This window comes from Paenibacillus sp. FSL R5-0810 (assembly GCF_038002285.1).
Lineage (GTDB): Bacteria > Bacillota > Bacilli > Paenibacillales > Paenibacillaceae > Paenibacillus_AQ > Paenibacillus_AQ lactis.
Genome location: NZ_JBBOCF010000001.1, coordinates 5,995,693 through 6,111,035, shown reverse-complemented (window position 1 = coordinate 6,111,035; position 115,343 = coordinate 5,995,693). Strand labels below are relative to the sequence as shown.

Below are 115,343 nucleotides of genomic sequence, written 5' to 3'. Positions count from 1 at the left end.
CAGCATGAATCGATCTTCGCCGTCAATGCATTGAAGGTAGCCCCTTCTTGCCACCATGAACATATCCGACCGTTCCACCGCGTAATCGATCAGCCACTCGTAAGCTTCGCCCCTGGGCGAATCGTAGATTGCCGCCATTCTCCTCCGCCTTTCCTTATCGAGATTCGCTACAAACGTCTGCTCCCTGCTTCATTATATGAAAAATCCCCTTCCTTCTCGAATATCGAAAAGAAAGGGGATCCGTTATGCTGGCATCATCATTTGAATCTCTTTCCCTAAGCGGTCAGTTTCCCGAGCGAAGAAGCCTTAATCCGTTCAGGATGACGAGAATCGTACTGCCTTCGTGTCCGATTACGCCGAGCGGGAGCGCCACGCCTTCCAGGAAATTCGCCGTAATCAAGGTAAGGATGACCGCAATCGCAAACACCATATTTTGCTTCACGATCCGCTGAACCCGGCGGGCTACCTTCACGGTACCTGCGATTTCATCGATATTATCGTTCATCAATACCGCATCCGCGACTTCCAGCGCCGTTCCGCTTCCCGAAACGCCCATGCCGATGCCGACCGTGGCCGTTGCCAGCGCAGGCGCATCGTTAACGCCATCGCCGACCATGACAACATGCCCATGGCGCTCACGCAGCTCTTTGATATGGTTGACCTTATCTTCCGGCAGCAGGTCGGAGAAAACCATATCGACGCCGGTTTGCTCGGCGATAACCTGTGCAGTAGCCTTCCTGTCTCCGGTCAGCATCGCCACGCGAATCCCCATCGACTGCAGCCGCTTAACGGCAAGAGCAGCCTCCGGTCTCACCGCATCCTGTAAAGCGATCATGCCGACAATTTCGTCATTTCTCATAATAACGGACACGGTCTTGCCCTCGGATTCCAGGCGTTGACGCTGCGCAATCCATCCGGCCTTCCCGTTCGGGCGTTCGGTCTGTGGCGGATGGTCGTTCTGATCTTTAATAGCTTGATGAGATAAGGAAAGCTCTGCTTCATCGGTTACGGCATCCAGCACATCGCTCTTGCCGATTTTCCAGATGTCGCCCTCCAGTTCGCCCTGCATGCCCCATCCCGTTAAAGATTGGCTGTTCTCTACCTGCTTCAGAGGCACTCCGGATTCCTCCGCAGCTCTTACAACCGCTATGGCGAGCGGATGCTTCGACATCTTTTCAACCGATGCGCTGATGGCAAGCAGTTCACGATCGTCCCAGCCTTCACCCGCAATGAAATCCGTTACCTTCGGCGTTCCAAGCGTCAGCGTTCCTGTCTTGTCAAAAGCAACGATCGCTGTACGCGCCATATTCTCAATATGCGCACCGCCCTTAAACAGCACGCCTTTGCGGGCCCGGTTGGAAATCGCCGACAGCATCGCCGGCATAATCGAGGATACCAGGGCGCAAGGGGAAGCAACGACAAGAAACACCATCGCTTTATAAAAGGCTGTGCTGAAATCCCAGCCGAACAGCGGTGAAGATAAAGCAATCAGAGCGATCGTCACGACGACGACGACCCGGGCGTAAATCGCCTCGAACCGCTTGATGAACCGCTGTGATGCCGGCACTTCGCTTTCCGCTTCCTCAACCAGGCGGATGATTTTGGCGAACAGCGTCGCGTCCGCCGACTTTGTAACCTCGATGTATAAGACGCCTTCTCCGTTAAGCGTTCCTGCAAATACTTCGTCTCCTACGGCTTTATCGACCGGAACCGATTCGCCGGTGATGGACGACTGATTCACGGACGAGCCTCCGCGATACACCTTCCCGTCCGCCGGAATCAGTTCTCCCGGCTTAACCAGAATCAAATCGCCGATCTCAAGCTTGGCGATCGATACCGAGACCATGTTCCCGTTCTCGATACGCAGCGCCGTTTCCGGCTGCAGCTCCATTAAGGAAGAGATGTCCTTGCGGCTTCTTTCGGTCGTGTAGCTTTCCAGCGCTCCGCTTAACGCGAAAATAAAAATCAGCATCGCCCCTTCGTTCCAGTAACCGATCGAGGCGGCACCCATGGCGGCGGCAATCATGAGCAGATTCACATCCAGATCGCGCTCCTTAAGCAGCGTCTGCACGCCTTCCTTCGCCTTGACCCAGCCGCCAATGGCGTATGAGATCACATACAGCGCAACGGACAACGGTTCCGACCATTGGCCGGCCATCCAAGCCGCCAGCATGAGAACCCCGCTGCCCAATGCAGCCAGCACCTCCGGATTGGAGAGCAGGCTCCGGATATCCCATTTTCCAGGCTGACGCGGCTCGCGCGGATCAGCTCCATGTTCGATTGAAGATATGCTTGCAGCTGTTTGACTTTGCATCAGTTCCATTACAATCACCTTCCTAGTTGAGAATGAGACCCATTATTAATGCCCTAAAAATGGCACATGCTGCCCCGGCTAAGCCGAAGCAGCATGCTAAATGAGAATGAAAATCATTTTTGATCTTATACAATTTATTTTCCCTAAACCAACTTTATACCTATATCATACTCACGAATGTCCCGTTTGTAAACCAGTTTTTGCCGGATGATCATAAAAAATTAAACAGGCAAAATTCAATAAAAAAAGCCTTCTGCGGGAATGTCCCTTGCAAAAGGCTTACTCGTTATCGTTCAATCCGTAAATAAGTCCGATCCTCGCTGTCGGTTACATCTAATGTTAGTCTAAGTGTGAAGCGCTCTCATTCCGGTTTATCCTTGAGAAGCTTGAGTTGCTTGGTTGGTTTGGGCGGTTTGGGATGAGGAGCATCTTCTGCGCAGCTCCAGCCGTGCCCCCAAAATCCGCACGGCGGCAAGATCCGTAGAGCTGCAGCTCACCTCATGGATTCCATGGCGGTAAACCATCTTCAGGTCGCCGGTTCCCGCCCCGTTCATCCTTAACGTTAACTGCGGCTTGATGCGCCGAATCCGCTCGATGATATCGGCAAAGCCCCTCGCCGCATCCTCGGTCAATCCCGGATCTCCCCCACTTTCGGTGCCCTCCATATCCAGGACGATCACATCCGCCATCCGCGCGATTTCCGCTGCCGCAGCCGGATTCGTTCGCTCGTCCAGCAGGGCTCCGTACCGGATGCGTACGAACCGCTTTTGGTCCATTAGCGTCTGCTCCGCAACCTCCTCGATAAAATGATGGATGTCCATAAATTCATCGGCGTGCTCAGGCTGAACGGCCAGAAGCTCCAGCTGGCACTCCATGTCCTGTTCCCCGCATTGCTCCAACGCCCGGAACATCGACTCCAGTTGGGCGTCCTGCGCTTCCCGCTCCTCCATCGCATGGGACAGCGCCGGGTCTTCCAGCAGGCTTACCGCACATCGAGACCCCTTCGCTGCCTGGAATACCGAGACCCAGTACGCCGTCCACAGCATAATCAGCCTCCGTCTCAGCATGGAAGACTTCTCTCCCCGCGACTTCAGCCAGGCCGTATACACTTCCTGCAGCAGTCCATGCTGGAGAGCTTCCTCGCCCCGGATCAGTCCGATGCCCTGGGCTCCTTGGCGAATATCGCGCTCTATCCTCTCAGGGACGGCGGTGCGGCTCATGACTTTAAGCCTCCGGTTCCTGTCACTCCATCCGAGCAGCCGATGCAAGGAGGGGCTGATGGTTCCGCTGTGCCGAATTCCCGAAACCCGAAGCGCTTCGTCGATGTCCTCCGGGGCCGCCAACAGCAACAATACCTCCTCATGCGTTATACCGCCCGCCATCGCAAAATGCTTCAGCAGATCCGTCTCGGGAGAGGAATCGCCGGCCGCAAAGTCCACGGCATTCACGGCTTCCCCATTTAAACGCTCTCCCCATTCGCTGCCGGTTCCCCATTGCCTTTCCGTCATGGTTATCGTTCTACTCCCTTTCGCCATGTATTGGATGTTGCCGCCTACCTTACAGCGTATTATGAAACATTTGGAAATATACAGTACACGGGATAAAAGCCGCGGAAAAATCTCGGTACATAATACGAGCGGGGCGCACGCCCGCCTTTGGCAAGAAACCATATTCCAAGGCACGGTGCTTTATGGGCCACATCTGCTCATCATCCATTTGACGAGACGTATAGAACATTTAAAATGGAGGAATGGATTCATGCCGGAAAACGAAAAGGAGAGATCGACATGAGAACCGATTACGATCATTGGAGACCCATTAGCATACCGGATGCCGTCAGGATTTTTGCCGATATCCCTGTGCATTGGTATGTCGCAGGCGGTTGGGCTTTGGATTTGCATTTGGGGGAGCAGACCCGAGAACATGACGATATCGATATCCTGATTCTTCGTGAAGAGCAGGCCGTCGTTTACGCCGCATTAGCCCAAGACTGGACGCTGTACAAAGCTGATCAAGGAACCTTGTCGTTATGGGAGGAAGGCGAATATTTGTATTCTGTCGGGGATGTGTGGGTCAGCAAGGATCATAAAGCCCCATTTTCATTTCAAATCATGTTGGTGGAAACCGAAGGGGACCATTGGATTTATCGCAGGGAACCATCGATCCGAAGGCCGCTCCGAGATATAGCCTTGAAGACAGAACAGGGAGTCCCCTACCTGAAGCCGGAGATACAGCTCTTGTACAAAGGGGGCAGCAAGAATATCCGCGAAAAAGATGAGCAGGATTTCATGAAGGTCCTTCCCTGCCTCAACGACACGGCTAGAGTATGGCTTGCCCATGCGCTTCGGACGCAATTTCCAGAAGGCCATCCCTGGCTCGACTCTCTCAATACAATGGCTTAGCTGCCATTTAGCATCAAAAAAAGGGCACCATTCCCCAAATGAGGAAAGTGCCCTGACATCTTATTTGAAAATAGTTCGATTGGCCTTACTTCTGGCTGGCCGCAATCGCCTGCTCCAAATCATACAGGATGTCGTCGATGGATTCCGTACCGATCGATAGCCGCAGCAGCTCGGGATTCACGCCGGCACTGACTTGTTCTTCCTCGCTCAGCTGCTGGTGCGTCGTGCTGGCCGGATGAATGATCAGCGATTTGGAATCGCCGACGTTGGCCAGATGGGAGAACAGCTTCACGTTCTCAATGACCTTCTGCCCGGCTTTGGCGCCGCCCTTAATGCCAAACGTCAAAATAGCACCTTGGCCCTTCGGCAAATACTTCTGCGCCAGCTCATACGAAGGATGGCTTGGCAGCCCCGCATAGCTGACCCACTCGACGGCCTCATGCTTCTCCAGATACTCGGCAACCTTCAGCGCGTTCTCACTATGGCGCTGCACGCGGAGATGAAGCGTCTCCAATCCTTGCAGCAGCAGCCAGGCGTTAAATGGAGACAGCGAAGCCCCGATATCCCGCAGAAGCTGTACGCGCGCCTTGATGATATATGCAATTGGACCGACGGCCTCGGTATACACGACGCCATGATAACTTGGATCCGGTTCTGTCAATCCAGGGAATTTGCCGCTTGCGCTCCAATCGAACTTGCCGCTGTCGACGATAACGCCGCCGATCGATGTTCCGTGACCGCCGATAAATTTGGTTGCCGAATGAACGACGATATCGGCTCCATACTCGATCGGGCGCAGCAAATACGGGCTCGGGAACGTGTTGTCTACGATGAGCGGAATGCCATGCTCATGGGCGATTGCCGCAACCGCTTCCACGTCTAGCACGTTTCCTTGCGGGTTGCCGATCGTCTCAGCGAACAGCGCTTTCGTCTTGTCGTTAATGGCAGCCCGGAAGTTCTCCGGATTCGAGGAATCGACGAAGTGCACCTTGATTCCGAGCTTTGCCAGCGTGGTGGAGAATAGATTATACGTGCCGCCGTACAAGCTGGAGGAGGAAACGATCTCATCTCCCGCACCGGCAATGTTCAGAATCGAGAACGTAATAGCGGCTTGTCCGGAAGCTGTCGCCAGTGCGCCTGCTCCTCCCTCCAGCGCCGCGATCCGCTTCTCGAATACATCGGTCGTCGGGTTCATGATCCGCGTATAAATATTGCCGAATTCCTTCAAGGCAAACAAGTTTGCCGCATGCTCGCTGTCCTTGAAGCCGTAGGATGTCGTCTGATAGAGCGGAACGGCTCGGGATAGGGTTGTCGGGTCGAGCTCCTGGCCGGCATGAACCGCTAACGTTTCAATCGATAGTTGACGTTCTTCTGACATGGATGTTTCCTCCCTTTTCTTCATATGGAAAATAGTATGATTGCTGATTTCCATCATTCTCTCATACTTTCCACAGTTTGAAAAGAGTCATTACCAACTATTTTCATCGGAATTAGAAGTTTTTTTCTGCGGCTTTTATTTATCTTTATCCTCACCGTGCGGATTTACCTTGCCCCAGCCGTATCCCGCTTCCGGCGACGTATCCTCCGGCATCCCCGGAAGGATGAGCCCCCCGTCGATGCGCAAGTTGATGCCTGTAATATAGGATGCTGCATCCGAGCATAGCCAAGCGATCGCTTCACCAATATCGGAAGGGGTTCCGAGCCTCCCCAGCGGAATTTTATCTCCAAGCGGCTCCTTCTCGGCGGATTGCTCCAATTTGTGAACCGTAGCCCCCGGCGCGACGCAGTTTACCCGGATTCCATGCGGCGCCCATTCCAGCGCCAGCGACTGGGCCGCACGAATCAAAGCTGCCTTCATGCCGCCATAAATGCTGTCCTTCGGGTAAGCTCTTTCGCCGCGCGAGGAGGTGATAAAGATGATATTGCCAGGGATCTCGCGGGCAATCATTTCCCTGGCTGCATATTTGCTAAGCAGCAACGGAGCCCTGAAATCGAGGTTGATGGTCGTATCCAGCTCCTCTTCCTCCATTTCGGTGAGCTCCTTATGAAAGCCGATCCCGGCATTGTTGACCAGCAGATCTATGCGTTCAAGCTGCTCCACCGTCTTGCGGATCGTGTTCTCCGCTTCGCTCCGAATCGTGAGATCGCTCTGGATGATCAGAGGCTCCTTGCCATAGATATGGCCGATATCCTCGGCAACGGATAATATCCCCTCTTTGCTCGAGTTGTAGGTGAGCGCGAGCCGATATCCTTTTTCCGCCAAAATCTTCGCAATGCCTCTGCCGATTCCTGCTCCTGCTCCGGTCACCAGCGCTACCTTCTCGACTCCTTGTTGTCCTGCGGTTCCCATAATACGTCTCCTCTCGCATCGATGATTTCATGCGTACATCCGTGAAGATGCACACACCTACTAACTATTTTTACCCGGATCCCCAAAGATTGATTTGCCCTGAAGATAATTGTTGAAACCGCATCCAATATATGACGTATATAAAAGCATAGGTCTGACGATACGAAGGAGCGTGAACTTATGGGTTCGATGTTGTGGGTGATCGCCGGCGTTCTGTTCGCAGCATTTCTGATCATGATCCCTGTCCAGTATCGCTATATCAAGGAACTGAATGAGGACCCTCGAAGAAAAGGCATCAGTCAGGAAGAGTATTATAAAAAGATGTCCTTTCAGGAAGAGCAGCTTCACTACAACGCGCAGAGTTCATTCTGGCCATCGGCCATGGTTGCAGCTTGGATCTATCGCTGGAGACACAGAAAGAAGGGAAAGGGTTAAACCCATCCTTAACGGAGATTTAATCCAATTCGAATGTCATGGTCCGCGGAAAAGAAAAAAATCATCGTCCAAACGGATGATGATTTTTTCATATATTAGGTTTATTTACAAGAGCGAAAAGAGAAGAACATTTAGCCGCGTCTCGCCAATGCATCCATATGGAGGAAAAAGGCATCCTCCAGTGTCGGCTCCTTCTCCAAAAATTCGGGGCCCGGCTGCTTTTTGGCCATCAGGCGGACCTTCATGCGTTCATCGGTCATTTGAAAATGAATGAGCCTCTCTTGCGGAATTCGTTCAAAGTCGCTGAGGTCCACCTCCCCCTCCCATACGCTTGAGGCTACGCTCAGCTTCCATTGCTGCGGCGATCCGTTGTACCGAAGGCGCCCCCGGTGAATCCAGATGACATTATCCGTCGCCTCTTCCCATTCGTTCAGCTCGTGGGCGGCGACAATGACCATCCTCCCCTTGGCGTATTGGGTAAGGTAGGTGATCAGAAATTTGCGTTCCTCGGCGTCCATCCCGTTCAGCGGCTCATCCAGAAACAGAAAGGACGGCGAGGCCAAAAGGGCTTGCACGACCGCGATGCGCCGCTGCACCCCCTGCGATAAATGCTTGACCTTGCTTTTGCGGAACGGCTCCAGCCTGAAGTCCCCGATCAGCTTGTCGATCGCTTCCGGCTGATAGACTCCCTTCAATTCAGCCATATACTTCAGCAGCTTGCCTGCCTTCATATCCCCGTACAGCTCGATATCGGCCGGAACATACCCGATCTGGCTCCGGATGAGCGGGAGATGGTCTGCAGCCTTCCTACCGCTGTACAAAATGTCGCCCGCGTCCGGTGTTTGAAGCGTGGTCAGCAGCTCGATCAGCGTGGTCTTCCCGGCTCCGTTCGCGCCAACGACCAGGTTGAGGCCGGAGGAAATGACCGCCCGCTCGATCTCCAGCCGATACGTGCCGGCCTGCCGCTCCAGTCCTTCGATCCGAATCATGTGGAAGCTCTCCAGGACGCAGCATTCCATTTGAGGCTGCGGCCATAAGAGGATACGAGCAGTGAAACGCCGATGATCAGGAGCACGATATCCGTTGCCATTTTGCCGCTCATGGAAACCCCGTGATCCATGATTTGTCCTTGGAGGATGATCCAGAGTCCATACACAAGGACGGCCGAGACGAGCGAGGCGATCATTCCTTTCCGAAACAGCATATACATGGCGGCTCCGCCGGTGACCAGAAGTATGCCCATCCATTCGAGAACGAATGGCCCGAACAGGAACGTTGAATTTTCGGCTTGCATCGATTTGAAGCCAATAACGATCGTGCTGAGCAGTGCCATTCCGGTCACGATGCCTGTGACGAGCAGCAGCCGAGTATACAAGACTAGCGCCGGCGGATACGGCGTCAGCGTCTCCACAGCCCGCATCCCTTTATCCCATGTACGGCTGCTGAATAGCATGGACACGATGAGCAGAAGCGGGGTAATCAGCGGAAATATGCCGCCGGGAAGCCCACCGAAGTGATCCAGCGGATAGGCTGGATCGATCAGCAGCACCAGCATCAGAAATACCGCGCTGCTGGTCAGCAGAATGGATCGCTGATTCAGCCTGAGCTGGCTGCGGAGGATCTGCTTCAGCGACGGCGGATCCACCTGGGGATTGAAATCAAGCTTCGGTGATTCCGGCTCAACCTTAAGCAGATCGAACTCCCCTTGGAGCGAAGCAATGAGCCGTGAGGTTTCCTCCGGTGTCGGCGGAGGGAGAATCGCGCGCCGAAGCGGTCCCCGCAGCTCGTCCTCAAGTTTTCCCAATTCACGATCGAATGGATGATCCATGGATACACACCTCACTTTCTGTAGCCTTGCGCCGGTCATCCGGCTCTTCTTCCGTGCTTGAACGGCTCAGGACCTTTCTCTTGGAACGGCCTCCCCGTTCCGATCTTCCGGCCGGGGGCATCGGAACCAATTCTCCTTGCTCTTGGACCAGCGTTTTCTTTAGCTTTCTTAATCCGTTATATAGATGCGTCTTTACCGTGCTAAGGGGGAGGTCCACCAGATCCGCGATTTCCTGAAGCTTAAGGTCATGGAAAAATCTTAGCGTAATGATCTCTTGCTGAACGTCCGGCAAAGTACCGAGCGACACCGCAATTTCATGGGACGTCTCCTGCCTCTCTATCAATTCCTGCGCCCCGGGTGCGGGATCATGGGCATCCGGCAGCTCTTCACCGGCAAGCCCCTCGGACCTGTAGGCTGCGCTTTTCCAGTAATCCTTACACATGTTCAGGGCTACGCGGTACAGCCAGGATCTGACATGTTCCAGCGTCCCATGGGTCCTCAGATGCCGGATCAGGCGGATAAACGTTTCCTGGACGATATCCTGCGCCTTTTGCCTGTCGGTCAGCTGCCTTGTCGTATAGCTTAACAGCGGACCATGGTACCGGGTGACCAGCAGCTCGAACGCCTCCTGATCACCCGCCGCCATCCGTTCGGACAGCTGCTGATCGGAAATCATGCCCCTCCCCCCTTTCTGGATCGATATATCCGTAATTTACCCATTCCGTGCCTCATCCATCAATCGATGCCTTCCCGATTGAATCTCGGCACTGTTATCGCATGCAGAAGCCGTTATTCCCCAACCGTCTGCTTCCATCGCTTCACCCATTCCTCATAAGTGACCGGAGCCTCCGGCTTCATCGCAGGATACCGTTCCGTATCCGGAAACTGAAGGCCGTGCCCATAATAATGGGCGAGCACTTTCTTGACCTGTTCTGCCTTTCCTTCCTTCATCGCCCGCCGGACTTGTCTTGCCATTCCGATCCCGATCTTATTCTGCGGATCGGTCCCGTCCCCGTTCTTGAACAGGAGCTCCTGGACTGATCTTAAGTGTCCGTAAGCACTGCGCAGCTGTTTATCGCTCAGCCCTTTTTCCTCTATATAATACACGTACCAGAACAGGCTGCCGATTTTATTCCGGACATCCTGCTCCGGATGCTCATAATTGCCATAATAAGCAGGCTGATCGCCAAACAGCATGTAGTTCACCCACTCACCCGGCAGATTGCTGCTGAAGTAGGTATACTCCCTTGAGGACAGGATGAGGGAATGCTCCGCGTGAGGCCACTCGATCCCCTGTCCCAAACACAGAATGGTGTCGATGTCCGTGGACATTCCCGGAATCCATGCTGCAAAATAATCATACTTCCCTTTCAGTTCCGTCAATAGTCCCTCAGCCCACTTTTCCAGGTATGGGGTTGTCACAATACGCACCTTGAAATCCGGCCGATGCACTTCGGTCCAGAAGCTTCCCCCGTACAGGGAAACATTCTGCCCGATCCCCTTCGACTCGAAGATCTGGTATCCGGGCCCTCGCTCGACTTCCTTCAAACTGCTGTATAGCGGCTTTGAATATCCCTCTACCTTCAGTTTCATATCACCTACAGAATACCGCTGAATCCCGTAACGCCGGGCCAAGGTAATGTAAGGCGAAGACGTCTCGACCTGCTTGAGGTAAACATGCTGGTGGCCGGGAAGCGGATACCAGGCCATATGGCCCTCGAGCTTCACCTCGTCTCCAAGACTGAAGGCCGCAAAATCATTACGCGAATAATCGGTGCGGTAATCCATTACGCTTCCGAAATAAACCAGCTCGGCCTCGATTTCCTGCCGCGAATTCGCCGGAAGACTGATTGTCAGCATCTCCCCCCGCCTCCGGTAAGGAGCGTCGTTGCCTTGAATTCGAACACGCTCCAACGTGAAGAAACGGTTCAACGTCAGCGGAAGCTCCGACTTCCCTGCCAGCTCCCCAGCGGGGATTCGAAGCCGGGCTGTGACTCGCAGATTATCGTTAGGGAGCCGTTTCAGCTCGAGATCATAGGAGGATACCGTAAATATCGTTGCCGGCACCGGATCATCGGTAAGCCCGATGGATGGGTCCGATAGCTTGCTGCCCAGCTGCTCATACCGCTCTGCCCATAAGCTGCCGTATGGCATGAAGATGGCTCCAGCCAACACGAGGGCTGCCACCGCCGCCGCCCAAATCCTTTTTACATGCATCGTCGGGCGCTTCCGGTTCAGTAGCAGCAGACTTACCGCGAGCAACAACCCCGTAAAGGCCAGCACGAACCAGCGCGAACGGGAGATATCCGCAGATATGAGGGCATAGCTCCAATTTTCATATTGTAATGCTTCGGACTGAATGAAGAACTGATTCAAATGAAAGACTTCGGCCGGATACCATCCGAGCTGAGTAATAATAAAAATATCCATGAAAAAGGTGCCGAACATCCATGCGCAAAAGCCGATCAAATAGACAATCCGATTCGGAATGCTGGCCCCCAGCACCATGGCCAGCGCAAGGGTGACCATATACGAGATCTCGTACTGCATGGCGAATTGCATCGTATAATGCATAGCGATTCCGCCCGCAATCCCCTGGCTGATCGAGATCGTGTAGAAGATAAACGCTGTCGGAAGCGTGAACAAGGACAAATACAGCATGCTTACGGCATATTTGGACGATAACAGCGTCAGGAACGATACTGGCAAGCTGTGATTCCACTCGAACGAGCGCCGTAAAACATCCCTTCGCATGGATAAGATGCCGATCAGCATCGCGGGACCGAGCGTCATCGTGTGCCCGAGCATATGAAACTTGTAAGCCATCGTATACAGGTTCTGCTCGGTGCCGCCTCCGCTATTCAACATGTTCATGGCGAACAAAATCGCATAGATGACCGGCAAGGATGCAAACACCGGATTGCCGAACAGCAGCCGGCATTCCAGCACGGCATGTCTCCACCATTTACACATCCCGATCCCTCCGCAGCAGGGCCAGATAGCCGTCCTCCAGGGACGGTTCAGCCGGGTGCGCACCCGCAAACGGCCTCTTTCCTACAAAACGGCACAAAATGCCTTCCGGTACAGCTTTCGTGGATACAACCTGCATCGGATCTACGCGGGAGAACGCATCGGCTGACAGCACCGCTTCCCACACTTGTCCGTTGCCGCAGGCCTGCAGCTCGCCGAGCGTTCCGGACATGACCAGTCTCCCCATGTTCATGACGGCGATCCGGCGGCAGTTGCTCTCAATGTCAGCGACGATGTGCGTGGACAGCAGCACGGTCCGGTCAATGCTAAAGCGGGTCAGGACGTTGCGGAACCGGACCCGTTCCTGCGGATCCAGGCCGGAGGTCGGCTCATCCACGATAAGGATATCGGGGGATCCGAGAAGGGCCTGAGCAATGCCCAGGCGCTGCTTCATACCGCCCGAATAAGTACGAACCTTCTTGTCGGCTTTATCCTGGAGATTCACCGTCTCCAAGAGTCTGGCGACCTCCTTTCTCCTCGCCTCCCGATCCTTTATGCCCTTCATTACGGCTGCGTAGTCGAGATAATCTCTGCCCGTCAGCTGCGGATAAATATGAAAATGCTGGGGCAAGTAACCGATCATCGGGCGAATCTCCTCCGGCCTTGTGATCGAAATGCCATTTACCCTCACCTGTCCGGATGTCGGGGCCAGCAGTGTCGCCAATATGCGCATCAGCGTCGTTTTGCCCGCCCCGTTAGGCCCGAGCAATCCGGTCATGCCTTTATCCAATTGGAGCGACACGTCAAGGAGCGCCCATGCCCCTTTCCGGTACGTCTTCGATAAATGCTCGATGGTAATCATGCAATAACCCTTTCAGCTATTTCTTATGGACCTGATTCGTTAAGCCGCGCGGCTTCTGTATTGAAAACGAACAGGGCGGAAAAAAAGTTTAACCAATGCATCTAAATGAACAAAAAAATGCGTATAACGTAGCGCAGCTTGTAACGCGGCCAAATCATTGTAGGCCAAACGGAAGGCCATCTCAAGATCAGGTCAAAAAGGCTTGGAGTGCTAAATCATATAGCCATGCCTTTCGGAACAGCCTTGCCTTTTGGAAATACCATGTCTTTCGGAATTAATTACCTTGCCCTTTAGGACGCGGCACCAAATCCAGACTGCCACTATAAAAAGCCCGTTATCCCTAACGGATAGCGGGCAGTGCCTGCTGGCAATTCATCCGCTCAATCATTTACGGACTGAATCATTGACCGCATGAATGGTTCAGCGATGCTGCTCATACCGGTTGGCCCGGGTGATCGCCTGAACCCGCTGAACAACCTGCGGAGACAGCGGCTCCATCTCGCCGGCGGCTAGATTATGAAGCAGCTGATCCAGCGAGCTTGCTCCCGGGATCGTACAGGCCACAGCAGCATGGGATAATGCATATCGAATGGCGAGATGGGACACATCCATGCCGTCTGCATGCTCTTCCAGCTGCTTCAGCAGGCTCAAAAGCTCGTCCTTGCTGTAATCCAGATAGCCCTTCTCCGCCTTGGCTTCGCCGCTTCCCGACAAGATGCCTCGCGCAACCGGCCCCCGGGCGATAAGGGAGATGCCTTGCTCCTTCAGCAGATCCAGCACTTCTTCCTCAGGCCTCCGATCCAGAATGCTGTACTGGCTCATGACGCTCACGATATTCGAGCGTTTCGCATACTCCCGAATCACATTGGGGCGAATCGACGATATCCCGTAATAGCGGATAAGTCCTTCCTGCTTCAGCTCCTCGAACGCCTCGATCGTCTCATCGATCGGATCGTCGATCGTCCCTCCATGCAGCTGGTACAGGTCGATATAATCGGTTCCCAGCCTGTGCAGACTGTCCTTCACGGCCGACTTGATGTACGCCTTCGAGGGATCCCATACCCAGCCTTCCTGGCCGGGCACGCGCCGGTTCCCGACTTTGGTCGCGATGATGACATCGCTGCGCCGTCCGCGCACGGCCTTGCCGACCAATTCCTCATTTCGTCCTTCATCGTACAGATCGGCCGTATCGAGGAAGTTCACGCCCTGGTCCAGCGCCTCATGGATCAACTTAACAGCCTTTCCTTCCTCCGTACCCAGCGACATGCAGCCAAGACCAATTTCGCTTACCAGCAGCTCCGAAGAACCTAACCGATTGAATAACATGCTCCATTCCTCCTCATCATATATCCATCATGCTCTATTCTCATCCATTACTTACCCGATAATATCGCTCCAGATTTTAACGGCGGTGAGTGCAATCAAACCGGCCAGTGCATACCGGAGCAGTCGGACATTCAGTCTTCGGCTCACCATCGCGCCGATCGGTGCCCCGAGCAGGCTTCCCGCGACCGCGAACAGGGACGGCCACAGCGGAATGTCTCCCGAAGCCAATTTGCCGATCACCCCGCCGACGGCAGACAAAAACACGATGGCAAGCGAAGAGGCAATCGTGATCCTTGTCGGAATTTTCAGGACGGTCAGCATAATCGGAATCAAAATAAATGCCCCGCCCGCACCAACGATGCCTGCAATCCCTCCGACGAGAAATGCCGATCCCGAGGCGATCCACGGATTGAAGGTAACCTCCTGCACCGTTCGGCTCTCCATCGTCGCCCGCGTAGGAACGATCATGAGCAGAACCGCGATAACCGCCAGGAAACCATAAATCACATTGATGGCCGCGCTGCTCATGACCATGGAGGACAGGCTTCCGATTAAGCTTCCGACCAGCGTGCTGACACCCATCTGCAATATCAACGGCCGATGGATATAGGCCTCTCCTTTACGGGAGCTTACCCGGTTCGCCAGCATCCCTGACAAGGAAGCAAAGAAAACCTGCAGCATGCTGATCGCCGCCACTTCCTTGGAGGTAAACACTTCAAGGCCAAACCATTCAGGCATGTACAATAAAAGGGGGAAATTGATAATCGCCCCGCCGATCCCGAGAAGTCCCGAGAAGAAGGAGCCGATAAGGCCGATTAAGACCATAATGACGAGCTGCATGATCATGATGATCGATCTCCGTTCTATTAGATTGATTGACCACCTTCATATAGATGCCACGCCCCGCTCCGCCGTGGAGCCTATGCACGCGGTACGAAAATGAACAAATCTGGGCGCAGGTGGCTATTGAAAGTGCCCGGATCCTGATCTATAATTAAAACCAAGTATTTATATCGGAAATGTGGAGGTGTACAGGTGTGTTCAGTAAACTGAAAAATCTTTTTCAGGACCGCTGTCCGGATTGCGAACAGAGACTCGTTTCGCGCTATGACGACATGGCGCTGATTAAGCACTGCCCGGATCACCATTACACCGAAGAAATATATAATCAACTGGGCGTTACCATCGTGTACCACCCCAGTAAAGATAAATCGAGCCGGGGCGACTAAGGATCAGGGCGTTATTTCCCTTCCTCCATCTCCCGCCATGATCTTCCGGCCGCCCTCAGCATCAACAGCACCGCGGCCTGGGAAATCAGTACGGCTATAGCCAAGATGAACAGCCAAATGGCCATGATATCCTGGTCAACGTTCAAAGTGAACGGATAAGATGCAAGCCATAGTCCTTGTACGGTCATAAACCATCCAAGACAAACCCGAGCTCTTCCGGCTATATTCAGCGAAGACTCACCCGAGAAACTCGACATGATCCCCTTGCAGATCCCGTAAATAAGGAGCGTACTAAGCAGCATGTCCAATAATCGAAGGGATAGCTCTAAGATCGTAGGCGGCAGGCCGTTTAAGAAGCCTGTCCCCGGCTCCCCAACAATCATCCGGGCAATGGACCCTACCAGAAGCAGCAGGGCTGCTGCTCCTCCTGCCTGAAAGAAACGGCTCCTCTCGGAGAGCGTCCATAAGCCGGATGCAGCCAGCAGATAGCCGAGCGGGTCCGGCAGGAGGTCCAATCCCCCCACTCTCACATTGATCAATACTAGGAGGAGTCCCCAGGCGATACGGTAACAGGCGCTGCTCATAACGCTCCCCTTCTTTCCCGGACGTATTCCGTAATTTCCCGCTCCGTCGGTGAAGGGTAATAGGCAAAATGATGGACACTTTGCCAGGGTGCCTGGTCACCCTCGGCATCGGCATACTCAAGCCGAAGGCGCAGCTGGTAAACCTGCATCCGCTTCGCAGGCGAGGACAGGTTAAACTTGTAAGCGACCTTGACGGAATCCCCTTGATTGAGCCGGACCGGCAGCGGAAGGTCAAGAATCGGGACACCCGATAGCTTGATTTCGGCTTCCGAGGGTGCTTCCGAACGGTGACTGATGCCCGGTGTCCGTTTTGCGATGTCCGCATGCACCAGCAAATCCCCTTCCTCAACCATGCTCATATAAACTGAGGATAGACCGGTCAGATTGACCGGACGCCGGACTGCCAACCGATCATATCCGGAATGGTCCGAGGATCCTGCACCTGATGTCCATTGTATGGGATCATGGTCTCGATTTACATTATCCCTGGGCACAAGATGGATTTCTCCGATGCGCACCTTTTCCGATGATCCGTCACTATATAAGGCGGTTACTTGTCTAATGACTGCTGGCTCTTTTATTTCCGGAGGCTCTTGCCCCGAATCTGTGCTGTCGAAGCTCACGATCATTTTCCCTAATGACTGTTTTCGATATTCTGCATAATTAGGATAAGGACTCACCTGCAGCCCGGGATAGCCTTCAATATAAATGTCGATCAGCTTCCTTTCCAGCCGCTTGTCCTCCAAATAGTACAAGTCGAAGTAGTCGCCTGCTTCGGGGATGACCTCGATGTAATGCTCCAAGAATACGGTTCGCTCCAAGCGGTTCGCTTGGTCATACCAAATGTTCCCGACCCAGCTTCCGGCAATCAACAGCATCGCCAGGAAATAATACCCCTTTCCTCGCATAGCTCTAAAATCTCCTTAACGTTCAGGTATGTATCCTTACCTATATTATCATGTAAATGTGAGAAGAAGGTTTGATCCATATAAAAATTTCATAAGGCCGGGCCGGCCCGCTCCCCCCACCCAAATAAGAGGGCCGCCAAATGGACAAACTATGGAAAACCTCAGCCAAGGAAGGTGCATCCATGAACCCATCGCTGCAAGACGTAACGAATTGGTTTAACGGCAAGAGCAATCACACCCTGATGATTGAAAAGGAAGAGGAGCGGGATCGCGACCGGGTGCAGCTGCGTCTTGAGCGTTTTGACGTCAGCGAACACCATAACCAGTCGATCGACGGTTACAGAGACAGCCGCTGCCTGCTCCTGCACGGACCGGGCGTCGTCATCACCGCCGGCCACGAAGCGCCGCTTCCGGGCGATAGCTTTGTCATCGGCCTTGACGATCTCACCGGAACGGAAGTCAGGGAGGATCAGGTCGTGCTGTTGACGGAGCGGGGCAAATACTCGATCACGACCGGGGCATCCCCGGATGTCCCGGGTACCCCGCAGTAGGCTGGTTCAGCCAACCTGACCTCAAAAAAAACAGCCGGACCGGCAGATCCCCATGATCTGCCGGTTCTACGGCTGCTTTTTGCTTTTGATGTTTAGTCGATGCAGTTTTCTTCAAGCCCATTCTTACTGCTGCCCGTACGATGTTCATCGTAAAGGCTCGAACGACGCGTCCTGTCTGGATAGGGTTAGGTTATACCCGCTTAAATCTCCACAAAAAGCTCTGGAAATCGCCATGCATCGGCGGTATGGCCAATCCGGCATGCATGAGGCGGTCGCCCCCGTAGACGGCGCCATCCTCAAGGCAGCGGTACTCCGCATCCGGATCCAGACCTCGCGTCCGCAAATAGCGGATCGGCTCATTCGCCTCGCTCAAAATCCGGAAATAGTACAGCACCGCTTCAGAGCGGTCTTCGGACACCACTGTCCATGCCGCTTCGTTTCCCTCGAACGGATTCCGCAGCCGGTAGAAGTCGCCGAATTGAACCAAGTGGCGGATCTCCTTATACAGCTTCACCTGCTCCCGCACCTCGTTCTTTTCGTCCTCCGTAAAGGCCGTCAAATCCAGCTCATACCCGAAGTTGCCCGACATGGCAGCATGCCCCCGGGTCCGCAGGGAAGTATGCCGGTGCACCTGGTGATTCGGAACCGCGGACACATGCGCGCCCATCGAGCTCAGCGGATAAACCAGGCTTGTCCCGTACTGGATTTTCAGACGGCTGACCGCGTCGGAGTTATCGCTTGTCCACGTTTGCGGCATATAGTACAGCATCCCCGGGTCGAATCTTCCCCCGCCGCCCGAGCAGCTCTCGAACAGGATGTGCGGGAATTCCGATGTCAATTGCTCCAGCACGCGGTACAGCCCCAGCATGTACCGGTGGGCCGTTTCCCGCTGCCGCTCAGGCGGAAGCGCTGCAGAACCGATCTCCGTCATGTTCCGGTTCATGTCCCATTTCACGTACGTAATCGGGGCGCTCTTCAAAATGTCGCGCACCATGCCCGCAACGGCATCGCATACCTCTTCTCTGGAGAAATCGAGGATAAGCTGCCGTCTTCCTTCCGTTCTGCGGCGATCCGGCACATGCAGGCACCAATCCGGATGAAGGCGGTACAAGTCGCTGTCGGGCGACACCATTTCCGGCTCAAACCATAAGCCGAACTGCAGGTTCAGGTCGGTGACGCGCTGAACGAGATCCTCGAGACCGTCGGGCAGCTTGTTCCGATCCACCACCCAGTCGCCGAGCGAGGTGGTGTCGTCGTTGCGCTTGCCGAACCAGCCGTCGTCAAGCACAAACAGCTCGATCCCGAGGTTCCGCCCTTCCTTGGCGATTTGCTCGATTTTCTCGGCATTGAAGTTAAAGTACGTCGCTTCCCAGTTGTTCACCAGCACCGGACGGACCGCGTCACGGAAAGCGCCGCGGCACAGCCGGGTTCGGTACAGCTTGTGATATCGCCTGGACATCCCGCCAAGCCCCTCGGCCGAGAATACCATGACCGCCTCCGGCGTCTGGAAGGCCTGTCCCGGCTCCAGCAGCCAGGAGAAGTCGAAGGGGTTGAGGCCCATTACGACGCGGGTCGTCTCATATTGATCCACTTCAACCTGCGCCGCAAAGCTGCCGCTGTACACGAGGCTGAATCCGTAGACCTCTCCGTGCTCCTCGCCGGCATCGTCGGCGAGCAGCGCCAGAAACGGATTATGGTTATGGCTGCTCGCGCCCCGCCGGCTCTCGACCCCCTGCATTCCCGGCGACAGCCTTCTCCGCTCTACGTGCCGTTCTCTGGCCCATGCGCCGTGCAGGTGGAGCAGGTCGAATCGGTTGTGGCTGAAATCCACGCTCGCGCTCATCGCCCGCAGCAGCGTCATTGGCATGGCCCCTTCATTGCGGAATAATACGGAGCGGGCAATCGCATCGTAGCTTTTGATTACGGAGTAGGACACCGTAACGGACAAGCCGCTCACGCGGTCGACCAGCCGGAGCTCCAGCGTATCGGCTTCATCGTCCTGCTCGGTGTAAACCGCAGGCAGACCTTCAAGCTTCGGCTTGCCGCCGTATATCCGATGGCTTTCGTATTCGACCTCGGCCACCGTCGTTCCGTTGGGCAGCTGCACCTGATAGGCCGGCTGACGGAAATCGCCGCTCCCGTATCCCGGATATTCCTGAGGCAGGCTGTCAAACGAGAAGGAAGCGTCGTCCCGAAACGGCGACGGCGAGAAGGAAGCTCTCTCCCTCCGCGTAAGAAGCCCTTCCACCTGCGAATCGCGAAGCTTCGGTCCCCAATATACATGGGCGGGATATAAGCCGCGAACGAGCTGAATCACATAGCTCGAATGATCACTTTGGAGATGAAATACACCTTGCTCTTCATGAAAAAAGATACTCACTGCTTCTGCCTCCTTGCCAACGTCCGATTGTAATCTCCTGATCCTACAATTCGGATCCGTCCACTGCTGGCCGCTCGAGTATCATGACGCCCCTTGCCGGGATCGTAACATGCCCCGTAACCGGCCGCTCGGTGAGGAGATCCGTTTGGTTGGCGGATCCTGCATCAAATGCCATCGCTTCGGCGTTGTGGTTCATGATGAACAACAAGGAAGTCCCCTCCTTCACCCGCTCCACAACCTCGATCCCTGCCGGTGTATCGAGCAGCGGCTTGATCCCCTGCTCTTCGCATACATTGCTCATAAAGCCCCGAAGGAACGCCGCATCCGGGCTGCTGGCAACGTAATAGGCCTGCCCCTTGCCGAACCGGTTTCTCGTTAGCACCGGGGTGCCTTGATAAAAATCGGTTCCGTACTCGGCCAGAACCTCAGCCGTTTCCGCATGGATGACATCGCACAAAATGCCGCAGGAATAACTTCCACGCAGCGGGCCCCAATCCTGCTTCATCACCATATGATTTTGCTGTTCCGGGAGCAGCGCGTCGGTCTCCTCCGCCCATATGCCCGTCACTTGGCGGAGCTTGCCGGGATAGCCGCCCAGCGTTACGAGGTCATGCTCATCGACGATCCCGCTAAAGAAGGTTGTGATAAAGGTTCCGCCGCTTGCCACGAAGCGCTCCACGCGCTCGGCGACACCCGGCTTCACCATATACAGAACGGGCGCTATCACGACATCGTACTTATCCAGGTCCTCCTCTACACCGATCACGTCCGTCTGGATATTCTGCTCGTACAAGGCGGCATAGTACTTATGGATTTCATCGACATAATTCAATTGCTTGGTCGGTCCGCTCGACAGCTCGATCGCCCAGCGGTTCTCCCAATCGTACAGGATCGCCACTCTGGCTCTGGAGCGCGCGTCGAGGATCCGGTCTCCAAGCTGCTGCAGCTCGCTTCCGAGCTCCGCGCATTCGCGGAACACCCGGGTATGCTCATGCCCCGCATGCTCGATCAGCGCGCCGTGAAATTTCTCGCACGCCCCGATGGAGCGGCGCAGCTGAAAGAACATCACCGTATCGGCTCCATGCGCGACGGCCTGGTAGCTCCACAGCCGCATGACGCCCGGACGCTTCGCCGAATTGTAAGGCGACCAGTTCTGAACGCTCGGCGTCTGCTCCATCAGCATGAACGGCTGCCCGCCTTTAAGGCCGCGCATCAGGTTATGGGACATCGCCGTGAAGCTGACCGGCGTATCGATGGCAGGGTAGTTGTCCCAGGAGACCACGTCCATGTGCTTCGCCCATTCGAAATAATCCAGCTCCGGATAAAATCCCATCAAGTTCGTCGTCACCGGAATCTCCGGTGTCACCAACTTGATCTCGTCCCGCTCCAGCCGGTAGCATTCCAGCAGGCTGTCCGATTGGAAGCGGCGGTAATCGAGCGAGATGCCCTGGAAGAACGTCCGGTTGCCGTCGAACTCCTCGCTGAGCACATTCGGCACGACGATCTCGTCCCAATCGTAGAAGGTATGGCCCCAAAAGCCGGTGTTCCATACCGCATTCAGCTTCTCCAGCGTCTCATAGCGTTTCTGCAGCCAGACGCGGAACTGCCGCTCGCAATTGTCGCAGTAGCAGTAGCCGCCGTATTCGTTCGATATATGCCAGATAACCAGTGCCGGATGATCCTTGTACCGCTCGGCCAGCTTGCGGGCCATGAGCGGAGCGTATTTGCGGTATGTCGGGCTGTTCGGGCACGAATTGTGCCGCCCACCGAATTTGCGCTTGCGGCCCTGGTAGTCGACGCGAAGCACATCCGGATATTTCTTGGCCATCCACGCCGGATGGGCTCCCGTGCTGGTTGCCAGGCAGACCTTGATGCCTTCCGCCGCTAACCGGTCCATAATCTCGTCGAGCCAAGCAAAATCATAGCTTTCTTCATCACGCTGGCTTCGAGCCCAGGAAAACACATTGATGGTGGCGACATCGATTCCCGCCAGCGGAAACATCCGCATGTCCTCGTCCATCGTCGCTTTATCCCATTGCTCGGGATTGTAATCCCCGCCGTACCAGATTTTCGGAATTTTCGGATTGATCATAATCAGTGCCTCCATATGCAATCTGCTCCGCAATTCGCATTGTCGGAGCAGTTTCATTTTCTGACGTTTGGAATTATCGTTCGAACCAGTTTCTAGAGATAACGCCTTTATACCAGTAATAGCTGTCTTTTTTCGTGCGGACCAGCGTATCATAGTCCACGTGCACCAGACCGAAGCGCATGCCGTAGCCTTCCGCCCATTCAAAGTTGTCCATCAGCGACCATTCCATGTAGCCCTTCAGATTAATACCGTCTTCGATCGCGCGGCTGGCTTGAATGAGATGCATCGCGAGATAATCGATCCGCCGCTGGTCGTGAATGCGTCCGTCCTGCTCGAGGCCGTCGTTGTAACAGGCACCGTTCTCCGTAATATAGAGATTCGGGTTGCCGTACTTGTCGGCCGTGTAACGAAGCAGCTGATACAGCCCTTCGGCGTAAATCTCCCAGCCGATATCCGTCTTGGCCACGCCGAGCGACACCGCTTCGCTGGACAGCATTCCGCCCGCTTCGCCCGGATTGTAGCGATTCATCGAGGAGGTGTAATAATTAATGCCGATAAAATCGATCGGCTGACGGATAATGTCCATGTCTCCCGCCACGACCGGAGGCTTATAACCGAGCTTCTCATACCATTCCAGCATAAATTTCGGATACTCTCCGAAGTAGATCGGGTCGAGATACCAATCGCCGGACCAGCCGTTGATCCGCAGGCAGGCCTCGATATCCTCCTCCGTATTGCGGTATGGCACGGCCCAGGCCGTATTCGGCGCAATGCCGATCTCTCCCGGAATGCCAAGCTCCCTGAAGCGTTTGACCGCCTTGCCGTGAGCGACAAGGAGATGATGGCTGACGTCGATGGCCAGCTGCAAATCCTTGTTGCCCGGGGCGTGAACGCCCAGGTAGTTCGAGAGGAACGCCATGCACCACGGCTCGTTGAACGTGATCCAGTGCTTGATTTTACCCTTGAACTCGTTAAACATCAGCTCCGCGTATTCGGCGAATGCGTCGATCGTCCCACGGCTGCCCCAGCCGCCCTCATCCTGCAGCGCTTGCGGCAAGTCCCAATGGTACAGCGTGCAGAACGGCTCGATGCCGTTCGCAAGAAGCGCGTCCACCAATCGGTGATAGTAATCGAGCCCGGCCCGGTTCACTTCGCCTCTTCCGCTTGGAAGCACACGCGGCCAGGATACCGAGAAGCGGTACACCTTGACGCCGAGTTCCTTCAGCAGCTGCACATCCTCCTCCACCCGATGATAGCTGTCGCAGGCGACGTTGCCGTTGTCTCCGTTCTTGACCATGCCCGGCGTATGGGCGAAGGTATCCCAGATCGACATGCCCCGTCCGTCTTCGTTATAAGCTCCTTCGATCTGATAAGAGGCCGTTGCTACGCCCCATTTGAAATCCTGGGGAAACTTGTGAATGCTCATCCTCCATCTCTCCCTCTTGCGCTTGGTTTTAATAAAAATGCACCGCTCCTGTGTCCCGCAAAGCCGGTCAGGAGAGCGGTGCATCTTGTTCATGCTTCAGACATTCAAACTCCTGATTGGGTTTACTGACTCAAACTATCCCATGAAGCCTGCATATCCTCAAGCATTTTTGTCACATCGGATTTGCCTGCAAAGTAGGCCTGCATCGAGTTCGCAAATTCTTGCGTTACGCCGTCAGGGAATTTCGGAGCCTGCTGCGGCAGCACTTTGCCGGCCTGCACATATTCCCATACCGACGCACCCAGGTCGCCCATATCCTCAGGGGTTGCTTCGATCGTGGACAAAGCCGGGATGAATTTGAACTTCTTCACGATGTACTCTTTCCCGATATCGGAAGTGACGAGCCAGTTCAGGAATACCTTCGCTTCTTCCTTCACCGGTGAGTTTTTATTAATGACGAGGTTGGCCGGTACGCCGACGTTCAGCTTGTCGTTCTGTTCGGCATCCTCACCCATCGGCATCGGCAGAAAGCCCAGGTTCAGGTCCGGATTGATGGCGTCGATTTCCGTTTGGGACCAGTTGCCGTTTTGCATCATGGCCGCTTTTTCAGTTGCCAGCAAGGATACGGCGGTGTTGTAATCGGTCGTCAGCGGGTTTTTGTTGCCGTGATCCAGCGTCAGCTGCATCAGCTTAGCCCATGCTTCGAACTGCGGGTTGCCCGCGAATTTCTCCGTGCCGTCGCTCAAGCCTTTAATAAACGCGTCCGGATCGTTCTGCAGCGCGAATGCAGGGTTAATGCCCTGGTTGCCCAGCAGCCACCATTCCTGATAAGCGTTCGCGAACGGCGTTACGCCGATTGCTTCCAGCATCTTCGCGGCATCCTCCAGCTGGGAGTAGGTTTTCGGAAGCTCGGTAATGCCTGCTTGCTCGAACAAATCTTTATTGTAGATATAGCCCCAGCCTTCAAGGTTCATCGGCATGCCATATACTTTCCCGTCTTTAGTCATCGGCTTCTTCGCCATATCGACCAGATCGGCTACCCATGGCTGATCGGACAAATCTTCGAGGTTGTCAAACCACATCTCCATCTCGGCATAACCGCCGTTGGAGAAAATGTCCGGTGCGTCGCCGGAAGCGAACTTCGTCTTCAGGGAAGCGCCATAGTCCGCTCCTCCGCCGACCGTTTGGATGTCCAGCTTGATGTTTGGATGCTCTTTTTCGAATTCAACCTTCAGTTCATTCAGACCATCCACGATTTCAGTTTTGAACTGGAAAATCTTAACCGTTTTCACATCACCGGAAGCTGCATCGCTGCTGCCGCTTCCCCCTTCCGACGATTTGCCGCCGCAGGCTGCAAGGACCATCGAGAATGCCAGCAGCATGACCAGGGTCAATTTCATTTTTTTCATTGCGTTTTACCCCCTTGAGAAAATGTATATATAAAGTTTGAGAAACCAAGGTGACTATCGTGCGGGTCGAAAGCAAGTCGCAAGCGAATCAGCCCTTGACGGAGCCGGCCGCGACGCCTTCGACAATATACTTCTGCAACGATAAGAAAAATATGATAATCGGCGTAATCCCGAGCACCAATGCCGGCAGCGCCATATCCCACTGCTTGGAATACTGTCCGAAGAAGGCGAAGGTCGCCAGCGGAATGGTCCGCAGCTCCGGACTTTGCAGAATCAGGGACGGCAGCAGATAGTCGTTCCAGATCCACAAGCTGTTCAGGATGATGACCGTTACGAGCATCGGCTTCAGCATCGGCAGAATGATCCGGGCGAACACGCCGTAGGACGATGCCCCGTCTACCGTAGCAGCCTCTTCGATCTCCAGCGGAATCGATTTTACGAAACCGTGGAACAGGAAAATGGAGAGCGGAATTCCCAGCCCCAGGTAGGACAGGATCAGGCCGACCATGCTGTTGTTGACGTTCAGCCATCCGACTACCTGCAGCAGCGGGATCATAATGGACTGGAACGGGATGACCATCGCCGATACGAAGATCATAAACACGATGCGGTTAAAGACCGTGTTCGCGCGGACCATCCGGTAGGCCGCCATCGCGCTGAGCAGCGCGATAATCAGATTGCTGATCACGGTAATGATCAGGGAATTCGTGAAGGCTTCCGGGAATCTCGTAAGCTCCCATGCCTTCGAATAGTTATCCCAGTGGAACATGCTCGGCCAATTGGCCGCGTTGACCATGATGTCGCCCAGCGACTTCACCGAGTTGACGAGCAGGAAGTAAAAGGGCGCTAAAAATAGGATGGCGATGATAAACATCACGACTTGCAGGATCAGGGCCGATGCCGATAGTGAGGATTTGGTCTTCATCAAGCTTCAACCTCCTTATTCTTCGTCAGGCGGACCTGAATGAGGGTGATGACGGCCACCACGATGAAGAAGATCAAGGATTTTGCCGTACCCAATCCATAACGGTTATTCAGGAAAGCTTCATTATACACGTTCATCGCAAGCGACTCGGTCGAGCCGTATGGTCCGCCCTTGGTCAGCGACAGGTTCAGGTCGAACATTTTGAAGGACCAGGATATCGCAAGGAACAGACAGACGGTCACTGCCGGCATAATCAGCGGCACCATAATATTTTTCAGCACCTGGAAGCGGTTCGCCCCGTCAATCTCGGCGGCTTCTAGCACTTCCTTCGACACGTTGGTGATGGAGGCAATGTAGATGATCATCAGATAGCCGGAAGACTGCCATACGAATACCAGAATGATTCCCCAGAATCCGGTAACCTCATCCCCCAGCCAAGGCAGCTGGAAAAACGCGAGACCGGTTACATCTCCAAGCGTCGCAAATCCTTTGATAAAAATGAACTGCCAAATGAAACCAAGCAGCAGACCGCCGATCACGTTCGGCATAAAGAAGATCGTCCGCAGGAAGTTCCGCCCTCTGATCTTCTTGGTCAAGAAGTAGGCCAGGAAAAATCCGACCAGATTGGTTAAAATGACGCCGACAATCGTAAACTTGGTTGTAAACCAAAAGGAGTCGGCAAACGCGCGGTCGCTCGTGAATATTTTGACGAAATTATCGAGTCCCACCCATTCGACATTGCCCGATACGCCGTTCCAATTCGTAAAGGAATAATACATTCCCATGACAAACGGGATTATGATCGTAATGCCGAAAAACAGCAGCGCGGGTCCAATATACACCAGCTGCTGCATCAGCGCAGCCGTTCTTTTGCTATTCATGTAAATCCCCCTCCGCTTGTCCTATCGTTTCGTTTCTCTCTGATTCAATTATGCTAAGATTAGTAACATAGCACTACCCTAGGATGTGAACGAATAGGTATAGAAAATTGATCGGCGGGTGAAAGATTTGAACTGGAACAGCATACGCACAAAATTGATCGCCTTTATGATCCTGGCCACGATCATCCCGACGACGGCCGCCTTGATCATCAGTTATGTCACGACGACCAATGCGTTAAAGGAGCGGGCGGTGGTTGAGAACCAAAATCTTCTTTACCAGGGGCGGATGAATCTGGAGAGCGATTTGGAAGAATTGAACCGGAGCTCCTTGACGGTCTATTCCGATCCTGAGTTTTTCCGCAGCCTGTATTACAGCCACGGCAACATCAGCACTGGCGGCAGGCAGTCTGCAACCATGCAGTCGATGTATCATGCCATTACCGGAACGCGGCAGGTCTATCTGTACGTAGACGGTCAGCGGGAGTCCACCTTGTACGCACAAGATATAGCGAGAAAAGCCAGCGACATCAGTCTGTATCGGGAAATTCCGGATCTGCAGGGCCGAAAGCTGTTTATCCAGCCGCCTCATGCCCTGCATACCTACGGCTTTCAACTGGCCTATCCCTATGAAGAGAATACCAAGGTGCTGACGCTGTATCGGGTCATCGAGCGCGTGCCATCCTCGGACCGGCTTGGGCTGCTCGCGATTGATCTGGACATGACGTTCCTCAGCCGGATCAGCAGTCAATTATTCCAGCCTGGGAACGAGCAGCTATACATTACAAGCGAAGACGGGATTGTCATGTATTCCGGAGACGAGAAGCGAATTGGGCAGCCCCTTGGCGAGGATTGGTATAAGACCATTATGGAATCGGGACAACAGCAGGGCTATTTCGAACATAACGACAACATTTATGTGTATAACCGCGTCCAGACCTCTGTCAGCAATTGGACGATGATTAAGGAAATTCCGTCCTCCTATATTTTGAGCAGCGCGGACAAGGCGGCTTTCATCAATATTTTATTGCTTGCGGTATCGTTCATCCTGATCATCGCCGCCATGATCTGGATCTCGGTGCGAATTACCGCTCCGATCCGGGAGCTTGTCGGATTTATGAGCCAGGTAAAGAGCGGGCGCATGACGGTTGATATCGAATCGGACCGCAAGGACGAGATCGGAATTCTGTACCGCAGATTCAGCAGCATGATGGATACGATCAACAACCTGATTTTGCAGGAATACAAGCTGAAGCTGGCCAATCGGACGAACCAGCTCCGGGCGCTCCAGGCCCAGGTGAACCCGCATTTCATGAACAATGCCCTGCAAACCATCGGCACGCTTGCGCTTGAGCATGATATGAAGAGAATTTACTCTCTTATCTCGGCCCTTGCCCGGATGATGCGTTACAGCATGTACAATACCGATAAGCCGGTAACGCTTCGCACGGAGCTGAATCACATCAAGGATTACATCGAGCTGCAGAAGGAGAGATTTGAGAACGGGTTCGACTTCAGGTACGATGTGGAAGAGTCCACCTTGGAAATGACTATTCCGAAGATGCTGATCCAGCCGCTGGTTGAAAACTTTTTCAAGCACGGCATGAATCCGGTCGCCCAAGACAACTATATCCTCGTTCAAAGCCGGCGTCTCTCCCCTTCGCTCGTGCAGATTACCGTCGAGGATAACGGCAACGGCATGCCTGAGGAGCAATTCGAAGCGCTGCAAGCGCAGCTGCGTCAATTGGAGGAGCTGGACCTGGAGCAGCTGCAGGTTAGCTCTGAGGACAAGGAGGACCAAAGCGGCATCGGCCTCATCAACATTATGACAAGGCTCAAGCTGTATTCCCGGGGAAAATCCGGGTTCAATCTGGAGAACAACCAGCCGCGTGGCTTCCGTGTTGTTCTGACTATACATGTGGAAGGTGAAACGGATGAAGGCATTGATCGTCGATGACGAGAGCCGCGTGCGCAAAGCGATTCAGCTGCTTGTCCGGTGGGAGGAGCATGGCATTACCGAAATTCAGGAGGCCGCCAACGGGCAGGAAGCAATGGAGATGATCCCCTCTTATCGCCCGAGCCTCGTCCTGATGGACATGCTGATGCCGCTGAAGAACGGTGTCGATCTCATGAAATGGATTCACGAGCATTACCCGGATACGAAATTCATCGTCATCAGCGGGCATGATGATTTCGAATTTGTCCGCAATACGATCCGCTATAGCGGTACGGATTATATTTTGAAGCCGATCGAAGAGGCTGCCATCAATGAAGCCGTCGACAAGGCGGCATCGGCCTGGCGGGCGGAGGAAGCGGAGCGCCGGGCTGCGCAGCAGCAGCACGTGCAGGTCAACGAATACCGGCCGGTGTACTCCGAGAAGCTGCTGACAAGCTTGCTCGAGGATCCGAGCGCCCATGTCCAGGTTGCACGGCGGCTGAAGACCGAAGGCATCGTTCCTGAGTCAGCGGAGCGCGTAAGGCTGGCCGTGCTGCAGATCGATCCATCGGACAGTACGTTATTCGAGCGTTTCGGCCATCATCTCGATCTTCTTATGTTTGCCCTGCTGAATATTTGCAATGAATTTCTGCAAAAGGACGGCGTCGGGATCGCATTCCGCCATTTCGGCTCCCATCATCGAATCGTGATCCTCGTCTGGGAGCAGATCGGCGCGCTGACCGCCCGCCTTCATGATATAAACGACGGGATCCACCGGACGCTGTCGCGGCATATGCATTTTGGCACCAGCCCGGCGGGGAGCTACCCCGGGGACATGCCCAAGCTGTATGCCAAATGCCTGTCCTCTCTCGCTTCGCGCGACTTGACGGTGCTCAGCCATTTCATCCATGACGGAGACGAGGTCCGAAGCCTTGCCGGGAATCTGCCCAAGGCCCTCCAGTTCGGAAGCTATGAGGATTCTTGGAAGCTTGCCGTTCTCAGCGGACAGCCTAACCTGATTGCGGATGCAGTCGAAGCGTGGACGCACGAAATCCGCAAAACCGGAGTGATTACACCTGAACTTCTAGCACAGTGGGACCGGGACATCGAGCGGTTTGCCAACCAGGTCATTTATGAAACGGCTGGTGCCGGATCCGAACCGGTGCACAAGCTCTACCGGGAGGCGTGTTCGGAATTGGAGTCCCCGAATCCCAATAAATACGTATTCTCGCTTGCCGAATGGCAGCACTATTGGACGGGTTTGATGAACCGCCTTTCCTCCGTCCTGCTGTCCAGAACGCAGTCCGGCGGGGAGCTGATCCGCGACATTACGGACTACATCGAGCAGCACTACCAGAACGAGGTGTCGCTGTACGAGATCGCAAGCCGGTTCCATGTGAGCCGGGAATACATCTCCCGTAAATTCAAGCAGCAGCATCAGGTTAACATACCGGAGTATATCAACCGTCTCCGGATCTCCAAGGCGAAAATCCTGCTGCAGAACCCTGCGCTGAAAATGGCGGCGATCGCCGAGATGGTCGGGTTCAAGAACGAGAAGTACTTCAGCCTCGTGTTCAAGAAGCAGGAAGGCATATCGCCGAAGGAATTCCGCAAGCGTTTGACCGATTTCATGTAACGCGGTCTCGCGGGCGGTCTCGCGGGCGGTCTCGCGGGCGGTCTCGCGGGCGGTCTCGCGGGCGGTCTCGCGGGCGGTCTCGCGGGCGGTCTCGCGGGCGGTCTCGCGGGCGGTCTCGCGGGCGGTCTCGCGGGCGGTCTCGCGGGCGGTCTCGCGGGCGGTCTCGCGGGCGGTCTCGCGGGCGGTCTCGCGGGCGGTCTCGCGGGCAAAAAAAAGCAGAGCTAGCAGGGAATGCTCCCTGCTGCTCTGCTTTTTCAGTATGGTTCAGCTCCTTCGCCTTAACGGCGATCCGCCGCTACATGCTGCTGCTCAATTTGCCCGATCTACAGCTTCTCCAAAATCATGACGCCCCGCGCAGGGACTTCACACTGCTTCTGCTGTTCCTTGCCCGTCAGTAAATCCTTGTAAACCACATCCCCTAATGGCACGGTCTTAGCTTCCGCCGTATGGTTAAGCACGAAAGTAAATGCCTTATCATCCTTGACCCTGCGGGCAGCCTCCACGCCGGCCGGCGCATCCAGCACCGACTGAATACCGTGCTCTGTGCAGATCGTTTTCATCAAATCCTGCAGGAACTTCGCGTCCGGACTGGATGCAACATACCAGGCTTTGCCTTGGCCGAAACGGTTGACCGTAAGCGACGGCTTGCCTTTATAATAGTCCGAGCCATACTCAGCAACGACCTCTGCCCCTTCCGCATGAATCACATCGCACAAAATGCCGCAGTCATAGGAGCCTTCCAGCTCCCCATACTTGCCCCGGATGATCATTTGATTTTGCTGTCCCGGCAGCAGGGCATCGATCTCCTCGGCCCAAATTCCCATTAGACTGCGCAGCTCGCCTGGATAACCGCCCAGCGTTACGATATCGTTTTCGTTGACAATGCCGCTGAAGAAGGTCGTCAAGAAAGTGCCTCCCCGAGACACAAATTCCTCGACGCGCTTGGCGAATCCCGGCTTCACCATATACATCACCGGAGCAATGACAACGTCATATTGGGACAGATCCTCTTCCACGCTGATCATATCCGTCTGAATATGCAGCTGGTGCAGCGCATCATAATACTTATGCACTTCGCTAACATAATTCAGCGCGACCGTCGGACCGCTGGACAGCTCAATCCCCCAACGGTTCTCCCAGTCGTACATGATCGCTACTTTCGCGTCGGAGCGTGCATCCAAAAGCCGGTCCCCGAGCTGCTGCAGCTCCTTGCCCAGCTCCGCACATTCACGGAACACGCGGGTATGCTCATGGCCGACATGCTCGATCACCGCGCCGTGATATTTCTCGCAGGCCCCGATCGAACGGCGCAGCTGGAAGAACATAACCGTATCCGCCCCATGGGCAACCGCTTGGTAGCTCCATAGCCGCATGACGCCGGGGCGCTTCGCCGAGTTGTACGGCTGCCAGTTCTGAACGCTCGGCGTTTGCTCCATCAGCATGAACGGCTGCCCGCTCTTAAGCCCGCGCATAAGCGCATGCGTCATCGCCGTAAAGCTGAACGGAGTATCGAGCGATGGATAATTGTCCCATGAGACAACGTCCATCTCCTTGGCCCATTTGAAATAGTCGAGCTCCGGATAAAAGCCCATCAGATTGGTGGTTACCGGGATATCCGGTGTGATGCGTTTCAGCTCATCCCGTTCGAGCTTATAGCAGTCTAACAGGCTGTCAGACTGGAAGCGGCGGTAATCAAGCGAAATTCCTTGGAAATTCGTCCGGTTGCCGCCCCATTCCTCACTCAGTGCATTCGGGACGACGATATCCTCCCAGTCGTAGAACGTATGCCCCCAGAAGCGGGTATTCCATGCTTTATTGAGCGCATCTAGCGTCCCGTAACGCTGCTTGAGCCACACACGGAATGCCTCCGCGCAATTGTCGCAATAACAGTAGCCGCCGTACTCGTTCGATACATGCCAGATCAGAACAGCCGGGTGATCCTTATACCGCTCCGCTAACTTGCTTGCCATGAGCTTCGCATATTTACGGTACGTAGGGCTGTTCGGGCAGGAGTTATGCCGTCCGCCGAACCTCCGCTTGCGGCCCTCGTAATCGACGCGCAGAATATCCGGATATTTCCGCGCCATCCAAGCCGGATGAGCGGCCGTGCTTGTTGCGAGGCAGACATAAACGCCATTCCGGTAAAGCCTGTCGATGGTCTCGTCCAGCCAAGCGAAATCATAGGTGTCCTCATCCGGTTGATTCAGTGCCCACGAGAACACGTTGATCGTGGCGACATCAATGCCAGCCAGCTTAAACATGCGGTCGTCCTCTTTCCAGATCTCCTCGTCCCACTGCTCCGGATTATAGTCGCCGCCGTACCACATTTTCGGTAATTTATCATTAATCATAGCCGTTCCCCATCCTCCCATAGCCATTATCTGTCGTTAAAAAAGTATTTTCGCTCGTTCCATCCTCCAAAAGTAGCAACCCTTACCTCAATTCCTCGAACATGTCCCTTTAGGGGACTTGTTGCTCGAGTTTTCGCCTCGGTTCCCTGAGCAAGTCCCTTTTAAGGACTTGTTACTCGAAATATTACCCCAGTTAGCCAAACAAGTCCCTTTTGAGGACTTGTTGTACGTTCCCACACACTACATATCAGTCCTAACCACACTGCCTGGCACCCTCCACAGCCACTGCCAAGAGCCCTCACTAACCACGCGGCTAAGCGCCCTCCACAGCCACACTGCCTAGATGCCCTCCCTAACAGGCTCAGGCACGCTCTAACGGGAGCACGCGATACGTCTCTCCCTTGACCGTGTCGAAGGAGCAGCGCTCGCCCGAAGCCGCAGCTGATCCGTCCTCACGCTGCACCCGCACCGGGATCCCGCAGCTGACGCTGCAAGGCTGCCCATGGGTTGACGTGATCGACGCCGATGCCAATGCGCCGTCCTTCCACTCCATGTCAATCAGGAAGCCGCCCCGCGCCTTCAAGCCGCGGACGGCACCCGAGGACCATGCAGCCGGCAGCGCGGGCAGCAGCACAATCTCGCCCAGATGGCTCTGCAGCAGCATTTCGGCGAGGCCGGCAGCTCCGCCGAAATTGGCGTCGATCTGGAACGGCGGATGATCGCCGAACAGGTTCGGGTGAACCGAACGGGTTAGTAAAGTCCGCACGTATTGATAAGCCAGCTCCGGCTGCTGCAGCCTTGCGAACAGATTGATGAGCCACACACAGCTCCAGCCCGTATGTCCGCCGCCGCTCCGGATACGGGACATGAGCGACTGCAGGGCGGCTTCCGCCAACTCGGGCGTATCCCGCAGAGTGATATCGGTGCCGGGATACAGGCCGTACAGATGCGATACGTGCCGATGGCCCGGTTCCGCCTCCGCAAAAGGCTTGCTCCACTCCATCAGCCGCCCGTCATCATCGATTTGATATGGAAGGAGCCGCTCCAGCGCGCTCCGCAGCTCTTCCTGCAGCTTCTGGTCGATCTCCAGTTGCTCGGAGGCTTTAAGGCAATGGCGGAACAATTCGCGAATCAGCGTCATATCCATCGTGGACCCTGCCGATACGCTGCACGGCACGCCTTCCTTCGTCAAGAACTGATTCTCCGGCGATGTCGACGGGCTGGTAACCAGATGCCCCTCGCCGTCTTCGATCAGCCAATCCAGGCAAAATAGCGCCGCCTCCCGCATGAGAGGATAAGCCGTGTTCCTTAAGTACTCCGGATCCGGGTTGAATACATAGTGCTCCCATAGATGGCGGCACAACCAAGGGCCGGCCATCGGCCAAAACGCCCACATGGCCCTTCCATTGCTTGGATTAGCCATTCGCCATAGGTCAACATTATGATGTGCGGCCCATCCCCGGGCATTGTAATGAATTTTGGCCGTCCGTGCTCCGCTGACGGCTAGCTCCCGGACCATTTGGATCAGCGGTTCATGACATTCGCTCAGATTGCCCGTCTCCGCTGCCCAGTAGTTCATCTCCGTATTGATATTGGTCGTATAATTGCTGTTCCAAGGCGGCTGAACATGAGGGTTCCACAGCCCTTGGAGATGCGCCGGCTGGGTTCCGGGGCGGGAGCTTGCCATCAGCAAATATCGCCCGTATTGGAACATCAGCGCCTCCAGCGATGGATCCTCCTGACCTCCGGCGTAAGCCGCCAGGCGCTGATCCGTCGGGATCGCCTCCATCCGGGCACGATGCTCGGCATCGCCCAGCTCCACCGCCACCCGTCCGAAGAGCGCCCGATGCTCCTCCGTATGCCGCAAACGCAAGGCTTCGTCATCATACCCTGCAGCGGCTTCAAGACGGGCGCTGCACAGTCTTGCCGGATCGCTCCCCTTAGCCCCCGGCATGACGTCAAAGCCTTCGAAGTCGGTGGCTGCCGCAACATGCAGCGTCACGGCACCGGCGCCGGTAACCGTCAAGACATCACCGTTTATGCCGATGCGGCCCCCATCCGCCCGGACCGCGACCTGCATTTCATATCGGAGCCCCCTTCCTTCCTCGTATAATACCGATTGGGGGTGGTCACCTCGGTAGTTATCCTCGATGTGCGTCGGCGCATGTCCGAACAGCCGCATAACGCCGCCGGGCGTAATATCAGTCTCATAGCTCAGAGGCGACTGCAGCTTCAGCTTCAGATGAATGCTCCCTTCGGCACTGCCCGTATACCGGATCACCGCGAGCTGGTCCGCCGCGCTGATAAACATCTCCCTTTGAAAGCGCTCACCTCGCCCGGTCCGAAACACTACCGAAGCAACCCCATTGCCCAGATCCAGCTCGCGCCGGTAATTCGACTGCCAGTCATCGATCCCCGTTTGTTCGATCAGCAGGTCCCCGAGCGGTAAAAAGGCTTCCGTATTCCGGCCAACCATCCGTTCCTCAATCAGCTTCTCGGCCTCCGCATATTTCTCGGAAGCGATCAATTCCCTGGCCGCTTGCAAATAACGAAGCGCCTCGTAATTGTTCGTATCCCTCGGGAATCCGGACCAGAGTGTATCCTCATTCCATTGAATACGCTCCTCCTGAATGCCCCCGAACACCATTGCGCCAAGGCGTCCGTTCCCTAGAGGAAGCGCCTCTTCCCATACGGAAGCCGGCTTGTCGTACCATAGCTTATAGGATCTGCTCGGATTCGTTTCCAGCTTGATCTCCTCCTTTTCGCGTAACGTGCATCATCTCATAGTCGTCGATTTGCCATTGTGCGCCAAGCGAGTTCTTGTTCTCCTAATGATTTCTTCTTGATTGTATTTCTCCATTTTGAGGGCAGACCCTCCCATTTGCGAACCTGTTACTGAAAAATATTAAATGTCCTGCGCCGAGGTTGGTCCCCGAAATAAGAAGGGGCCTGCACGAGGCCGGCCCCTTCTTGAACTTTAGCTGTTCCACAGCTCGACGCGCTGACGCACAAGCTCGGTATATTCCTTCTCCATTTTTTCCGCTCCGGCATCGTTCAGTTCCTTGATGAACTGATCATACAGCTGATCGAATTTCGCCGGATCGGCCAGAATGATTTCCGGAATGCGCTTGCGTGTAATCTCTTCCACTTTTTTGTACGTAATATTAATGTTGGAGTCGCTTGGCACCGGAATGTTGTAAGCTACGCCCCACGGCTTCACAGGGAATTCTTCCTTCTTCGGCCACAGGTCCTTCCACATTTCAACGCCGTAAGCCTTCAGCGTTTCCTTGGCGGATGGCGTGTAGTTCTCCTTGATCGTTTCCGGGAAGTTCGTCGTATAGTAGTTGCCCGTCGAATCCTTCACGCCGTCGCCATAGCGCGGGAAGATGGCGTTATACAAACCGATGCCCGTTTCTTTAGTGAAGTTGGCATTGTCATAGGTTTTGCGCTCCTGGACCTCTTCCGGAATGACGCGCTTGCCGTCCACGACGTTATAATGCTCGCCCTCAATACCCCAATTCATCAAAATTTGCCCTTCCTCGGAAGCCAGGTAATCCAGGAACTTGATAATCCGAACCGGATCCTTCGCGGAAGACGTGATGCCTACACCCCATCCGGCGACATAACCGGTATCCTGGAACGTTGCATCCTTCGTCGATTCATCCAGCTGGATCGGGAATCTCGCATAGGTGCGGTTCTCCTTGCCGGCGGATCTCAGCGCGTTCGTTGCATTGCCGAAGCCCCACTCCTGGTCAATCACGCCGAGCACGCGGCCGGAGGAAATCTTCGCTTCATATTGGTCCGTCTTCTGAACGAACGTTTCTTTATCCAAAAGGCCCGAAGCATTCATATGGTTCAGCCAGCGGAAGTACTCTTTCTCTTCCGGACGCTTGTAGTGCAATTTAGCTTCCGTCGTCTCCGGATCGATGTAGTATTCACCGTCATCGGATACGCCGGTTGCGATAAACGCCGGGTTCGTCACGGAGATCATGATTCTCCATCCGTCCGCATTCAGCGTCAGCGGAATCGTTGGCTGGCCGTCAATGGTCGGATGCTTCTCATAGTACTCTTTCAGTGCATTCTCGTAGTCCTTCACCGTCTTGAGCTCAGGATATCCAAGCTCCTTCAGCACTTCATGCTGAATCTGGAACGTGCCTCCGGCATCAAGCGCTTCATGATCCACCGCTGCAAGCGTCGGCAGAACATAGATGGCTTCGTCCTCGTTGCTCCACTTCAGACGGCTCATGTAATCGCCGTACACCTTCTTGATGTTCGGCGCATGCTCCTCGATCAGATCCGTCAGATCAATAAAAGCGCCAGCATCCACGAACAGGTTAGCGTCACCCTTAGCAAACACCAGGTCCGGATACTCACCGCTCGCGACCATCAGCGGCAGCTTCTGGTTGGAGCCGTCAACTGCATATTCGGCTTGAATCGTAACACCGGTTTTCTCGGTCAACTTCTTGCCGACGGCATCCTGCATGTTCACCCAGTTTGCATTGGAGTCCGCGCTGTAATAGGTCATCGTCATCGGCTCCAGCTTCTCTTCCTGCTGGGCATCCGTTCCGCCGTTTTCTTTTTGTCCGCCGTTTGCGCTATTGCCGCTGTCACCGCCGCATGCTGCAAGAACGAACGTTGCCATCATCATGACCGCTAACAGCAACGATATTCTCTTCTTCTGTTTCATTGCTTTACCCCCTAATCTAAAGTGTAAATAATCTATCGTTTAACAGGCATAAGGGCCTGCTTGATAGCTGTAAGCCATCAGCTTTTTACTGCGCCAAGCGTCATGCCCTTCACGAAGTAACGCTGCAGGAACGGGTAGACGATCAGGATCGGAACCGTGACCACAATCGTAATGGCCATCTTAATCGATTCCGGAGATACCTGTTTCACGATCTCGGCCATGTTCTGGCCGGTCATCATGCCGCTTTGCTGACCCTGCGTGCTCTGCAGCACCTTCATCAGCTCGAATTGAAGCGTTGTCAGATGAGGCGCGGAGCCGTTGTACAGATACGTATCGAACCAGGAGTTCCACTGCCCGACGGCCAGAAACAGCGCAATCGTTGCGAGCACGGGCTTGCACAGCGGAAGGATAATCCGGTAATAAATCGTAAAATCATTGGCGCCGTCCAGCTTGGCCGATTCCTGCAAGGAATACGGCAGGCCGTCGATGAATGACCGGATGACGAACACGTTGAACGCGCTTACCATTCCCGGAATGATGTAGACCAGGAACGTATTCATCATGTTCAGATCCCGGATCAGGATAAATACCGGTATCATGCCGCCCGAGAAATACATCGTCAGCGCAAGAAAAGTCGACATGAACTTTCTGCCCTGAAAATCGACCCGGCTCAGCACATAACCGAGCATCGTGCCGCTAAGCAGGCCGAGCAGCGTTCCCGCCAGCGTCCGAAGGACCGTAATTTTCGCTCCGGTGAGCAGTCCTTCGTATTGAAAAATCTGTACGTAATTTTCGAAAGTGAATTGACGGGGCCATATCGTAATTCCTCCGCGAACCGTATCGACGGAGTCGTTCAAGGAAATGGCCAGTACGTTTAAAAAAGGATATAAGGTCACGATCATGACAAGCGTCATAAACGTGTAGTTCACAATATCAAACACCCGGTCGGAGAGCGAGGGCTTGAATGCTGCTTTGGTACGTGCCATGCGGGTCCCTCCTCCTTACATAATCGATTGCTTGGTAAATTTTTTGAAAACGCCGTTCGCGATGAGCAGCAGGATGATGCTGACGATCGAGTTGAACATCCCGATGGCCGTACCGAAGGAAAAGCGTCCCATGCCAAGCCCGTAATTCAATGCATAGAGATCCAGGACCTGGGAGTAATCCACCACCAGCGGGTTGCCGAGCAGGAACTGCTTCTCGAAGCCGATGCTGATCAGATGTCCGATCGACATGATCAGCAGGATCGCAATCGTCGGCGCAATGCTTGGAATCGTAATATGCCAAATCTGACGGATGCGGCTTGCGCCGTCGACCTTGGCGGCCTCAAACTGCTCTTGGTCGATGCCTGAAATCGCTGCCAAATAGATGATCGCGTTCCAGCCCATTTCCTTCCACAGATCCGAGCCGGTTACGATATACCAGAACCAGCTTCCCTGCGCCATGAACTGAATCGGCTGGTCGATGATGCCGAGCCACAACAGCAGCTGATTGACAGCGCCTCCATCAACGGACAGCATTTTGGTCACGATCCCGGCTACAACGACCCAGGATACGAAATGGGGAAGATACGAAATCGTCTGAACCGTCCGTTTAAAAACGCTTCCACGAAGCTCATTGAGAAGCACAGCGAACAGGATCGGAATCGTGAAGCCGACGATCAGCCCCATAAAGCTCATAGCCAGCGTATTTCGCAAAACCAGATAAAACTTTTCATCCGTAAACAGGGCCACAAAGTGATCGAACCCGACCCATTTTTGCTCAAATACGCTTCTGCCCGGCCTGTAACTTTGGAACGCCATGAGCCAGCCCCATATCGGCAAATAACTGAAGATGAACACGACAATGATGAAGGGCAGCGACATGCCGTACAGTATTTTCTGCTCCTTGAAAGTGGCCCAAAAGCCTTTCTTTTTCTTCTTTCTGGTGGCAGGTTGGACGCTGCCTTCTCTCTCTGTTACCGCTTTCAAGCCAACCCCTCCTCTCTTGTATACCCTGATGATAAACGAAGCCGCAGGAAGGGGGTACCCAAAGGATTCGTGCAAAAATCATATAAAAATTAGACATTGTTCCTCCCGATCCCGGCCATGTCCTATGGGGAGGGACAAACAAAAATAGACGCGCACCATAGACGCGTCTTCGGGCAGAATCAAGGCAGCCCTTACCTGCGGAAGCGAAAAGCACCGGAACAAGCCTTGGCATCAAGCTGCAGCCGGCTATCCCGTCCAAGGCATCCGCCGTGACGTGAGATAACACACTGCTCCCTTAAAGCTCCAGCTCTTTGCGATAATTCGACGGCGAGGTTCCAACATATTTTTTAAACTTGCTGTGGAAGTAATCCACGTTGGTATACCCTACCTTCTCCGCAACCTGGTACACCTTCATCCCCTGTTTCAGAAAATCCTTGGCCTTGTCGATTCGGACCTTATCCAGATACGTGTTAAAGTATTCACCTGTTGTATTTTTGAACATTTTGCCCAAGTAAGCGCTGTTGTAATTGAATACCGAGGCCAAGGTTTCCAGCTTAATATTGTCGCTGTAATTTCGTTGGATCAGGTCCAGTATGCGCTTCATCTCCTGATCCCGCCCCCCTCTGCCCGCCTGCCACACCAGCTCCTCCAGGAATTGGGCGGAGTGCCGGCACAGATCAAATACGGTCCGTTGGCGGAAGATTGCAGCTATCCGGTCCGAGTATTCCTTCGTTCGCGATTGCAGCTCGGTATGATGCAGCGTCAGCTTGTTATGCACGCTGGTCAGCAGCTCGACGAAAGCGCTCTTCATGTCCCCTTCGGTGTATTGATCCCGGATCATGCCCAAGGCGGCGGAGCGGAGCAGCTTCTGCTGAATGTCCGCGTTGCCGACATCCACTGCGTAATACAGCTGCTCCATGAACGGACCGGGCTCATACCCTTCCGATGGCTCAGCCCCGTTCTCGCCGCCGAAAGGCACCGACTCCGGGTATAGCAGCTCGCCAGGGGCATAGAAGAATCGCCGCCGCAGCAGCTTCTTGGCCGCATGGTAGGACTTGACGGTATCGGCGGCCTCCCGCACAGGCTGCCCCATGGCGGCCGTAATAGCGGCTCCGGCCGCGCTTGCTGCCGTCTCGAGCCGGTCCTGCAGCTCTTTCCTTCCGGAGGCGGACAGCACCGGTACCGGCATAAGCAGACCGAGAAAGCCATGCAACGAAAATACGATGCCGCTGCCCTCCCTCTCGAAGGCTTCCACCAGCTTTTCCTTCAGAAGGCGATCCGGTTCATCGCTCGTTTCATCGGAGCCGTGAACATAAACAAGTGCAACCTGATAATGGTCCCAAGCAAGTCCCAGCTGCTCGGCCAGCTGGCGGGATGCCGCATCCACTCCCGCCTCCTGTTCCTGCCGGAGCCAGGATTGAATGAGCTGCTCGCGGCTGATTTCCGAGGCGGCCTGATTCAGCGCCATCCACTGACGCTCCTGCTCGATCGTTTCCTTCATCTGCATCAGGTAAGCGGACAGCTCATCCTCATCTACCGGCTTGAGCAAATATCCGTCAACCCGATGGGAGATAGCCCGCTTGGCATAATCGAAATCGGCGTAACCGCTGAGGATCAGAAGATGAATCGCCGGATCGGCGGAGCGGACCGCCTCGATCAGCTGCAGACCGTCCATGCCCGGCATGCGAATGTCCACCAGCATGACGTCCGGCGCATAACGCTTGTGCTTCTCAAGCGCTTCGTTTCCGTTGGCAGCTGTGTCCACGACCTCGTACCCCAGCTCGCTCCAAGGCACGATACTCTTCAAACCTTCACGCAGTTTAGGCTCATCATCCACGATCAGCACTTTAATCATCGATTTCTCCTCCTGTCGGAATACTGAATTCTATACGGGTGCCCTCTCCCGGCTCGCTATAAATGGCCAAGCCGGATTCGGGGCCATAAGTCAGCTGGAGTCTGACATGCACGTTGCGCAAGCCGATTCGGCCGCCCTCATGCTCGTCGGATTCATTCAGGAAGCTGTGTATCATCTCGAGCCGTTCCGGAGTAATGCCTGCCCCGTTATCCTCGGTTACGACGAGAATCATGCCACGCTGGGCTGTAACCCTAACCCGGATAAACGTGCCGTCTTCCTTGTGGTCCATGCCGTGAATGACGGCATTTTCAACGAGAGGCTGGATAATCAGCGGAGGGATCCTGACCGGCTCGGCATCCGGATCCACCTCCAGCTCATATTTCAACCGGTCTTCATACCGAAATTTCTGAACGTCCAGATAGCATCGCACCATCTCGATTTCGTCCTTGATCGTCGTCTTTCCGCTTCCGACCTCAAGATTGCTGCGCATCATCTTTCCGAGCAGCCGGACGATTCGGGCGATCTCGCGCTCGCCCTTCAAATGGGCCTCCATCCGGATCGCTTCCAAGGCATTGAACAGGAAATGGGGATTGATCTGACTGGCCATCATTTTAAACTTGATTTCACTTTGCTTCTGCTCCAAGCGCCGCTTCTGCAAATTGGATTCCTGCACTTCGTTCATCAGCTCATTAATGCTTCCGACCATGGAGTTGAACTGGCGGGATAATTGCCCGATCTCGTCTTTGCCGTCAATCTCCATCGCCACGGCAAGGTTCCCGGTCCCTACCTTTGTAATATGCTTGCTAAGCCTTAGCAGGCGGTTTGAAATGAGCGAGGAGAAGCTGTAGATCAGCAGGACGGCCAGCACCAGGCTAATGATGATGACCGTCATCACCAGCCGGTTAATCCGGTTCGCTTCGGCTACGATGCTGTCGATGGAGAAGATCGATATAATTCTTAGGCTGTTCTGCCCCATCTCCGGATTCAGCGGTTCAATGAGCACCTTGGATGCTTCACGATCAATGACCGCCTCGTAGGACCCGCTCGGTTGATAAACCGCGCCGGAATCATCATGGATTTCGGACAGCGTCCTGCCGTAGAGATCCGGGCGGTTGGCAGCAACGATATTGTTCTTGCTGTCCGCTATGATCGTGTAGAACGATTCCTGATTCAGAATCGTATTCAGCATGCCCGTGTTGACGTTGATAACCAGCACGCCGCGGTTGTCTTTGCTCCCCAGGTCCACTCCCTTGATCAGGCTGAGGTAGTGCTTCCCGTCACGCTCATCAACAATATAATCCCAGTGAATGACGCCGATATTTTCCTGGGCCCGGACGTACCATTCCGCCTGCCGGATCTCTTGTTCCGGATAGATGAATTCCCAGTTGTTCAGCATGGTCTGGTTCTCGCTGTAAAAGCGAATGTTGGAGATCTCTTTATACATCTGCTTCGCCTGCTGAAGATCCGGATAAGCACGATAGGCGACAAACACATCGTATACGCTTTCATATTGGCGGTTGGCCAGGTTTTTGAGCCGCTCATCATATGAAAGCCGGTAGGATAGATCATCCGACACGTTAAGCACCTCTGTCGACCGCTTCTTCACCCGGTCCACGTTCTGGTACGCTTGCTCCAAGGCATTGTTAAATGCAAACTTACGGAGCTCTCCCGTCAGGAAAATACTGACGATTGAAACCGGAACAAATACGACCACGACAAAGGATAAAATCAATTTCGTTCGGATTTTCATATCATTCATCAGTTGAATGAAATACGATAACATCGAATGGTTTTCGCTCCTGTCTTACATAGACGTCGGCAGATCCGAGGAAACGGTTACAAATAATTGCCGATGGTGGCCCAAACTCCCTGCCGCTCCCCAATTATATCAGGATAAACACCCCTTCTTGATCAACCAAAAGATGGAAGAAGCCCGACTCCAGCACAGGGCTGGTCCGGGCTCACCTTCCTTATTAACAAGCAGCCAATCTTGCGCTTCCGAAAACTATCCTTTCAACTGAACGGCGAATTCCGCTTTCCGGCCCCCGGCCACGTCAATCCGGCCTTCCGCCAGAGTCGCCCCTTCTCCGTCTACGGAGACAGCTTCGCCCGTGCCGTACAGCTTCACGGAGAACGGCTTGCCGCTGCCTTCGGATGTCAGGCTAATCCGGTTTCCAACACGGACAGCGCGTACGGACAGTTCAATCTGACCTTCCATGTTGCGCACCGTTACCGATGCCTCTTGGCCATCTTCCAAGGCATACAGCCCCAGCTCCACTCCGTCTGCATAGTCATAATCCGGCCGGTTGTCGTTAGCGCCCAGCGCCAGGAAAGAGTTGCCCCGTACGAAGAGCGGCAGACTGAGGAAATCATAGGTCTCCTTGCGCCATGAACCGCCTTCCACCGTTTCGCCGGTCAGCAGATGCGTCCAGGGCCCGTGCGGAAGATAATACGATACTTCTCCCTTCTCGCTGAAGACCGGAGCAACCAGCAGCGAGTCGCCAAGCATATATTGACGGTCCAGCATTTCGACGGCCGGGTCTTCAGGGAATTCCAGGAACATGGCCCGCATGCTCGGAATCCCGTGCTCCGAGGCTTGAACCGCTGTATTGAACAGATACGGCATTAGACGGCTCTTCAGCTTCGTGAAGAAGCGCGTAACATCGACGGCCTCTTCGTCGTATGCCCAAGGCACCCGGTAGGACGTGCTGCCGTGCAGGCGGCTGTGGCTCGACAGGAGACCGAACGCCAACCAGCGCTTGAACACATGGGCCGGCGCCGTATTCTCGAAGCCGCCGATATCATGGCTCCAGAAGCCGAAGCCGCCTAGGCCGAGCGACAAGCCGCCGCGAAGGCTCTCCGCCATGGATTCGTAATCGGCGTAGCAATCGCCGCCCCAGTGAACCGGGAACTGCTGTCCGCCAACCGTAGCGGAACGCGCGAATACGGCCGCTTGATTTTTCCCGAATTTCTCCACAAGCACTTCGAATACCACTTTGTTGTAGAGCTGGGTGTAATAATTGTGCATTTTATGCGGATCGGATCCGTCGAAATATACGACATCGGTTGGAATCCGCTCGCCGAAATCCGTTTTGAAGCTGTCCACGCCCATGTCCGCCAGCTCGCGGAGATATCCTGCATACCATTCGCATGCATCCGGATTCGTGAAATCCACAAGCGCCATCCCCGGCTGCCACAGATTCCACTGCCACACGTCGCCGTTAGGCTTCTTCACGAGATATCCCTTCTCCCGTCCTTCCTCAAAAAGGCGCGAGCGCTGGGCGATATACGGGTTGATCCATACGCAAATTTTCAGGCCCTTCTCTTTCAGGCGCTTCAGCATGCCTTCCGGATCCGGGAATACTTCCTCATCCCATTGGAAATCGGTCCAATTCAGCCCCTTCATCCAGAAGCAGTCGAAATGGAAGACGTGCAAAGGAATGTCGCGCTCCAGCATCCCGTCCACGAATGAATTGACCGTAGCTTCGTCATATTGTGTCGTGAACGAGGTTGAGAGCCACAAGCCGAAGGTCCAGGCCGGAGGCAGCGCCGGCTTGCCTGTCAGATTCGTATATTTATCGAGCACGCCTTTCGGATCGGGACCATCGATGATGAAGTACTCCAGCGACTCGCCTTGAACGCTGAACTGCACCTTCTTCACCTTCTCGGAGGCCACCTCGAAGGAGACGAGATCCGGCTGATTCACGAATACGCCGTAGCCTTTGTTCGTGATGTAGAACGGGATGTTTTTATAAGCCTGCTCGGAGCTTGTGCCCCCGTCCTGATTCCAGATGTCGACGGTTTGGCCGTTCTTCACGAAGGACGTGAAGCGCTCGCCAAGCCCATATACCCATTCGCCTACGCCAAGATCCAGCTCCTCGCGCATGTAGGTCTGTCCGCCGTCCTCAACAATGTGGGCGATCGATTTGAAGCCGCTGCCCGTGATACGCTCGTCTCCACGATAGAAATGAACCGACCACTGCGGGCCTTTCTTGATGACGACACTCAAATTTCCGCTGCGAAGCACAGCCTCCTCGTCATTCTCCTCAATAAATGCATGGCTGCCTTCTTCCTTATACAGCTCGAATGCCGGTCCAAGGTCGCGTACGCCTGCATAATGAACAAGCTTGACGCCGATCACGCCCGGAGCCGGAGAATGGAACTGCACGGTAATGAGCTGCGCGTTGATAGTTGCTCCTCTGCCTGGAATCGGGGCTGTCGAGGCGTACGCTGTGAGCGTGTTGCCTTTCACTGCAAAATCATAGGCCTGTACCGCTCCTGCAATCGAGAAGCCTTCACGTACCAGCCAGTTGCCGTCCGTAAATTTCATGATAGGAACCGCCTTTCTATATTCTGAAAATTGATTATTGGGTTGAAAGCGTTATAATATCATTATACTGATATATTTTTAATGGAACTATCAATATTCGGCCATTTTATAGCACAATCTTGACGTTTAGATGCAACCCATTCATTTCCTGAAAAGCCCGAAGGAGGATTCAAGCATGGATCAAACGCTGCACCGGTCCCTCAAAGAAAGCAAGGCTCATGGCAGCGAACGCTTTCCGTTCGGGATTTACTGGTACCAATTTGCCCCGGGGGCTCATGTTGTAGACTCCCACTGGCATACGGAATCCGAAATCTTCTATTGCATCGAAGGCGAGGTGTTGTTCCAAATCAACGATACCGAATATGTTCCGGTTCGCGCTGGCGAAGCCCTGTTTATCGACGGCTCCGATATCCATACCGGCCACGCCCGAGGGGATCAAGGCTGCAGCTTCTGTGCCATGGTATTCGATTTCGGCATGCTCGCAAGCGCCCAGTACGATGCGCTCCAGGAAGGCATGATCGTTCCCTTTCAGGAACGGAAGGCCACCTTTCCTAGGCTGATTACCTCCGAGACGGATGGTGCGCTGCTCCAGCATATCAAGGACATGATCGCCTTATCCAAACAGCCGCCGCCGCCCGGTTATGAAGCTGCAATCAAAGGCCATCTGTACCTTATGCTCCATCACGCCGCCGCATCCGGCAGGCTGGTGAACCGCAGCCGTTCCGATGCGGCCGATACATCAAGAACCGAGCGGCTGAAGAAGGTGATCGTCTATATTCAAAACAACTACCATCGCCCGATTCGAATCAGCGAGCTGGCCGACCTGATCCCGATGAGCGAGGGTCAATTCTGCCGCTTCTTCAAATCGATGACCGGTCAGACGCCGGTAGATTATATGAACTCCTATCGGGTGCGGCAGGCAGCGGAGCTGCTGCGTCAGCCGGAACATAAAATATCCGACATCGCACTCGATGTCGGATTCGGGCATATCAGCTATTTTGTTCGGGTATTCCGCAAAATCATGAACTGCACGCCTTCAGAATATCGCAAAAACTTATAATTTCGGGGGTACTGGCTCTGCCCTCGTTCTTAATATATTTCACCAGTGTCTCTACATTATAATAAGCAGTGACGATATTGTTCTGGCTGTTCATCTGCTCGCGGTCTTATTTATATCGTGCTTGTCGCCGGCTTCGGCTTCAGGGCCGCCTGTTCGGAGCCCTAGGGATCTGCATTCCCATATTGATCAGAACCGTTATACATAGTCTCCCGTAAGATTCGTATCCTTTGCGGGGATCGCAGCAGATAACGCCAGCGAAGGACAACAAAATGGTCAACAACCAGCGAACAAGCAAAACACGCCGTTTAAAGCGAGAGTTTCGCCCTAGAACAGCGTTCCTAATATATTGGTGACCGATTATTGCCGGACCTCCCTATGGATCCGGACAAACGGACAGCGAATCGGAGACTCGGCGCTGTCGTCAAGGAAATATTGCTTCCATTCGTAATTGTCTTCTTGTCCGTACAAATTCAAATCCGGGTGCGGCGGCACGGCATCATACGCCTCTAGGCGTTCCCTGATCAGCTTCTTGGTCCGCTGAGCCTGCCGGGCTTTGGCGTTGAATTGCCGCAAAACCCAGCGCGGCGTGAACGCAAGCATCATGCAAGGAAAATGCCTGCTCCTGCGCTTCTCATGCGCCGGCGTCCCGCAGTAAACGAAATACGGCTCGCCGCCATAACAAAATTCCCATAAGTGATGTGACGGCTCATCCGGTATGGACTCGGGCCATGGCTGCGGGTCATACGCTGTTGCCCGGCTCAGCAGAGCCCAGAACAGCCTCTCGTAATATTCGACGCCATTGCGGCCGTCCCCATCCTTTCCGGTATGGATCATAACCACCAGCGATGTATAGTTTCCGTATTCTCTTGAATGGAGCCCATACTCATGAAGCAGTGAAGCTAATTCACCGGATGCTTCCTCTATTGAATACCTGCTAAGGTTGAGAAAGCCGTATCGGAAATGCTTCAAAGCATGGCCCTGAACGGCAGGAATACAAGGGAATTTGGCGGTCTTATCCGTCATTTTCGCCATCAGGCTGTCAGCGGCTTCAAGCTGCCAGGCCTCCGGCAGATGAAACAAGGCATCCGTATCCAGCAGTGTTGTCCGTGAGCTCATTACCAGTCCCTCCCCTTTCTTCAGCATATAGGGGGGAACAAAAATAGGTGACTGTACCAGCCAAAATTAACATGATTTTAGAAAACCGTTTCACGAAGCTTGAACTTTCTGATATCTTAAGTAGAGAAGAAAATTACCATTCCAGGCTTACGCCTTAATTACCATAGAGAGGATTCTTTCACATTATGTCTAAACCCCTGCTAAACGATCAGATTCAAAATGCCAAGCCGGCCAAGAAGCCGAGGCCTACCGCACCGCCCGTTCGACTGTTCGCGCTGGGAGGGCTTGGGGAAATCGGCAAAAATATGTATGGCGTCGAGTTCAAAAACGAAATCATCCTCATTGATGCCGGCCTGAAATTTCCCGATGCTGAAATGAGCGGTGTCGACTACATTATTCCGGATATCCGGTATTTGATTGAAAACAAGCATAAAATTAAGGGTCTGTTCCTGACGCATGGCCATGAGGACCATATCGGGGCTATTCCTTATGTGCTTCGTCAAATTCAGATGCCGATATTCGGAGGCCCTTTGACCATCGGATTGGTCCGTGCCAAGCTTGAAGAGCATCGATTGCTGGATCAAAGTGATCTGCGGCTCTTCCATGAGGACGAGACCATCTCTTTCAAGCATCTGTCCGTTCATTTCTTCCGGACAACCCACAGCATTCCGGACGCCTTTGGCATCGTTGTCGAAACTCCATACGGTCCTGTTGTACATACCGGGGATTTCAAATTCGATTTCACGCCGGAGGATAAGCCCGCCGATCTTCATAAAATATTAAAGCTTGGCGCACGCGGCGTACTCGCGCTGATGGCGGACAGCACCAACAGCGAACGCGACGGCTTTACGCCTTCGGAGCGTACGGTAGGCGACTCCATTCTCCGCCTGTTCCATGAGTGCCCCGGACGGATCCTGTTTGCCACATTTGCCTCCAACGTCCACCGGCTGCAGCAGGTTGTGGAGGCTGCCATCCGAACCAAACGGAAAATTGCCATCGTCGGACGCAGCATGGAGAAGGTATTCGTCATCGGGCAGGAGCTCGGTTATATTCGCATGCCTGAAGGCATGCTGATTGACGTCAAGGCAGTCAACCGTTACCGTGACGACCAGGTGCTGATTATCTGCACCGGAAGCCAAGGCGAACCCAATGCGGCTCTTACGCGCATCGCTTCCGGGGCGCACCGGTCCATTCAAATTCATCCGAACGATACGGTCATCTTCTCGTCCTCGCCGATTCCGGGGAATACCCAGAACGTGAACCGCAGCATCGATCTGTTGATGCGTGCCGGCGCGGAGGTTAAATACGGCTCGATTCTTGACATTCACACATCCGGGCACGGCTGCCGGGAGGATCTGAAGCTGATGATCAGCAGCCTGCGCCCTAAATATTTCGTGCCGATCCATGGAGAGTACCGGATGCTGCTGAATCACCGGCATCTGGCCACTCAGGTTGGGGTTCCGGACAGCAGCGTCTACTTGCTGAATATCGGCAATACGCTGTCGATCTACCGCAATTATGCAAAGAAAGGGCGCAACATTCCTTCGGGGGATATCTACATTAATAACGGCGAACTGCGCAAGCATGAGAAGGAGCTGCTTGAGGAACGGGTGCAGCTGGCCCATGACGGGGTTGTGATCGTTGCGATCACCATTAATCCGGAAACACGGAAGCTCCTGTCCGGCCCGGAGCTGATTACCCGCGGCTTTGTGTATATGCAGGACTCCAAGCCGCTGCTGCGTCGAGCCGAAGCGATGCTCCGCAAGCAGCTGAACAAAGCCGGAGAGCAGCGTGAATATAACCGCGCGGTCTGGGAGCAGATGACGAACACGGCCCTTAACCGTTATTTCAAACGGGAGCTGGGACGAAGCCCATATATTATGCCGTCAATAATGGAAGTATAATTGTAGAATATAGACCCAGAGTACAATTCCATCCATCCGGCTCAAACGAACCAAGGGGCATTCCGAAGGTCTTCAGACCTGATCGGAATGCCCCTTGTGCTCGTTTAATGGCCAACTGCCGATTTTATCGCATACCAGCTGGAGAAGGTTTCAGAGTCCCTGCACTTACTCATCCGCCAGCTCCAGCCCCTTGGTCTCTTTCCCCAGCAGGAGCACTCCCAGCGCCCCAATCAAAATCGTCACAAAGAACATGACAAAAATCAATTCGATACGGGTTCCCTGCTGCTTCAAAACGCCAACAAGCAGCGGTGCAATAACGCCGCCAATCCGGCCGAAGGAGGTCGCAAGCCCTACGCCTGTCGAACGAACCTTCGTCGGGTAAAGCTCCGGACTGTATGCGTACAATCCGCCCCATGCTCCGAGATTAAAGAAGGACAGGCAGATGCCCGCAGCCAGAAGCGAAGCCTCGGTATTCGCGTAACCGAACCAGATCGCGCTGATGGCCGTAAAGACCAAATACGTGACCAGCACGAATTTCCGCCCGAACCTTTCGATAAAGTAAGCGGCCGTAAAATAGCCCGGCAATTGAGCCAGCGTCATAATCAGCACGTACTGGAAGCTTTTGACCAGACTGAAGCCCTTGTCTACCATGACCGTCGGGAGCCACAGGAACATGCCGTAATAGGAGAAGACCACCGTAAACCAGAGCACCCACAGCATGATGCTCGTGCGCCGATGCTCGGTCGACCAAACCGAGGCTACGCGCTCTCCAAACGATAGCCTCCGGGCGCTCTTCTGCCGCATATACCGCGGCGAATCCTCGATTGCGCGGCGAAGGTACAGCGCGTAAATGGCCGGCAGCGCCCCAATGACAAAGGCCGTTCGCCATCCATAGTCCGGAATGACGAAATACGCAATCAATGCGGATAAGATCCACCCCGCAGCCCAGAAGCTCTCAAGCAGGACAACTGCTCTTCCCCGTTCCCGGACCGGCATGCTTTCCGAAACGAGGGTGGAGGCCACCGGAAGCTCTCCCCCAAGACCGAACCCTGCGATAAAGCGCAGCAAGCACAGCATGATAAAGCCGGTGGCCAGTGCCGAAAGACCGCTCGCGATCGAGAAAATAAGCAGCGTCCAGAGTAAAATATTTTTGCGTCCGTATTTATCCGCTAGAAAACCGGCCATCGCCGCACCGAATACCATCCCGATCGACGTCGTGCTTGTCAATATCCCGACCTGCTGCGAGCTCAGCGACCATTCTGCGGCGAGGGCGGCGACAACAAACGAGATCATCCCCACGTCCATGGCGTCAAACATCCAGCTGATGCCGGCGCTGAACAGGAGCTTACGCTGCTTCGGCTCCTTTAACAGCCCCATCCTTCCGTTACGCATGCTAAAACGCTCCTTTCTTAAGATATCAGACAGTATAAACTTCGCGGCGCCAGCTTTCTGATATCGCAAGAGAAACTACCGCTAAACGCGGTCTGTCTTCTTTGAATGTACGTCGATAGACGTTTTTCTTACCTTTTTATAATGTAGTGGATTGCTAGAACGGTAGCAAGACTTAATCGTTGTACCGATGCCAATTGCTGCAATGACACCCTTAAACAATTTTATATTGCCCCAAGAAAAGGATAATTTGGACATGGAGCGAATATATTGTTATCAGGCTTCCTATAAATGGTGACAATTCCAAAGCTAATCTAGTGAAATTGAGAGAAATTGGTTATTTTTGACTTGAACAGCTTTGCCTTTTCGTTTATTGTGAAAGAAAGCAAGTCACTTCATTTGGTGTGATTCGTTAGGAACGTTAACAAAGGAGTTATTTAAGTATGTACACGGAACAAGATATTTGGATTGTGCTTACAGGCACGGGCACCTGGTTTAGCAGAATGATCCAATATTTCACGAAAGCCCCGCTAAATCATGCATCCATCGCGTTTGACTCCGAATTACGCGAAGTGTACAGCTTCGGGCGGAAGAAAGCGAACAACCCCTTCAATGGCGGCCTCGTTCGTGAAAATCTCCGCGACCCCTTCTTCTATTCCTCTGCGTGTGCCGTCTACCGCTGTCGTGTCAGTCATGAGGATTACCAGAGGATGTACAATCTTGTTAAAGAAATGATGCGAAACCAGGATCGGTATAAATATAATCTGCTTGGACTGCTAGGCATTTTATTTCGGCTTCATATCGACCGCGACGATGCGTATTTCTGCTCCCATTTTGTCGCGAAGGTCTTCGAACAGGCCGGTCTTCGGCCGGTGAACAAGCCATGTCATTTGGTGACGCCTGAGGATTTCTCCAACTCTCCGCAGCTGACGGAAGTCTACCGGGGGCCGCTGCACGGGTATCTTACGATGGACACGGTTTCCCCTCTGTCCTCACCGCCGACCTACACGCCGGTTACCACCAAAGGCATCAGCAAAATTTTCCGTATCGGTTAAACCGTGGGCTTCGCCCGCTGTCATCAGCCATTGGCTTAAAGCTTCATGATCTCTGCAACGGACACAAAGAGCAGCCGGGCTTCTACCCCGGCTGCTCTTTGTATATCTGTAAGATCAAGCATTACGCAGACGGCGATTGATCCGTTACTTGCTCCAGAACCGGCTTTTCCACCGGATCGGCACTAGGTACAGCTTCCGCCTGCTGCTGCATTTTTCTACGCTTACGTCTTCGTTTGAAATAAATGCCAATCAATATTAAAGGAACCGCGATCAGGGCGATGTACAGGGATACATCCTTCACCATTCCTTCGGCTGCATTGCCATACAGGTAGAACAAAGTCCCCACGACATAAAATTTGGTCGCTCTACCCAAGGCCGCATAGGCCATCAGTCTCCAGAGCGGGAAGTTCAGACATCCGGACAAAATGGTAAATACCTTAAACGGGATCGGCGTAAACGAACCGATTAATATCGCAGCCTCGCCGTTTTTCTGAAACAGATTGGTTGCCGCGTCGATCCATTGCTTTTTCAAAATTTTATATAATACCGACTTCCCAAGCAGCTTTCCAATCGCGTACCCCAGCGGCGTTCCCAGCAAACATCCGATAAAGCCGTAAGTCGCTAGCCACAGCGCATCTTTCGGGTGAACAATACTCAAGGAAACCTGTAGAAAAAAGGCGGGAATCGGAAAAATCACGGCATCCGCAAATGAATGAATAAACAACCCTAAAGGACCAAAACTCCTTAAAAATTCCAAAATGTCCTGAAACATGTCTCAACCCCTATACATTTTTTCCTGCTTCTCTTTAGATCTGAATAAATTATAGCACATAATGATATGGGAAAGGACCCAGGCTGCTGTATACTTTTGCACGGCGCGAGTGAAAATGGTGCAAGCCTTTGCTCCTATCCAGTATATGCATCGAAGTCATATAACAACAAAAAAACCTTTCTTCCGGGGAAGAAAGGTTTAAGAAAATGCTCTTGCAGCCTGCGGCCGCTGGCCGAATCCAAAATGCATAAGCTTGCAGAAATTTGTGTTTTCTTTAATTCGCTGCTGTGCTGCGATGCGCGGAATGCCGGGTCGGTCCGACAAATTGATTAAGCGGGAAGCCGTTGCTTATCGCTTGGGTAATGAACGCTTTGGCCTGCTGCACAGCTTCACGGACCGTGAGGCCTTTAGCGAGCCCTGCCGTGATGGAGGCCGATGAGGTGCAGCCGGCACCGTGCGTATACTGGGTCAGAATCGCATCGGCTTCAAACCATTCGAAGGTCTTTCCGTCATAGAGCAGGTCCATGGCTTTGCCTTCGCGGATTTTGCCGCGGTCCTTAATCAGGACATGCTTCGCGCCGCGGCCATGAATGATCGCCGCCGCTTCCTGCATTTGCTCCAAGGTCGTAATCGGTCCGGATTTGGCAAGCTGGGAAGCCTCGAACAAATTCGGGGTTACGACATCCGCACGCGGCAGCAGGAACTCCAGCATGGCCTCCGTATTCTCCGGCTGCAGCACTTCATCCGTGCCCTTGCACACCATTACCGGATCGATCACGATGCGCTTCAGATCATGCTTGTCAATATACTTGGCGACCAGCTCGATAATATCAACCGAACCGAGCATGCCCGTCTTCATCGCGTCGATGCCGATGCCCTCGAGCACGGTCTTCAACTGGGTCTCCACGATGCCAAGCTCAACCGGAAAGACCTGGTGATCCCAGGTTGCCGGCTCCATGCAGACGATCGTCGTCAGCGCCGTCATGCCGTACACGTCAAATTCCTGAAACGTCTTGAGGTCCGCTTGGATACCCGCTCCGCCGCTTGTATCCGAGCCAGCTACCGTTAATGCTTTACGTATCGTCATGGTTCATGTTCCCTTCGCTAGTGAAATGGTTACTCTATTATAAAAAAAACTGCGATTTCCGTCTATCCTTGGCGAACGCGCTGATGCAGCGGCCTATGCTCGTGGATAACCCTGCAAGCACTCCGCATGCGGATCCCTCCTACGATCCCTCTTATTCCCGGATTTCCTTGAACTGACTAACCGAGGTCGAAATCCGGGAATAAAGGGGCACGCTTCGCTTCTTCTGAGGGATTCCGCCTGCTCCGTTGATGCCCTTTGGGGGTGGCGCTTGGTTGCAGGTATCCGGGGCTGAGCATAGCCCCTGCTGTTAGGCAGCTGTTCGTTGGAGCAAGTTCCGTGCTTCGAGTTGGCGCTTTACGCTCCCAGGTGCCTCCGCTTATTGCTCCGTAAGAATAACAGGGCCGTCCTTGGTAATCGCCAGCGTATGCTCATATTGCGCAGACCACTTGCCGTCCATCGTTCTGGCGGTCCAGCCGTCGGCGTCGATCTTGCACTTGTACGTCCCGATGTTCAGCATCGGTTCGATGGTGATGACCATGCCTTCCTTCAATCGCGTTCCGCGATGCGGAGGTCCGTAATGCGGCACCTGCGGCTCCTCATGCATGTTCTCGCCGATAGCATGCCCTACGAAATGCCGTACCACCGACAGGTTCTCGGATTCGGCATAGGACTGGATGGCATGCGAGATATCGCCGATCCGATTGCCCACGACCGCCTGCTCGATTCCGAGATACAGCGATTTTTTGGTCACATCCAAAAGATGCTGCGCCTCCTCCGAAATATTCCCGACCGGATAGGACCAGGCGGAATCCGCCAGCCATCCGTCGAGCTTCACCACCATGTCAATGGTGACGATATCCCCGTCTTTAAGAGGCTCATTGCTCGGGAACCCATGACAGATAACGTCATTGACGGAGGCGCAGGTGGCAAACGGATACCCGTGATACCCCTTCTGCTCCGGATGCGCGCCGCGCTCGGCAAGGAACCCCTCTACGAATTGATCAATCTCCAGCGTTGTCACACCGGGCTTGATCATGGTTGCGATATGCCGGTGGCAATCGGCCAGAATCTCTCCCGCTTTTTTCATCTTCTCAATCTGTTCCGGTGTCTTCAGAATAATCAATCGATCCACTCCTTATGCTGTGTGTGTATGGCTTCAGCCGTTACATAGTAAAAAGCCTTAACTGGCCGGGGTCAGAAAATCCATGCTCCCCCCAACCAATAAGGCTGATTCTCGTAAAGTGTATCCGTCTTTCCTTCGGATCATGATTCGCTGATGCATGATTCTACAAATGCGATCATCCCTTACCTATCTTTATTCTACTCCTTGCGGAGCAGAAACCTCAATCCTTTTGTATAACCGGTATCTTCCAGGCATGATTTGATCATTCTCTGCTTGGATCGTCACTTAGTGACCTGCAATCATGGAGAATAGCTTTCCCCAAAAGGCAGGGTTTGGAACGGCCGGATGATGGTGTGGGAGAGCGGATCCTGGATGCGGTTGAAGTTCGGGCACCTTTTCGTACGACAATAAAAAGAAAAAACCTTTACGCCCAAAAAACAGCGATAAAGGTATTATGCCCAAAAGCAAGCCACCGGCTCAGGTTACAGAAATCGAAGCCCTTGCGGATGCTGGGAAGTGCATTATGTATCTTCGAATTTTCGAGTGAACTTAACCGAAAGCAATGCTGGTCGGTTGATCGCCCCGATGTGATGCCAAGCACCCTCATAGCCTTCTACAACCCAATTGTCTCAATTTAGATGTCGCTTCCTCTTCTTTTGGTAAAAATAAATGCCCAGAACCAGGATCAGCACCAATACGGCTATACTCCCCTGAACGAGCGTGCTCCTGTGTGAAGAGGCGGAATCACCGAGGGACTGGCCGTCTACGGGCGGGTAGCCGCTGCCAAGCTCTTTTAGTCCATTGGCAGCCGGGGATAGGAGCTTGGTCCCTTCACATATTCCGGTTTCCAAATTCCCGGACTCCCTATACGCAAATATCAGATATTCATCGCCGACCGAAAATCGGTCATAGCCGCAGCTCTCAGTAGACATTGCGGTGGAAATCGTCGTTTTCTTGCCCAGCTCTCCCTTCCATACCTTCGAAACCTCGAGCGTTACCGTACCCGGATCCGCGCCGGATGAAAAAAGCCGAAAAGGCGGCGGTCGAAATGCTCGTCACTTGCCTGCAAAAATCGCCGTCTTAAGCTCCAGGCTTTCGGCAATCGTAGGCGGCTCGGCACAGGAGCAGGCGGAAGCCTTAGGAAGGTTCACGGCATACATACTTATCAGCAGCAGCAAAATGCTTAACAGGACCACGGGCTTGGATTTTGCCATCAACGAGATACCTCGATATAGACGGCTTAAACATCCAGTATGTTCCAAGCTTTCCCTGCACTTTCACGAATTCCTGGCAGACGATGTTATTTTCTTGCCAAAATCAGATAGTGGCGCTCTGTCGGATACTCGAGTCCTTCCACCCGCAACCCCGCCTGCTCAAGCAGGTTCTGCATCACTTGGGGATCGACACGGTTCGGACGGGGAACTCGCTGCTCCATCGGATCCTCCTGCCATTCCAGGCATAAGCAGCGCCCACCCGGCCTGAGAACCCTTGCGATTTCGCGAACGGAAGCCTCCAGCTCGTCCGTAATGTGCAGGATCAGGGACGCGATGATCCGGTCGACCGCCTCATCCTCGAAAGGCAGCTGCTCCACCTGTCCCTTCACTACTCGCACATTGGTCAATCCCTCTTCTGCTGCCCGCTTCTCCATGAATTCCAGCATCGCCGGCTCCAAGTCTACGGCAAATACGGTTCCAGCAGTCATGCTTGCAGCCGGTATGGAAAAATAGCCGGTTCCCGCCCCAATATCAAGCAAATCAACCTCACCGTTCACCTGGAGCTTCTCCAGCAGCACGGCTGCCGGAAGCTCCCGCTTACGTTCCGGACTTTCCAACCGATCAATAAGGGTTGGATCAAAGCTCTCCTTCATCTTCGTTTCTCCTTTCGTTTCCATCATCGATCTGTATTTTGTCTCTTCCTAACCCATCATACCGCATTGAGAAGTTGAAGGATAACCTCTATTGGGACAACCGGATGCAGATCTCCTTAGGATGCAAGGTGTACGGGTATGGTGTATGGTGTATGGTGTATGGTGCATGATGTGTGGTGCATGATGTGTGGTGCATGGTGTGTGGTGCGCGGTAGGCGATGCATGGTGCGCGGAGAGCGGTGTGTGGTGCGCGGTAGGCGATGCATGGTGCGCGGAGAGCGGTACACGGGTGCGCTTCGGTGAGCCGAGGTCAAGACATGCCTTAGATGACTGATGAACCCGATAGACTAGCAATTTGACAGGAAACATCCCGTTTCCCCCAAAAAAAAGCATCCCTCGCAGGATGCTAAAACAAAACGCTGCGGCTATTAACCCAGCCTTCCTTCTACGGCAGCGCAAGCTTCCCCATCACGGTCGGGCGAAGCGCTCCCGTTGCTGCCGGCAGGTTGTTAGGCACGCCGTGCACGAAGTCATTGCCTAACAGAGCAAAAATGACAGCTTCCTTCGCATCGTCATTCCATCCGAGCTCGGCGGAGGTCATTACCTTTTGTCCTGGCAGCCGTTCTTTCAGCATATGAAGCAGCGTCCGGTTATGCGCTCCCCCGCCCGTGACAATCACCTCTGCGATGGGAACTCGCGGAAATACATACCGTTCATAACTGTCCGCAATGGAAGCCGCCGTGAAGGCCGTGGCCGTCGCCACGATATCTTCATCCGAAAGACCTCGCGCGCTCGCTGCCTTAAGAAAAGAAGCCGCATACGGCTGGCCGAAGAGCTCCCTGCCCGTTGATTTGGGCGGCGGCGTCCGGAAATAGGCATGGGACATCATCTCATCCAAAAGAGCTTGATCCGGCTTCCCCTGAGCTGCCCACTTTCCGCCCTCGTCATAGGAGAGGCGCCCACCGGTAAGCGCGTGGACAACCGCGTCGATCACCATATTCCCCGGCCCTGTATCAAACGCCAGAACTTCGGACGGGCCCGCTCCCGCAGGAAGCGCCGTACAGTTGCCGATGCCGCCGACGTTCTGAAGCAGCCTGCCCCGTTCGTGATGCCGGAACAGGATCAAATCGCCGTACGGAGCGAAAGGCGCGCCCTGGCCCCCAACCGCCATGTCCGCCGGGCGGAAATCGCCGACAACCGGTAGGCCCGTATGCTTCGCGATGACCGAGATATCGCCGATCTGCAGCGTGGACGGCGTTGAATACGGATCATCCGGCTCCGCCACGGGAAGATGCCAGATCGTCTGCCCGTGCGAGCTGACGAGGTCGACATCCTCGATCCGCATCCCGGCATCCGCTATCGCCTCCAGCACGGCTTCTCCGAACCGATATCCGAGGTAGGCGTTCATACTGCAAACCGCAGCGCTGCTGGAGTGCTCGGTGCCGCACAGCTCCTGCAGCCGCCGGCGAAACTCCGGCTCATAAGAGCGGCTATAATAATGAAGCAGCTCGGCGGAAGCCGTAAGGCCGCTGCCGTGAATCCGGACGATGGCCGCATCGATCCCGTCAAGGGATGTGCCGGACATCAGGCCGACGACCACAGTCGGCTCCCCCTGCTTCCTAGGTGCGAGTATCATGGATTATGCCTCCCCGTACAGAAGATAAGGGGCTCTCATCGTTCTCCACCGATCCGCATCGCTCTCCCACTGCTCCGTGATGCGCCGAAGCCCTTCTTCCTCATGAATATGCTTCCGCACATCATCGCTGCCCATAAGCAGATCAATGAAATAACGGTTTCGCCCCTTGGGCGGCGTCAGCCATTGGAACGAATCCGGATACATCCGGCTGACCAGGTGCAGCAGCACAAGGCCTGCACGGACCGCCTCCAGCTTCGCGCTGTCCGTCACGAACAGCATGACGCCTCCGCAGCTCACGCCTTGATGCTTCGAGAACGTCGGTGTCATGTATACGGAATGGGCATGAATGCCGGGCAGCTGGTGGGCGTTAAACGCCTTGGCCAGCGCCTCCCCGTCGATCCAAGGCGCGCCGATCCATTCAAACGGCCGCGTCGTGCCTCTGCCCTCCGACAGATTCGTTCCTTCGAAGAAGCAGGTTCCACTGTACAAACGGACGGTATCTAAAGTCGGAATGTTCGGGGACGGGAGCATCCACGGAAGACCTGTATCCGCATAGTCCATCGCCCGGCTCCAGCCTTCCAGCCCGATGACTTCCAGGTCGCAGCACGTGCCCCTCAGATCATTCGCCATCCGGGCATATTCGCCGATCGTCATCCCGGTGCTGATCGGGATCTGCCACCCGCCCACCATCGATTCATACCCCGGCTCAAGAAGGCCGCCTTCCACACGATTGCCGCCGAGCGGATTCGGACGGTCCAGAACGATCAGGCTCTTCCCGTGCTCCGCGCAGGCCTCCATAGCGTACAACAAGGTCGTCATGTACGTGTAGAACCGCACGCCAAGATCCTGAATATCGAAGATGAGGGTATCGATCTTCTCCAGCATCGCCGCATCGGGCTTGCGCGTTGCGCCATACAAGCTGTATACCGGTACGCCGAAGATGGGATCGACTTCATCGTCAACATGCTTGCCGGCCTGCAGCTCTCCGCGGAGCCCATGCTCGCAGGCGAATAAAGCAGTCAATTCAGATTCCGGCAAACCGGCAATGACCTCAATCGAAGAACGAAAATCCGACGTGAGCCCCGTCGGATTCGTAATCACGCCAAGCCGGCGGCCGATGATGCTGTTATGCTTCAACCCCGCCAGCCTGTCGATTCCGGTTAAACATCTCATATGCTGACACCTCCTGGCTCCGAGGACAGGGCGCCGTCAGCCGCAGGCTTCGCCTCCTCGGGATTCAAGACATTATAAGCTGCCTTATGCTGGAATATCGCCCACATGCCGTTGAACAGAAAGCCGAACCCAACCACGGTGAGTAGAAGCGGAACGGCCACGCATAAAGCCTGAAAGCAAGCCCCAAGCGTATAAGCCGGATAACGCAGAAACAGCTTCACGCTGTGCGCCATCGCTTTGAAGATCCCCATGTTTTCCTGAATGACAAGCTGAAGCGTGTAGAATTGGGAGACCACGGCCATAATGACGAAGTATGTCTGAAAAACCCCGATCGCTAGGTAACCGATACCGTCTTTGCCTCCGTAATACCACCAGGTGGACCATAGGATGAGGATCATCACCACGAAGAAGAAGCCCATGACAACGGCAGGCAGAACCCCCTTGACGGCCCCCTCGAACACATCCTTCAGCACCGGCTTGCCTCTTTCCGTCTTCCGGTGGTAGGCATAGCAGACTCCGAAAAACAGCGGCATATACAGCACCGGAAGCAGCAGCAGCGCCGCAAGCACCGGAGCGAATATGACGACCGCCGCAAGCACCAGCGAGGTGATCATGCTGTACAGTGCCACGCTCGTAATCTCGCGGTATACCTCAACTCCCGTCTTCTTTAACACATCATTCAGCTTGCGCATAAGCTTCCCTCTCCTCCTCCAGATTGTTTACCAATCGATACGCTGTTCCGTCTCCGGATCGAAGAAATGCACCTTGTCGAAATTAAAAATAAACGTTTTGTCCATGCCCGGGTAACCCGTCGTCTCCGGATGCACCTTCGCCGTTACGGTCCGGTTGCCGATCCGGAAGTATACCAGATTCTCCGAGCCGAGATGCTCGACGACCTGTATCTTTCCGGCATACGTGTACTCGTGATTCGGCGTTCCCGGCAAATCCTCGCCGGATATATGCTCCGGCCGAACGCCGAGAATCAGTGGCTTGTTCTCATACTTGCTTAAGCCGCGCGCCATCGCGTCAGGAATGGTAAACGAGCCGCCCTCCATTCGGAGCACATTCCCTTCCTTCGTCACATCGATGAAGTTCATCGGCGGGGAGCCGATAAAGCCCGCAACGAACATGTTCTGCGGATTCGCGTACAGCTCCGTCGGCGAGGCGATCTGCTGGATGATCCCGTTGTTCATGACGACGATGCGCTCCCCGAGCGTCATGGCCTCTACCTGATCGTGCGTGACGTAAACGATCGTCGCTTCAAGCCGCTTGTGCAGCTCTGACAGCTCGACCCGCATCTGCACGCGAAGCTTGGCGTCGAGGTTCGACAGCGGCTCATCGAACAGGAACACCTGCGGATCGCGGACGATCGCCCGGCCCACGGCCACGCGCTGCCGCTGTCCGCCGGACAGCTCGCGCGGCTTGCGGTCGATCATCGATTCGAGTCCGAGAATCGAAGCGGCCTGGGCAACCTTTTGCTCGATATAGGCTTTAGGCTTCTTCAAATTCCTCAAGCCGAACGACAGATTCTCGCGGATGGTCATATGCGGATACAGCGCATAATCCTGGAATACCATCGCAATGTCGCGATCCTTCGGATGCAAATTGTTCACGACCCGATCACCGATGATGATATCGCCGGACGTTTGCCGCTCCAAGCCCGCGATCATGCGCAGCGAGGTCGTTTTCCCGCAGCCGGAAGGGCCGACGAATACAACGAATTCTTTATCTTCAATGACAAAGTTCGATCCCGCAACCGCGGTGAAGGTTCCTTTGTTATCGTCTACAAATTCTTTTCGGATGTTCCGAAATTCTACGCGTGCCATAACGTTGCCTCCTTCTAGCCTTTAACGGCTCCAATGGTGATGCCTTGCAGGAAATAGCGCTGAAGCGAGAAGAACAGTATCATCATCGGCAAGGCCGCGACGGTTGCTCCAGCCATGAGTGCGCCGAAATCCGTGGTGTCCGCGTAAACGAAGGAAGCCAGACCTACCTGAATGGTTCTCATTTCCGTCGTGTTGGTCACGAGGAAAGGCCAGAAGAAATCGTTCCAGGATGCCACGAATGTGAAGATCGCCAGAACGGCGAGACCGGGCTTTGCCATCGGCAGAATGACCTTCCAGAAGATCCCGAACTCTCCGCAGGCGTCGATGCGCGCGGCGTGAATAAGCGAGGTCGGCAGCGATGACATGTACTGCTTCATCAAGAAGATGTTTCCTACGCTCACGATACTCGGCAGAAGAATCGCCGTATATGTATTCCCGAGATCAAATACGTCAATCATCAAAATATAGAGCGGAATGAGTGTAACCTGAGCCGGAATCATCATGGTGCTGAGCAAAATCCAGAAGACCGCCTTATTCCCCGGAAACTTCAGCTTCGCGAACGCATAACCTGCGAGCGATGCAAGGAACACGTTCGTCACCGTCAGTATGGAGGAGATGAGCAGCGAGTTGAACAGCCATCTCATGACGTTTGTTTTGCTGAAGAAACGTTCGTACGGGGCCACGGACAGCACGTCTGGAATCATTTGCGGAATAAACGAAGCAGCCGACTTGGTGTCCTGGACCGATCCGATGAGCATCCAGTACAGCGGAATGATGGTCAGAATGCTCCATACGACCAGGATGACCGAGGCTGAGACGAGCAAAATCACTCTCGATCTTGATTTCATGGGTGCACCCCCTCTTTAGCATAAGCGAAGTCGTTAGTATTCGACGTCGGATGAGAAATACTTGAACTGGATAACCGAAATGACGATGATGAGCGCCGCCAGAACGAAGGATTGCGCGGATGCCAGCCCGAATTCGTAGAAGTTGAATGCCGTGTTGTAGATCAAGTAGGCAATCGTCGTCGTTGCAAAGTTCGGTCCGCCCTGAGTCATGAGATATACCGAGATAAATACCTGGAAGGACGTAATCACGCCCGTCACGAGCAGATATAATGTCGTCGGCTTCATGAGCGGCCAGGTGATGCGCCAGAATTTGGACCAGCCGCTGGCATGGTCGATATCCGCCGCTTCATACAGCGATTTCGGAATGCCGCCCATGGCGGCAAGGTACAGGATAATGCCTGCGCCATGAGAGCCGAGCCAGTTCATCAGAATGAGCGAGAACAGCGCCGTATCCGATTTTCCCAGCCAGATCACAGGATCGAATCCGAACAAGCCGATGAAGCGGTTCAGCAGGCCGGCATGGGTCGGATCGAAAATCGCCAGCCACACGACGGAGATCGTCACGCCGGAAGCGACGGCAGGAAGATACATGGTCGCTTTAAAGAACGTCTGCCACTTATCCTTCATTTGGAAAATAAAAAAGGATAAGGCATACGTGATGATAATGTTGACCGGTACCGTACCAACGGTGAACAGCACCGTATTCCACATCGATTTCCAGAACACCTCGTCCTTTACCATTCGGGTGTAGTTATCGGTTCCGATCCATTCGGAGCCCATGACGCTGTACTGCTGGAAGCTCATCAAAAACGCGGAAGCGACCGGATACAGCGTGAATATTAAAAACAGTAAAACCGGGGCCAGGATGAATAAGTACGCCCAACCGTACTCGCGCATATACCCCTTCATCGGGGTCCGCGGCGGCCGAGACTGAGCCGGGGCCGTCTGCATGGTAATTTCCTCCTTCCGCACAGGTGAACATTTTTGACTTGGCAATACTTGGGGCACCGCTTGTATCATCCGGTTACCGGAAAGCGCCGGATATGAACCTAAGGTTACAATCGCGGTTAAAAAGGGAGTGGCCGCGCTCCTGATAAGGACAACGGGACACCCCCTGGTTACTTGAAATTACTGTCCTAAAATTTGTTTGCCTTTGTCAATGAAGTCTTGTGCGATTTGCTCCGGCGTCTTCTCGCCAGAGAACAGCGCTTGAATGTTCGGCTTAACGACCTGCTCCTTGAATTTCTTCTGGTTCGCGGAATCTTCCGCATTCAGGCTCAAGGTTACCGGATTGTCTCTAAAGTTCGCAAAGATTTCAGCAGCTTTGATCGTCGACTCGGAGCCCAGCCCTTTACCCTCGAAATACTCAGCCTGGGATTTACGAACGAACGGCAGCACCAGCTCGTTGGCAGAATTACCGGCCTTAGCGCCGCTGAGTCCTTCCATGATCAGGAACGTATTCTTCGCGTGCTCTTCGCCTTTATCCTTCTTCTGTCTGAAAGCTACATAGCCTTCGCCAAACATGGACGTCTTGCGCTCTGCACCGTCATTGTGAGGCACCGGCAGCAGAACGAATTCGATCTTCTCGCCTTGAACCGTGCCGCTGTCGATATCCTTCGCGCGGTTTTGCAGCATAACGTCATAGTAAGGAATCGCCTTGGATACGATCGCCGCTTCTTCGGCATAGAACAGGTCCATCCGCTTAGCAGGCGTAATTGCCGCGGTTTCCGCAGGCATATGGCCGGCTTTCAGCAGGTCGGAAACGAAGGTCATTGTATCCAGAATGCGCTCGTCATTCCATTGGAACTCGCCCTTATCGTTCAGAACGTCAGGCATGCCGTTGCTGCGGGTCAGCATTTCGATGAAGTCCAGGGATGTTCCATCCGTAACCAATGCATAGCGTGTATTCCCGTTCGGCAGCTTGGTTGTCAGCTTGCCGGCAGCTTCCTTGAATTCGCTCCAGGTCCAGCCGTTTTCCTGAATGGACTGCCAGTCGATCCCGGCCTCCTCAAGGATCTTCTTGTTGCCGCCCCATGCCCAGAGGGACTGGTAAAGCGGAAGGCCGTACTGCTTGCCTTGGATCTGTCCGAGCTCCAATGTACCCGGCAGGTAGTCGTTCTTAATCTCGTCGGTCATGTAAGGGGTAAGCTCCAGCGCGAGCCCGGTGTCCACGTAGGCTCCGTCAACCGCATGGAAGTACAAATCAGGCGGATTTCCGGCGTTCAAGGCAACGTCGAATTTCTTCGGACCCTCCGCCCAGGACAGCACTTCGGTCTGTACCGTAATGTGAGGGTACTTCTCCTTCAGGTCCGCCACATGCTGTTTCAATTCTTCTTCATATTTGCCGTGAACGGGATAAGTCCAGACGACGACCGTATCAGGCTTCGGCGCGGCCTCTCCGTTACCTTCCGGCGTGGTGGAGGTTCCGCCGTCCGACGTCTTGGTCCCTCCTCCCCCTCCTCCGCATGCTGCCGTGAAGACCAGCATTAATGAAGCCAACAATGTGAGCCAACGTTTCTTCTTCATGTACTACTCCCCTTATCATAAAATATATTTGTGGTTAAGCCGGAAAAACTACAACCGCTTGATGGCCTGCCGGCTCTGATCCAGATACTTCACCGAACTCTCGTAGTTCCGGCTGGCGACACCAAGATATAAAATATCGATAAGATTAAGCTGTGTAATACGAGAGGACATTGCGCCGCTGCGAATTTCGTTCTCCGTTGAAGAGGTATATAGCGGAATATCCACCGATCGGCTTAACGTCGAATCCCCGTACTTGGTAATGCCGATCGTTCTGCATCCGTTCTCCTTAGCGATGCTCGCTGCCCGGATCACTTCTTTCGTTTCACCGGAGTAAGATATGCATACCGCTGCATCCTCGGGCGTAAGCATTACGGCCGATGTCAGCTGAACGTGGGGATCCGGGAACGAAATGCATACCTTGTTGATTCGCAAAAATTTCTGCTGGGCATCCATCCCGATCAGATTGGAAGCACCTACGCCAAACATAAATATGCGCTTCGCCTGATCAAGGGCCGATACGGCCTCTTCCACCTTCCCTTCCTCCATAATCTTCATCGTATCCCGAATCGATTGAATGTTATTGTTCGAGACGTTCTGTATGATTGCAGAAATGCTGTCATTGGGCCGAATATCCTGATACCCGGTGGCTAATGGCTCCTGCAAATCGCCAGCTACCTTCAGCTTCAGATCCTGATAGCCTTTGAAGCCCATCGTTTTGCACAGCCTTACAATCGCGGCTTGGCTTGAACCGCTTCGAACCGCCAGATCCGCGACCGACATCTGTATCATCTCTGCCGGCTCCTGCAAAATGAAGGCTGCAACTTTGCGCTCGGACGGATTTAATGTTTCAAAGACCTCACGCAATCGAACCAATCCGCCGTTCATCCTTTGCCCCCCTTTTACGATTCATCCTCTGATCTACAAGATATGTAACGTTTAATGACATGATTTGATCGAAAGCATGACTGGTATCGCTTTCAATATCAGCGGATTGAGTTCATTATAAATTGTGTGAAATAATATTTCAATACTTAATTCATAATTTAAAATTTTGTTTTACAACCTCTCTTTTTTCTCCTATACTGAATATAGAAAGCGAAGTGGTTCAAAATGGAAATTTTCATCGGAGTCGACGGCGGTGGCACAAAGACTGATGCAACAGCCATCAACGCCAGCGGCCAAGTTCTTTCCCGTTTCACTGGAGGTTCCACTAATCCTTATATCGTTACCTTTGACGGGGCGATGAAAGAGCTTCAAACGGTGATCGAGGGCCTCATGAAGCCGCTCAACCTTTCGTCAGCTTCATGTTCGGCAATATGCCTTGGTATGTCAGGTATAAGCTCGGACGAGGAACGGCAGCGGGTTCACCAGTTTCTAGAATCGCATTTCCTGGAACGGCAGCTCTCTCCGCGTATTTACATGCGTTCCGAAGCCGAGATTTCGTTAATGGCTGTACTGGAGCGCCAATACGGAATCCTGATCATTTCAGGAACCGGCTCCAATACTTACGGGATTACGAAATCCGGGAGCATCCACCGTGTCGGCGGCTGGGGGCATATTCTCGGCGATGAGGGCAGCGGGTATCAGATCGGGCTTCAGACTTTGAAGTCGGTTATTAAAAGCCATGAGCGTATTCTGCCGCCAACTCGGATGAGCAGCTTGATTCTGAAGGCTTATCCGCTGGGCCATATCGCCGATCTTAAATCATATATATACCAGCCTGCCATAACGAAGCAGAGCATCGCTTCCTTCGCCCGCTGCTGTATTGAAGCTGCGGAAGCCGGGGACCACGCCGCTCTTGGCATTCTCCGCTCGCAGGCCGCCGAGCTCGCGGATACGACTTCCGCGCTCATCATGCAGCACCATGAATTCGTGGCAAGTGATGTGGTGTGCATCGGTTCGATCTTCAAGCATTCACGCGTATTCCGGGAAGCTTATCGAACGGCGATACGGGAACGCTACCCGCGGCTGCAATTCCCGGAAGCAACGCACGACCGAGCACCGGCTCACGGTGCCGCCATGCTGGCATACCGGCTATTCCAGGACGGAGCCTAATGATCCAGGCGAATTGTTGTAACCGTTATCAGGCCCCGTCCATATTTCTAGACTTAAGAAAGTACGTGGCACAGGAAGTGGCGGCGCAGCTCCGCTGCCCTTGCCACTCCGCTGATCAGCTGTACCACCTACATAAGGTTCTGCCCGACGTTTATTCGTTCGGCAAACGGTAAATGCCCGGATACAGCAGTTCGCACACGGCACGCTTTCTTAATTCTTCAAAAAGGAGACCTCTCATGACGAACATTCTCAGTCAATTGACAACCGAACAGCCTCATGAACATACGCAGAACATTGATCAGTTGAGCTCAGAGGAAATTATGACCCTGATTAATAATGAGGACAGCCTGATCACCGACACGATTCGGGAGCTGATCCCTACCATCGCCAAGGCGGCTGATCTTATCGTAGAAGCCTTTCAGAACGGCGGCCGTTTATTCTACGTCGGTGCAGGAACGAGCGGACGGATCGGTATTCTTGACGCATCCGAGTGCCCGCCAACCTATGGGACGGATCCGTCGATGGTGCAAGGTCTTATCGCCGGAGGTTTCCGAGCGGTGAAGGAAGCGATCGAAGGAGCGGAGGACAGCGAAGAGCTCGGCGAGCAGGACATGAATGAGCACGGCATTAATGAAAAAGACGTCGTGATCGGCATCGCTGCCAGCGGCCGCACTCCCTATGTGCTCGGGGCTATGCGGCGTGCCAAGAAGCTCGGGGCGGTCGTGATCGGCCTGTGCAACAACTATAACTCGCCGATGCATCAGGATGCCGATTTCGTGATTGAAGCCGTCGTCGGGCCGGAAGTGATTATGGGCTCTACTCGAATGAAAGCCGGCACTTCGCAAAAGCTGATACTCAACATGCTGACAACAACAGCCATGATCCGGATCGGCAAAGTGTACAAAAACCTGATGGTCGATCTCAATCCATCCAACAACAAGCTTGTACACCGCGCCAAGCGCATAATCACGCTAGCTACCGGCGCATCCGACGAGGACGTAGAGAAGGCTTACTTCGAGGCTGGAGCGCATGTCAAAACCGCCATCGTCATGCTGCTGGCCAACGTGAATGCCGAAGAGGCAGCAAGGCTGCTCGAGGGCACGAACGGTTTTGTGCGCAGCGCCATCAATCTGAAAGCCCACAAGGGCTCTTGACAACCGGTCAGGGCATCGCCCTAAGCCGTCAGCTATTCCACTATAACGATAAACGGGGATCCTGCAGATCAATGATGATCTGAGGATCCCCGTTTATTCGTCTTAGATTGAATCCCGTCCCGTCAATCCCGTCTGACGCTCGCTCCATTCCCACAGCCTAGCCGCAAGCTGCGGATCGCCGGCCTTCTCTGTCGTTCGAACCGGCTTGCACTTGACGAAATATTCGCCCGTCACCTGCTCCACCTCCGGAGCCGAAGCCAAATATACTGCGGTTTTGGCGCCTTCATCCGGCGTAAGGAAGAACGGCCGGAGCACCCGATGCACCGCCTTGCCGAACCCCGTCTCCCTGTTTACGCCGATGCTCGTGCTGACCGCGCCAGGATGAAGCGCATTGGCCGTCACCCCCGTCCCGGACAGGCGGCGCGCCAGCTCTTTCGTAAACAGGATATTAGCCAGCTTGGACTGGGCATACCCCTTCGCTACATGAAAGCCTTTGGACAGATTCGGATCCTCCCAATGAATTCTTCCGATTTTGTGCGCGCCGGAGGATACGTTGACGATCCTCCCCTGCTGCGCCTGTTTCAACGGACCGAGAAGCAGGTTCGTGAGCAGAAAATGGCCCAGATGGTTGACCCCAAGCATCGCTTCATATCCGTCGGCCGTCGTCTCCCGTTTGATCGTGACGACGCCCGCATTGTTCAGCAGGACGTCAAGGCGGTCATACTGTGCTTGGTACTCGGATGCGAACTGCCGGATGCTTGAGAATGAACCCAAATCAAGCTGCATCAGACGGATGTCACCGCATCCGTTACATGCCTGTTTCGCCTGCTCAAGCGCCGCCTCCCCTCTCGCCTGACTTCGGCAAGCCATAATCACATGCGCCCCCATACGGGCAAGCGCAATCGTGGATGCGAGCCCCATACCCGAGTTGGCCCCCGTAATGATCGCTATTTTCCCTGACATATCGCTCATCCTTGTTCCCCTCCTTCGTTCAATAGGCCTGATCCGACAGCAGGTTAGTTTCGTACCGTTCAATGCTATCTGCTTCTGACGGGCGTATTGGCTTCGTATCTTTGATAGCGAGAAAAACGTCTATCGACGCGCTCTCAAAGAAGGCAGACCGCGTTTAACGGTAGTTCCTGCTATATCAGGCTGCAGATCCGACGATGCTTATACCTTCGGATATCTAAAAAAATCCCGCCGCCAGCTTTGGAGACGAGATTCTTGGAATGTTATATGACCTATTCGCTGCTCTTATGCTTGGTCGCTGTTATGCGCCTAGGCACCGGCTTCATTCAAAGCCAGGATGATCGCCGTAAGGCCGAAGCACAGATTCAGAAGGCAGAGGAAAACCAGCGTCTGCTTCTGGTTAAGCCCGGTTGCGAGCAGGCGATAGTGCGCCTGCGAGGCATCCGCCTGGTAGATCGGCTTCGACTGCAGCATTCTGCGAATAACGACGATCACGTTATCGATGATCGGCACGCCCAGGGCAAAGATCGGGATGAACAACGAAGCCAGCGTCGCTCCCTTGAATGCCCCGTCCAAGGCGATAATGCCGAGGATGAATCCGAGGAAGGTAGCGCCCGCATCCCCCATAAACACCCGGGCTGGCGGCTTGTTATAGCGCAGGTATCCGAGCGCGGCGCCCACCAGAATTACAGCCAGCAAAGCGGATTCGCTCTGCCCCATCGTCATGGCGACAACAAACAGCGTTCCGCCCGAAATGGCGGACAGCCCGCCGGCTAGACCGTCAATGCCGTCCGAGAAATTAATAACCGTCGTAACGCCGAAAATCCAGAAAATGGTCAAAATCAGCTGCAGCCATTCCGGCAGGTTGATGTAATGGCCGGTGAACGGGTTGTTGAAGCCCTCGAATTGGATGCCGTAGCTGTATACAATGACGGCGGCGGAGATTTGAACGATCAGCTTCGGCAGGGAGGCGAGCTCTTTCCCCTGCGATTTGTACCAGTCATCGACAAGCCCGATGCCGAGAATCAGGACGCTCCCGATAAAAATCCCCACCGCTTCCCTGGAGATCGTACCGGTCAGTGCAAAATACGTAATGAAAAATCCGATGAAAATGGCGATTCCCGCAGTCAGCGGAATCGGTTCGCGGTGAATTTTCCGCTCGGAGTCAGGTCTTGGCTTGTCCACAAAGTCAATTTTGATCGCCAGCTTCCGAAACGGCGGAATCAGCACGAGAACCAGCACCATCGATATGACAAACGCTGTTAGATATAGCATGATTTCCTCCCAATAAATGATGAATGATGGAGAACATTGCAACCTCAGTATATGACTTTCGTCCAACTCTATCAACCTATCGACATAAGATTCTCTTAAGAAAATGCAATGAATTTTTTCATTTCTGTGGTAGGGTTCCCTTCCCAGCCGCAGTTATTCCTCCGTGCCAAGACACAGGGACATGAAAAAAAAGCCGCCGCCAGCACAGCAACTCTCTGCCTGGCGACAGCTCCTTCGGACCGGCGGACTAAGATTGTTTCTTATTCACCGCAAGCCCGATGATCATAATGATAAGTCCAAGCAAAGCAATCAACTGATCAATGGTCATGGCACAAGCCTCCCTCATCCAAGGTTGGCTCTTGACCGGCGATCTGCCTCTCCCATAAGCGTTGCTTTACCTTTCCCCATTATCATTCTATGAGGGGTATCAGCTGAAATATGACCCTTTTTTCATGCACAAAAAGCCCGCCCCTTCTCTTGCGCATCAAGGGACAGGCATAAGCTTGCTTGTTCTTCCGTTAAATGAAGGTAATCGCTAGCCCGGCATCACCGAATGGCTGTCGTTACCAAGCGCAGTGCACCCGAACGGCTCGAGAAATCCCGATTATTCCGTTACAATGTCGTACACCAGAACCGGTGCATCGGCATGATCGTCAATCCGGATGCTCTCATACAGCTTCTGCTTCACGTCTTCCACGTCTTCGCGGTTCGCGTGGATCGTCACGAGCGATTCGCCCTTCTTGACCGTATCGCCGACCTTCTTGTTAAGCATCAGGCCGACAGCCAGATCGATCTCGGATTCCTTCGTCGCGCGTCCGGCGCCGAGCCACATTGCCGCCGTGCCGATTTCGTCCGCGACGAGCTCGGCCACGACGCCGTCCCGCTGAGCCGGAAGCTCGATCAGATACTTCGCCTTCGGCAGCCGGTCCGGATCATCCACCACGGACGGGTCACCGCCCTGGTTCTGGATGAATTCCTTGAACTTCTCCAGTGCTTTGCCGTTGCGGATGACCTCTCTCAGCATCTCCTCCGCCTCTTCCAGCGACTCCGCCTTACGGGCGAGATAGACCATCTGTCGGCCTAATGCAAGGCACAGCTCCTCCAGATCCTTCGGACCTTCGCCGCGAAGGGCCAAGATCGCCTCCTGCACCTCCAGCGAATTGCCGATGGCAACGCCCAGCGGCTGGCTCATGTCCGAGATGACCGCCATCGTCTTGCGGCCGACATTGTTGCCGATGCTCACCATGGCATGCGCAAGCTCCTTCGCATCCTCCACCGTTTTCATGAAGGCGCCCGCGCCGGTCTTGACGTCCAGCACGATGGCGTCGGAGCCGGCAGCGATTTTCTTGCTCATGATCGAGCTTGCAATCAGCGGGATGGAATTGACGGTAGCCGTGACATCCCGAAGGGCATACAGCTTCTTGTCGGCCGGAGTGAGGTTCCCCGTCTGCCCGATGACCGCGATTTTATGCTGATTGACCAGGTTCACAAACTCTTCCTTGCTGATCTCCACATGGAAGCCCGGAATCGACTCCAGCTTGTCAATCGTGCCTCCGGTATGGCCGAGCCCGCGCCCGGACATCTTCGCCACGGGGATATCGAGTGCGGCCACGAGCGGTGCCAGGACAAGCGTCGTCGTATCGCCGACCCCTCCGGTGGAGTGCTTGTCGACCTTGATTCCCTCAATTGCGGACAGATCAATCGTTTCTCCGGAGTTCACCATCGCCATCGTCAAATCGGCCCGTTCCCGGTCCGACATGTCTTGGAAATAAATCGCCATATTCATGGCGCTGACCTGGTAATCGGGAATATCTCCCTTCGTGTATCCTTCGATAAAGAAATTGATCTCTTCAGTTGTCAGTTCCTTGCCGTCGCGTTTCTTCGCAATCAAATCAACCATTCTCATCGTACATTCTCCTCACTCTTATGCGATGATCGTAACTCCTTCATCCGTCAGCCTCGCTGTATGCATTGCAGCGAAACCAGCATACCGTGCCGTTCCAAACCGTAGGCGCGCCGTCCGGGCATCCGCGGCGATCATCGTGCTGCAGCCTCGTTACGGCGCGCCCTTGGCTTTAAAGCTGTCTTCCCCTTGCCTCGGGCCTTATTTATAAGGATATCGCCGTATCCAGCGCGACTTCCATCATGTCGTTAAACGTCGTTTGGCGCTCCTCGGAGGACGTCTCTTCCCCAGTCAGCAGATGGTCGCTTACCGTCAGAATCGTCAAGGCATTGACGCCGTATCTTGCGGCAATCGTGTAGAGCGCCGTCGTCTCCATCTCCACGCCAAGCACGCCATGCTGCATCAGCTTCTCAACGACCGATTTGTCCTCGCGGTAGAACACATCCGATGTAAAAATATTGCCGACATGCATATTGAGCCCTTTTTCCTTTCCGCGCTCATACGCTCCGAGCAGCAGCGGGAAGCTGGCAATCGGCGAATAATCGTAGCCGTTAAAGTGGTGGCGGTTCATGCCGGAATCCGAGCACGCCGCCTGGGCGAGAATGACGTCGCGGACGTGGACATGCTCCTGCATTGCGCCGCAAGTACCGACCCGAAACAGGTTTTTGACGCCGTACTCCCGGATCAGCTCGTTCACGTAAATCGCAATGGACGGCACACCCATGCCGGTGCCTTGGACCGATACGCGTTTGCCTTTATAAGTGCCCGTAAATCCGAGCATCCCCCGTACTTCGTTGTAGCAGATCACATCTTCCAGGTACGTGTCGGCGATGTATTTAGCCCGCAGCGGGTCCCCCGGCAGCAGGATGGATTCCGCAATCTCGCCCGGTTTCGCTCCAATATGTGTACTCATGTCCCATTCCTCCACTCATTCAATTGGTTTGCAGTTCGTTCAAAAAGCTGGTGCCGTGGTCCGGAAGCTTCACGCCGAAGTTGTCCGCTACGGTAGCCCCGATATCGGCAAAGGTACGGCGAAGCGGCAGCTCCCCGCCCCGTTCAAAGCGCGGCGAATATACGAGAAGCGGCACGTATTCGCGCGTGTGGTCCGTTCCCTTATAGGTCGGGTCGTTGCCGTGATCGGCCGTAATGATCAGCAGATCCTCCTCCGTCATCTTATCGAACACTTCAGGAAGCCGCTTGTCATAATCCTCCAGAGCCTGGCCGTAACCTTTCGGGTCGCGGCGGTGACCGTACACCGCATCGAAATCGACCAGATTGAGGAAGCTGAGGCCGGTAAACTCCTCGTCCATGGTTTGGATCATTTTATCCATTCCGTCCATATTGGACACCGTCCGCACGGCCTTGGTGATGCCTTCGCCATCATAAATATCCGAGATTTTGCCGAGGGCGATCACATCGAAGCCCGCATCCTTCAGCTCGTTCATCGTCGTTCTGCCGAACGGCTTAAGGGCATAGTCATGACGATTGGCGGTGCGCTTGAAGCTGCCAGCCTCTCCGACGAACGGACGGGCGATAATGCGGCCCAGCATATAAGGATCCTCCAGCGTGATCTCGCGGCAAAATTCGCAGATTTCATACAGCTCTTTAAGCGGAACGACGTCCTCGTGAGCGGCGATTTGGAGCACGGAATCCGCGGAGGTGTAAATGATCAAAGCACCGGTCTTGACATGCTCTTCGCCGAGCTCGGCAATGATTTCGGTGCCGCTGGCCGGTTTGTTGCCGATCACTTTGCGGCCGGTTTTCTGCTCAATGCGCTGAATGAGCTCATCCGGAAACCCTTCCGGGAACACGCGGAACGGGGTATCGATGTACAGGCCCATGATCTCCCAGTGGCCGGTCATCGTATCCTTGCCGTTTGAAGCCTCCTGCATCTTGGTATAAAATGCCCGCGGCTGATCGGCTGCGGGAATGCCTTCGATCTCACGAATGTTGGACAGGCCGAGCGAAGCCATATTCGGCATGTTCAGTCCTTTGCACTCCCGGGCGATATGACCAAGCGTATCGGAACCGACATCATCGAAGTCGGCCGCATCCGGCGCTTCGCCGATCCCGACGGAGTCAAGCACGATCAAGTGAATTCGTTTGAAACGTTCCATATCCAAGCTCCCCCTTAACATAATTGATGTTCCATCAAAAGTCATACGGTTACGGTGCTTCCCATGGTTTTGTTTGTGACGGTCCTACAGGAACAGGCCCGCAATGGTAGCGGAGAGCACGCTGACCAAGGTCGCACCATACAGCAGCTTCAAGCCGAAGCGCGCAACCACATTTCCCTGCTTCTCGTTCAAGCCCTTGACGGCTCCGGCAATAATGCCGATCGAGGAGAAGTTCGCGAAGGAAACGAGGAATACCGATACGATACCGATTGTACGCTCGGACAGGTTCGTAAAGTTGCCCAGATCAAGCATCGCCACAAATTCGTTGGATACCAGCTTGGTAGCCATGATGCTGCCCGCATCCACGGCTTCTGTCCAAGGCACGCCCATAACGAAGGCGATCGGAGCGAAAATAAATCCAAGCAGCTGCTGGAACGTAATCCCGAAGATGAGGTTGAAGATCCCGTTAATCATGGCGATGAGCGCAACGAATCCGAGAAGCATCGCCGCAACCGTGATGGCGACCTTAAAGCCGTCCATGATGTACTCGCCCAGCATTTCGAAGAAGGACTGCTTCTCTTCCTCCTGAACTTCCAGGATATCTTCATCTTTATCCACCTTATAAGGGTTGACGATCGATGCAATAATAAATCCGCCAAACAGGTTCAACACAATCGCCGTTACGACGTAGCGCGGCTCGATCATCGTCATGTATGCACCGACGATGGACATCGACACGGTGGACATGGCCGATGCGCAAAGCGTATACATCCGATGCTTCGGAATACGCGCAATCTGCTTCTTGACCGAAATAAACACCTCGGATTGCCCAAGGATCGCCGACGCTACCGCATTATAGGATTCCAGCTTTCCCATACCGTTGACTTTGCTTAAGATCAAACCGATATATCGTACGATAAACGGAAGCACCTTAATATATTGAAGTATACCAATCAACGCGGAAATAAACACGATCGGTAGCAGCACATTGAGGAAGAAAGGTCCGGCACCTTCATTGGCAATCCCGCCGAACACGAATTCAATCCCTTCCCCTGCATATCCAAGCAGCGCCTCGAAGGTATTGGCGATCCCTCTAACAAGATACTCACCGACGCCCGTATTCAGCAAAATAAATCCGAGAATCAGTTGAAGCAGAATCATGACGGCCAGCGGACGATAGCGGATGTTCCGCTTATCGTTGCTTATGATGAACGCCAGACCGAAAACGACCAGCAAGCCCAATATGGCGATTAAATATTTCATCGTCGTTGTTCCCCCATAGGTGATTTTTTTGTAGAACATTACAGATTGCCTGAAACACCAATTCTAGCAGCTGATCCTTAATAGAACGTGTTCAATAAGTCGAGTTTTCAGCGGAAGGTCCGGCAGAGTTCAAGATTCGATACCGAGTTACTTCTTGATTCATTTCGTGATCTAAAGACTTTTTGAACAACCTCTAATAGGATGACGTCGATTGTCCGCCCTCCATAATTTTAACGCCCGAGCTCGCGCCGATGCGCGTTGCGCCCGCTTCAATCATTCGCTCCATGTCTTCTCTGCTGCGAACGCCGCCGGAAGCTTTGACGCCTGTGCTCTCGCCTACCGTTTTCCGCATCAGAGCCACGTCCTCCGGTGTCGCGCCGCCAGTCGAGAAGCCGGTCGAGGTCTTCACATAATCCGCGCCGGCTTTAACCGCCAGCTCGCATGCCCGCACCTTTTCTTCATCCGTGAGCAGGCTTGTCTCGATAATGACCTTGACCAGCGCCTTGCCTGCCGCCGCATCCACCACGGATTGAATGTCGCTCTGCACCAATTCGTTATTGCCGTCCTTCAGCGCGCCGATGTTAATTACCATGTCCACTTCAGTGGCTCCGTTGGCAATCGCATCCTTCGTTTCAAAAGCCTTGACGGCCGAAGTTGTCGCACCCAGCGGGAATCCGATGACGGTGCATACCTTTACCTTCGTTCCTGCCAGCTGCTCGGCGCAAAATTTAACCCAGCCGGGGTTGACGCATACCGAAGCAAATTCATACTTCTTGGCCTCTTCCGTTATTCTCCGAATCTCTGTCTCGGTTGCGTCCGCCTTGAGCAGCGTATGATCAATCATTCCTGCAATATTCATTGCTGAAAACACTCCTTTTCGTCATCATTTTCAACCCTCTGTAAAGCGCTATCATTCTATCAAAAACCTATCAACGGGAACCATCATATCACAGCTCTGAACATATGTAAAACACCTTATGAAATTATGTTCATGCCGATTTATGGCAATGATCTTTATCATTGTTCGCCACTCGATGATCATTCCATTCAGGAATTTTCTTACACAGGAGTCTGCTTATTATGCTCTATACCCTGTTCGGGTAAACATAATCAGACTAACCACCCGCTTGATCAAATGGAAGGCGCCAGACGCAGCAAAAAACCTTATGAACCGGAGCTTAGCCGCATAAGCCTTCTTCCCCGTTCATAAGGTTTTCTTTACGAGCTATTCATTTAACGAGCTTCCCTATCGTTCAATCCGTTCCGAGCAGCGCCTGCGCCGTAAATTGATCCGTAACGAGCGTGTTCGCGTAGCCTCCGACCAGCGCCGCCCGAATCGCGGCCAGCTTCTTCCTTCCGCCGGCGACAAGGATGGATCTCTCCTTGTCCCGAAGAGCCTCCAGATCGATCCCCACCGTCCGGTTGTTGATCTCTTCGCTGCATATCCGGCCCTTCGCATCAAAGAAGCGGGAGCAGATATCCCCGGCGCCGACGCGCGCAAGCAGCTGCTGCTCCTCTTCGCTAAGATAGCCGAGCCGGAAGAGAAGCGCATCCTCATGGACGGTGCCGACCGTAAAGATCGCGATATTCGCCTGTTTGCCAAGCTGAATGATACGCTGAATATGACGGTCCCTCTCCACCATTTCCTTCAGCTCCACGCTGTCGAAAATGACCGGAAGCGGTAAATACCGGGCCAGCGTATGATACGCCTCAGCAAACAGATGAACCGTCTCGGCGGCATACGTATTGACCTGCGAATGGCTCACGCCGCCCTTCAGCTGCACCACCTCGACACCGCGGACCGGCTTGTCCCGCAGCTGAAGCGCGACCGCGTGCATCGTCGTTCCCCAGGTCACGCCGATAATGTCCGAGTCCTTCACGATTTCATGCAAATAGTCGGCGGCTTTCCTGCTGATATGCTTCTGAATCTCCCGATATTCATTGATCGGCGAATAGCTCACCAGCACCTGATCCAGCTTGTACCGCTTCTTGACGCGTTCGCCCAGCGAATCCAGATCCTCCTGCGGATCCACGATCGATATCTGCACATATCCCTGCTCCTTGGCATGCTGAAGCAGCCTGGAGACCGTCGGACGGGAGACGCCCAATCTTGCCGCAATGTCCTGCTGGCTGTAATCCGATAAATAATATAATCTTGCCGCCTCGATGCTGAGGCGCTGCTTGTCCTGTTCCATGCTCCAACCCACTTTGCTCGTGTCGTTTACGAATTTTCGTACATTATACAGCGTTCCGGAGCAAATATCGATATCGGTTTATCTTAAGTGCATGAATGATTAATGACGTAAATCCGGATAGTTCCATCAATCGCCCCTATTGCAGACAAGAATAAAGCACCTGGCGGGGGCCTTATTCACCGGGATGCCCGAGAAATAACGCGCCCTAGCAGGTGCCTCTGCATATTGCCATTAGATCCATTGGATTTTGGCTGCTGGATGTTATGTCGTATGGCTATATTCCAGCGGCGATACACGCCCATAGGAGGTTTTCGACCCTTGCAGCGGCGCCGCCCAATGCACGGCATTGGTGATCACCTGCTGAATTTCCGGCTGATAGTAGGTCGGGAACGCCTCATGACCCGGCCGGAAATAGAACAGCTTGCCGCGCCCTCGTTTATAGCAGCAGCCGCTGCGGAACACCTCGCCGCCTTCGAACCAGGAGACAAAGACGAGCTCATCCGGAGCCGGAATTTCAAAGCGCTCGCCGTACATCTCCTCCTTAGGAATCTCGATATATTCCCCAAGTCCGCTGACGATCGGATGGCTCGGATCGATCACCCACAGCCGCTCCTTCTCCCCGTCATCCCGCCATTTGAGCGCCCCGGTATTCGTGCCGAGCAGACGCTGGAAGATCTTCGATGCGTGGCCCGAATGAAGGACGATCAGCCCCATGCCGTCCAAGACGCGCTGGCGCACCTTCTCCACAATATCGTCGCTCACTTCCCCATGGGCCACGTGGCCCCACCAGAGCAGGACATCCGTTGACGCCAGCACGTCATCCGTCAGTCCATGCTCGGGATCGTCGAGGACGGCCGTGCGCACCTTCAGCTCACCGTCCTTCTCCAGAAAATCCGCGATCGCCTGATGAATCCCCTTCGGGTAAATGCTTGCGATCGCCTCATTATGCCGTTCATGTCTGAATTCATTCCATACCGTTACGTTGATATTAGCCAATTGCTGAAACCTCCTTGGTTATCGGTATCCACCGTTCCTCCGTGAAGGACTGGATGATCGCGTCGATCGTTCTCTGATTGATGTATCCGTCCGTCATCGTCGCGTCCAATCCGTCTCCCTTCCCGTTCACGACATTGAAAAATGCCTGCATCTGATCCGCCTGATATTCCCTCGGAATGTCGACCTTCCGGAAGCCGGTATCCCCTTCATCCGCCAGATTCACGTATAAGCTGTCCGCTTCCTCCAGGTTATAGACCAGCGCTCCCTTCTCGCCATAAATCTCAAGCTGCTGGTAATTGCCCCGGCCGTAAGCGAATCTGGAGATCGTCATCGTCGAGGAGATGCCTCCTTCCATACGGGCAAGGACGTGGCAGTAATCATCGACGTCGACCGGGCCTTGTCCCCCGCCTTCCGGAAGCTCCCTCTGCCGGATGATCGTGCCGGCATCGGAGAACACCCGCTCCACATCCCCGACAAGGAACCGCTCCATATCGAGTATATGCGATCCCAAATCGCCTAAAGCACCCGATCCGGAAAATGCCTTCCGAAACCGCCACACCAGCGGCAGCTGCTCCGGGATCGCCCAGCTCTGCAAGTATTGGCTGTACACATGGCGGATCGCGCCAAGCTTGCCCTGCTCGATCAGAAACTTGGCATAGCGGACGGCGGCCTTATACCGGTAGGAGAAGCAAATCATATGCGGCAGTTCGTCCTGAAGGAGCAAATCCTTAAGCATCGCCGCTTCCCTGGTGTCCAAAGCGACGGGCTTTTCGAGCGCAAACGGCTTCCGGTGCTTGATCGCCGCATAAGCGATCGTATAATGATTGTGATTCGGCGTTCCGATCGTAACGGCATCCACGTTCGGATCGGCCAGCAGCGCTTCATGATGCAGATACCGGCGCGACTCCGGCACGCCGAGCTGGTCGCCCTTCGCCTGAAGCGCCTCCTCGCTGCTGTCGCAGATCGCCCACACTTCGGCATCAGGACTGGCCAGAATACCGGCGATATGGGCGCCTGAGATTCCGCCTAAACCGATCACGCCTATTCTGAGTGTCACGGTGAACCATCCTCCTGTACGTCCTTCGTTTCATTCACCATGAGTATAGGCTGTGTTACAATGAACGGGAATGTGTGAAAGTTACTCTTTTTGTACAAAAACGACTTCGCGTCATTGGAAAGGGTGCATTTCCATGCTGGCGATGAATGCCGATTACGTGCCGAGAATCAAGCTGATGGGCTTTGTCTCATACAAAAATCCCTGGATCCATTTCAAACGGAACACGCATGAATACATCCTTTATTTCATCAAGAAGGGCGAGCTTCATATTCGGGAGAACGGAATCCCTTACATCCTGCGAAAAGGCGATTTGCTCGTGCTGGAGCCGCATGTCGACCATGAAGGAATCGAGAAGCATACATGCGATTACTACTATATTCACTTCGAGCATCCCTGCATCGAGGCCGTGCCGGAGCAGCCGCTTTCGCTGCTGGCCGAGCAGTGGATCATGACAAACAGCCAGGCCCCTGGCGGCGGAAACGGGAGCAGGAAGCTATATTTTCCGAAGAACTGCTCCTTGACGCAGAAGAAGAGTCTCCATCATATGGTTCACGCGCTGGGAGAAATGCTGCAGCTCTATCGGCGGAAGCATTTTAACCGCACTATGACCGCCTTGAAATTCATGGAGATGCTGATCGAGCTGTCGCGCCACAGCCTGTTCGATGAGCTGGAGCAGAACAGTCCGTATACCAAAACCTACATGAAAGTGCATGCCCTCCTGGATTATATTCATGAGCACTACGCCGAGAAAATCACGAGCGCCGACATCGAGCAGCGTTTTGAATGCAACTACGACTATATGAACCGAGTATTTGCGAAGCTCACGGGCCATACGATCATGCGCTACGTGAACCAGGTCCGCATCAACCATGCCAAGGAACTGATCGAGGCCACCCATCTGAGCTTCGGGGAGATCGGATATTTAACCGGCCTGGACGACCCGTTCTATTTCAGCAAAGTATTCAAAAAATATGTAGGGATCTCCCCGAACCAATATTACAAGCAGGTGCATGAGGCGGAATGACAAGCGAGGATGGGGATAACTTTTCGGGCGAGCCGCCCATTCGCTTTGTTATCCTTGCACTTTTCCACATTTGTTCACAAATCCGGGATAACTCCCTCCTCCAAAAGCGCCTGGGCGCTCAAATATCCATAGCATCCGTGGATGATGTTCATAACTCTGTGTATAACGAACTCTTTAGCGATGTTATGCACAGCGGAATTCAAGTCCCTTTCCGCGAGGCGCAACGTTTATCCACATGCTGTGGCATGGATTTTTTCGCATCATACGCCGTGACGGCCATTGGGCCGATGGAGTATCCGTGTTGGAACGATGAGACGGCTGCAGAAAAACAAAAACTTGGGATGCGGCAGTTCTCTTGTATCTGATCCAGCTGTTCCGAATATGAGCATATCTATATAAAAAAGCCAAGGACAGCTATCCCCTGCCCTTGGCTTCCTTAAATTAATCCCGCATGCCGCAGCCCATGGCGAATGCCGCCTTCGTTCACATGCTTGGTGACGAAATCAGCCAGCGGCTTCACCTCTTCGTGCGCATTGCCCATGGCGATGCCGAGCCCGACGTACGACAGCATTTCTTTATCGTTCAACCCGTCCCCGAACGCTACGGCTTCGGCCGGGGTAATTCCAAGATGCTTCAGCACCGCTTCAATCCCCTTCGCTTTCGAGCCGCCTCCCGGAATGACGTCCATCGCCACCCGATGCCAGCGTACGAAGTTCAGGTTACCGAACGGAGCTTCGGCCGACGTGTACAGCGATTCCTCGTGAGCTTCGCAATACAGCAGCGCTTGGTACACCTTCGCCTCCTTCCAGTAGCTGCTTCTGTAGCCGGGCACCTCAACACGCAGATCATGGAACGATTCGGCAACGAACGGATGCTCCTCGTAGTTGGCATACCCTGCTTCAGCCCCCTGCATCACGATTGGATGGTTGTTCGCAAGCGCGGTGCTTTCCAGCAATTCCAGCGTTTTTTCCGGAATCGGGTGCTCATGCACGACTTTTCCTTTGTACACGACATAAGAGCCGTTAAAGCTGACAAAGGAATCGATGCCGAGCGGCTTCGCATAGTGCTGAAAATAATAAGGCGCCCGCCCGGTTGCAATAAATACATCGATGCCGCTCTCCTTCAGCTGTGCAATCGCCTCGATCGTATCCTGCGGAATTTCCTTCTCTTCATTAACAAGTGTTCCGTCAATGTCGAAAAAAACGGCTTTATACTTCATTGTATGGCCTCCTCCTGATGTCTCTATTTATTTACGCCCGTAGTCGGCTTTAATTTCTCCCCAGCTCTTGGTCTGCCACTTGAGCAGCTTGTTGGAATACGTATTGTTACGCAGCCAGCTTTCGGCGCGATCCACCAGATCCCAGATTTCCTTGGTGGAGGCGTCCCTCGGCAGCGTCGACACCACCTTCTTCTGCTTCACCCATTTGATCGCGTTCAGGGAATCGCTGTACACCGTCTTGCTGCTGCCGATCTTCTTCAGATAGGCCAGGGCGTGGACGATCGCCAGAAACTCGCCGAGATTATTGGTGCCCTTCGCAATCGGCCCGCAGGAGAAGAGGATGTCCCCCGTTCGGGTATCTACGCCTTTATATTCGACCGGTCCGGGATTACCCCGTGTTCCCACATCAACCGAGATGCTGTCATAGTCGATCTCGCCCGGATCCTCCGCCGCCATGGAGCGGCTGCGCTTATATCCCGCGCTTCCCTGTCCGGCCGAGGATTGTCCCCAGTAGTTTTTATATCCTGCGGCAAAGGCCTGCTCCGCTTCGCTTCTAGATTCGAACGCCTTGAACTTTGCGCCCGTATATTGACTCACCTGCTGCTGGCACTCGGCCCAGCTTGTATAAATGCCGGGAACTTTGCCGACCCAGACCACGTAATATTTTTGCTTTGCCATGCTAAACCTCCATCCTGCTTGCTAACCTCTCTAGCGTACTATACCACAACCCGTAACCCAATAAAAAAAAAGCGCCATCGTCTCCGATCCGCTTTTTATGCTTGATCTTATTCAGCTGCTCCTGCTTGCCCGGCTTCACTCTCACATGCTGGGACAGTGCGCCGAAATCCTCGTTTGTCTTTCTCATCATGACGGCACTCCATGTGCCTGCGCGTTCCGCCTTGCGGCGCGCCTTCTGCGTCTTGGTACGGGCCATGCGCGTTCACACTCCTTGGTCTTATCTGCTTGCACCTTTATTGTACGTGAAATCCGTGCGGAATGGAATCATCCAACATGTTTACAACCTTGCTATGATATAATACGGAATCATTGGAGAATGAATCCGCATTCTCTTGAAAGGATGGTCTCATGAAGCTGGAACGGCTCATATCGATGATCTACATGCTCCTTAATAACGAAATTTTATCGGCGTCCGCCCTGGCTGAAAAATATAACGTATCCCAGCGGACCATATACCGGGACATTGACGCCATCTGCGCGGCCGGCATTCCGGTCGTATCGTACCAAGGCGTGAATGGCGGCTACGGCATCATGGAGCAGTACAAGATGGATAAAAGCCTGCTCGGTTCCTATGACGTCAGCGCCCTGATCACCATCCTGCACAGCATGTCGACCGTGTTCGAGGATGAGCGTGCGCTGGATACGATCCAACGGCTGCAAACGATCGATCGTTCCGGAAACACAGGGCCCCAGGGGCTTTCGATGGACATCGGCAGCTGGCGCACCCATAACGAATCGCTGAGGCTCCTTCGCGGCGCCATCACCAACCGGCAGACCGTGGCCTTCCAGTACATCAGCGCCAAGAACGAGCGCATCCACCGCAAGGTGGAGCCCCTGCGCCTCATGTATAAATTCGGTGCCTGGTACCTGTATGGATACTGCCGGACGCGGCAGGACTATCGGGAGTTCCGCATTTCCAGAATGTCGGAGCTGACCTCCTCGGCGGAGCCGTTTCAGCGCAACCATGCGGAGGAACACACGCAGGGACCGGGTCGTCAGGCTTCGTCAAGGGACGAAGAACGCCGCGCCTGGGAATCATCGCCCGATGCCCGGGAGGTCGTGCTGCATGTATCGCCTAACGCCCTCGCCAGAGCCATGGATCAATTCTATGACGTGCACCGTGAATTTCTGGAGGACGGTACGCTCCGCCTGACGTTCAAAGTTGAACAGCCGGAATCCTGGTGGTTCTGGTCAACCCTAATGAGCTTCGGGGACGATATCGAGATTATCGAGCCTGCCGAGCTTAGAAGCATGATGAAATCCAAATTGCAAAAAATGCTGCAACGCTACTCGTAAAGTATGACAGTCCGCTGTCATACTTTTTTGTTTACACTGTATTCAAGAACGAAACCCAAGCGTTAAAGGAGAGATGATTGAAATGACATATCCCGTAAAAATGTATCAATACCATGCATGGGCGAACCAAGCGATTTTCAACCGGCTGTTGGAGCTGCCCGGCGAGCTGTACAACCAAAAGATCCACAGCGTCTTCCCGTCCGTAGCCGCCGCATTGATTCATATCTATACCGTCGACTTCAGCTGGCTGAAGGTTTTGACAGGCTCGGATATGAAGGATGCGTTGACGGAAGCCCATCAGATGGGCGGAGAGCTGGAAGACCTCGGCGCCGAGGAGCTGCAGCTGCGGTTCATCGAGCTGTCCGATGGTTATCTGTCTTTTTTCCGCGGCCATTCGGATCTGGAGCAGGTCATCACCTTGGATAATCCGTATGCAGGCATTCGGGACACCCGCCTGTCCGAAATCGTGCTGCATGTAGTGAATCACGGCACGTATCATCGCGGCAATATTGCGGCCATGCTGCGCCAGCTCGGGAGCTCCTCCACCATGACGGATTACGCGTTTTTCTGGTATCAGGATGAGGAAGCGGTTCCCCCGCCGTTTGCTAAACGCTGACTTAGTGGAAAGAGACGACTAGCCTATCCGCAAAAGCCAGATAAATACCTATAGATTCCGCAGGGACACCAAGGGCTCGTTACTCGATATTTGCCGCCCGGCTGCAGCATCCCCCAACCTATCGCCCTTCCCAAAAGAAAAGCCCGCTTTTTGGAATTTCGGATTCCAGAAAGCGAGCTTTTCGCTATGAAGCACGTACCCTCTTCGGACCTCATTAATTACTGTCTCCGTCCCTCGGTCAATCTCACCCAGAAGCCGCCCTTAAAGTTCTTCGGTTCATGGGAAATGATAAAGGCCTGCGGCGAAAGCTTGTTCAGCGTCTCCATCAAGCGCCGCTCATTCTTTCGCTTCACGAGTACCTGCAGCACCAGACGTTTGCCATCCTTGCCGTCCGCCTCCCAGGAGGTGACGCCGTAGCCCTTCTCTCTCAGCTTCATTGCCAAATCCGTCTCCAGGGAGTTGACGATGACTTGAACGACAAGGTAGCCAAGGGCTAAGTATTCCTCGATCCGGCTTCCGATATAAACGCCAAGGCCAAAGCCGAGACAGTACGCTGCCATGTTAAAGGGATTGTCTACATTTTGAAGGACCAGGTTCAGACCAAGCAGATAGACAAAAACCTCCAGCATGGCCAGAAGAGAGGCAATCCCTCTTCTGCCTTTGATCATCAGGATCAGCCGCAGCGAAAAGATCGAGACATACACTACGTTGATGCCGATGATCGAGCCTATGAGAGACAGGTTGATCATAAATGATCACGTGCGGCGATATACTCCGGTCCAGGCTCCGCATGCTGCCTCGAAGGGTAAAGATCCATTTCCTTATCCCGTAAGGTCAATTCTTGGTTGTAGCTCATCACTTATCATCTCCTTAGTCCGTTAGCCCGTAATCGAGGATAATAGTGTGGTACATGCCTTCTACGTCATGCACTTCGTAAGCGCCGCCTCCATGATGATGATTGCCGCCGGGAGCGGTAACCCGCTTCCGGGATCATCCGGCAGTTTCTCCATATATGCCATCGTGTCCAGGTCTTCATTAAAGTATCCGTCTTACGGCATATATCCCGAATGGCTCACACCGATAAAGCAAGCCTCAGAAAACCCTCCAACAACCACCCTGAAACAGATCAGCACTTATCATAAATTAACCAATATGGATGGTGCGCTACACTCTGAAATCAAGGACTCATCCAAGAAAAAAGCGAAATCCCCCCGCTTACCGTCATATGCATGCCGGAAACTTTGCATTCTCTGCATCATTCATACGGTTAACCTTCCGCTGAGAAAGGCGGCAAGAAAACTTCGTACCATCCCCGAAAATTTCTTGTCATGCGCCGGATCACATCCTAATGCTTGTCTTTATCCCCGTTCATTTCAGCCCGCGTCAGGCCTGTCTCAGACGGAATCGTTGGGCCCCCAACTATAGGGCAACCGTACATTCTAGCAAATAATAGGCGTCCATCTATCAGGAATACGCTATTAACCCATGCCCCCAAGGCAAAAGTTGCGTAGTATAGAACAAATCTAAAGGAGGTGCTTGAATTTGGATCGTTCTCTCAGAAAAAAGAAATTGTGCTCACCTAAAAAAATAGAGAAAAAAGTGCTTCACGCCAAAAAGAAATGCCACGATCATCATGGCAAAGGCAAACACGATCATGGTAAAAAGGATCTGGTGCTTGTGCGCCGCTGTCCAAGAGTTTCGCGCGGGCGGATTGGACCGGTTGGGCCTGTCGGACCGATTGGGCCGATCGGACCTGCGGGACCGCAAGGCATTCCAGGGCCTGCAGGACCACAGGGCATTCCGGGACCGGTAGGGCCTGCTGGACCTGTCGGACCTGCGGGACCTGTGGGACCTGTTGGACCTGCGGGACCTGCTGGACCTGCGGGTGTACCGGGCATACCTGGCGGAGGCGCCATCATTCCGTTTGCCTCCGGTATACCGCTTGCCTTGACAACGCTTGTCGGTGGGTTGGTTGGAACGGTCGGCCTGGTAGGCTTCGGCAATTCCGGACCAGCGGTCACCTTGGCTGGCGGAACCGTCGACCTTACCGGCGCTGGGGGAACCCTGCTTGACTTTGCATTCAACACGCCGAGAGCAGGCACCATTGATGCGATCTCCGCAACCTTCAGCACCACGGTAGCGCTCTCCTTAGTTGGAACAACCGTTACGATCACAGCTCAGCTGTACAGCGCCCCGGCAACAAGCAATATTTTCACACCAATTCCAGGCGCGGTTGTAACGCTGGCTCCTCCGCTTACCGGCGTTCTTGCCCTCGGAACAGTCAGCAACGGTTTTGTGGACGGTCTGGCCATTCCAGTAGCGGCCAATACCCGCTTGCTGATGGTATTCTCAGCTACGGCTTCAGGTATCACGATCGCTACCGCCGTAGCTGGCTACGGAAGCGCTGGTGTCAGCATAATATAATTCGCTCCCGATATAATAGAGCTTCCTTGGAATATGCAAAAAAGCCCCGAGTCCTCTCGGGGCTTTCTTGTGCAGGCATTTAAACCGCTGTATATCCTCCATCAACCAAGAGGGTCGTCCCTGTTATAAACGATGCATCATCACTGGCCAGAAACAAGACTGCCCTCGCTACCTCTTCCGGCTGTCCCAAGCGCCCCATCGGATGAAGGCTGACCAGATGCTGCGTAATGGCTTCCGTCCGTCCCTGGATCAGCGGGGTGTCGATATATCCAGGACATACGGCGTTAATCCGGATGCCTTTCGAGGCATAATCGGCCCCCATGGATTGCGTCAACAGCTTCACCCCGCCTTTGGCTGAAGCATAAGCGGTTACCCCGGATTTGCCGACATGGCTGTGGATCGAGCCGCAATTTACGATCGCGCCGCCGGTGCCTTGGGACAGCATTTGCTTGATCACGTACTTATCGCACAGAAAGACGCCCGTTAAATTTATATCGATCGTCCGCTGCCAATTGTCGAGCTCCAGCACATCGGCCGGTGCATCCTTCGCAATCCCCGCGTTGGCGAATAAAACATCAATGCGTCCATAATGGTTCACCGTCTGCTCAACCATGCGGATCACTTCCGATTCCTTGGTCACATCGGTCTTGACGAACAGCGCCTCATACCCGTCTTGTCTTAATTGATCCGAAAGGGTTTGTCCACGATCTGAAAAATCCGCAATAACCACCTTTGCCCCTTCTTCTGCGAACAGCCGGACCGTCGCTTCACCAATCCCGCTCGCGCCGCCGGTTACAATGACAACCTTCGACTGAAATCTCATGTTCGTCCCACTCCTTGGCTTGAAAATTTTCGACTCCAAACAGCATGACTATGTCACACATAATGGTATTAACCTAGCGTGAGCATAATCCCCCATATCTATTCTATTTTCATCCGAAAATGGGCCTCCCATGAACGGAAGGGACAACCTAATTATTTCCATTAGAATCTAAACATGGACAGACTGTATAATCATTCAGTACTACATCAACATGACATCATAAGGGGGGCACAATGTCTATTGAATACGTTCGATAAAGGTACACGGTTCATTCAGGTAACCGGTACGCTGGAGCGGGACCGCTTCACATTCCACACCTGCGAATGGAAGCTGCTCGTTGAAACCAGCCGGTATTATGAAATCAAGCCGGGCAGCGGATCTGTAAAGAGATTATATAAGGAAAAGCTGCATGTCATCCTGAATGACAGCAGCCATTACAAGCATGCAGCATTGTCCTGCTCCGCTTTTTGCATGAAAGAGCGGGAAGCCGAGATCCGGGTTCAAATATTGCACCATTTGAAGCAGCGAATACAGGAGCTTAAGCAGGATTTGCAGCATAACCTGGATGCGCTGGAATCAGCATCGGGCCAAATCACATAGACAAAAAAAAGCAAAGCCGCAGCCGTACGATGTCCATGACAGCGTAACCTCGCTGGGCTTTTTCCATTACCATCTGCGTCAAGAAGGAGTCGCCCCGATTCGAATATCAGCAGACTAAGCCTTCTCCCATTTTTCCTTAAAGAACAATTGGTACACTCTCTTTACGATAATCTTCACGATCATATAGATCGGAACGACAAGCAGGATCCCGATAATGCCGCCGAGGTCTTGTCCTACCAATATTAAAATGATGATCGTAACCGGATGAATATCCAGCTGCTTGCCGAAAATATACGGGCCGATCAAATTGTCCTGAATCTGCTGGGCGGCCAAAATGACCAGGAGCGACCATATCGCGGTTCCCGGGGACTGGATGAACCCGATAATGACGATCGGAATCGAGGATAGAATGGCCCCGATAAACGGAATAAAGTTGGCAATGACGGCAACCACCGTCAGCAGCAGCGCATACGGAAGCCCGATGATCAGAAAGCCGATGTACATCAGCACGCCAAGGGCCAGATTGACCAGCACCCGGCCGACAATAAACCCTTTCAGGGCGTTATTGATCTCATCCAGCACGGATGCCCCCTCGTCCTTGAAGCGGTTCGGAAGAAAGCCGACCAGCATTTTGCCGAATTTGCCCCCCTCCTTCAGCATGTAATACAGAAGAATCGGGAAGGTAAACAGCACGATCGCGAAATTCGACACAAAGGAGAACAGGTTCATGATGTAGTTGGTGAGGAATGAGAAGCCCCGGTTCAAGTAGTCGGTCAGCTGCGTCAACGGGGTAACGTCTCCGGGAAACAGATCCTGCAAAAAGCCGCTCTGCTCCAGCTCGTGCAGCTGATCGCCCAGTGCGGCGAACAGTGCCGGCGCATTCTGTACGAGCGCAACGACCTGATCCCTCAGAGAAGGCCACACCCACAGGATAAAGCCGGTCAGGATTCCCGCGAACACGACATACAGCAGCAGGATCGCCAGCGATCGGTTCAGCTTCCATCTTTCAAGCAAATCGACCAGCGGCCGCAGCAGGTAAAAGAAGAATCCCGCCAGCATCAACGGCACGAGCGTAATCGAGAAGAACGAGAGGACCGGCTTGAAAATAAAATCGACGAGCGATCCTAAATATATGATGGCCAGGATCAGAATGACGGCAAAGCACAGTTTGAAAAATTTGTTCATTCTTATCAAATAGGGTGCTCCTTATCTCCACAAAGTTTCATTCATCGTATCATGACAGAGTGCAGGGATTCAAATGGCGAGCGCGCTGTTTCGCCGCTCCCTTACCTTATGAAACAGGCACTTGACTAAAAATCTAGGGATTAATCCATACTGCGGTTATATACTTCTCCTAACAGCTCACGTATAATATGAAGGATTGCAAGGGCGAGGCTGAAGTTTAGGAGGATTTTTTGCAATGCATGTGACATCCATTATTTTGGGTCTGGTCATCGTTCTGAATATCTTGTTCGCCATCGTGGTCGTTTTCAAGGAGAGACGCGATGCCGCGTCCACGTGGGCGTGGCTGCTGGTGCTGTTCTTCATCCCGATTCTCGGGTTTGCGCTGTACCTTTTATTTGCCCAAAACTTAAAAAGCGTGAGACTGTTCCATTGGGACGATCTTCAGAAGACCGGAATCGAGAAGGTGCTGCTCTCCCAGATGGATTCCATGTATCGGGGAGACTTTTCGTTCGCGAATCGGGCCGCACAGGACAACCGGGATCTGATCCATATGCAGCTCAACGAGAATCAAGCCATTTTTACGGACGATAACAATGTCGAGATTTTTACGGACGGCCGCGACAAATTCCAGCGCCTGTTTCAGGATATCGAGGAAGCGAAGGAATACATACATATTCAGTACTACATTATCCGGCGGGATCAGCTTGGCAAACGCCTGATCGCCCTGCTGACGAAAAAGGCCCGGGAAGGCGTCAAGGTTCGCGTCCTCTATGATCAGCTGGGCTCGCGAAAATTGACGAAAGGGTTCTTTAAGGCTTTTCGGGAAGCGGGCGGAGAGGCCGAGGCCTTCTTCCCTTCCAAGCTCCGCTTCATCAACCTGCGGCTCAATTACCGCAATCACCGGAAGCTGGTCATCATTGACGGCGATATCGGGTATGTTGGCGGTTTTAATGTCGGGGACGAGTATCTGGGGTTGAACTCAAGGTTTGGTTATTGGCGGGATACGCATCTGCGCATACAAGGAGAAGCCGTCTATGCGATGCAGGTCCGCTTCATTCTGGACTGGAATCAGGCATCGCATCACCATGACATTGTCTACGAGCCGAATCTGTTCCCCAAGATCAATTCACCGGGTAACGTCGGTATTCAGATCGTAACCAGCGGTCCGGATTCCGAGTATGAGCACATCAAGAACGGGTATATCAAGATGATCACTTCGGCTAAAAGATCGATCTATATCCAGACCCCTTATTTTATTCCTGATGCAAGCCTGTTTGACGCGCTTCGGATCGCTTCGTTGTCCGGGGTCAAGGTGCATCTGATGATTCCGGACAAGCCGGACCATCCCTTCGTCTATTGGGCGACATGGTCTTATATTGGAGAGATGCTGCAAACCGGGGCGAATGTGTATTTGTACAATAACGGGTTCATTCATGCCAAGACCATCATTATCGATGAGACTATCTCCTCGGTCGGCACGGCCAACATCGATGTCCGAAGCTTCCGGCTGAATTTCGAGGTCAACGCCTTCCTTTATGATGAGCTGCTGTCCCGGCGTTTGACGGAGATTTTCCATCACGATCTGCGCGTATCCAGCCTGCTCACCTTGGAGGAATATGAGAAGCGGTCCAGATGGATCAAATTTAAGGAGTCGATCTCGCGCCTGCTGTCTCCGATTTTATAGACTGCCTAAGGGTTCATATCGGAGGAAGGTTAAGTTAGCAATCCATAAGAAATTCGGGAGTATGGATACCTATATACTTGAATCAAGGAAAGGCTCCAATCTTACTTTCGAAAGGATGTTGATTATGGCGAAGTTGACACCGTACATATTCTCCGAGGATGCTAAAGCGCAGGCTGAGTTTTACACGAGCGCACTGGGAGGCGAAATCCTGTCCGTGAAAACCTTCGGCGAGCTTCCCGGCTCCAACGAAGAAATGAAGGACAAGGTTTTGCATTTAAGCCTTGTTGCCGGAGGGGTTCCCATTTACATGTCCGATTCCATGTATCAATCGCTGGATCGAGGGAACGGAATGCATCTGACCCTGGCGTTTGACAGCGATGCCGAGGCGCATGAAGCATTTGACCGGCTGTCTGAGGGCGGGAAGGTTGTCGATCCGCTGAAGCCCCAATTCTGGGGAGCGCTGTTCGGCGTAATTGAAGATAAATTCGGCGTATTATGGCAAGTGACGACCGAGGCGTCGGCCTAAACGCCGGTCCATTCCATTGAATCGGTAATACCAAAGCGGCCGCCAGTACCTCAGAGAACTGGCGGCTGTTTCATTTTATCCATAGGGGATACCCGCTGATGCATATGTGCATGCACTCGTTCGTGTGTCCGTATACACATGTGCACTACTTGTTCGTACCCAGCTTATGCATACATACACCTACATTCGTTCGTGCCCAGCTTGGTACGTGCACCTGCATTCGTTCGTGCCCCACTTATGCATACGTGCATGCATCTATACGTAGTCCGTCATGCATACGTTCGTGTTCCGCTCGCGTATCATTCATCCCCCCATACATACTAAGGTTTCAGCACCATCAGCAAGATCAGGATGACAATCCCCCCTTGAACAATGAGGATATGGGGCAATGTCTGCGACCACAACCGCCGGTAGGTTCGCTCCAGATCCGCTTGTGATACGGTGGATGACTCTACCAGCGTATACAAGGACCGAATTCGCGGCCTGACCGCAAATTTCATGTAAAGGCCGATCACGGGCACCAGCACAAGAGCCGCAACGTACCACAGCATCTGAAATAGAACCGGCTCCATCCAGCCCATCAGCAGTCCCGTGACCAGCTGAAGGATCATACCCGTATCCGTCAAACGATCCAGCCTCCGGGCAGTCCCGTGCGCGTATCTCAGCGAACCGGCACCTCCTGCGGAAGCCTGCGGGAAAACAAGAAACCGCTGCAGATAAAATGCCGGGCCGATCATGGCGATGGCCGATATCACGTGAATGATCAAAATCATCGTATAAGCCATAATCACCCTCCCATCTCATTTTCAAAGATGATTTTATGACCTGAATGTTATCCCTGTCCGAAGGTCCTCCTCCCTAATCCAGTGCAAGACCGCCGACTCTGCAGCCTGGAAAGCTTCAGCCAAAATTTCACTCCGATCCAGGACCGCGTGCCCCTGCGCACGGATAATCCTGTAGTCCGTAATACCAAGAAACGCAAACATCGATTTCAAATATTGATGCGAATATTCAACCTCGCTGTACCAGTCGCCATTCGTATAGATACCGTCACTCCCCTGGATAACTACGACGCTCCGGCCATCGGTCAGGAGTCCTTCCGACCCGTTCTCCGTATAACGGAATGTTTCCTTCGGGATGATAATATTATCCATATAGTCCTTGAGCTTGGACGGAATATTGAAATTATGGAGCGGCATGGCAATCACATATTTGGACGCCCATTTGAACTGCCGCAGAATCTCGGACATCCGGAGCATCAAATTCTCCTCGACATCCGTTAGCCGCTCCCCGGTCTCAAGCTTAGCCCAACCGTTCAGCATATCGGCCGTAATGGCCGGCACCTCCTCACGATACAGATCAATCTTCTGCAACTCATGATCGGGGTTTAGCTCTCTGTACTTGCTTATAAAGCGGTTAAGAACCTGCAGGCTAAGGGAATGATCGCTCGTAACGAGGGGATGGGCATTGATAACTAATACTCTTTCCATAGGAATCACACTCCTGTCATCATATATCTTCATATCAATCGGCGGTTTGCGAAGCATCTCAATCGTGCTTGATTCACCTCCTGAAACCGGAACTGAAGAAGGAAAAGAGCGATATCTAGAGGAGATTAATCATTGGTGTTTTATGTTTGTTGTTTGTACATACAACTATAATCGATTTCCAGTTAAAAGTAAAGCCAGTAATCTGGCCACTTTAAAAGTTTTTTATAATGTATCTGAAAAACGAAAGCAGCAGGTACGCCCGATTATGTCTGGCGTCCCTGCCGCTTCCTATGCATGCTTTGCTGTCCCGTTAGAATACAGCAACCATCAAACCTTATGGAAGGTTATTATTGAACGTTGCTTGGATCCATGTACAATACTTCCCACAAATGACCGTCCGGATCCTGGAAGCTCCAGCTGTACATAAAGCCATGATCCACCGGATCATTGGAAGGCGACCCTCCTGCAGCCAGCGCATTGTTGACGATTTCATCAACCTGCTCCTTGCTCTCGGCCGACAACGCCAAGATTACCTCGGTCGTATTGGCCGCGTTGGACAGATCTTTTTTGGTAAAGGTTTTGAAATAGTCCTCCACCAGCAGCATCGCAAAGATGTTGTCGCCGATCATCAAACACGCAGCGTTCTTGTCCGTAAATTGCGGATTGAATTCAAATCCGATCTTCGTAAAGAAGTCCTTCGTTCTGTCCAAATCCTTGACCGGCAAGTTAACAAAGATATTATCACATTTCAACGCCATAACAGATCACCTCATCCATTTGATAGGTCTATCTTAACATGGGATCCTTAGCAGGATTTCTCTTTAATTGCTATGTTCGAACTTGGCCTGTCGCCTCCATGGTTCATAGCGATGTTTATAAATAAGGGGGCCTCTCGAACCATTCGCTCTGTCTCGAGAAGCACCCTTAATCCTTATGGGTGAGTCATCTAGTTCAGTAATCCAAGTGTGCGAAGCGTCCTCATTACGGTAACCACCGTCTGTGCCTTGGTCACATTGGATTTCGGATCAAATTTTGTTGTGGATACGCCATGCATGATCTTGTGTTTGACGACCATTGCAACGGCCGACTTCGCATAGGAAGAAACTGCGGAACGATCCTTAAAGCCATCGAGCACGGAGGCACCTGCATCCTTGGTCATGCCGGCATAAGCCAGCACGTTGTCTAGGATAATGGCAAGCTCCTCTCGGGATATCGGACTGCTCGGATCAAAGGTCCCCCCTGTTCTGCCCTTCACCAGTCCCGCTGCCTTAGCCGCAGCAATTTCTCCGGCATAGGCGGATTTTGGATCTACATCTGCAAAATTCGTATAGCTTTCATCCGGCAGAAGACCGAGCGCGCGAACGATGATCGCCACAATTTCAGCCCGGGTGATGGATTTATTGGCACCGAAGTTACCGCTATTATCCCCGGATATGACCCATTTCGCGGCGGCTTGTGCTGCATCCTCCGCTGCCCAGGCCGGGATCGCATCCTTGAACTTCATATCCTGCTGTGCCAGCACGTAGATGCCATTGCCGGTTTTCTTAATTTCCACGGTCACGGTACCGTCAGCGTTCACCTTAAACAGCGTCGGCACCGAACGCAGCTCGTTCAGCCCCGGAATATAAACGACGCCGGTTGCTCGCTTCGTGTTAATCGCTTTGGCATCTACCGTGATAAATTCACTTACGTATAATTTTCCGTAGTGCTTAAGTTCCGTAGCTGTTTGGTCGGCATGAAGCTGCTCCAGCTTGAACAGAAGCGGTGTACTTAGCACCTCTTTCCCTTTCAGAAGCGCTTCGGCTCCCTTGAGGTCTGCCTCGGAAGGGGCTGTAACCGATACCTTCACCGGGCCGGCAACCGTAATAAGCGCAGCCGGAATCCTGTACTCGGTTCCATTAACAAGGATCGACAGGCTGGCGTTTGGTCCTTTTTTCGCAACGGCTGCAATGACCTCTTGCGGTATTTCTGCCTCTGCTTGCTTTGCCTTGTCGCCGGCATCAATTCGGAAATTGACTGAATCCGAAGCGTTAATGGCCTGAACAGCCGCAGCTACCTGAATTGTAATGACGGCTTTATCTCCCGAAAGAACTACCTGCGCGTCCAACTGATCCTTCTCCTTAGGCGGCTGAGGTACAGGAGATGGAGCTGAGCTTGATCCGCCTGATCCGCCGGAGCTGTCCGATCCGCCCGAGCTGCTGCCGGACGTTGTGATACTGAGCTGCTTTGATGCGCTCGAGACACGATGAATCTCATCGCCTGTGCGGTCTACGGCCAGCACATGAATCTTGTAATTGTTCAGCGGCTGAAGACCCTGAATCGTGTAAGCGCCTTTGCCCTCAGTCAACCCGGAAAGCGCGTGGTTCACATACACCTCATAGGTGGAAGCTCCTTCAACCGGATCCCATTCAAGCTGAACGGATTTGGATGTAACGCCAGACACCTTCAGATTGCTAGGTGCTCCGAGTGCAGCATCATTCGACTTGCCGTTAATCGGCAGGTCTTTAACAAGCTGATTCGTCAGCGTATAGTTCCGGTCCCCGCTAATATCCCAGCTCATGACCCCGGCGATATCAAGCGTTTTGACGAGGGATGCGGTGTACATCATTGTAGTTTTGTCATTGTACGTGATAAATACGTTGTTCTGATCATTATAGAGATAAGGCACTTTCGCATACTCGTTCCAGTATCGCTTGTAACCGTTCTTGCCGATATAATCGTTCTCAAGATGGCTGAAGTCGAACAGGGCACTCTCCCATGTTCCGACGCTTGAGCCCCCCTTGCAAGCCTGGTACTGCCCATTCGGTCCGCATCCGTCCCAGCCCTTGCCATAGTAAGGAACGCCTGCAATCAATTTATGCGGAGGCACGCCGCCGTTCAAATGCCCCATCAGCCCGCCGAGCACATGATTTCTTGCCGCCGACCGGGTTGGCAGGGCCTTATCATAGAAGAGCGGTGCATTATGGTGTCCTAATGTATCGGTCTTTCCGCTATAGTCGTATGTCATGATATTAATAAAATCGAGATACTGCACGGAATTCTCAAAATCGGCGTTCACCGTGAAATTGTCGCCTTGCCCCGACGCGATCGTCAGCAGATAGTACTTTCCGTCTTCACTGCCTGCTGCATCCAACGCCTCACGGACTGCTTTCATGAGCAGCGTGAAGTTTTCCTTATCCTCAGGTCCCCGGGAATTGGTCTCCAAACCGCCTTCCACCGGATATTCCCAGTCGACGTCCAGGCCGTCAATGCCGTATTCCCGCAGGAAATGGACCGCCGAGTTCGCGAATGCCCTGCGCGTCTCCTCCGTCCGTGCGATGTTCGAGAAATTGCCGGACCACGTCCAGCCTCCGACCGACACCAACAGCTTCAAATGCGGATTCGCTGCTTTAATCGATTCAAATGCCTTGAAGTTCTGAAAATCAAAGGTCGGATCTCCGATGATGATTTCTCCGTCATACACGTACCGGTTCTGGGCGGGAATGTTAGGATCTTCGCAGGCTCGCGCCCCGCTTCCGAACTTCTTCCAGCAGATGTCGGCAAAAGCATAGTTGATGTACGTCAGCTTGGACACGTCCAAATCGTCAGGCTGCAGGTTGCGGGCATTGGAATCGGTACTCGCGGACCACGACGTGTAATACGTAATATTGTTATAATTGCTGCCAGGAACGACAGTCACCGCATCGCTCTCAGGAGAGGTCCACAGGCTATTTGCTCCCGTCACCTTGAAGGAATAGGTCTTTCCTTCTTCGAGCCCAGCAACCGTATACCGGTTCTGCTCGCTGGTGCCGATCTTTACGCCATCCTGGTAAATATGATAGGTTGTGGCGCCAGGAACCGGAGCCCAGCCTAGCGATACCGTCGACCGCGTCGCCGTTACAACTTGCAGCCCCTCAGGCTGAGCCAGCTCGCCCCATGTGATCGTAACCGTATTGCTGTTCGCGGACGTCTCGAGCGCGCCGTTCACCGTTCGCTGCGCCCCAACCATAAATTTATATGTCTGCCCTGCTTCAAGAGGGGAGTAGGTCGATGAGGTTGCGGTGTTCTCCCAGGTTCCACCTGCCCATGCCCCATTGACGTAAATGTCATAGGCGGCGGCACCCGGACTGGAGCCCCAGTCCAGCGTCACGGAATCCTCTGTTACGTCCGTAATTTTAAGACCGCTTGGCGGCGTTAACGGAGCTTCTTTATACTCGGTGACATCCTTCGTTGTCGTGAACTCCAGCACATTGCTCTTATGCTCCTGTTTCGTATCTTCATTCCATGTAATATAGATGCGGTAGGTGGTTTCCGGGGATAAGCCTGTCACGGCCCGGGTCCAATAGTTCCCCCAAGTCAGCCATTTGCCTGTATCGGCATCCCACACCTGAATATTGTTATCGTCCTCTTTAGGTCTGAAATCCCACTCAAAAATCGCCATATTATGGGAGACGCTGACCAATCTTAGATTTTGCGGGGCTTTCGGATCCTGGTTAGCTGCTATATCGTTCATGGAGGTCGGACTCTTGCCGTACGTGGAATTTGTTACCGTGATGGGCTCCGCTGACAAATCCGCAGCAGGAACCGTTGCCGGAGGGGGAAGATCGCCCTCTGCAGCATATACTGACACAGCAGGGGCAAGCGGAGTAAGAACTAGGAGCAGGACAAGCACCCCAGTGAGCCATTTCGAAAACCTTTTGATCATGAATGGCATGACCGTTTCACCTCAATTTCTCAAATTTCGATTTGCATACAGCATTTTTCATAAATGTCTGTTCTGTCCGTGATGTCATCGCATAACCGGCTTGCAGACGTCACAGCCCAAGCCGTTAATCATACATGAAACGTCTCTGCTAGGCGTTCATCTTGATGACTGGTCCGACTTCGCAAGGTGATCGAAATCCCATGATGATTGAAAGCGGTTACCGTATTTTTCATCTCAAAAATATGTACGGCAGACTCATCTCCCTTCTCCATGTCCAAACCTTCAATTTGGCCCCGAGCCCTGCTACAGCCTCCTTCCCCTGCTTTCAGCGGTTACATTTTTAATTTTAAATCTATTTGTATCATGGAACCTTACCTAGCAATTGAGAAGGGATACATTTTCATAGAACAGGGATAAAATCTTGTAATTTTATATTCTGTTAATAAATTGAAATCTCAGGAGCATCCAGCCTCAAGGAAGCAATTCTCATACTCAAACGCTTCGTGTACAAACCGTTCTATTTTCGGTGTTATGTCTTGGTAACAGAAAAAAAAAGCTGTCCCAAGCAGACACGCTACTAATGGAACAGCTCCCTTCACCTATATAGACGATTCCTCTACTTCAGCGGGCTAAGATGCTCATGCTTCAGCTTCCAAACTCCTTCCCCGTTCCGCACGAAAACATTGGTCGCTCTTCCCTTGCCGGTAGTAAACTTGCCTTGAGCATATCCCTCGTAGCGGTAGGTATAGATGCAGACCGCCGTCCCGGAATTCTCGGCAATCCACTTCACGTCGTCAGCGTAATAAACCTCGTCCCGAATGACGTCCCAGGCATGTTCGAAGTAAGCACGGATCTCGTCCTGCGTAACGCAGCTCCGGTCCGAGAACCAGTAAACTGCATTCTCATCCAGCAGTTTAACCACTTGATCGAAATCATGGGTGTTCGTTGCCGATATGTATGCTTCCAGCGCTTGTTGGTACCCCATAAGTGTCTCCCCCTATTCCCGTCTCTTTGCCAATCCCATGTCCATGATAGCTTGCTTTCGCCTTCGGCTCAATCCGTATCAAGAGAAAGAAGGCCATCCTGATCGTCATGAGATTTGTTCACATCTTGCCGTCCCCCCATGCTCCGGCATAGACATGAAAGGGCCGAAGCGAATCCATCCCAATTCAGGTGATAGCGGGTGATAAGTATTGCCGAATTTGCGAAGCGCACGAAAGAAAACTCTTATTTAGAAGTTGAATTTTAAAGCTCTTTACTATAAAATCTAATTAACATTAGTTAGATTTTATAAACCTATAAAGCTAATTACCATGAATTATAAGTTTTTTTTGCGACAAAAATCTAATGAACATTAGTTAGTTTTTTTTGCTTGAACTATATAAAATAGGACGAAGGAGAGATTCTAATGGCATGGTTTTTTCTTATTCTCGGAGGAATATTTGAAGTGGGTTGGGCACTTGGTTTGAAGTATTCCGAAGGCTTCACTAACATTCCTGTTTTAATTCCTACACTAGCGTTACTGATATTAAGTTTTTGGTGTTTCGCTAAAACATTAGTGATTCTTCCTGTATCGACTGCTTACGCTGTGTTTACGGGACTGGGGGCGTTTGGGACAGCTATCGTAGGAATGACCTTGTTAGGTGATCCCGTGAGCGTTACAAAAGTTATTTTAGTATTAGTATTAATAGGCTGTATTATCGGTTTAAAACTACTATCAAATGAAACCGAAACAGAAAGTGGTGAATAATATGGGTTGGTTATTTATAATAATTGCAGGATTGTTTGAAGTTGGAGGCATTATTAGCCTTAAATTGACTGAAGGGTTTACAAAACTTAAACCTACCATATTTTTGATCATCTGTATGGGCTTGAGCTTTTTCTTTCTTTCAATATCATTAAAAGAAATTCCTATTAGTATTGGCTATGGCTTGTGGACAGGTATTGGGGCATCAGGAAGTGTGTTGCTTGGTATGTTCATCTTTAACGAGCCGAAAAGTATAAAAAAATTAGCATTAGTTGGCGGTATTGTAGTTTGTATCGTAGGGCTTAAGCTTGTGTCCTGATCATTCGTAAATTGAGGTGAGAAATTGAAAAAGGGAGAAGAAACTAAACAAAGCATTCTAGAACACGGATTAAGGTTGTTTTCCTCGAAAGGGTATGAGGAAACTTCTCTTAAGGATATAGCTTCTTGTGTAAACATTAAGACCCCTTCCATTTATGCTTATTTTTCAAGTAAAGATGAGCTCTTTGAAAAAATAGTGGATTTCGTTATAGATGACTATGTAAAATTCATTGAACATCAAGCATCTACTATGGAGTCACTTTCCATTAAGGATCAGTTATATAATTTGCTAGAAAAGTTAAATAAGTACTATTATATGAATGACAGAGGGATTTTTCTTAAAAGGTACGGTGTTTTCCCGCCTGAAAAATTCAAAGAGCACATCTTTCAAAATAATAGTATGGTTGAAAGTGAAATCAGAAAATTAATTTACACTATTCTAGATGCTAAATCAGAAGATCATAAATTCATTGATAGAGAGACCATTGCAACATCATTCATTTGCCTCTTAGATGGAATGTTGTTCTATTTGATGAATTGTTCTTATGAAGAATATGAGAGAAGATTAGAATCAACATGGAAAGTATTCTGGAAAGGAATATTGGAATAATTGTGCTCTTCCTCTCTATTTATTATGGGTTTTTACAAAATGAATCAGTAGAGCCGCATTAGGCTTAAGCTTAAGCCATTCTTGCGGCCCTCCTGCTTCTTCTCCTCTTGGCAAACGAAAGCGGTCAAACGAGCTTTAACCCCAATATTCCTCAAGCTGATTTCTTGAATAATGGCATATTTCTCTGAAGCACTTTGTTCTATTCTGGACAAAATGCTCCCCTCTCGAAAACAGGCTATTATTTACCTGTCTACCGTAAGGGGAGCATATCAAGTAGGGAATGACTTTTATTGAAGCCGCTTTTTATTTACGTGCTCGTCTCCTATCTTGATTTCACTAAACAAATTAACCTCCGGATCAGAGGGCTTCGGCTCAACAGCCGGATGTCCTGTACCTGCTCCGGTAAAGTATTGGGAGAGCAAATCCTCCAACTGTGACAAGGTTACCGGCTTTGCGGAATCCTGCAGTTCATAACCAAGCAGTCCGTTGGGCTCGATCGTTGCGGTCTTCACATCACTTCGTTTGGATATCCCTTGCTGCCGCAATTTCATCTCAAGCGCATCCACGGTTAACCTCAGCTTCTTCATATTCTGCAATTCAAGCTGACCATCCTGTATCACGATAATGGCGGGTCCCTTTATCCACCTCTCAAAACGGCTCCAACGCACTTGCATAAATTCGACCAGGATGAGAACCAGAATAAAGACCAGGGCCGCTGCAAAGGTCAGAACTAAATTTTCTTCGGCGATCGGTTGTACGATGATCGTTCCGATCGAAATCATCGTAATGGTTGTGGGTACGGTCATTTGGGAGATCGATTTTCGGCCGGATATTCGGAGCACCAGCATCCCAAAAATAATTAAAACAAGGGATTTCCATATCTCATTCCATAGCTCATTCATACGCTTGTCTCCTCAATCGTTCAATGGTTCCCTTATGTTTTGGACAACGAGTAACCATCTTATGCATGCCTTCCCTCCAAATCCTATATACCGCTCTCCAAAAGGCATCTCCCTTAAAAGAAAAATTCGCAAGAAACCTTTCGTTGCCCATCCGCGTAGAATACCTAAGTATAGATTAAGCTGCATCGTTTCAATAATCTCATATGACACTTCGAGGACTCTCAGACCCGAATCCGACAGCTAACCTCGTCAGCGTCTCAAGAGATAACGCCCGTGCAACTTTGACTTGTTTATTCGGAACACAGTCCAAAGCCTGGAAGCAGATTGTCTCTGCTACCGGGCTTTTTTCCTTGGGTTCAGAAGACTCAAGCCGCTTGATCAGAAAGGAGCAGATGCATTCATGATACATCATGAAAAAATTATGGTGTGTGTTTACTACGGGCCGAACGGCGAACGGCTGATTCGGAGAGGAGGCGAGCTCGCCAGACTACTGCAATGTCCCCTCTATGTGATGAGCGTCATTCCCTCGGCTGTGGATGAACTCGATCTGGAGCAAGAAAAGTTTATGGCCCTTTGGCAAACCATCTGTGATGAATATGGAGCTTCGTTCATCACCAAGCCTAATGATAATCGTCATAAAGCTTCGGACATCATCGCCGAGACCGCCAAGCATTATCAGATAACGCAGCTGATCATCGGACAATCCGGCCAAACACGGTGGCAGGAAATCACACAAGGTTCATTCGTCAATGAGCTGCTCAATCGAATCGGCGAGACGGATCTGCACATCGTGGCTGTGCAGCGAATGGATCAACACATCGTGGAGACTCACGAGCGTGGAATTCCGGTTGCGGTTGTCAGCAAAGATGGACTATATTTGATCCGTAAAGGTGAAGACGAAGGCGACGTTGTCGCGGAGGGGCTGTTCTTCAAGGAACTGAATACGGATTTCGAAACCGGTTTGTTGCGTATACAAACCGATCGGGAATTCAAGTATTTAAAGGTAAGTCAAGGGAAAGTCGTAGACACCTCGTTTTTCCTAAGTCAAGCATCACCCCCCCTTGGCCATGAGAAGGATTACGGATAGTAAAGCAACAACCCAACGATCCGCTCCCAGCAAAATCGAAATGTTCATCAAACGACACACTCTACATCGTCACAGGGACTGGTCAAACTATCCCTGTATAAGGTGCTGATCTCATTTGCCTTTGAAACGCTCGGAACGATTCTCCTCGCCATTCGATGGCATGAGATCGGCTGGGTACAAGCACTCTATTATGGACTTTTCCATTCCGTCTCTGCCTTCAACAACGCCGGTTCCTTTTGGTCGGACAGTCTCTCTTCCTTTGTCGGCGATCCTGTCGTCAACATAACGATTGTCTTGCTTTTTGTTATTGCGGACTCGGATATATCGTCATTGTAAGTGTCACGATGTCTGCGGGGCGACTGGGTCCATTAACGCTCGCTTATGCGCTGGCTCAAGATAAGGCTGTTTGTCGCTTGGCTTATAAATAATCCGCGAAAAGGGAAATGGTTCCAAGGACCTAGCGATTTTTTTACTATTCTGTTACTTGTTCCTTTTGTGTAGACGGATGACCTTTACTACAATAATTACATTAATCTGTACATTGTTGAGGTGAGTGCCGTGAGCAAAATATTAGTTCCTCCGGAAAGACTTATGGAGATATCCCGACAATTTGCACAGGCTCGAGAAGTCGGGGTGCAAATTTGCAGCCACCTTACCCAGCAGATCCAAATCCTTGAAAGCGGTTGGGAAGGTACGACAAGGCAGCAATTCTATCAAAACTTCCAGCTGGCCCGTCAGCAGATGGATCGTTTCACGGCAGCGGTGGGCTCGGTCAGCACGGAATTACATACGATTGTCAACCGCTTTACAGAGGCCGATTCCACTCAAGCTTCGTTACAGGCAAGGACGGCCGCCGATCCGATTGATCAAACGCAGGACGTATTAAACAACACGCTGCAAGTGAGAGATAATTTGGAGAAGTGGGGAACTCTCCTTTACAGCTCTGTCGGCGCTTCCTTAGTCTTAACTAATACGGTACGGTTCAGGGTAGATCCCCGAAATCCGTCCCGCGCAAAAATTCATAATGCGCCATGGGTTAAAGGCAAAGGCAACAATACATTCTTGAAGAACCTGGCAAGAGGCATCAATCGCCAGATTGTGAACCCGGGCTTCATTATGAAGGGCATCAAAGGCTTTGATAGAGTCGCTAGCAAATTCGGTCTCAATTTTGGGCTAGGCTTCAGTCAAGCCAAGAACTTTCCTCAATGGACCAGACAGGTTATAGCCGGTGTCGAAAAAGGCAGGTATGGGATCGCTACCAAGAAAATCCCTGGGATGATCGCCAAAAAGATATTCCCGATTAACGCAACCTTTAATGTGATCGGCGAGGCTTCCGGCCTTGTCAGCAAGTATCGTGAAGGCAAGCTTAACGGGGAAGAAGTAGCTGTAGCCGCATCCAACGTTGTTGTAAAAACAGCCGCGACCTATGGCGGCGCTGTAGCAGGCGGAGCCGTCGGTGCAATGATTGGCGGTCCGGTCGGTGCGGCGATCGGTTCCTATGTAGGCGGTACGGTCGGAGCCTTTGTCGGTGATGGCGCGGCTAAAGTGGTCGAAAAGGGAGTTCGCTGGATTAGCGGACTGTTCAAATAATTTCAGGAAGGCGCTAAATCATGAACGCAATATCTTATCGGAAATCCGTAGCATGGGGGAAATCCCTTGGCAGTTTACTGTTTGTGCTGGCCTGCCTGTTTCTGCTGTACGCGGCTTTTTTTATGGATACTTCCTTTATTCGCAAGTTTTTTTGTATCACATCAGCCATAATCGGGATTCCGTTCTTTGGAGGATATTTGGTTGTCAGCTTACCCAAGGCGTTGAAAACAGACACGAAGCTGCTCACTTACGATCAACATTCCATTTCGGACGGTACGCGGACCGTAGCCTGGGCGGAGATTACAAGCATCAGCTACAGCGGCCCTTCCATTCGAAAGTGGCTGCTTCCGAAATTGCCTGTGCTGATTTTTCATTTGAAGAACAGGGAGACCTGGACTGTGAATACGTATTATTTGTTGACCGATTCCGAAATTCAGTCTGTCATGAAGCGCCTTCGGGGGCTGATCAGCCGTAACGGAAAGGAAACGAAATAGATCTGTACTGGAGGATTTGCTTACATGAGCGAGCATACCTTTGTATTTTCATTAGAAGAGCTGGGATACGCCTTGGCCGTTCATCAAGGGGAGGAAATGGCTGCAGGACTTATGAAGGCATACTATGGAGATCTGTCTGAAGACAAATGGGAGCTTCTATTTCAGGCAGCTACACATAGCTTGATGTCCAAAGGTTTTATAGAATCGATGGATGAGGAGAATGGAGAGGTTCGTTTCACATCCGAAATTACGCAAATGATTCAGCATTTGCTGCACAGCAATTATATGCTAAGAGGGATTACCGATCGGAATTCCAGCAAAGTACTCACGATCCATGAGCTGCAGCAGCGGTATTTGTACCACTTGTCTGACAATCATACACTTCATTTTCTTACCTGGACAGAGCCGGCGGATTGGGAAGAAGAGCTAGCACATTTCTATGGAGTGAAGCCTTCGAAAGCCGAAGGGCTGACTTTATCCGAATCCAAGGCTGTGGTCACGGAAGAATTGTGGAATCGGCTGACATCAGGTGAATCCCCTGCCTCCCCTCTCAATGACGAGCTTTCATCCGGTCAGCAGCAGCTGATTGCAAAATGGCAGCAGGATTTTCAAACGAATGCCCGTACCATGGACAATCTAAGCACGATAAGAATTGGCAGCGGAAATCAGACGGCAATCGAGGATATTTTGTTTATACTTCCTTCTAATGAAGGTGTCTGGATTATACGTAACCAGGAAGCGGACAGAAATGCGGAGCCACGGATTTGCATTGAGCTGCAATCCTTCTCGGCATGCAAAAAGACGCTCGGCACTTTTGCTGGTGCTTTGGCTTAGTCAAGCGGTAGATCTAGTACCGCTCATCTAAACGGTCTTCTATGCGGGAGCATCTTAAACCTGACCAAGTCTTAAATCTCCGTTGTCCCAAAATAAAAGGATGCAGCGTTTCCCTAGTAAGCGCTGCATCCTTTTTCATTGATTAGCGATATCGGTCATTTTTTCTTAATCAATGAAGGCTATTATAGCCCCCCTCCTTCCAGCCTTTTATTAATATCTTCATCCGAATCTACGAAACCATTTTCCGTTAATTCAACGAAAACTGTACGATCATATTTATAACTTTCTAAAGAAGAAGGATCTATATTTGCTACTTTCTCTAAAAATTCATTCACCTTTAAATACTCATCATCATTAAATATCCAATACGTTGCGGAAATCGAAGGGCCGTTAAACTGATCATAGGATTGCTGAACAATCGTTTTTAATTTCTCTGCTGTAATACTTTCATCATGATTCATGACAATTTCAACATGGATATACTCTGCTTTCGATTTTTCAAGATAGTCTTCAATCGTCATATCTTTCGTTACTTCAATAGGTTGTTTCGGATGGATATTGACCCACGAAGATGCATCTAGCCCTTGATTTTCAATCGCCTTATTAAAAACGGAGGCAAATTTATGCATTAACCGCATCTCCGGATAATTTTCAACGATGTTTTCCGAGGTATCCATTACGGCAGTAAACATGATGTCTGAATCTATTGCTTTAACATATGTAGTTACTGTATTATTGCTTTTCGTCCCCCATCGTTCCCCTATGTATTTTACTTCAAAGGATTCATTGTATTTTTCGGATAACCTTTCCTCGATGATTTTGGCAGTTTTTTCATTTAACTCGCTGCATCCTAATAAGCTTAATATGGATATTCCCATTACGACCATGCATACTTTTCTTAATAATTTACTCATATCCCCTTGCCTTCTTTCATAAAAATATGAACTCATAATCTATTATAACAACGGAATGATTTTCGATTGATCATCAAAATGCCCCGCCTCTTTATTTATTTACTTTCTTCACCCAAAATCTAACAGAAATAATTTGACAAAAAACTTTAAGTGTCGTCTAATGTGATATATAACAGGATTGCTCATGATCTAAGTATATTTTACTGCATTTTCATGGAGCGAAGGGGGATGGGGATTGCTTTGACGAAAGTATCCTTGATCTCGGAGTCTAAAAAGAGATGTGAGAAGCTAGGTATTGATCCACGGGGGGTTCCCTCTTTTTCGACCTTTTTATCAGAAGGCGATTTGAATCTAAAACGGGCCGAATACGAAGAAATATTGTCGGTAATCAATTTTTTTGTACATAAGATGTTGGAGCTCATGAAAGGGATTCCACTGCTGATCCTGATTTCCGATGAGAATGGCTGTATTCTGGAAATGGCCGGGGATGAAGCGATCAAGAGCGTGGTTCAGCAATCGGGCATACAGATTGGCCTCGTGTTCAACGAGCAAGAAGCGGGAACTAACAGCATTAATTTGGTTTTGGATCATCGTCAGCCCATTCAGCTTGTCGGGGACGAGCATTATTATGAGTTTTTGTGGTCCTCCGCGTGTTATTCCGTCCCCTTCCAATATACAGATATCTCCAATCTGCTTGGAACCATTACAATCATGACGACGATCGATCAGCACAACCCATTTTTGCTGGCGATGCTGAGTACGGTCGTAGATTCAATCGAAAGAGAGCTCCTGCTGAAAAAGCAAAATCGACGATTGCACATATTGAATCAGGTGGTTATCGAAACAACCAGAAACGGCATCATTATTACGGATCGGGATGGGAACATAACCGAGTTTAACAAGTTTGCTGAAATTTTAACGGGTGCCAAAAAACAGGATGTCCTTCATAAACCTATTCCGGATGCCAAAACAAATGAGTTCATTCAAGAGGTCCTTCAATCGGGAAAAGAATACGAAAATATGGAATTCATACTGCACCCTCGGACGGGGCAAAACGAGCTGGTCTGCCTGTTCGACGCCTTCCCTATTCGTGATGAGAATATGCAGGTCATGGGCGCATTTGCACAGTTTCGGGATATCACGGAGCGTTATCATACGCAAAAGCAAATTAATTATTTAGCCTACCACGACGATTTAACCGGTTTGCCGAATCGAAGATTCTTCACCAGGCATATTGATGAGCTCCTGAAGCATGGGGTGAAAGAAAACAGTATCTTTGCCGTCATGTTTCTTGATCTGGACAGCTTCAAGAAGATTAATGACACGCTGGGCCATAACAACGGAGACGTGCTGTTAAAGCTGGTTGCCGAGCGTCTGAAAACTTGCTGTCATGCTCCGAATCAACTGGTTTCCAGAATGGGCGGGGATGAATTCACGATCCTCCTGCAAGAGATTACGGATCATACGGAAGCCATTCATGTTGCCGAAGAGATTATAAAAGCATTTGAGAAACCATTTGCGGTAGACGGCTATGAATTCTATATAACGGCCAGTATCGGTGTTGTCTTCTATCCTCAAGACGGCACGAATGTCGAGGTGCTCATGAAGAATGCCGACATTGCTCTTTACCGGATGAAAGACGACGGGAAGAACAATTATAACATTTTCAAACCTGTGCCAAACAGCAGCGGTATTGAAAGACTTACCTTGGAGCATTCAATCCGTAAAGCGTTAGACCTAGATGAATTCGTGGTATATTACCAGCCCCAAATCGATATTCTGACTGGGAACATCATCGGTACCGAGGCGCTCGTTCGTTGGAATCATCCGACTCTCGGCTTGGTCCCTCCAACTAAGTTCATCCCGATCGCCGAGGAAACAGGACTCATTGTCCCCCTTGGGGAATGGGTGCTCAAAACCGCGTGCCTTCAGAATCAAATATGGAAGGATAAGGGGTTCCCTCCTATGAGCGTATCGGTCAATCTCTCTTCTCGCCAATTCTCAAGATATAATTTGGTAGACACCATCAAAGAGATTTTACTCGAAACCCACATCGATCCCCAATACCTGGAGCTCGAGATTACCGAGTCGATGACGATGAATGTCGATGTTGCGATCGAGGTACTCGGGAAACTGAAGGAACTAGGCATACAAATTTGCATCGACGACTTTGGGACGGGTTATAGCAATCTTTACTACTTAAAATTGTTTTCGATTGACCGGCTGAAGATTGATCAATCCTTTGTCAGGAATATTATGACGGATTCGAATGACGCGGACATTGTGGCTACGATCATAGCGATGGCTCATAAGCTTGGCATCGATGTTATCGCAGAAGGCGTAGAAACCAAGGATCAGTTGGATTTCCTGCGTAGTCAAAGCTGCCATGAAGTGCAAGGGTTTTATTATTACCCACCTTTACCCGCAGAACAAATCGAGCGGTTGTTGAACAAAACGGCGACAATAAAAACCAATTTGCAGGGGTGATAGGATGAAAAAGAGAGTGTATACCCTATTAGTCGAGCATTTTAAAAATTGGGGGATTTCTCACGTATTCGGAATTCCCGGAAAGTCCATTTCTCCGCTGATGCTGGAGCTTGAAAGCCATGGTATTCAATATGTGCTGGGTCGTCACGAAGCTGGCTCTGGGTTTGAGGCGTCAGGCTATGCACTGGCGAAAAAAACAATGGGGATCGCGATTGGTACTTCCGGCCCGGGAGGAACGAATCTGATCACAGCCGCCGGGCAGGCCAAAGAGTTCCAGTTACCGGTATTGTTCATCACCGGACAGCCATCGATGCAGGAGACTGGGCGCGCTTTAAGTCAGGATTCAAGCCAGTTTGGGGCCGATTTGGTTAAGATGTTCGAGCCCGTTACCTTGTTCAGTGCCCGCATCGAACGTGGGGACCTTCTTTACTTGTACCTTAAACATGCCCTGGAAAAAGCCTACACGGGTGAAAAAGGCCCTGTTCATCTTTGTATCCCATTTGATGTGCTGATGGAGGAAGTCGAGAGCTTCTACCTGCCTTTGCCAGACCACATTTCACCAGTTGTATCCCCCGATATCGATAAGGCGATATCGATGCTGGGCGAGGCTAAGAAGCCCGTCCTCTTTCTGGGCAAAGGCGCCGTCATGGCGGATGCCTATGAACCATTGCGGATCATGGCCGAGCATTGGGGGATTCCTGTAATGACCACGCCGGGTGCGAAAGGAGCATTTCCTACCAGCCACCCCTTATACCTAGGCGGGTATGGTCTCGGCGGTTCCAAGCATGCAACCGATTATATGAGATCCGGCATTGACCTGATGATCGTCGTAGGCAGCAAATTGTGCGATATGTCCTTGTCCGGATTTACGCCCGATATGGAGCCGGAAAAGGTTTTGCAATTTGAGTATGACCTTAAGTTCGCAGGTAAAACCATTCAGGCGCCGACGCAACTGATTCTTGGCGATATCCGCTCTAACCTGACTCAACTCATCTCGCAAAGCGGGGCATCGTCCAAAGAGCATGAGATGCTGATTGCCCGGGCACAAGCGGCAGCAGCGACCTCCCAAGCGGAATCCGTGTTGTCAGCGGGAACGGCGTTCCGAAGCTTGCGATCCGTGCTCCCGAAAGAGGCAGTTCTCTTCGGGGATGCAGGGAGTCACTCCTTTCATGCCGTACAAAACTTCGAGATCATCGAGCCCGGGACATTCTATTTCGATGAAGTGTTCATCGCTATGGGGGCAGCGATCGGCTATTCGATCGGAGCGAAAATTGCCATGCCCGATCGCCCTGTCGTCTGCGTGACCGGCGACGGCTGCATCATGATGCACGGCACCGAGATATCGACAGCCGTGAACCATGGAATTCCGGTTATTTTCTTTGTACTGAATAACGGCCGTTTAGATATGGTGGAAAAGGGAATGTCTTATAACACCGGGCGTTCGGTAGGCGCTGTCTATGAACGACCGCTGGATGTGAGCTTATTTGCCCAATCCATGGGCGCCATGGCATTCCGCTGCGAAAATGAAGCCGACATTACGAGGGCGGTTCAGTCAGCCTTGCAGTCCCATACGGCTACGGTAATCGAGGTCATGGTGGATCCGCAAGAAATCCCGCCGATTCTTACCCGATTGCTTAGTCTAGATTAACGCTTACGGAGGACGTTTATGGAGTCGAATCGCTATAATAAAGGAATCGAAGTTTTGCAACAGATGGTAAGTGAAGAACGACTGAACGCAACGGTCAAACAGATGGAAAAATTCTCACCGGATATGGCCAGGCTGATTGTCGAGTTCCCTTATGGCTCGCTGTATTCCCGTCCAGGCCTGGATCTAAAACAAAGGAGCCTGCTTACCATAGCGGCTATGCTTGCCTCAGGCGCAGCGGCTCAGCTCGATTTCCATATCGAAGCAGCCTTGAATGCCGGGCTTACGCCAAATGAGATTGTAGAGGCCGTCATGCACTGCGTATCTTACGCAGGCTTTCCCAAAGCGCTGGATGCCATGTTTGTGGTCATGAAAGTGTTTAACGAACGGGGAATTCAATACGAAGAACGATAAACCCCTGCTCCCTACTTTATTTCGGCCAACTCGATTCAACGAGAGTAAGCCTGAGAAGGATTTTGACTTAGTCGAGGATGGATGCGTCACCGTGGTTTGGCCAGGCTCAATCATTCACGGCTATTTTGACTTTACATAATGCATGGCCTACCCAAGTGTCCTTGATTTCTGCAATAACAAGAGCCCCTCTGTTAAATAACTTGAGGGGCTCTTGTGTTGCTTATCATATTATTCAGTTTAGAAAGAATAATTAACTTTCAGACACTTCACTTCTTCTGTGTTTTATTAAGTCTCTCTAACGTCGTCTCTTAATTGGACTGGGTTAAATCTTTGGAGATAAAAGCTCTGGTTTATCCCTTGCCCAAGTATCCTTAACTGTTGAAAAATTCGACCAGTAAAGGAACGAGAGCCGCAGGATCGACATTGTGATCTTGTCCCGCAAGCACCCGATCCTTCGCCTTTACGAGATGATGGGCCAATGTTTTCGCAGCTTCATGGAAGAAAGGCTCGCTGTTTGCGCCGGAAATTACCACTGTGGAGGACGTTACTCGAGCCCATTTGCTGGTTGGCAGCGGCTTGCCGATCATCACATCACGTGCGATCCTTCCATCATATGCGAGCGTATGCGCAACAGCCAGAAAATCTCTCCATATCGGACTTTCCTTCTGCGGAGCCAAGTATTCTTCCGGAATAAGCAGCGCCTGTGTCATGAAAATTTCCAAAGCTTTGTCGCGTTGTCCGGACAAGATAGCCTCGTCCAACTGCTCGACGTAATCCAGGGGAAGAGGCGGACGGCTTGCGTCAAGGATGAGGGGCGGTTCATACAGCGCCAGCTTTGGGATTTTTTCAGACAACCGATCAGCGGCCTCCAGGGCGAGAATTGCTCCGGACGATACACCATACAAATAGGCGCTCCCGCCCACGGATTCTATTAGTGCATCGATATCTTCAATCTCGCGCTCCACCGCATAGGGCGGTGTGTCGTCACTGTCTCCCCGCCCGCGTCGGTCGTAATTGATCACGGTATAATGGTTCGCCAGCAAATCTGCCAGTTGCTCTTGCGAAGGGAACTTGCGATACCCTAGAGCGCCAGTTACCAGGATCACAGCCGGACCGTTGCCGTATTGGTCATAGGCGATGGCCGTTCCATCTTTGGATATAACGTTGTTCATCAGTTCTCGCCCCTCCTTTTTCTTAAATTATTTTCGCTGGTAATGCAAGCCGACGACGCCGTTCTTGTATGTTTTGGAGCGGATCAACCGGAGGGACTGCTGCTTGTTGGCCAAAGCGAACAAGCGCTCGCCGCGGGAAGCGATGACGGGATGAACGAGCAGCCACAGCTCGTCGTAAAGTCCGCTGTGGATGAAAGATTGCCATGTCTTTACTCCGCTTTCGACGGAAATTCGATTGACCCGGCTTTTCAGTGCTTCCAGCTCACGAGCGAGCGAGGTATTGCCACTCCCAATCTGCTGCGAGTTTCTCCAGACCAAATCGACTTTGGAGCTGGAAATGACCACTTTGGAGATCTCGTTCATGCGCATGGCGATGGCCCGTTCCAGCGCATTGGAAGAATGCTCCGCCTGCTGCCAATGCTGGGCTAACGAAGCGTACGAATTTCTGCCTACGATAATCGTATCGACAGTATTGTAATATTCCAAATAATCCTCAAAGATCTCTTCGCTCAATGTCATCCACTGATTTTCATCCGACACGACGCCGTCCAGCGAAAGCTGCATTGTTAAAATCACGTCACCCATTCCTTCAATCACTCCTTGCTTTCATGATTTACGAAACAAATATATCATTTTCCCGGTCCGAGCATTTCTTATCAATTGCTATTATGTTCCAGTTTTAATCTAGGGAACCTGAAGGTACAACAAGATTCCTAGAATGCTGTTAGCCTTTTTTATATTAAACCCTCTGATTTTCTTGATTAAACAACAAAAGAGCTCAGACTAATCTGAGCTCTTTTGGTTTAGAAGTTACAATCCATGGTTTCCATATACATACTTCTTTTATTGGTTACAAGCTTTATTATTCAAGTTACAAAGAATACTTAATACATTCACACAATTACGAGCAAAGCCCACGCTTACTCTACCGTCACGCTCTTCGCCAGGTTCCGCGGCTTATCCACGTCATTGCCCCGAGCGAGGGAAGCATAGTAAGCAAGCAGCTGCAGCGGGATCACGGACAAGGCGGCCGTCAGTACCGGCAGCGTCTTTGGAATCGCGAAGGCTTGGTCGACCGACTTCAGCAGGTCAGCCACATGCTCCTCGTAGGTAATGGCCATGACTTCCGCACCCCGCGCTTTCACTTCCTTAATGTTGCTTACGGTTTTCTCCAGCACCGCTTCCTGGGTTGCAAGAGCGATCACCGGAATCCCTTCCTCAATCAAAGCGAGCGTGCCGTGCTTCAGCTCACCGGCAGCATAAGCCTCAGAATGGATGTAGGAGATCTCCTTCAGCTTCAGGGAGCCTTCCTGGGCTACCGCATAATCTTGGCCGCGGCCGATAAAGAACAGGTGCTCATGCTTGGCGATCTGCTCGGCATAGGCTTTGATCGATTCGGCATTCGCCAGCATCGCTTCCACCTGCTCCGGCAGAGCCTCCATCGCAGCAATCACTTCGGCAACAGCGTCCTCCGTCATCGTGCCGCGTACCTGAGCCAGATACAGACCAAGCAGATAGAATGCGATCAGCTGGGAGGTGTAGGCTTTTGTCGAAGCAACCGCGATTTCAGGTCCTGCCAACGTACCAAGCACGTCGTCGGCTTCACGGGCGATCGAGCTGCCGACCACGTTCGTAATCGCCAGAACATGGGCGCCGTGGCTCTTCGCTTCACGAAGGGCTGCCAGCGTATCTGCCGTCTCGCCGGACTGGCTCACAACGATGACCAGCGTCTCAGGCGTGACAATCGGCGAACGGTAACGATATTCGGAAGCCACGTCGTTCTCGACAGGTATACGTACCATTCCCTCGATCACGCTGCGTCCGACAAGACCGGCATGGTAAGCCGTTCCGCAGGCAATGATTTGGACATTGCGAATATTCGCGATCTGCTCGTTCGTCAGCTTCAGCTCAGGGAGGACGACTTTCCGTCCGCTCTCATCCACGCGGCCCAGCATCGTATCCCGATAGGCCTTCGGCTGCTCGTGGATCTCCTTCAGCATAAAGTGATCGAACCCGCCTTTTTCCGCCGTGACGGCATCCCAATCGACACGAATCATTTCCCGAGAAATAAAATTCCCTTCGATCGTCATCAATTCGACAGCATCTGCAGTGAGCAGCGCCATCTCGCCGTCATTCAAAATATATACGTTCCGCGTATATTTCAAAATCGCCGGAATATCAGAACCGATAAAGTTCTCGCCTTCACCAAGGCCGATAATGAGCGGGCTGGCTTGACGAACGGCAACCAGCTTATCCGGTTCGTACTCCGTTAGTACGCCAAGTGCAAAAGCCCCTCTCATATACTTGATCGCCTTCTGCACCGCCTTCACGATATCTCCGTCATATTCACGGGCGATGAGATGCGAGATCACTTCCGTATCGGTCTCGGACACAAAGTGATGCCCTTGCTGGATCAGCTCTTCCTTCAGCTCCAGGTAGTTCTCAACGATCCCGTTGTGTACGACCGAGAACTTCTGGCTCTCGTCCGTATGCGGATGGGAGTTGACATCCGATGGACGGCCATGCGTAGCCCAGCGGGTATGACCGATCCCGGCCGTACCGACCAGCGGCGCTGTTTCCAGCCGTTCCTCAAGATTGGCCAGACGTCCCTGTGCCTTGGCTATGCGAAGCCCTTCATTGGTGAACACTGCGATTCCTGCAGAGTCATATCCGCGATACTCGAGCTTTTTGAGTCCTTCCAGCAACACCGTTTGCGTCTTCTGATTTCCAATATATCCGACAATACCACACATTGTATGATTCCTCCGTTCGGTTTCCAAAAGTAATGGTTATGCGAAAAGAAGAATGCGCACCTGCTGT

Annotated in this window: 99 protein-coding genes (1 of these 99 running past the window's edge); 29 read left to right on the top strand and 70 right to left on the bottom strand. The window is 52.6% G+C overall.

Annotation, left to right across the window (positions count from 1 at the left end; genetic code table 11):
• From MKX76_RS27160 to MKX76_RS27150, 3 genes are all read right to left on the bottom strand, one after another.
• Window positions 1–138 carry the beginning of a leucine-rich repeat domain-containing protein gene (locus MKX76_RS27160; protein ID WP_144873158.1) on the bottom strand. 969 nt of this gene lie to the left of the window's left edge, so the window shows 138 of its 1,107 coding nt (coding positions 1–138); its start codon is at window positions 136–138; its stop codon lies off the left edge, out of view.
• 145 nt (window positions 139–283) lie between these two features.
• Window positions 284–2,323 carry a heavy metal translocating P-type ATPase gene (locus tag MKX76_RS27155; RefSeq protein WP_341034919.1) on the bottom strand — a complete coding sequence of 680 codons (2,040 nt, stop codon included), beginning with the start codon at window positions 2,321–2,323 and terminating at the stop codon, window positions 284–286.
• A gap of 362 nt (window positions 2,324–2,685) precedes the next feature.
• On the bottom strand, window positions 2,686–3,822 hold the full coding sequence (locus MKX76_RS27150) for a PEP-utilizing enzyme, TIM barrel domain protein (RefSeq protein WP_144878265.1): 1,137 nt from the start codon (window positions 3,820–3,822) through the stop codon (window positions 2,686–2,688).
• A gap of 279 nt (window positions 3,823–4,101) precedes the next feature.
• On the opposite strand from MKX76_RS27150, the gene MKX76_RS27145 reads away from it, so the two are divergent.
• Entirely contained in the window at window positions 4,102–4,716 is a 615-nt protein-coding gene (locus MKX76_RS27145; protein WP_144873178.1) for a nucleotidyltransferase domain-containing protein, read from the top strand.
• Window positions 4,717–4,801: 85 nt separating this feature from the next.
• Here the strand turns inward: MKX76_RS27145 and MKX76_RS27140 are convergent, their stop codons facing one another.
• Both MKX76_RS27140 and MKX76_RS27135 read right to left on the bottom strand, forming a co-directional pair.
• Window positions 4,802–6,118, bottom strand: a complete 1,317-nt coding sequence (locus MKX76_RS27140; RefSeq protein ID WP_260842871.1) for a homocysteine synthase — start codon at window positions 6,116–6,118, stop codon at window positions 4,802–4,804.
• A gap of 111 nt (window positions 6,119–6,229) precedes the next feature.
• Window positions 6,230–7,066 carry an SDR family NAD(P)-dependent oxidoreductase gene (locus MKX76_RS27135; protein ID WP_144878266.1) on the bottom strand — a complete coding sequence of 279 codons (837 nt, stop codon included), beginning with the start codon at window positions 7,064–7,066 and terminating at the stop codon, window positions 6,230–6,232.
• A gap of 180 nt (window positions 7,067–7,246) precedes the next feature.
• On the opposite strand from MKX76_RS27135, the gene MKX76_RS27130 reads away from it, so the two are divergent.
• Window positions 7,247–7,501 (top strand): DUF3949 domain-containing protein, encoded by a 255-nt coding sequence (locus tag MKX76_RS27130; RefSeq protein ID WP_144878267.1) that lies wholly within the window; start codon window positions 7,247–7,249, stop codon window positions 7,499–7,501.
• A 131-nt stretch (window positions 7,502–7,632) separates the two neighbouring features.
• Here MKX76_RS27130 and MKX76_RS27125 read toward each other — a convergent pair whose 3' ends face one another.
• From MKX76_RS27125 to MKX76_RS27095, 7 genes are all read right to left on the bottom strand, one after another.
• Window positions 7,633–8,490, bottom strand: coding sequence for an ATP-binding cassette domain-containing protein (locus tag MKX76_RS27125; protein ID WP_007131713.1), 858 nt, complete (start codon window positions 8,488–8,490; stop codon window positions 7,633–7,635).
• Window positions 8,487–9,329, bottom strand: coding sequence for a hypothetical protein (locus tag MKX76_RS27120; RefSeq protein WP_007131714.1), 843 nt, complete (start codon window positions 9,327–9,329; stop codon window positions 8,487–8,489). Before MKX76_RS27120 ends, MKX76_RS27125 begins: the two co-directional genes overlap by 4 nt.
• Window positions 9,307–10,005, bottom strand: coding sequence for an RNA polymerase sigma factor (locus MKX76_RS27115; protein ID WP_144872281.1), 699 nt, complete (start codon window positions 10,003–10,005; stop codon window positions 9,307–9,309). The genes MKX76_RS27120 and MKX76_RS27115 overlap by 23 nt, the downstream gene beginning before the upstream one ends.
• Window positions 10,006–10,118: 113 nt before the next feature.
• Window positions 10,119–12,302: an ABC transporter permease gene (locus MKX76_RS27110; protein ID WP_144881268.1), complete on the bottom strand. Its 2,184-nt coding sequence runs from the start codon at window positions 12,300–12,302 to the stop codon at window positions 10,119–10,121.
• Window positions 12,295–13,161 (bottom strand): ABC transporter ATP-binding protein, encoded by an 867-nt coding sequence (locus tag MKX76_RS27105; protein ID WP_144878269.1) that lies wholly within the window; start codon window positions 13,159–13,161, stop codon window positions 12,295–12,297. The genes MKX76_RS27110 and MKX76_RS27105 overlap by 8 nt, the downstream gene beginning before the upstream one ends.
• A gap of 420 nt (window positions 13,162–13,581) precedes the next feature.
• On the bottom strand, window positions 13,582–14,487 hold the full coding sequence (locus MKX76_RS27100; RefSeq protein WP_144878270.1) for an aldo/keto reductase: 906 nt from the start codon (window positions 14,485–14,487) through the stop codon (window positions 13,582–13,584).
• 51 nt (window positions 14,488–14,538) lie between these two features.
• Window positions 14,539–15,333 carry a sulfite exporter TauE/SafE family protein gene (locus tag MKX76_RS27095; RefSeq protein WP_341034918.1) on the bottom strand — a complete coding sequence of 265 codons (795 nt, stop codon included), beginning with the start codon at window positions 15,331–15,333 and terminating at the stop codon, window positions 14,539–14,541.
• A 191-nt stretch (window positions 15,334–15,524) separates the two neighbouring features.
• On the opposite strand from MKX76_RS27095, the gene MKX76_RS27090 reads away from it, so the two are divergent.
• Window positions 15,525–15,716: a hypothetical protein gene (locus tag MKX76_RS27090; protein ID WP_007131720.1), complete on the top strand. Its 192-nt coding sequence runs from the start codon at window positions 15,525–15,527 to the stop codon at window positions 15,714–15,716.
• Window positions 15,717–15,727: 11 nt separating this feature from the next.
• Here MKX76_RS27090 and MKX76_RS27085 read toward each other — a convergent pair whose 3' ends face one another.
• Window positions 15,728–16,300 (bottom strand): hypothetical protein, encoded by a 573-nt coding sequence (locus MKX76_RS27085; protein ID WP_341034917.1) that lies wholly within the window; start codon window positions 16,298–16,300, stop codon window positions 15,728–15,730.
• A complete protein-coding gene (locus MKX76_RS27080) occupies window positions 16,297–17,208 on the bottom strand; it encodes a hypothetical protein (protein ID WP_341034916.1) in 912 nt (303 codons plus the stop codon). Before MKX76_RS27080 ends, MKX76_RS27085 begins: the two co-directional genes overlap by 4 nt.
• 140 nt (window positions 17,209–17,348) lie before the next feature.
• Between MKX76_RS27080 and MKX76_RS27075 the strand changes: the two genes are divergently transcribed.
• Window positions 17,349–17,759: a hypothetical protein gene (locus MKX76_RS27075; protein WP_341034915.1), complete on the top strand. Its 411-nt coding sequence runs from the start codon at window positions 17,349–17,351 to the stop codon at window positions 17,757–17,759.
• Window positions 17,760–17,949: 190 nt separating this feature from the next.
• On the opposite strand, the gene MKX76_RS27070 is transcribed toward MKX76_RS27075, so the two are convergent.
• The 6 genes from MKX76_RS27070 to MKX76_RS27045 form a co-directional block, all read right to left on the bottom strand.
• Complete coding sequence (locus tag MKX76_RS27070) at window positions 17,950–20,139, bottom strand: alpha-galactosidase (RefSeq protein WP_007131724.1); 2,190 nt, start codon at window positions 20,137–20,139, stop codon at window positions 17,950–17,952.
• 43 nt (window positions 20,140–20,182) lie between these two features.
• Window positions 20,183–22,231: a beta-galactosidase gene (locus MKX76_RS27065; RefSeq protein ID WP_341034914.1), complete on the bottom strand. Its 2,049-nt coding sequence runs from the start codon at window positions 22,229–22,231 to the stop codon at window positions 20,183–20,185.
• A gap of 73 nt (window positions 22,232–22,304) precedes the next feature.
• On the bottom strand, window positions 22,305–23,657 hold the full coding sequence (locus MKX76_RS27060; RefSeq protein ID WP_341034913.1) for a GH1 family beta-glucosidase: 1,353 nt from the start codon (window positions 23,655–23,657) through the stop codon (window positions 22,305–22,307).
• A 122-nt stretch (window positions 23,658–23,779) separates the two neighbouring features.
• A complete protein-coding gene (locus MKX76_RS27055) occupies window positions 23,780–25,066 on the bottom strand; it encodes an ABC transporter substrate-binding protein (RefSeq protein ID WP_341034912.1) in 1,287 nt (428 codons plus the stop codon).
• 88 nt (window positions 25,067–25,154) lie between these two features.
• Complete coding sequence (locus MKX76_RS27050) at window positions 25,155–25,991, bottom strand: carbohydrate ABC transporter permease (protein ID WP_341035081.1); 837 nt, start codon at window positions 25,989–25,991, stop codon at window positions 25,155–25,157.
• Complete coding sequence (locus tag MKX76_RS27045) at window positions 25,991–26,872, bottom strand: carbohydrate ABC transporter permease (RefSeq protein ID WP_144878276.1); 882 nt, start codon at window positions 26,870–26,872, stop codon at window positions 25,991–25,993. Before MKX76_RS27045 ends, MKX76_RS27050 begins: the two co-directional genes overlap by 1 nt.
• 118 nt (window positions 26,873–26,990) lie before the next feature.
• Here MKX76_RS27045 and MKX76_RS27040 point away from each other — a divergent pair, with 118 nt between their 5' ends.
• Together MKX76_RS27040 and MKX76_RS27035 are read left to right on the top strand one after the other, a co-directional pair.
• Entirely contained in the window at window positions 26,991–28,826 is a 1,836-nt protein-coding gene (locus tag MKX76_RS27040; RefSeq protein ID WP_232239351.1) for a cache domain-containing sensor histidine kinase, read from the top strand.
• Complete coding sequence (locus MKX76_RS27035) at window positions 28,804–30,441, top strand: response regulator transcription factor (RefSeq protein WP_341034911.1); 1,638 nt, start codon at window positions 28,804–28,806, stop codon at window positions 30,439–30,441. Before MKX76_RS27040 ends, MKX76_RS27035 begins: the two co-directional genes overlap by 23 nt.
• A 323-nt stretch (window positions 30,442–30,764) precedes the next feature.
• On the opposite strand, the gene MKX76_RS27030 is transcribed toward MKX76_RS27035, so the two are convergent.
• From MKX76_RS27030 to yicI, 8 genes are all read right to left on the bottom strand, one after another.
• A complete protein-coding gene (locus MKX76_RS27030) occupies window positions 30,765–32,792 on the bottom strand; it encodes a beta-galactosidase (RefSeq protein WP_341034910.1) in 2,028 nt (675 codons plus the stop codon).
• Between the two features lie 361 nt (window positions 32,793–33,153).
• Window positions 33,154–35,544 carry a glycoside hydrolase family 95 protein gene (locus tag MKX76_RS27025; RefSeq protein WP_432806775.1) on the bottom strand — a complete coding sequence of 797 codons (2,391 nt, stop codon included), beginning with the start codon at window positions 35,542–35,544 and terminating at the stop codon, window positions 33,154–33,156.
• Between the two features lie 225 nt (window positions 35,545–35,769).
• Window positions 35,770–37,479, bottom strand: a complete 1,710-nt coding sequence (locus MKX76_RS27020) for an ABC transporter substrate-binding protein (RefSeq protein ID WP_007131735.1) — start codon at window positions 37,477–37,479, stop codon at window positions 35,770–35,772.
• 77 nt (window positions 37,480–37,556) lie between these two features.
• Window positions 37,557–38,465, bottom strand: coding sequence for a carbohydrate ABC transporter permease (locus tag MKX76_RS27015; RefSeq protein WP_007131736.1), 909 nt, complete (start codon window positions 38,463–38,465; stop codon window positions 37,557–37,559).
• 15 nt (window positions 38,466–38,480) lie between these two features.
• On the bottom strand, window positions 38,481–39,449 hold the full coding sequence (locus MKX76_RS27010) for an ABC transporter permease (protein WP_007131737.1): 969 nt from the start codon (window positions 39,447–39,449) through the stop codon (window positions 38,481–38,483).
• 295 nt (window positions 39,450–39,744) lie between these two features.
• Entirely contained in the window at window positions 39,745–41,304 is a 1,560-nt protein-coding gene (locus tag MKX76_RS27005; protein ID WP_341034909.1) for a response regulator transcription factor, read from the bottom strand.
• The gene (locus MKX76_RS27000; RefSeq protein ID WP_341034908.1) at window positions 41,297–43,087 is read right to left on the bottom strand and encodes a cache domain-containing sensor histidine kinase; all 1,791 of its coding nucleotides are present in this window, start codon (window positions 43,085–43,087) and stop codon (window positions 41,297–41,299) included. The genes MKX76_RS27005 and MKX76_RS27000 overlap by 8 nt, the downstream gene beginning before the upstream one ends.
• A gap of 222 nt (window positions 43,088–43,309) precedes the next feature.
• Window positions 43,310–45,634: an alpha-xylosidase gene (yicI, locus tag MKX76_RS26995; protein WP_341034907.1), complete on the bottom strand. Its 2,325-nt coding sequence runs from the start codon at window positions 45,632–45,634 to the stop codon at window positions 43,310–43,312.
• Between the two features lie 175 nt (window positions 45,635–45,809).
• Between yicI and MKX76_RS26990 the strand changes: the two genes are divergently transcribed.
• Window positions 45,810–46,694 carry a helix-turn-helix transcriptional regulator gene (locus tag MKX76_RS26990; protein ID WP_341034906.1) on the top strand — a complete coding sequence of 295 codons (885 nt, stop codon included), beginning with the start codon at window positions 45,810–45,812 and terminating at the stop codon, window positions 46,692–46,694.
• Window positions 46,695–47,051: 357 nt separating this feature from the next.
• On the opposite strand, the gene MKX76_RS26985 is transcribed toward MKX76_RS26990, so the two are convergent.
• Window positions 47,052–47,810, bottom strand: a complete 759-nt coding sequence (locus MKX76_RS26985; RefSeq protein ID WP_341034905.1) for a YqcI/YcgG family protein — start codon at window positions 47,808–47,810, stop codon at window positions 47,052–47,054.
• Between the two features lie 185 nt (window positions 47,811–47,995).
• Here MKX76_RS26985 and rnjA point away from each other — a divergent pair, with 185 nt between their 5' ends.
• Window positions 47,996–49,714, top strand: coding sequence for a ribonuclease J1 (rnjA, locus tag MKX76_RS26980; RefSeq protein WP_007131743.1), 1,719 nt, complete (start codon window positions 47,996–47,998; stop codon window positions 49,712–49,714).
• 165 nt (window positions 49,715–49,879) lie between these two features.
• Here rnjA and MKX76_RS26975 read toward each other — a convergent pair whose 3' ends face one another.
• Window positions 49,880–51,106, bottom strand: coding sequence for an MFS transporter (locus MKX76_RS26975; protein ID WP_007131744.1), 1,227 nt, complete (start codon window positions 51,104–51,106; stop codon window positions 49,880–49,882).
• A 440-nt stretch (window positions 51,107–51,546) separates the two neighbouring features.
• On the opposite strand from MKX76_RS26975, the gene MKX76_RS26970 reads away from it, so the two are divergent.
• A complete protein-coding gene (locus MKX76_RS26970) occupies window positions 51,547–52,158 on the top strand; it encodes a hypothetical protein (protein WP_028405053.1) in 612 nt (203 codons plus the stop codon).
• Window positions 52,159–52,279: 121 nt separating this feature from the next.
• Here MKX76_RS26970 and MKX76_RS26965 read toward each other — a convergent pair whose 3' ends face one another.
• The 14 genes from MKX76_RS26965 to MKX76_RS26900 all read right to left on the bottom strand — a co-directional run bounded on the left by MKX76_RS26965 (window position 52,280) and on the right by MKX76_RS26900 (window position 65,901).
• On the bottom strand, window positions 52,280–52,930 hold the full coding sequence (locus tag MKX76_RS26965) for a YqaA family protein (protein WP_007131746.1): 651 nt from the start codon (window positions 52,928–52,930) through the stop codon (window positions 52,280–52,282).
• Between the two features lie 274 nt (window positions 52,931–53,204).
• Window positions 53,205–54,017, bottom strand: coding sequence for a pyridoxine/pyridoxal/pyridoxamine kinase (gene pdxK, locus MKX76_RS26960; RefSeq protein WP_007131747.1), 813 nt, complete (start codon window positions 54,015–54,017; stop codon window positions 53,205–53,207).
• 376 nt (window positions 54,018–54,393) lie between these two features.
• Window positions 54,394–55,140 (bottom strand): type I methionyl aminopeptidase, encoded by a 747-nt coding sequence (map, locus tag MKX76_RS26955; RefSeq protein ID WP_007131748.1) that lies wholly within the window; start codon window positions 55,138–55,140, stop codon window positions 54,394–54,396.
• A gap of 629 nt (window positions 55,141–55,769) precedes the next feature.
• Complete coding sequence (locus MKX76_RS26950; protein ID WP_341034903.1) at window positions 55,770–55,991, bottom strand: hypothetical protein; 222 nt, start codon at window positions 55,989–55,991, stop codon at window positions 55,770–55,772.
• A 204-nt stretch (window positions 55,992–56,195) separates the two neighbouring features.
• Window positions 56,196–56,354: a hypothetical protein gene (locus MKX76_RS26945; RefSeq protein WP_341034902.1), complete on the bottom strand. Its 159-nt coding sequence runs from the start codon at window positions 56,352–56,354 to the stop codon at window positions 56,196–56,198.
• Window positions 56,355–56,440: 86 nt separating this feature from the next.
• Window positions 56,441–57,007, bottom strand: coding sequence for a class I SAM-dependent methyltransferase (locus MKX76_RS26940; RefSeq protein WP_341034901.1), 567 nt, complete (start codon window positions 57,005–57,007; stop codon window positions 56,441–56,443).
• 445 nt (window positions 57,008–57,452) lie between these two features.
• Window positions 57,453–58,643 (bottom strand): anhydro-N-acetylmuramic acid kinase, encoded by a 1,191-nt coding sequence (locus tag MKX76_RS26935; RefSeq protein ID WP_341034900.1) that lies wholly within the window; start codon window positions 58,641–58,643, stop codon window positions 57,453–57,455.
• Window positions 58,644–58,646: 3 nt separating this feature from the next.
• On the bottom strand, window positions 58,647–59,816 hold the full coding sequence (locus MKX76_RS26930; RefSeq protein WP_341034899.1) for a DUF1343 domain-containing protein: 1,170 nt from the start codon (window positions 59,814–59,816) through the stop codon (window positions 58,647–58,649).
• Entirely contained in the window at window positions 59,813–60,508 is a 696-nt protein-coding gene (locus MKX76_RS26925; RefSeq protein ID WP_341034898.1) for a hypothetical protein, read from the bottom strand. Before MKX76_RS26925 ends, MKX76_RS26930 begins: the two co-directional genes overlap by 4 nt.
• A gap of 27 nt (window positions 60,509–60,535) precedes the next feature.
• A complete protein-coding gene (locus tag MKX76_RS26920; RefSeq protein ID WP_007131754.1) occupies window positions 60,536–61,642 on the bottom strand; it encodes an ABC transporter ATP-binding protein in 1,107 nt (368 codons plus the stop codon).
• Window positions 61,643–61,656: 14 nt separating this feature from the next.
• On the bottom strand, window positions 61,657–62,490 hold the full coding sequence (locus MKX76_RS26915; protein WP_007131755.1) for a carbohydrate ABC transporter permease: 834 nt from the start codon (window positions 62,488–62,490) through the stop codon (window positions 61,657–61,659).
• Between the two features lie 33 nt (window positions 62,491–62,523).
• Window positions 62,524–63,441 carry a carbohydrate ABC transporter permease gene (locus MKX76_RS26910; RefSeq protein WP_007131756.1) on the bottom strand — a complete coding sequence of 306 codons (918 nt, stop codon included), beginning with the start codon at window positions 63,439–63,441 and terminating at the stop codon, window positions 62,524–62,526.
• Window positions 63,442–63,618: 177 nt separating this feature from the next.
• Window positions 63,619–65,016, bottom strand: a complete 1,398-nt coding sequence (locus MKX76_RS26905) for an ABC transporter substrate-binding protein (protein ID WP_007131757.1) — start codon at window positions 65,014–65,016, stop codon at window positions 63,619–63,621.
• A gap of 48 nt (window positions 65,017–65,064) precedes the next feature.
• A complete protein-coding gene (locus tag MKX76_RS26900) occupies window positions 65,065–65,901 on the bottom strand; it encodes a MurR/RpiR family transcriptional regulator (RefSeq protein WP_007131758.1) in 837 nt (278 codons plus the stop codon).
• Window positions 65,902–66,126: 225 nt separating this feature from the next.
• Here MKX76_RS26900 and MKX76_RS26895 point away from each other — a divergent pair, with 225 nt between their 5' ends.
• Window positions 66,127–67,071, top strand: coding sequence for a BadF/BadG/BcrA/BcrD ATPase family protein (locus MKX76_RS26895; protein ID WP_340898982.1), 945 nt, complete (start codon window positions 66,127–66,129; stop codon window positions 67,069–67,071).
• A gap of 236 nt (window positions 67,072–67,307) precedes the next feature.
• Window positions 67,308–68,225 carry an N-acetylmuramic acid 6-phosphate etherase gene (gene murQ, locus MKX76_RS26890; protein WP_007131761.1) on the top strand — a complete coding sequence of 306 codons (918 nt, stop codon included), beginning with the start codon at window positions 67,308–67,310 and terminating at the stop codon, window positions 68,223–68,225.
• Between the two features lie 102 nt (window positions 68,226–68,327).
• On the opposite strand, the gene MKX76_RS26885 is transcribed toward murQ, so the two are convergent.
• From MKX76_RS26885 to MKX76_RS26840, 10 genes are all read right to left on the bottom strand, one after another.
• The gene (locus tag MKX76_RS26885) at window positions 68,328–69,197 is read right to left on the bottom strand and encodes an SDR family oxidoreductase (RefSeq protein ID WP_007131762.1); all 870 of its coding nucleotides are present in this window, start codon (window positions 69,195–69,197) and stop codon (window positions 68,328–68,330) included.
• Window positions 69,198–69,503: 306 nt separating this feature from the next.
• Entirely contained in the window at window positions 69,504–70,469 is a 966-nt protein-coding gene (locus MKX76_RS26880) for an MraY family glycosyltransferase (RefSeq protein WP_028405059.1), read from the bottom strand.
• A gap of 604 nt (window positions 70,470–71,073) precedes the next feature.
• The gene (locus MKX76_RS26875; RefSeq protein ID WP_007131764.1) at window positions 71,074–72,375 is read right to left on the bottom strand and encodes a pyrimidine-nucleoside phosphorylase; all 1,302 of its coding nucleotides are present in this window, start codon (window positions 72,373–72,375) and stop codon (window positions 71,074–71,076) included.
• A gap of 202 nt (window positions 72,376–72,577) precedes the next feature.
• Complete coding sequence (deoD, locus tag MKX76_RS26870) at window positions 72,578–73,285, bottom strand: purine-nucleoside phosphorylase (RefSeq protein WP_007131765.1); 708 nt, start codon at window positions 73,283–73,285, stop codon at window positions 72,578–72,580.
• A 19-nt stretch (window positions 73,286–73,304) separates the two neighbouring features.
• Window positions 73,305–74,489, bottom strand: coding sequence for a phosphopentomutase (gene deoB / locus MKX76_RS26865; protein ID WP_007131766.1), 1,185 nt, complete (start codon window positions 74,487–74,489; stop codon window positions 73,305–73,307).
• A gap of 84 nt (window positions 74,490–74,573) precedes the next feature.
• Entirely contained in the window at window positions 74,574–75,752 is a 1,179-nt protein-coding gene (locus tag MKX76_RS26860) for a NupC/NupG family nucleoside CNT transporter (RefSeq protein ID WP_028405061.1), read from the bottom strand.
• Between the two features lie 193 nt (window positions 75,753–75,945).
• Window positions 75,946–76,611, bottom strand: a complete 666-nt coding sequence (gene deoC / locus MKX76_RS26855) for a deoxyribose-phosphate aldolase (protein WP_007131768.1) — start codon at window positions 76,609–76,611, stop codon at window positions 75,946–75,948.
• Between the two features lie 394 nt (window positions 76,612–77,005).
• Window positions 77,006–77,947: a sugar-binding transcriptional regulator gene (locus tag MKX76_RS26850; RefSeq protein ID WP_341034897.1), complete on the bottom strand. Its 942-nt coding sequence runs from the start codon at window positions 77,945–77,947 to the stop codon at window positions 77,006–77,008.
• 261 nt (window positions 77,948–78,208) lie between these two features.
• On the bottom strand, window positions 78,209–78,943 hold the full coding sequence (locus tag MKX76_RS26845; protein WP_007131770.1) for a ThuA domain-containing protein: 735 nt from the start codon (window positions 78,941–78,943) through the stop codon (window positions 78,209–78,211).
• Window positions 78,936–80,000 (bottom strand): Gfo/Idh/MocA family protein, encoded by a 1,065-nt coding sequence (locus MKX76_RS26840; protein ID WP_007131771.1) that lies wholly within the window; start codon window positions 79,998–80,000, stop codon window positions 78,936–78,938. The genes MKX76_RS26845 and MKX76_RS26840 overlap by 8 nt, the downstream gene beginning before the upstream one ends.
• A 133-nt stretch (window positions 80,001–80,133) precedes the next feature.
• Between MKX76_RS26840 and MKX76_RS26835 the strand changes: the two genes are divergently transcribed.
• Entirely contained in the window at window positions 80,134–81,024 is an 891-nt protein-coding gene (locus tag MKX76_RS26835; RefSeq protein ID WP_007131772.1) for an AraC family transcriptional regulator, read from the top strand.
• On the top strand, window positions 81,021–81,389 hold the full coding sequence (locus MKX76_RS26830; protein WP_341034896.1) for a hypothetical protein: 369 nt from the start codon (window positions 81,021–81,023) through the stop codon (window positions 81,387–81,389). The genes MKX76_RS26835 and MKX76_RS26830 overlap by 4 nt, the downstream gene beginning before the upstream one ends.
• Before the next feature lie 71 nt (window positions 81,390–81,460).
• Here MKX76_RS26830 and MKX76_RS26825 read toward each other — a convergent pair whose 3' ends face one another.
• Genes MKX76_RS26825 through MKX76_RS26815 form a run of 3 tightly spaced genes read right to left on the bottom strand, consistent with a single transcriptional unit; the run spans window position 81,461 to window position 83,177 of the window.
• Window positions 81,461–82,243, bottom strand: a complete 783-nt coding sequence (locus MKX76_RS26825) for a Cof-type HAD-IIB family hydrolase (protein WP_341034895.1) — start codon at window positions 82,241–82,243, stop codon at window positions 81,461–81,463.
• Between the two features lie 27 nt (window positions 82,244–82,270).
• On the bottom strand, window positions 82,271–82,921 hold the full coding sequence (gene rnhA, locus MKX76_RS26820) for a ribonuclease H (RefSeq protein WP_028405069.1): 651 nt from the start codon (window positions 82,919–82,921) through the stop codon (window positions 82,271–82,273).
• 1 nt (window position 82,922) lies between these two features.
• Entirely contained in the window at window positions 82,923–83,177 is a 255-nt protein-coding gene (locus MKX76_RS26815) for a hypothetical protein (RefSeq protein WP_051425117.1), read from the bottom strand.
• Between the two features lie 152 nt (window positions 83,178–83,329).
• Between MKX76_RS26815 and MKX76_RS26810 the strand changes: the two genes are divergently transcribed.
• Both MKX76_RS26810 and MKX76_RS26805 read left to right on the top strand, forming a co-directional pair.
• Entirely contained in the window at window positions 83,330–84,277 is a 948-nt protein-coding gene (locus MKX76_RS26810; RefSeq protein WP_028405070.1) for a helix-turn-helix transcriptional regulator, read from the top strand.
• Between the two features lie 82 nt (window positions 84,278–84,359).
• Window positions 84,360–84,893 carry a DinB family protein gene (locus tag MKX76_RS26805; RefSeq protein WP_028405071.1) on the top strand — a complete coding sequence of 178 codons (534 nt, stop codon included), beginning with the start codon at window positions 84,360–84,362 and terminating at the stop codon, window positions 84,891–84,893.
• 218 nt (window positions 84,894–85,111) lie between these two features.
• On the opposite strand, the gene MKX76_RS26800 is transcribed toward MKX76_RS26805, so the two are convergent.
• Window positions 85,112–85,642, bottom strand: coding sequence for a DUF2179 domain-containing protein (locus MKX76_RS26800; RefSeq protein ID WP_028405072.1), 531 nt, complete (start codon window positions 85,640–85,642; stop codon window positions 85,112–85,114).
• Window positions 85,643–86,492: 850 nt separating this feature from the next.
• Between MKX76_RS26800 and MKX76_RS26795 the strand changes: the two genes are divergently transcribed.
• Window positions 86,493–87,317: an exosporium glycoprotein BclB-related protein gene (locus tag MKX76_RS26795; RefSeq protein ID WP_028405073.1), complete on the top strand. Its 825-nt coding sequence runs from the start codon at window positions 86,493–86,495 to the stop codon at window positions 87,315–87,317.
• Window positions 87,318–87,396: 79 nt separating this feature from the next.
• On the opposite strand, the gene MKX76_RS26790 is transcribed toward MKX76_RS26795, so the two are convergent.
• Entirely contained in the window at window positions 87,397–88,140 is a 744-nt protein-coding gene (locus MKX76_RS26790) for an SDR family NAD(P)-dependent oxidoreductase (protein ID WP_028405074.1), read from the bottom strand.
• A gap of 240 nt (window positions 88,141–88,380) precedes the next feature.
• Between MKX76_RS26790 and MKX76_RS26785 the strand changes: the two genes are divergently transcribed.
• Window positions 88,381–88,740, top strand: coding sequence for a hypothetical protein (locus MKX76_RS26785; RefSeq protein ID WP_034273107.1), 360 nt, complete (start codon window positions 88,381–88,383; stop codon window positions 88,738–88,740).
• 114 nt (window positions 88,741–88,854) lie between these two features.
• Here the strand turns inward: MKX76_RS26785 and MKX76_RS26780 are convergent, their stop codons facing one another.
• Complete coding sequence (locus MKX76_RS26780; protein ID WP_007133223.1) at window positions 88,855–89,934, bottom strand: AI-2E family transporter; 1,080 nt, start codon at window positions 89,932–89,934, stop codon at window positions 88,855–88,857.
• A gap of 226 nt (window positions 89,935–90,160) precedes the next feature.
• Here MKX76_RS26780 and cls point away from each other — a divergent pair, with 226 nt between their 5' ends.
• The gene (gene cls / locus MKX76_RS26775) at window positions 90,161–91,609 is read left to right on the top strand and encodes a cardiolipin synthase (protein WP_007133222.1); all 1,449 of its coding nucleotides are present in this window, start codon (window positions 90,161–90,163) and stop codon (window positions 91,607–91,609) included.
• Window positions 91,610–91,733: 124 nt separating this feature from the next.
• The gene (locus MKX76_RS26770) at window positions 91,734–92,135 is read left to right on the top strand and encodes a VOC family protein (RefSeq protein WP_028405075.1); all 402 of its coding nucleotides are present in this window, start codon (window positions 91,734–91,736) and stop codon (window positions 92,133–92,135) included.
• 320 nt (window positions 92,136–92,455) lie between these two features.
• Here the strand turns inward: MKX76_RS26770 and MKX76_RS26765 are convergent, their stop codons facing one another.
• The 5 genes from MKX76_RS26765 to MKX76_RS26745 all read right to left on the bottom strand — a co-directional run bounded on the left by MKX76_RS26765 (window position 92,456) and on the right by MKX76_RS26745 (window position 99,294).
• Window positions 92,456–92,920: a DUF2269 family protein gene (locus tag MKX76_RS26765; protein ID WP_213617015.1), complete on the bottom strand. Its 465-nt coding sequence runs from the start codon at window positions 92,918–92,920 to the stop codon at window positions 92,456–92,458.
• A gap of 33 nt (window positions 92,921–92,953) precedes the next feature.
• Entirely contained in the window at window positions 92,954–93,625 is a 672-nt protein-coding gene (locus MKX76_RS26760; protein WP_213617013.1) for an FMN-dependent NADH-azoreductase, read from the bottom strand.
• A 347-nt stretch (window positions 93,626–93,972) separates the two neighbouring features.
• Window positions 93,973–94,383, bottom strand: a complete 411-nt coding sequence (locus tag MKX76_RS26755; RefSeq protein ID WP_007133217.1) for a VOC family protein — start codon at window positions 94,381–94,383, stop codon at window positions 93,973–93,975.
• 188 nt (window positions 94,384–94,571) lie between these two features.
• Entirely contained in the window at window positions 94,572–98,318 is a 3,747-nt protein-coding gene (locus MKX76_RS26750) for a glycosyl hydrolase family 18 protein (protein ID WP_341034894.1), read from the bottom strand.
• A gap of 607 nt (window positions 98,319–98,925) precedes the next feature.
• Complete coding sequence (locus MKX76_RS26745) at window positions 98,926–99,294, bottom strand: YybH family protein (RefSeq protein ID WP_028405079.1); 369 nt, start codon at window positions 99,292–99,294, stop codon at window positions 98,926–98,928.
• 423 nt (window positions 99,295–99,717) lie between these two features.
• Between MKX76_RS26745 and MKX76_RS26740 the strand changes: the two genes are divergently transcribed.
• From MKX76_RS26740 to MKX76_RS26730, 3 genes are read left to right on the top strand one after another with little or no spacing between them, the layout of a single operon-like run.
• Window positions 99,718–100,059 (top strand): DMT family transporter, encoded by a 342-nt coding sequence (locus MKX76_RS26740; RefSeq protein ID WP_007133214.1) that lies wholly within the window; start codon window positions 99,718–99,720, stop codon window positions 100,057–100,059.
• A gap of 1 nt (window position 100,060) precedes the next feature.
• Complete coding sequence (locus tag MKX76_RS26735; RefSeq protein ID WP_040740412.1) at window positions 100,061–100,375, top strand: DMT family transporter; 315 nt, start codon at window positions 100,061–100,063, stop codon at window positions 100,373–100,375.
• A 24-nt stretch (window positions 100,376–100,399) separates the two neighbouring features.
• On the top strand, window positions 100,400–100,984 hold the full coding sequence (locus tag MKX76_RS26730; RefSeq protein WP_007133213.1) for a TetR/AcrR family transcriptional regulator: 585 nt from the start codon (window positions 100,400–100,402) through the stop codon (window positions 100,982–100,984).
• 287 nt (window positions 100,985–101,271) lie between these two features.
• Here MKX76_RS26730 and MKX76_RS26725 read toward each other — a convergent pair whose 3' ends face one another.
• A complete protein-coding gene (locus tag MKX76_RS26725) occupies window positions 101,272–101,886 on the bottom strand; it encodes a DUF421 domain-containing protein (RefSeq protein ID WP_007133212.1) in 615 nt (204 codons plus the stop codon).
• A 400-nt stretch (window positions 101,887–102,286) separates the two neighbouring features.
• Between MKX76_RS26725 and MKX76_RS26720 the strand changes: the two genes are divergently transcribed.
• The 4 genes from MKX76_RS26720 to MKX76_RS26705 all read left to right on the top strand — a co-directional run bounded on the left by MKX76_RS26720 (window position 102,287) and on the right by MKX76_RS26705 (window position 105,891).
• Window positions 102,287–102,973, top strand: a complete 687-nt coding sequence (locus MKX76_RS26720; protein ID WP_007133211.1) for a hypothetical protein — start codon at window positions 102,287–102,289, stop codon at window positions 102,971–102,973.
• 558 nt (window positions 102,974–103,531) lie between these two features.
• Window positions 103,532–104,563, top strand: coding sequence for a WXG100 family type VII secretion target (locus MKX76_RS26715; RefSeq protein WP_341034893.1), 1,032 nt, complete (start codon window positions 103,532–103,534; stop codon window positions 104,561–104,563).
• A 20-nt stretch (window positions 104,564–104,583) separates the two neighbouring features.
• Complete coding sequence (locus MKX76_RS26710; RefSeq protein WP_341034892.1) at window positions 104,584–105,057, top strand: DUF5381 family protein; 474 nt, start codon at window positions 104,584–104,586, stop codon at window positions 105,055–105,057.
• 24 nt (window positions 105,058–105,081) lie between these two features.
• On the top strand, window positions 105,082–105,891 hold the full coding sequence (locus tag MKX76_RS26705) for a hypothetical protein (RefSeq protein ID WP_341034891.1): 810 nt from the start codon (window positions 105,082–105,084) through the stop codon (window positions 105,889–105,891).
• Between the two features lie 182 nt (window positions 105,892–106,073).
• Here MKX76_RS26705 and MKX76_RS26700 read toward each other — a convergent pair whose 3' ends face one another.
• Window positions 106,074–106,805 carry a hypothetical protein gene (locus MKX76_RS26700; protein WP_341034890.1) on the bottom strand — a complete coding sequence of 244 codons (732 nt, stop codon included), beginning with the start codon at window positions 106,803–106,805 and terminating at the stop codon, window positions 106,074–106,076.
• A 420-nt stretch (window positions 106,806–107,225) separates the two neighbouring features.
• On the opposite strand from MKX76_RS26700, the gene MKX76_RS26695 reads away from it, so the two are divergent.
• From MKX76_RS26695 to MKX76_RS26685, 3 genes are read left to right on the top strand one after another with little or no spacing between them, the layout of a single operon-like run.
• Window positions 107,226–109,292 carry a putative bifunctional diguanylate cyclase/phosphodiesterase gene (locus tag MKX76_RS26695; protein ID WP_232239306.1) on the top strand — a complete coding sequence of 689 codons (2,067 nt, stop codon included), beginning with the start codon at window positions 107,226–107,228 and terminating at the stop codon, window positions 109,290–109,292.
• Between the two features lie 4 nt (window positions 109,293–109,296).
• On the top strand, window positions 109,297–110,940 hold the full coding sequence (locus MKX76_RS26690; protein ID WP_341034889.1) for a thiamine pyrophosphate-binding protein: 1,644 nt from the start codon (window positions 109,297–109,299) through the stop codon (window positions 110,938–110,940).
• 18 nt (window positions 110,941–110,958) lie between these two features.
• The gene (locus MKX76_RS26685; RefSeq protein WP_007133204.1) at window positions 110,959–111,351 is read left to right on the top strand and encodes a carboxymuconolactone decarboxylase family protein; all 393 of its coding nucleotides are present in this window, start codon (window positions 110,959–110,961) and stop codon (window positions 111,349–111,351) included.
• A 371-nt stretch (window positions 111,352–111,722) separates the two neighbouring features.
• Here MKX76_RS26685 and MKX76_RS26680 read toward each other — a convergent pair whose 3' ends face one another.
• From MKX76_RS26680 to glmS, 3 genes are all read right to left on the bottom strand, one after another.
• Complete coding sequence (locus MKX76_RS26680) at window positions 111,723–112,523, bottom strand: alpha/beta fold hydrolase (protein ID WP_213617005.1); 801 nt, start codon at window positions 112,521–112,523, stop codon at window positions 111,723–111,725.
• Between the two features lie 27 nt (window positions 112,524–112,550).
• Window positions 112,551–113,108, bottom strand: a complete 558-nt coding sequence (locus tag MKX76_RS26675) for a dihydrofolate reductase family protein (RefSeq protein ID WP_213617003.1) — start codon at window positions 113,106–113,108, stop codon at window positions 112,551–112,553.
• A 335-nt stretch (window positions 113,109–113,443) separates the two neighbouring features.
• Window positions 113,444–115,276: a glutamine--fructose-6-phosphate transaminase (isomerizing) gene (glmS, locus tag MKX76_RS26670; RefSeq protein ID WP_007133201.1), complete on the bottom strand. Its 1,833-nt coding sequence runs from the start codon at window positions 115,274–115,276 to the stop codon at window positions 113,444–113,446.
• Window positions 115,277–115,343: the final 67 nt, after the last annotated feature.

What these genes read in the sequence shown, in the direction of transcription:
- deoD (WP_007131765.1), bottom strand. Translation starts at nt 73,285, where the DNA reads ATGAGTACACATATTGGAGCGAAACCGGGCGAGATTGCGGAATCCATC.
- MKX76_RS27120 (WP_007131714.1), bottom strand. Translation starts at nt 9,329, where the DNA reads ATGGATCATCCATTCGATCGTGAATTGGGAAAACTTGAGGACGAGCTG.
- MKX76_RS27100 (WP_144878270.1), bottom strand. Translation starts at nt 14,487, where the DNA reads ATGTTATTCAATCGGTTAGGTTCTTCGGAGCTGCTGGTAAGCGAAATT.
- MKX76_RS26905 (WP_007131757.1), bottom strand. Translation starts at nt 65,016, where the DNA reads ATGAAGAAGAAACGTTGGCTCACATTGTTGGCTTCATTAATGCTGGTC.
- MKX76_RS26690 (WP_341034889.1), top strand. Translation starts at nt 109,297, where the DNA reads ATGAAAAAGAGAGTGTATACCCTATTAGTCGAGCATTTTAAAAATTGG.
- MKX76_RS27080 (WP_341034916.1), bottom strand. Translation starts at nt 17,208, where the DNA reads ATGCGAGGAAAGGGGTATTATTTCCTGGCGATGCTGTTGATTGCCGGA.
- MKX76_RS27050 (WP_341035081.1), bottom strand. Translation starts at nt 25,991, where the DNA reads ATGAAGACCAAATCCTCACTATCGGCATCGGCCCTGATCCTGCAAGTC.
- MKX76_RS26705 (WP_341034891.1), top strand. Translation starts at nt 105,082, where the DNA reads ATGAGCGAGCATACCTTTGTATTTTCATTAGAAGAGCTGGGATACGCC.
- MKX76_RS27055 (WP_341034912.1), bottom strand. Translation starts at nt 25,066, where the DNA reads ATGAAAAAAATGAAATTGACCCTGGTCATGCTGCTGGCATTCTCGATG.
- MKX76_RS26910 (WP_007131756.1), bottom strand. Translation starts at nt 63,441, where the DNA reads ATGCAGACGGCCCCGGCTCAGTCTCGGCCGCCGCGGACCCCGATGAAG.
- MKX76_RS27150 (WP_144878265.1), bottom strand. Translation starts at nt 3,822, where the DNA reads ATGACGGAAAGGCAATGGGGAACCGGCAGCGAATGGGGAGAGCGTTTA.
- MKX76_RS26745 (WP_028405079.1), bottom strand. Translation starts at nt 99,294, where the DNA reads ATGGGGTACCAACAAGCGCTGGAAGCATACATATCGGCAACGAACACC.
- MKX76_RS26930 (WP_341034899.1), bottom strand. Translation starts at nt 59,816, where the DNA reads ATGAGATGTTTAACCGGAATCGACAGGCTGGCGGGGTTGAAGCATAAC.
- MKX76_RS27110 (WP_144881268.1), bottom strand. Translation starts at nt 12,302, where the DNA reads ATGTGTAAATGGTGGAGACATGCCGTGCTGGAATGCCGGCTGCTGTTC.
- MKX76_RS26990 (WP_341034906.1), top strand. Translation starts at nt 45,810, where the DNA reads ATGGATCAAACGCTGCACCGGTCCCTCAAAGAAAGCAAGGCTCATGGC.
- MKX76_RS26900 (WP_007131758.1), bottom strand. Translation starts at nt 65,901, where the DNA reads ATGAACGGCGGATTGGTTCGATTGCGTGAGGTCTTTGAAACATTAAAT.
- MKX76_RS26860 (WP_028405061.1), bottom strand. Translation starts at nt 75,752, where the DNA reads ATGAAATATTTAATCGCCATATTGGGCTTGCTGGTCGTTTTCGGTCTG.
- rnhA (WP_028405069.1), bottom strand. Translation starts at nt 82,921, where the DNA reads ATGGCAAAGCAAAAATATTACGTGGTCTGGGTCGGCAAAGTTCCCGGC.
- MKX76_RS27095 (WP_341034918.1), bottom strand. Translation starts at nt 15,333, where the DNA reads ATGATCATGCAGCTCGTCATTATGGTCTTAATCGGCCTTATCGGCTCC.
- murQ (WP_007131761.1), top strand. Translation starts at nt 67,308, where the DNA reads ATGACGAACATTCTCAGTCAATTGACAACCGAACAGCCTCATGAACAT.
- MKX76_RS27000 (WP_341034908.1), bottom strand. Translation starts at nt 43,087, where the DNA reads ATGTTATCGTATTTCATTCAACTGATGAATGATATGAAAATCCGAACG.
- MKX76_RS26925 (WP_341034898.1), bottom strand. Translation starts at nt 60,508, where the DNA reads ATGCGCAAGCTGAATGATGTGTTAAAGAAGACGGGAGTTGAGGTATAC.
- MKX76_RS27130 (WP_144878267.1), top strand. Translation starts at nt 7,247, where the DNA reads ATGGGTTCGATGTTGTGGGTGATCGCCGGCGTTCTGTTCGCAGCATTT.
- MKX76_RS27105 (WP_144878269.1), bottom strand. Translation starts at nt 13,161, where the DNA reads ATGATTACCATCGAGCATTTATCGAAGACGTACCGGAAAGGGGCATGG.
- MKX76_RS26720 (WP_007133211.1), top strand. Translation starts at nt 102,287, where the DNA reads ATGATACATCATGAAAAAATTATGGTGTGTGTTTACTACGGGCCGAAC.
- MKX76_RS26760 (WP_213617013.1), bottom strand. Translation starts at nt 93,625, where the DNA reads ATGGAAAGAGTATTAGTTATCAATGCCCATCCCCTCGTTACGAGCGAT.
- deoB (WP_007131766.1), bottom strand. Translation starts at nt 74,489, where the DNA reads ATGGAACGTTTCAAACGAATTCACTTGATCGTGCTTGACTCCGTCGGG.
- MKX76_RS27035 (WP_341034911.1), top strand. Translation starts at nt 28,804, where the DNA reads ATGAAGGCATTGATCGTCGATGACGAGAGCCGCGTGCGCAAAGCGATT.
- rnjA (WP_007131743.1), top strand. Translation starts at nt 47,996, where the DNA reads ATGTCTAAACCCCTGCTAAACGATCAGATTCAAAATGCCAAGCCGGCC.
- MKX76_RS26825 (WP_341034895.1), bottom strand. Translation starts at nt 82,243, where the DNA reads ATGAAGTATAAAGCCGTTTTTTTCGACATTGACGGAACACTTGTTAAT.
- MKX76_RS26970 (WP_028405053.1), top strand. Translation starts at nt 51,547, where the DNA reads ATGTACACGGAACAAGATATTTGGATTGTGCTTACAGGCACGGGCACC.
- MKX76_RS26850 (WP_341034897.1), bottom strand. Translation starts at nt 77,947, where the DNA reads ATGGAACAGGACAAGCAGCGCCTCAGCATCGAGGCGGCAAGATTATAT.
- MKX76_RS26885 (WP_007131762.1), bottom strand. Translation starts at nt 69,197, where the DNA reads ATGAGCGATATGTCAGGGAAAATAGCGATCATTACGGGGGCCAACTCG.
- deoC (WP_007131768.1), bottom strand. Translation starts at nt 76,611, where the DNA reads ATGAATATTGCAGGAATGATTGATCATACGCTGCTCAAGGCGGACGCA.
- MKX76_RS26985 (WP_341034905.1), bottom strand. Translation starts at nt 47,810, where the DNA reads ATGAGCTCACGGACAACACTGCTGGATACGGATGCCTTGTTTCATCTG.
- MKX76_RS26880 (WP_028405059.1), bottom strand. Translation starts at nt 70,469, where the DNA reads ATGCTATATCTAACAGCGTTTGTCATATCGATGGTGCTGGTTCTCGTG.
- MKX76_RS26945 (WP_341034902.1), bottom strand. Translation starts at nt 56,354, where the DNA reads ATGGCAAAATCCAAGCCCGTGGTCCTGTTAAGCATTTTGCTGCTGCTG.
- MKX76_RS26755 (WP_007133217.1), bottom strand. Translation starts at nt 94,383, where the DNA reads ATGGCGTTGAAATGTGATAATATCTTTGTTAACTTGCCGGTCAAGGAT.
- MKX76_RS26725 (WP_007133212.1), bottom strand. Translation starts at nt 101,886, where the DNA reads ATGAATGAGCTATGGAATGAGATATGGAAATCCCTTGTTTTAATTATT.
- MKX76_RS26940 (WP_341034901.1), bottom strand. Translation starts at nt 57,007, where the DNA reads ATGAAGGAGAGCTTTGATCCAACCCTTATTGATCGGTTGGAAAGTCCG.
- MKX76_RS27085 (WP_341034917.1), bottom strand. Translation starts at nt 16,300, where the DNA reads ATGAGCAGCGCCTGTTACCGTATCGCCTGGGGACTCCTCCTAGTATTG.
- MKX76_RS26815 (WP_051425117.1), bottom strand. Translation starts at nt 83,177, where the DNA reads ATGGCCCGTACCAAGACGCAGAAGGCGCGCCGCAAGGCGGAACGCGCA.
- MKX76_RS26805 (WP_028405071.1), top strand. Translation starts at nt 84,360, where the DNA reads ATGACATATCCCGTAAAAATGTATCAATACCATGCATGGGCGAACCAA.
- MKX76_RS26965 (WP_007131746.1), bottom strand. Translation starts at nt 52,930, where the DNA reads ATGTTTCAGGACATTTTGGAATTTTTAAGGAGTTTTGGTCCTTTAGGG.
- MKX76_RS26685 (WP_007133204.1), top strand. Translation starts at nt 110,959, where the DNA reads ATGGAGTCGAATCGCTATAATAAAGGAATCGAAGTTTTGCAACAGATG.
- MKX76_RS26800 (WP_028405072.1), bottom strand. Translation starts at nt 85,642, where the DNA reads ATGATCAACCTGTCTCTCATAGGCTCGATCATCGGCATCAACGTAGTG.
- MKX76_RS26810 (WP_028405070.1), top strand. Translation starts at nt 83,330, where the DNA reads ATGAAGCTGGAACGGCTCATATCGATGATCTACATGCTCCTTAATAAC.
- MKX76_RS26835 (WP_007131772.1), top strand. Translation starts at nt 80,134, where the DNA reads ATGCTGGCGATGAATGCCGATTACGTGCCGAGAATCAAGCTGATGGGC.
- MKX76_RS26975 (WP_007131744.1), bottom strand. Translation starts at nt 51,106, where the DNA reads ATGCGTAACGGAAGGATGGGGCTGTTAAAGGAGCCGAAGCAGCGTAAG.
- cls (WP_007133222.1), top strand. Translation starts at nt 90,161, where the DNA reads ATGCATGTGACATCCATTATTTTGGGTCTGGTCATCGTTCTGAATATC.
- MKX76_RS26710 (WP_341034892.1), top strand. Translation starts at nt 104,584, where the DNA reads ATGAACGCAATATCTTATCGGAAATCCGTAGCATGGGGGAAATCCCTT.
- MKX76_RS27155 (WP_341034919.1), bottom strand. Translation starts at nt 2,323, where the DNA reads ATGGAACTGATGCAAAGTCAAACAGCTGCAAGCATATCTTCAATCGAA.
- MKX76_RS26740 (WP_007133214.1), top strand. Translation starts at nt 99,718, where the DNA reads ATGGCATGGTTTTTTCTTATTCTCGGAGGAATATTTGAAGTGGGTTGG.
- pdxK (WP_007131747.1), bottom strand. Translation starts at nt 54,017, where the DNA reads ATGACGATACGTAAAGCATTAACGGTAGCTGGCTCGGATACAAGCGGC.
- MKX76_RS26915 (WP_007131755.1), bottom strand. Translation starts at nt 62,490, where the DNA reads ATGAAATCAAGATCGAGAGTGATTTTGCTCGTCTCAGCCTCGGTCATC.
- MKX76_RS27045 (WP_144878276.1), bottom strand. Translation starts at nt 26,872, where the DNA reads ATGAATAGCAAAAGAACGGCTGCGCTGATGCAGCAGCTGGTGTATATT.
- glmS (WP_007133201.1), bottom strand. Translation starts at nt 115,276, where the DNA reads ATGTGTGGTATTGTCGGATATATTGGAAATCAGAAGACGCAAACGGTG.
- MKX76_RS27030 (WP_341034910.1), bottom strand. Translation starts at nt 32,792, where the DNA reads ATGATTAATGATAAATTACCGAAAATGTGGTACGGCGGCGACTATAAT.
- MKX76_RS26700 (WP_341034890.1), bottom strand. Translation starts at nt 106,805, where the DNA reads ATGAGTAAATTATTAAGAAAAGTATGCATGGTCGTAATGGGAATATCC.
- MKX76_RS26765 (WP_213617015.1), bottom strand. Translation starts at nt 92,920, where the DNA reads ATGGCTTATACGATGATTTTGATCATTCACGTGATATCGGCCATCGCC.
- MKX76_RS27005 (WP_341034909.1), bottom strand. Translation starts at nt 41,304, where the DNA reads ATGATTAAAGTGCTGATCGTGGATGATGAGCCTAAACTGCGTGAAGGT.
- MKX76_RS27135 (WP_144878266.1), bottom strand. Translation starts at nt 7,066, where the DNA reads ATGGGAACCGCAGGACAACAAGGAGTCGAGAAGGTAGCGCTGGTGACC.
- MKX76_RS26695 (WP_232239306.1), top strand. Translation starts at nt 107,226, where the DNA reads ATGAAAGGGATTCCACTGCTGATCCTGATTTCCGATGAGAATGGCTGT.
- MKX76_RS26735 (WP_040740412.1), top strand. Translation starts at nt 100,061, where the DNA reads ATGGGTTGGTTATTTATAATAATTGCAGGATTGTTTGAAGTTGGAGGC.
- MKX76_RS26935 (WP_341034900.1), bottom strand. Translation starts at nt 58,643, where the DNA reads ATGATACTCGCACCTAGGAAGCAGGGGGAGCCGACTGTGGTCGTCGGC.
- MKX76_RS27065 (WP_341034914.1), bottom strand. Translation starts at nt 22,231, where the DNA reads ATGATCAATCCGAAAATTCCGAAAATCTGGTACGGCGGGGATTACAAT.
- MKX76_RS26875 (WP_007131764.1), bottom strand. Translation starts at nt 72,375, where the DNA reads ATGAGAATGGTTGATTTGATTGCGAAGAAACGCGACGGCAAGGAACTG.
- MKX76_RS27115 (WP_144872281.1), bottom strand. Translation starts at nt 10,005, where the DNA reads ATGATTTCCGATCAGCAGCTGTCCGAACGGATGGCGGCGGGTGATCAG.
- MKX76_RS26830 (WP_341034896.1), top strand. Translation starts at nt 81,021, where the DNA reads ATGACAAGCGAGGATGGGGATAACTTTTCGGGCGAGCCGCCCATTCGC.
- MKX76_RS27145 (WP_144873178.1), top strand. Translation starts at nt 4,102, where the DNA reads ATGAGAACCGATTACGATCATTGGAGACCCATTAGCATACCGGATGCC.
- MKX76_RS27060 (WP_341034913.1), bottom strand. Translation starts at nt 23,657, where the DNA reads ATGAGCATTCACAAGTTTCCCCAGGATTTCAAATGGGGCGTAGCAACG.
- MKX76_RS26680 (WP_213617005.1), bottom strand. Translation starts at nt 112,523, where the DNA reads ATGAACAACGTTATATCCAAAGATGGAACGGCCATCGCCTATGACCAA.
- MKX76_RS26675 (WP_213617003.1), bottom strand. Translation starts at nt 113,108, where the DNA reads ATGGGTGACGTGATTTTAACAATGCAGCTTTCGCTGGACGGCGTCGTG.
- MKX76_RS27125 (WP_007131713.1), bottom strand. Translation starts at nt 8,490, where the DNA reads ATGATTCGGATCGAAGGACTGGAGCGGCAGGCCGGCACGTATCGGCTG.
- yicI (WP_341034907.1), bottom strand. Translation starts at nt 45,634, where the DNA reads ATGAAATTTACGGACGGCAACTGGCTGGTACGTGAAGGCTTCTCGATT.
- MKX76_RS27140 (WP_260842871.1), bottom strand. Translation starts at nt 6,118, where the DNA reads ATGAAGAAAAGGGAGGAAACATCCATGTCAGAAGAACGTCAACTATCG.
- MKX76_RS27020 (WP_007131735.1), bottom strand. Translation starts at nt 37,479, where the DNA reads ATGAAACAGAAGAAGAGAATATCGTTGCTGTTAGCGGTCATGATGATG.
- MKX76_RS26770 (WP_028405075.1), top strand. Translation starts at nt 91,734, where the DNA reads ATGGCGAAGTTGACACCGTACATATTCTCCGAGGATGCTAAAGCGCAG.
- MKX76_RS26920 (WP_007131754.1), bottom strand. Translation starts at nt 61,642, where the DNA reads ATGGCACGCGTAGAATTTCGGAACATCCGAAAAGAATTTGTAGACGAT.
- MKX76_RS26750 (WP_341034894.1), bottom strand. Translation starts at nt 98,318, where the DNA reads ATGCCATTCATGATCAAAAGGTTTTCGAAATGGCTCACTGGGGTGCTT.
- MKX76_RS26790 (WP_028405074.1), bottom strand. Translation starts at nt 88,140, where the DNA reads ATGAGATTTCAGTCGAAGGTTGTCATTGTAACCGGCGGCGCGAGCGGG.
- MKX76_RS27015 (WP_007131736.1), bottom strand. Translation starts at nt 38,465, where the DNA reads ATGGCACGTACCAAAGCAGCATTCAAGCCCTCGCTCTCCGACCGGGTG.
- MKX76_RS26895 (WP_340898982.1), top strand. Translation starts at nt 66,127, where the DNA reads ATGGAAATTTTCATCGGAGTCGACGGCGGTGGCACAAAGACTGATGCA.
- MKX76_RS27075 (WP_341034915.1), top strand. Translation starts at nt 17,349, where the DNA reads ATGGACAAACTATGGAAAACCTCAGCCAAGGAAGGTGCATCCATGAAC.